Origin of the sequence: Edaphobacter sp., from assembly GCF_028283685.1 — a bacterium.
GTDB lineage: Bacteria > Acidobacteriota > Terriglobia > Terriglobales > Acidobacteriaceae > Edaphobacter.
In genome coordinates this window covers 115,343-230,685 of sequence record NZ_JAPWKF010000005.1, presented here as the reverse complement: position 1 = coordinate 230,685, position 115,343 = coordinate 115,343, and the positions used below count along the sequence as shown (strand labels likewise).

96 protein-coding genes, 1 tRNA gene and 3 pseudogenes (2 of these 100 running past the window's edge) are annotated in these 115,343 nt (G+C 61.2%); 48 read left to right on the top strand and 52 right to left on the bottom strand.

The genetic code is table 11. From position 1 onward, the window contains the following. The 4 genes from PW789_RS08060 to add all read left to right on the top strand — a co-directional run. Nucleotides 1-2,591 carry the 3' portion of an ATP-dependent helicase gene (locus tag PW789_RS08060; RefSeq protein ID WP_299374043.1) on the top strand. 220 nt of this gene lie to the left of the window's left edge, so the window shows 2,591 of its 2,811 coding nt (coding positions 221-2,811); its start codon lies off the left edge, out of view; the stop codon is at nucleotides 2,589-2,591. A gap of 49 nt (nucleotides 2,592-2,640) precedes the next feature. After that, a complete protein-coding gene (locus tag PW789_RS08055; RefSeq protein WP_299374041.1) occupies nucleotides 2,641-2,796 on the top strand; it encodes a hypothetical protein in 156 nt (51 codons plus the stop codon). A gap of 137 nt (nucleotides 2,797-2,933) precedes the next feature. Continuing rightward, on the top strand, nucleotides 2,934-4,517 hold the full coding sequence (locus tag PW789_RS08050; protein ID WP_299374388.1) for an amino acid permease: 1,584 nt from the start codon (nucleotides 2,934-2,936) through the stop codon (nucleotides 4,515-4,517). A 9-nt stretch (nucleotides 4,518-4,526) separates the two neighbouring features. Then, nucleotides 4,527-5,558, top strand: a complete 1,032-nt coding sequence (gene add, locus PW789_RS08045) for an adenosine deaminase (protein WP_299374039.1) — start codon at nucleotides 4,527-4,529, stop codon at nucleotides 5,556-5,558. Nucleotides 5,559-5,648: 90 nt separating this feature from the next. Here add and PW789_RS08040 read toward each other — a convergent pair whose 3' ends face one another. The 3 genes from PW789_RS08040 to PW789_RS08030 all read right to left on the bottom strand — a co-directional run bounded on the left by PW789_RS08040 (nucleotide 5,649) and on the right by PW789_RS08030 (nucleotide 8,213). Further along, complete coding sequence (locus PW789_RS08040) at nucleotides 5,649-6,224, bottom strand: hypothetical protein (protein ID WP_299374037.1); 576 nt, start codon at nucleotides 6,222-6,224, stop codon at nucleotides 5,649-5,651. A 149-nt stretch (nucleotides 6,225-6,373) separates the two neighbouring features. Further along, the gene (locus PW789_RS08035) at nucleotides 6,374-7,255 is read right to left on the bottom strand and encodes a universal stress protein (RefSeq protein WP_299374035.1); all 882 of its coding nucleotides are present in this window, start codon (nucleotides 7,253-7,255) and stop codon (nucleotides 6,374-6,376) included. A gap of 13 nt (nucleotides 7,256-7,268) precedes the next feature. Continuing rightward, nucleotides 7,269-8,213: a bestrophin family protein gene (locus tag PW789_RS08030; RefSeq protein WP_299374033.1), complete on the bottom strand. Its 945-nt coding sequence runs from the start codon at nucleotides 8,211-8,213 to the stop codon at nucleotides 7,269-7,271. Between the two features lie 154 nt (nucleotides 8,214-8,367). Here PW789_RS08030 and PW789_RS08025 point away from each other — a divergent pair, with 154 nt between their 5' ends. Both PW789_RS08025 and PW789_RS08020 read left to right on the top strand, forming a co-directional pair. Then, nucleotides 8,368-9,816 (top strand): ATP-binding protein, encoded by a 1,449-nt coding sequence (locus tag PW789_RS08025; RefSeq protein ID WP_299374031.1) that lies wholly within the window; start codon nucleotides 8,368-8,370, stop codon nucleotides 9,814-9,816. Further along, nucleotides 9,813-10,451: a response regulator transcription factor gene (locus PW789_RS08020; protein WP_299374030.1), complete on the top strand. Its 639-nt coding sequence runs from the start codon at nucleotides 9,813-9,815 to the stop codon at nucleotides 10,449-10,451. Before PW789_RS08025 ends, PW789_RS08020 begins: the two co-directional genes overlap by 4 nt. 158 nt (nucleotides 10,452-10,609) lie before the next feature. Here PW789_RS08020 and PW789_RS08015 read toward each other — a convergent pair whose 3' ends face one another. The 8 genes from PW789_RS08015 to pheT form a co-directional block, all read right to left on the bottom strand. After that, nucleotides 10,610-11,695 (bottom strand): VWA domain-containing protein, encoded by a 1,086-nt coding sequence (locus PW789_RS08015; RefSeq protein ID WP_299374028.1) that lies wholly within the window; start codon nucleotides 11,693-11,695, stop codon nucleotides 10,610-10,612. Between the two features lie 48 nt (nucleotides 11,696-11,743). Further along, nucleotides 11,744-12,853 carry an RluA family pseudouridine synthase gene (locus PW789_RS08010; protein ID WP_299374026.1) on the bottom strand — a complete coding sequence of 370 codons (1,110 nt, stop codon included), beginning with the start codon at nucleotides 12,851-12,853 and terminating at the stop codon, nucleotides 11,744-11,746. After that, entirely contained in the window at nucleotides 12,843-13,589 is a 747-nt protein-coding gene (locus PW789_RS08005; RefSeq protein ID WP_299374024.1) for a prolipoprotein diacylglyceryl transferase, read from the bottom strand. The genes PW789_RS08010 and PW789_RS08005 overlap by 11 nt, the downstream gene beginning before the upstream one ends. 279 nt (nucleotides 13,590-13,868) lie before the next feature. Then, nucleotides 13,869-14,504 (bottom strand): FMN-binding negative transcriptional regulator, encoded by a 636-nt coding sequence (locus PW789_RS08000; protein WP_299374021.1) that lies wholly within the window; start codon nucleotides 14,502-14,504, stop codon nucleotides 13,869-13,871. Nucleotides 14,505-14,560: 56 nt separating this feature from the next. Next, nucleotides 14,561-15,595 (bottom strand): redoxin family protein, encoded by a 1,035-nt coding sequence (locus PW789_RS07995; protein WP_299374018.1) that lies wholly within the window; start codon nucleotides 15,593-15,595, stop codon nucleotides 14,561-14,563. Nucleotides 15,596-15,662: 67 nt separating this feature from the next. Further along, nucleotides 15,663-16,031, bottom strand: coding sequence for a cell division protein ZapA (locus PW789_RS07990; RefSeq protein WP_299374015.1), 369 nt, complete (start codon nucleotides 16,029-16,031; stop codon nucleotides 15,663-15,665). A 24-nt stretch (nucleotides 16,032-16,055) separates the two neighbouring features. Further along, on the bottom strand, nucleotides 16,056-16,313 hold the full coding sequence (locus PW789_RS07985; RefSeq protein ID WP_299374012.1) for a cell division protein ZapB: 258 nt from the start codon (nucleotides 16,311-16,313) through the stop codon (nucleotides 16,056-16,058). 110 nt (nucleotides 16,314-16,423) lie between these two features. Next, nucleotides 16,424-18,544 (bottom strand): phenylalanine--tRNA ligase subunit beta, encoded by a 2,121-nt coding sequence (pheT, locus tag PW789_RS07980; RefSeq protein WP_299374009.1) that lies wholly within the window; start codon nucleotides 18,542-18,544, stop codon nucleotides 16,424-16,426. Nucleotides 18,545-18,676: 132 nt separating this feature from the next. Between pheT and PW789_RS07975 the strand changes: the two genes are divergently transcribed. The 3 genes from PW789_RS07975 (at nucleotide 18,677) to PW789_RS07965 (ending at nucleotide 20,255) form a co-directional block, all read left to right on the top strand. After that, nucleotides 18,677-19,180: a nuclear transport factor 2 family protein gene (locus tag PW789_RS07975; protein ID WP_299374007.1), complete on the top strand. Its 504-nt coding sequence runs from the start codon at nucleotides 18,677-18,679 to the stop codon at nucleotides 19,178-19,180. 92 nt (nucleotides 19,181-19,272) lie between these two features. Further along, nucleotides 19,273-19,620, top strand: a complete 348-nt coding sequence (locus tag PW789_RS07970) for a phage holin family protein (RefSeq protein ID WP_299374005.1) — start codon at nucleotides 19,273-19,275, stop codon at nucleotides 19,618-19,620. 77 nt (nucleotides 19,621-19,697) lie between these two features. Next, complete coding sequence (locus tag PW789_RS07965; RefSeq protein WP_299374003.1) at nucleotides 19,698-20,255, top strand: hypothetical protein; 558 nt, start codon at nucleotides 19,698-19,700, stop codon at nucleotides 20,253-20,255. Nucleotides 20,256-20,312: 57 nt separating this feature from the next. Here PW789_RS07965 and pheS read toward each other — a convergent pair whose 3' ends face one another. After that, a complete protein-coding gene (gene pheS, locus PW789_RS07960) occupies nucleotides 20,313-21,428 on the bottom strand; it encodes a phenylalanine--tRNA ligase subunit alpha (RefSeq protein ID WP_299374001.1) in 1,116 nt (371 codons plus the stop codon). A 149-nt stretch (nucleotides 21,429-21,577) separates the two neighbouring features. On the opposite strand from pheS, the gene PW789_RS07955 reads away from it, so the two are divergent. Then, nucleotides 21,578-22,654 (top strand): Dyp-type peroxidase, encoded by a 1,077-nt coding sequence (locus PW789_RS07955; protein ID WP_299373999.1) that lies wholly within the window; start codon nucleotides 21,578-21,580, stop codon nucleotides 22,652-22,654. Continuing rightward, nucleotides 22,647-23,456, top strand: a complete 810-nt coding sequence (locus tag PW789_RS07950; protein WP_299373997.1) for a family 1 encapsulin nanocompartment shell protein — start codon at nucleotides 22,647-22,649, stop codon at nucleotides 23,454-23,456. The genes PW789_RS07955 and PW789_RS07950 overlap by 8 nt, the downstream gene beginning before the upstream one ends. A 4-nt stretch (nucleotides 23,457-23,460) precedes the next feature. On the opposite strand, the gene PW789_RS07945 is transcribed toward PW789_RS07950, so the two are convergent. Together PW789_RS07945 and PW789_RS07940 are read right to left on the bottom strand one after the other, a co-directional pair. Beyond that, nucleotides 23,461-24,375 (bottom strand): hypothetical protein, encoded by a 915-nt coding sequence (locus tag PW789_RS07945; protein WP_299373994.1) that lies wholly within the window; start codon nucleotides 24,373-24,375, stop codon nucleotides 23,461-23,463. 81 nt (nucleotides 24,376-24,456) lie between these two features. After that, nucleotides 24,457-25,968, bottom strand: a complete 1,512-nt coding sequence (locus PW789_RS07940; RefSeq protein WP_299373991.1) for a UbiA family prenyltransferase — start codon at nucleotides 25,966-25,968, stop codon at nucleotides 24,457-24,459. Nucleotides 25,969-26,186: 218 nt separating this feature from the next. Between PW789_RS07940 and PW789_RS07935 the strand changes: the two genes are divergently transcribed. The 3 genes from PW789_RS07935 to PW789_RS07925 are packed head-to-tail and all read left to right on the top strand — an operon-like array spanning nucleotide 26,187 to nucleotide 34,140. Beyond that, nucleotides 26,187-27,644 carry an efflux RND transporter periplasmic adaptor subunit gene (locus PW789_RS07935; RefSeq protein WP_299373988.1) on the top strand — a complete coding sequence of 486 codons (1,458 nt, stop codon included), beginning with the start codon at nucleotides 26,187-26,189 and terminating at the stop codon, nucleotides 27,642-27,644. Next, on the top strand, nucleotides 27,641-30,820 hold the full coding sequence (locus PW789_RS07930; RefSeq protein WP_299373986.1) for a multidrug efflux RND transporter permease subunit: 3,180 nt from the start codon (nucleotides 27,641-27,643) through the stop codon (nucleotides 30,818-30,820). The genes PW789_RS07935 and PW789_RS07930 overlap by 4 nt, the downstream gene beginning before the upstream one ends. 56 nt (nucleotides 30,821-30,876) lie before the next feature. Continuing rightward, the gene (locus PW789_RS07925) at nucleotides 30,877-34,140 is read left to right on the top strand and encodes an efflux RND transporter permease subunit (protein ID WP_299373983.1); all 3,264 of its coding nucleotides are present in this window, start codon (nucleotides 30,877-30,879) and stop codon (nucleotides 34,138-34,140) included. A gap of 71 nt (nucleotides 34,141-34,211) precedes the next feature. Here the strand turns inward: PW789_RS07925 and glgP (PW789_RS07920) are convergent, their stop codons facing one another. The 5 genes from glgP (PW789_RS07920) to PW789_RS07900 form a co-directional block, all read right to left on the bottom strand. Next, nucleotides 34,212-35,138: an alpha-glucan family phosphorylase gene (gene glgP, locus PW789_RS07920; RefSeq protein WP_299374385.1), complete on the bottom strand. Its 927-nt coding sequence runs from the start codon at nucleotides 35,136-35,138 to the stop codon at nucleotides 34,212-34,214. After that, entirely contained in the window at nucleotides 35,047-35,997 is a 951-nt protein-coding gene (glgP, locus tag PW789_RS07915) for an alpha-glucan family phosphorylase (protein ID WP_299373980.1), read from the bottom strand. Before glgP (PW789_RS07915) ends, glgP (PW789_RS07920) begins: the two co-directional genes overlap by 92 nt. Before the next feature lie 244 nt (nucleotides 35,998-36,241). After that, nucleotides 36,242-36,538 (bottom strand): hypothetical protein, encoded by a 297-nt coding sequence (locus tag PW789_RS07910; protein ID WP_299373977.1) that lies wholly within the window; start codon nucleotides 36,536-36,538, stop codon nucleotides 36,242-36,244. A gap of 32 nt (nucleotides 36,539-36,570) precedes the next feature. Then, entirely contained in the window at nucleotides 36,571-37,464 is an 894-nt protein-coding gene (locus PW789_RS07905; RefSeq protein WP_299373974.1) for an alpha/beta hydrolase, read from the bottom strand. Between the two features lie 139 nt (nucleotides 37,465-37,603). Beyond that, nucleotides 37,604-39,226 (bottom strand): hypothetical protein, encoded by a 1,623-nt coding sequence (locus tag PW789_RS07900; RefSeq protein WP_299373971.1) that lies wholly within the window; start codon nucleotides 39,224-39,226, stop codon nucleotides 37,604-37,606. A 158-nt stretch (nucleotides 39,227-39,384) separates the two neighbouring features. Between PW789_RS07900 and PW789_RS07895 the strand changes: the two genes are divergently transcribed. Together PW789_RS07895 and PW789_RS07890 are read left to right on the top strand one after the other, a co-directional pair. Continuing rightward, nucleotides 39,385-41,487, top strand: coding sequence for a M13 family metallopeptidase (locus PW789_RS07895; protein WP_299373968.1), 2,103 nt, complete (start codon nucleotides 39,385-39,387; stop codon nucleotides 41,485-41,487). A gap of 70 nt (nucleotides 41,488-41,557) precedes the next feature. Next, nucleotides 41,558-42,478, top strand: coding sequence for an EamA family transporter (locus PW789_RS07890; RefSeq protein WP_299373965.1), 921 nt, complete (start codon nucleotides 41,558-41,560; stop codon nucleotides 42,476-42,478). Nucleotides 42,479-42,549: 71 nt separating this feature from the next. Here the strand turns inward: PW789_RS07890 and rpsT are convergent, their stop codons facing one another. Next, complete coding sequence (rpsT, locus tag PW789_RS07885; protein WP_299373963.1) at nucleotides 42,550-42,825, bottom strand: 30S ribosomal protein S20; 276 nt, start codon at nucleotides 42,823-42,825, stop codon at nucleotides 42,550-42,552. Nucleotides 42,826-43,277: 452 nt separating this feature from the next. On the opposite strand from rpsT, the gene PW789_RS07880 reads away from it, so the two are divergent. From PW789_RS07880 to PW789_RS07870, 3 genes are all read left to right on the top strand, one after another. Beyond that, entirely contained in the window at nucleotides 43,278-44,318 is a 1,041-nt protein-coding gene (locus PW789_RS07880) for a PhoH family protein (RefSeq protein WP_299373960.1), read from the top strand. A gap of 288 nt (nucleotides 44,319-44,606) precedes the next feature. Beyond that, the gene (gene ybeY, locus PW789_RS07875) at nucleotides 44,607-45,083 is read left to right on the top strand and encodes an rRNA maturation RNase YbeY (protein ID WP_299373957.1); all 477 of its coding nucleotides are present in this window, start codon (nucleotides 44,607-44,609) and stop codon (nucleotides 45,081-45,083) included. Next, nucleotides 45,080-46,504 (top strand): hemolysin family protein, encoded by a 1,425-nt coding sequence (locus tag PW789_RS07870; RefSeq protein ID WP_299373954.1) that lies wholly within the window; start codon nucleotides 45,080-45,082, stop codon nucleotides 46,502-46,504. Before ybeY ends, PW789_RS07870 begins: the two co-directional genes overlap by 4 nt. Nucleotides 46,505-46,741: 237 nt before the next feature. On the opposite strand, the gene PW789_RS07865 is transcribed toward PW789_RS07870, so the two are convergent. Continuing rightward, a complete protein-coding gene (locus tag PW789_RS07865) occupies nucleotides 46,742-47,806 on the bottom strand; it encodes a rod shape-determining protein (protein ID WP_299373951.1) in 1,065 nt (354 codons plus the stop codon). A 366-nt stretch (nucleotides 47,807-48,172) separates the two neighbouring features. Here PW789_RS07865 and ald point away from each other — a divergent pair, with 366 nt between their 5' ends. Genes ald through PW789_RS07850 form a run of 3 tightly spaced genes read left to right on the top strand, consistent with a single transcriptional unit; the run spans nucleotide 48,173 to nucleotide 53,055 of the window. Then, nucleotides 48,173-49,285 (top strand): alanine dehydrogenase, encoded by a 1,113-nt coding sequence (gene ald, locus PW789_RS07860; RefSeq protein WP_299373948.1) that lies wholly within the window; start codon nucleotides 48,173-48,175, stop codon nucleotides 49,283-49,285. 33 nt (nucleotides 49,286-49,318) lie between these two features. Next, on the top strand, nucleotides 49,319-51,679 hold the full coding sequence (locus tag PW789_RS07855) for an ATP-binding protein (protein WP_299373946.1): 2,361 nt from the start codon (nucleotides 49,319-49,321) through the stop codon (nucleotides 51,677-51,679). Beyond that, nucleotides 51,676-53,055, top strand: coding sequence for a sigma-54 dependent transcriptional regulator (locus tag PW789_RS07850; protein ID WP_299373944.1), 1,380 nt, complete (start codon nucleotides 51,676-51,678; stop codon nucleotides 53,053-53,055). The genes PW789_RS07855 and PW789_RS07850 overlap by 4 nt, the downstream gene beginning before the upstream one ends. A 15-nt stretch (nucleotides 53,056-53,070) precedes the next feature. On the opposite strand, the gene PW789_RS07845 is transcribed toward PW789_RS07850, so the two are convergent. Further along, nucleotides 53,071-53,535, bottom strand: coding sequence for a PA2169 family four-helix-bundle protein (locus PW789_RS07845; protein WP_299373941.1), 465 nt, complete (start codon nucleotides 53,533-53,535; stop codon nucleotides 53,071-53,073). A 393-nt stretch (nucleotides 53,536-53,928) separates the two neighbouring features. On the opposite strand from PW789_RS07845, the gene PW789_RS07840 reads away from it, so the two are divergent. Further along, nucleotides 53,929-56,577, top strand: a complete 2,649-nt coding sequence (locus PW789_RS07840; protein ID WP_299373938.1) for a DNA translocase FtsK — start codon at nucleotides 53,929-53,931, stop codon at nucleotides 56,575-56,577. A gap of 9 nt (nucleotides 56,578-56,586) precedes the next feature. On the opposite strand, the gene PW789_RS07835 is transcribed toward PW789_RS07840, so the two are convergent. Then, on the bottom strand, nucleotides 56,587-57,879 hold the full coding sequence (locus tag PW789_RS07835; RefSeq protein ID WP_299373936.1) for a hypothetical protein: 1,293 nt from the start codon (nucleotides 57,877-57,879) through the stop codon (nucleotides 56,587-56,589). Further along, nucleotides 57,876-59,969 (bottom strand): DUF2339 domain-containing protein, encoded by a 2,094-nt coding sequence (locus PW789_RS07830; protein ID WP_299373935.1) that lies wholly within the window; start codon nucleotides 59,967-59,969, stop codon nucleotides 57,876-57,878. Before PW789_RS07830 ends, PW789_RS07835 begins: the two co-directional genes overlap by 4 nt. Between PW789_RS07830 and PW789_RS07825 the strand changes: the two genes are divergently transcribed. The 3 genes from PW789_RS07825 to PW789_RS07815 all read left to right on the top strand — a co-directional run bounded on the left by PW789_RS07825 (nucleotide 59,958) and on the right by PW789_RS07815 (nucleotide 62,660). Next, the gene (locus tag PW789_RS07825; RefSeq protein ID WP_299373932.1) at nucleotides 59,958-60,812 is read left to right on the top strand and encodes a hybrid sensor histidine kinase/response regulator; all 855 of its coding nucleotides are present in this window, start codon (nucleotides 59,958-59,960) and stop codon (nucleotides 60,810-60,812) included. The genes PW789_RS07830 and PW789_RS07825 overlap by 12 nt on opposite strands. 48 nt (nucleotides 60,813-60,860) lie before the next feature. Next, on the top strand, nucleotides 60,861-61,568 hold the full coding sequence (locus PW789_RS07820) for a response regulator transcription factor (protein WP_299373930.1): 708 nt from the start codon (nucleotides 60,861-60,863) through the stop codon (nucleotides 61,566-61,568). Nucleotides 61,569-61,646: 78 nt separating this feature from the next. Further along, nucleotides 61,647-62,660, top strand: a complete 1,014-nt coding sequence (locus tag PW789_RS07815; protein WP_299373928.1) for a YpdA family putative bacillithiol disulfide reductase — start codon at nucleotides 61,647-61,649, stop codon at nucleotides 62,658-62,660. 2 nt (nucleotides 62,661-62,662) lie between these two features. Here the strand turns inward: PW789_RS07815 and PW789_RS07810 are convergent, their stop codons facing one another. Next, nucleotides 62,663-63,526 (bottom strand): ABC transporter permease, encoded by an 864-nt coding sequence (locus tag PW789_RS07810; protein ID WP_299373925.1) that lies wholly within the window; start codon nucleotides 63,524-63,526, stop codon nucleotides 62,663-62,665. 4 nt (nucleotides 63,527-63,530) lie between these two features. Beyond that, entirely contained in the window at nucleotides 63,531-64,472 is a 942-nt protein-coding gene (locus tag PW789_RS07805; protein ID WP_299373921.1) for an ABC transporter ATP-binding protein, read from the bottom strand. Between the two features lie 163 nt (nucleotides 64,473-64,635). Here PW789_RS07805 and PW789_RS07800 point away from each other — a divergent pair, with 163 nt between their 5' ends. Next, a complete protein-coding gene (locus PW789_RS07800; protein ID WP_299373919.1) occupies nucleotides 64,636-64,893 on the top strand; it encodes a hypothetical protein in 258 nt (85 codons plus the stop codon). A 117-nt stretch (nucleotides 64,894-65,010) separates the two neighbouring features. Here PW789_RS07800 and PW789_RS07795 read toward each other — a convergent pair whose 3' ends face one another. Continuing rightward, complete coding sequence (locus PW789_RS07795; RefSeq protein WP_299373917.1) at nucleotides 65,011-66,621, bottom strand: OmpA family protein; 1,611 nt, start codon at nucleotides 66,619-66,621, stop codon at nucleotides 65,011-65,013. Between the two features lie 194 nt (nucleotides 66,622-66,815). Continuing rightward, the gene (locus tag PW789_RS07790; protein ID WP_299373914.1) at nucleotides 66,816-67,550 is read right to left on the bottom strand and encodes a GvpL/GvpF family gas vesicle protein; all 735 of its coding nucleotides are present in this window, start codon (nucleotides 67,548-67,550) and stop codon (nucleotides 66,816-66,818) included. A gap of 368 nt (nucleotides 67,551-67,918) precedes the next feature. Here PW789_RS07790 and PW789_RS07785 point away from each other — a divergent pair, with 368 nt between their 5' ends. Next, the gene (locus PW789_RS07785) at nucleotides 67,919-69,088 is read left to right on the top strand and encodes a DUF481 domain-containing protein (protein ID WP_299373911.1); all 1,170 of its coding nucleotides are present in this window, start codon (nucleotides 67,919-67,921) and stop codon (nucleotides 69,086-69,088) included. Between the two features lie 79 nt (nucleotides 69,089-69,167). Here the strand turns inward: PW789_RS07785 and PW789_RS07780 are convergent, their stop codons facing one another. After that, nucleotides 69,168-69,794, bottom strand: coding sequence for a c-type cytochrome (locus PW789_RS07780; RefSeq protein ID WP_299373908.1), 627 nt, complete (start codon nucleotides 69,792-69,794; stop codon nucleotides 69,168-69,170). A gap of 189 nt (nucleotides 69,795-69,983) precedes the next feature. On the opposite strand from PW789_RS07780, the gene PW789_RS07775 reads away from it, so the two are divergent. Further along, nucleotides 69,984-70,634 carry an outer membrane beta-barrel protein gene (locus PW789_RS07775; protein WP_299373905.1) on the top strand — a complete coding sequence of 217 codons (651 nt, stop codon included), beginning with the start codon at nucleotides 69,984-69,986 and terminating at the stop codon, nucleotides 70,632-70,634. Between the two features lie 36 nt (nucleotides 70,635-70,670). On the opposite strand, the gene PW789_RS07770 is transcribed toward PW789_RS07775, so the two are convergent. Beyond that, nucleotides 70,671-72,071: an aspartate ammonia-lyase gene (locus tag PW789_RS07770; RefSeq protein WP_299373903.1), complete on the bottom strand. Its 1,401-nt coding sequence runs from the start codon at nucleotides 72,069-72,071 to the stop codon at nucleotides 70,671-70,673. Between the two features lie 125 nt (nucleotides 72,072-72,196). Between PW789_RS07770 and PW789_RS07765 the strand changes: the two genes are divergently transcribed. Then, entirely contained in the window at nucleotides 72,197-73,732 is a 1,536-nt protein-coding gene (locus tag PW789_RS07765; RefSeq protein WP_299373901.1) for a fumarate hydratase, read from the top strand. Nucleotides 73,733-73,741: 9 nt separating this feature from the next. On the opposite strand, the gene pgsA is transcribed toward PW789_RS07765, so the two are convergent. After that, nucleotides 73,742-74,449 (bottom strand): CDP-diacylglycerol--glycerol-3-phosphate 3-phosphatidyltransferase, encoded by a 708-nt coding sequence (gene pgsA / locus PW789_RS07760; RefSeq protein WP_299374382.1) that lies wholly within the window; start codon nucleotides 74,447-74,449, stop codon nucleotides 73,742-73,744. A 298-nt stretch (nucleotides 74,450-74,747) separates the two neighbouring features. Beyond that, nucleotides 74,748-76,017: pseudogene (locus tag PW789_RS07755) on the bottom strand (Glu/Leu/Phe/Val dehydrogenase). A 215-nt stretch (nucleotides 76,018-76,232) separates the two neighbouring features. Between PW789_RS07755 and trpE the strand changes: the two are divergent. Continuing rightward, nucleotides 76,233-77,745 (top strand): annotated as a pseudogene (gene trpE / locus PW789_RS07750) (anthranilate synthase component I). A 112-nt stretch (nucleotides 77,746-77,857) separates the two neighbouring features. On the opposite strand, the gene PW789_RS07745 reads toward trpE, so the two are convergent. Then, the gene (locus PW789_RS07745; RefSeq protein WP_299373898.1) at nucleotides 77,858-78,133 is read right to left on the bottom strand and encodes a hypothetical protein; all 276 of its coding nucleotides are present in this window, start codon (nucleotides 78,131-78,133) and stop codon (nucleotides 77,858-77,860) included. Nucleotides 78,134-78,204: 71 nt separating this feature from the next. Here PW789_RS07745 and PW789_RS07740 point away from each other — a divergent pair, with 71 nt between their 5' ends. From PW789_RS07740 to PW789_RS07715, 6 genes and pseudogenes are all read left to right on the top strand, one after another. Next, a complete protein-coding gene (locus PW789_RS07740) occupies nucleotides 78,205-78,792 on the top strand; it encodes an aminodeoxychorismate/anthranilate synthase component II (protein ID WP_299373895.1) in 588 nt (195 codons plus the stop codon). 73 nt (nucleotides 78,793-78,865) lie between these two features. Further along, a complete protein-coding gene (locus tag PW789_RS07735; protein WP_299373892.1) occupies nucleotides 78,866-79,819 on the top strand; it encodes a nuclease in 954 nt (317 codons plus the stop codon). 125 nt (nucleotides 79,820-79,944) lie between these two features. Then, a complete protein-coding gene (efp, locus tag PW789_RS07730; protein WP_299373889.1) occupies nucleotides 79,945-80,505 on the top strand; it encodes an elongation factor P in 561 nt (186 codons plus the stop codon). A gap of 106 nt (nucleotides 80,506-80,611) precedes the next feature. Further along, nucleotides 80,612-80,893 carry an acylphosphatase gene (locus PW789_RS07725; RefSeq protein ID WP_299373887.1) on the top strand — a complete coding sequence of 94 codons (282 nt, stop codon included), beginning with the start codon at nucleotides 80,612-80,614 and terminating at the stop codon, nucleotides 80,891-80,893. A gap of 7 nt (nucleotides 80,894-80,900) precedes the next feature. Then, nucleotides 80,901-81,446 carry an adenine phosphoribosyltransferase gene (locus PW789_RS07720; protein WP_299373885.1) on the top strand — a complete coding sequence of 182 codons (546 nt, stop codon included), beginning with the start codon at nucleotides 80,901-80,903 and terminating at the stop codon, nucleotides 81,444-81,446. 154 nt (nucleotides 81,447-81,600) lie between these two features. Continuing rightward, a pseudogene (locus tag PW789_RS07715) lies at nucleotides 81,601-82,642 on the top strand (NAD(P)-dependent alcohol dehydrogenase). An 11-nt stretch (nucleotides 82,643-82,653) separates the two neighbouring features. On the opposite strand, the gene PW789_RS07710 reads toward PW789_RS07715, so the two are convergent. The 3 genes from PW789_RS07710 to PW789_RS07700 are packed head-to-tail and all read right to left on the bottom strand — an operon-like array spanning nucleotide 82,654 to nucleotide 84,586. Continuing rightward, on the bottom strand, nucleotides 82,654-82,926 hold the full coding sequence (locus tag PW789_RS07710) for a hypothetical protein (RefSeq protein WP_299373882.1): 273 nt from the start codon (nucleotides 82,924-82,926) through the stop codon (nucleotides 82,654-82,656). A 14-nt stretch (nucleotides 82,927-82,940) separates the two neighbouring features. Then, nucleotides 82,941-84,149: a lactonase family protein gene (locus PW789_RS07705; RefSeq protein WP_299373879.1), complete on the bottom strand. Its 1,209-nt coding sequence runs from the start codon at nucleotides 84,147-84,149 to the stop codon at nucleotides 82,941-82,943. A 5-nt stretch (nucleotides 84,150-84,154) separates the two neighbouring features. Then, the gene (locus PW789_RS07700) at nucleotides 84,155-84,586 is read right to left on the bottom strand and encodes a hypothetical protein (RefSeq protein ID WP_299373877.1); all 432 of its coding nucleotides are present in this window, start codon (nucleotides 84,584-84,586) and stop codon (nucleotides 84,155-84,157) included. A gap of 165 nt (nucleotides 84,587-84,751) precedes the next feature. Here PW789_RS07700 and PW789_RS07695 point away from each other — a divergent pair, with 165 nt between their 5' ends. Next, entirely contained in the window at nucleotides 84,752-84,925 is a 174-nt protein-coding gene (locus tag PW789_RS07695) for a hypothetical protein (RefSeq protein WP_299373875.1), read from the top strand. A 27-nt stretch (nucleotides 84,926-84,952) separates the two neighbouring features. Here the strand turns inward: PW789_RS07695 and PW789_RS07690 are convergent, their stop codons facing one another. From PW789_RS07690 to PW789_RS07675, 4 genes are read right to left on the bottom strand one after another with little or no spacing between them, the layout of a single operon-like run. Continuing rightward, nucleotides 84,953-86,404, bottom strand: a complete 1,452-nt coding sequence (locus PW789_RS07690; RefSeq protein ID WP_299373872.1) for an ATP-binding protein — start codon at nucleotides 86,402-86,404, stop codon at nucleotides 84,953-84,955. A 35-nt stretch (nucleotides 86,405-86,439) separates the two neighbouring features. Further along, nucleotides 86,440-87,792, bottom strand: a complete 1,353-nt coding sequence (gene glmM / locus PW789_RS07685; protein WP_299373869.1) for a phosphoglucosamine mutase — start codon at nucleotides 87,790-87,792, stop codon at nucleotides 86,440-86,442. Further along, a complete protein-coding gene (xseA, locus tag PW789_RS07680) occupies nucleotides 87,789-89,345 on the bottom strand; it encodes an exodeoxyribonuclease VII large subunit (RefSeq protein WP_299373866.1) in 1,557 nt (518 codons plus the stop codon). Before xseA ends, glmM begins: the two co-directional genes overlap by 4 nt. Before the next feature lie 43 nt (nucleotides 89,346-89,388). Then, complete coding sequence (locus tag PW789_RS07675) at nucleotides 89,389-89,613, bottom strand: DUF2905 domain-containing protein (RefSeq protein ID WP_299373863.1); 225 nt, start codon at nucleotides 89,611-89,613, stop codon at nucleotides 89,389-89,391. A gap of 181 nt (nucleotides 89,614-89,794) precedes the next feature. On the opposite strand from PW789_RS07675, the gene PW789_RS07670 reads away from it, so the two are divergent. Then, nucleotides 89,795-90,997 carry a potassium channel family protein gene (locus tag PW789_RS07670; RefSeq protein ID WP_299373861.1) on the top strand — a complete coding sequence of 401 codons (1,203 nt, stop codon included), beginning with the start codon at nucleotides 89,795-89,797 and terminating at the stop codon, nucleotides 90,995-90,997. Nucleotides 90,998-91,127: 130 nt separating this feature from the next. Here the strand turns inward: PW789_RS07670 and PW789_RS07665 are convergent, their stop codons facing one another. Beyond that, nucleotides 91,128-91,871: a tetratricopeptide repeat protein gene (locus PW789_RS07665; protein WP_299373859.1), complete on the bottom strand. Its 744-nt coding sequence runs from the start codon at nucleotides 91,869-91,871 to the stop codon at nucleotides 91,128-91,130. A gap of 234 nt (nucleotides 91,872-92,105) precedes the next feature. Between PW789_RS07665 and PW789_RS07660 the strand changes: the two genes are divergently transcribed. Further along, nucleotides 92,106-93,395 carry a diguanylate cyclase gene (locus PW789_RS07660; protein ID WP_299373857.1) on the top strand — a complete coding sequence of 430 codons (1,290 nt, stop codon included), beginning with the start codon at nucleotides 92,106-92,108 and terminating at the stop codon, nucleotides 93,393-93,395. A 3-nt stretch (nucleotides 93,396-93,398) separates the two neighbouring features. Here the strand turns inward: PW789_RS07660 and polA are convergent, their stop codons facing one another. Next, nucleotides 93,399-96,395 carry a DNA polymerase I gene (polA, locus tag PW789_RS07655; protein ID WP_299373854.1) on the bottom strand — a complete coding sequence of 999 codons (2,997 nt, stop codon included), beginning with the start codon at nucleotides 96,393-96,395 and terminating at the stop codon, nucleotides 93,399-93,401. Between the two features lie 123 nt (nucleotides 96,396-96,518). Between polA and PW789_RS07650 the strand changes: the two genes are divergently transcribed. Next, a complete protein-coding gene (locus PW789_RS07650) occupies nucleotides 96,519-96,989 on the top strand; it encodes a hypothetical protein (RefSeq protein WP_299373851.1) in 471 nt (156 codons plus the stop codon). A gap of 15 nt (nucleotides 96,990-97,004) precedes the next feature. Here the strand turns inward: PW789_RS07650 and queA are convergent, their stop codons facing one another. The 5 genes from queA to PW789_RS07625 form a co-directional block, all read right to left on the bottom strand. Next, a complete protein-coding gene (queA, locus tag PW789_RS07645; protein ID WP_299373848.1) occupies nucleotides 97,005-98,111 on the bottom strand; it encodes a tRNA preQ1(34) S-adenosylmethionine ribosyltransferase-isomerase QueA in 1,107 nt (368 codons plus the stop codon). Between the two features lie 133 nt (nucleotides 98,112-98,244). Continuing rightward, nucleotides 98,245-98,892 (bottom strand): lysophospholipid acyltransferase family protein, encoded by a 648-nt coding sequence (locus PW789_RS07640; protein ID WP_299373845.1) that lies wholly within the window; start codon nucleotides 98,890-98,892, stop codon nucleotides 98,245-98,247. 49 nt (nucleotides 98,893-98,941) lie between these two features. Next, nucleotides 98,942-100,186 (bottom strand): ABC transporter permease, encoded by a 1,245-nt coding sequence (locus PW789_RS07635; RefSeq protein ID WP_299373842.1) that lies wholly within the window; start codon nucleotides 100,184-100,186, stop codon nucleotides 98,942-98,944. Further along, on the bottom strand, nucleotides 100,179-101,087 hold the full coding sequence (locus tag PW789_RS07630; RefSeq protein WP_299373839.1) for an ABC transporter ATP-binding protein: 909 nt from the start codon (nucleotides 101,085-101,087) through the stop codon (nucleotides 100,179-100,181). Before PW789_RS07630 ends, PW789_RS07635 begins: the two co-directional genes overlap by 8 nt. Nucleotides 101,088-101,143: 56 nt before the next feature. Beyond that, nucleotides 101,144-102,364 (bottom strand): MFS transporter, encoded by a 1,221-nt coding sequence (locus PW789_RS07625; protein ID WP_299373836.1) that lies wholly within the window; start codon nucleotides 102,362-102,364, stop codon nucleotides 101,144-101,146. 107 nt (nucleotides 102,365-102,471) lie between these two features. Here PW789_RS07625 and recG point away from each other — a divergent pair, with 107 nt between their 5' ends. Then, nucleotides 102,472-104,853: an ATP-dependent DNA helicase RecG gene (gene recG / locus PW789_RS07620; RefSeq protein ID WP_299373833.1), complete on the top strand. Its 2,382-nt coding sequence runs from the start codon at nucleotides 102,472-102,474 to the stop codon at nucleotides 104,851-104,853. Between the two features lie 14 nt (nucleotides 104,854-104,867). Here the strand turns inward: recG and PW789_RS07615 are convergent, their stop codons facing one another. Then, nucleotides 104,868-105,302 carry a response regulator gene (locus PW789_RS07615; RefSeq protein ID WP_299373830.1) on the bottom strand — a complete coding sequence of 145 codons (435 nt, stop codon included), beginning with the start codon at nucleotides 105,300-105,302 and terminating at the stop codon, nucleotides 104,868-104,870. A 350-nt stretch (nucleotides 105,303-105,652) separates the two neighbouring features. On the opposite strand from PW789_RS07615, the gene PW789_RS07610 reads away from it, so the two are divergent. After that, on the top strand, nucleotides 105,653-105,826 hold the full coding sequence (locus tag PW789_RS07610) for a hypothetical protein (RefSeq protein ID WP_299373827.1): 174 nt from the start codon (nucleotides 105,653-105,655) through the stop codon (nucleotides 105,824-105,826). 102 nt (nucleotides 105,827-105,928) lie between these two features. Here the strand turns inward: PW789_RS07610 and PW789_RS07605 are convergent, their stop codons facing one another. Next, entirely contained in the window at nucleotides 105,929-106,876 is a 948-nt protein-coding gene (locus PW789_RS07605; RefSeq protein WP_299373824.1) for a PhzF family phenazine biosynthesis protein, read from the bottom strand. 282 nt (nucleotides 106,877-107,158) lie between these two features. Between PW789_RS07605 and PW789_RS07600 the strand changes: the two genes are divergently transcribed. Together PW789_RS07600 and PW789_RS07595 are read left to right on the top strand one after the other, a co-directional pair. Beyond that, nucleotides 107,159-107,815 (top strand): peroxiredoxin, encoded by a 657-nt coding sequence (locus PW789_RS07600; RefSeq protein ID WP_299373821.1) that lies wholly within the window; start codon nucleotides 107,159-107,161, stop codon nucleotides 107,813-107,815. A gap of 46 nt (nucleotides 107,816-107,861) precedes the next feature. Then, nucleotides 107,862-107,937, top strand: a tRNA-Cys gene (locus tag PW789_RS07595). Between the two features lie 83 nt (nucleotides 107,938-108,020). Here the strand turns inward: PW789_RS07595 and PW789_RS07590 are convergent. Next, nucleotides 108,021-108,713 carry a sigma-70 family RNA polymerase sigma factor gene (locus PW789_RS07590; protein WP_299373818.1) on the bottom strand — a complete coding sequence of 231 codons (693 nt, stop codon included), beginning with the start codon at nucleotides 108,711-108,713 and terminating at the stop codon, nucleotides 108,021-108,023. A 218-nt stretch (nucleotides 108,714-108,931) separates the two neighbouring features. Here PW789_RS07590 and PW789_RS07585 point away from each other — a divergent pair, with 218 nt between their 5' ends. Together PW789_RS07585 and PW789_RS07580 are read left to right on the top strand one after the other, a co-directional pair. Next, nucleotides 108,932-109,282 carry a PadR family transcriptional regulator gene (locus PW789_RS07585; RefSeq protein WP_299373815.1) on the top strand — a complete coding sequence of 117 codons (351 nt, stop codon included), beginning with the start codon at nucleotides 108,932-108,934 and terminating at the stop codon, nucleotides 109,280-109,282. Further along, on the top strand, nucleotides 109,279-111,954 hold the full coding sequence (locus tag PW789_RS07580) for an ABC transporter permease (RefSeq protein WP_299373812.1): 2,676 nt from the start codon (nucleotides 109,279-109,281) through the stop codon (nucleotides 111,952-111,954). The genes PW789_RS07585 and PW789_RS07580 overlap by 4 nt, the downstream gene beginning before the upstream one ends. Before the next feature lie 10 nt (nucleotides 111,955-111,964). On the opposite strand, the gene PW789_RS07575 is transcribed toward PW789_RS07580, so the two are convergent. Continuing rightward, nucleotides 111,965-112,891 (bottom strand): carbohydrate kinase family protein, encoded by a 927-nt coding sequence (locus tag PW789_RS07575; protein ID WP_299373808.1) that lies wholly within the window; start codon nucleotides 112,889-112,891, stop codon nucleotides 111,965-111,967. Nucleotides 112,892-113,010: 119 nt separating this feature from the next. After that, nucleotides 113,011-114,117, bottom strand: coding sequence for an SIS domain-containing protein (locus PW789_RS07570; RefSeq protein WP_299373806.1), 1,107 nt, complete (start codon nucleotides 114,115-114,117; stop codon nucleotides 113,011-113,013). Between the two features lie 170 nt (nucleotides 114,118-114,287). Here PW789_RS07570 and PW789_RS07565 point away from each other — a divergent pair, with 170 nt between their 5' ends. Further along, nucleotides 114,288-115,343: the 5' portion of a M20/M25/M40 family metallo-hydrolase gene (locus PW789_RS07565; protein WP_299373803.1), read on the top strand. Its footprint extends 240 nt past the window's final position; 1,056 of the gene's 1,296 nt are visible here — the first part of the coding sequence; its start codon is at nucleotides 114,288-114,290; the stop codon falls past the right edge of the window.

The window sequence follows — 115,343 nt, the reverse complement described above, 5'->3', positions numbered from 1 at the left end:
TAGCCAAACCCACGCTCGCTACCTTCCACAGCTTCTGCGTGCGCGTACTGCGCCGCGATATCGAAGCCTTGCGCGTCAACGGCGTCGGCCTCACCAGGACCTTTGCCATCTACGACGAGAACGATCAGCAGGCCGTCGTGAAGTCTGCGCTCAAGCGTCTCGGCATCGACGACAAAAGCCTCAAGCCGCGCGTTGTGCTCGGACGCATCAGCTGGGCGAAGAATCACATGATCGATCCGCAGGAGTACTTCCTCGCCTCCGCGAATCCCATGGAAGAAAAGATCGCGCACATCTTCGAGATCTATCGCAAGGAACTGGCCAAGGCCAACGCGATGGACTTCGACGATCTCCTGCTCGAGACCGTGCGTCTGCTCAAGTCCTCCTCCGAGGTGCGCGAGCGCTACAACCGCAAGTATCGCTACGTGATGATCGACGAGTACCAGGACACCAATCGTCCTCAGTACGAACTGATGAAACTGCTCGCGGGCAAGGACCACAATATCTGCGTCGTCGGCGATGAAGACCAGTCCATCTACAGCTGGCGCGGCGCCGACATCAAGAACATCCTCGACTTCGAGAAAGACTTCCCTGGCGCAAAGACCATCCGCCTCGAACAGAACTACCGCTCCACGCAGATCATCCTCGAAGGCGCCAGCGTCGTCGTCTCGCAGAACACGCAGCGCAAGGGCAAGAATCTCTGGACCTCGCGCGAAGGCGGCTCACTGATCGGCTACTACGAGGCCCCCGACGGCGAGAATGAAGCGCTCTTCGTCGCCGACCGCACCAAGCAGTACCTGCGCGACTGCGCTCAGAACAATAATGAAGCGCGATGCGCCGTGCTCTACCGCACCAACTCGCAGTCGCGCCTCATTGAAGAGGCTCTGCGCCGCTACCAGATCCAGTACCACATGGTCGGAGGCTTCAGCTTCTACGACCGCGCCGAAGTAAAAGATCTGCTCAGCTATATGAAGCTGGTGCAGAATCCGAACGACTCCATCGCACTGCAGCGCGTCATCAACTCCCCCGCGCGCGGCATCGGCAAGACCACCATGGAAACGCTGGAGCGCATGGCCCTCGGCACCGGCATGAGCACATGGGACGCGATGCATCGCGCCATCGTCGAACGCCTGCTGCCGCAGCGCACGCTCAACGCGCTCGAAGGCTTCCGCAAGTTCATCGACGACGCCCGCGCCATGCTCGGCCCCGACTTCGCAGAAAAGCTTGCCGCCGATCTCGAAGGCGAGCCGGCCGCAGGCGACGACGTCTCTTTTGACGATGCGTCCTTCGACGTCTCGGCGTTCGGCGATGCCGCAGAAGAAGAGGCCGCCGCAACAGGAGAAAACGAAGCGGACGAGAGCTTCGACACCAACTTCAACTTCGCCTTCGACTTCGGCCCCAGCGAAGAGATCTCCACCATCGCGCCCGAAAACTCGAAGGACACGGACGAAGCCCACGGCATCGCCGCCGCCAGCTTCAACCCCTTCGCCCCGGTCGTCCTCAAAGAGGATAAGACCGGCCGCGCGAAGAAGGACAGCGACGCCTCCGCCGGAACAGTTCCCGCACGCGAGAGCATCTTCGGCGAGACGCCGCGCGAGAAGGCCGCCTTCCGCAAGCCCGGCGACAAGGCCACCCTGCCCGAGCTCATCAAGTTCCTCAACGAGCGCAGCGGCTACATCCGCGCCCTCGAGGACGAAGGCACACCGGAGGCCTTCTCCCGCATCGAGAACCTGAAGGAACTTGCCAACGCGGCGCACGACGCCGAAGAGCGCGGCGAGACCCTCGACGAGTTTCTCGACCACGCCGCCCTGTCCAGCGACGCCGACCAGTACGAGGCGGACGCCAAGGTCACGCTGATGACCCTGCACGCCGCCAAAGGCCTCGAGTTCCCTCTCGTCTTCCTCACCGGCATGGAAGAGGGCCTCTTTCCCTCAGCACGCACCCTGATGGACCCCAATGGCCTCGAAGAGGAGCGCCGCCTCTGCTACGTCGGCATGACCCGCGCCATGGACACCCTGGTGATGACCCGCGCCCGCTATCGCCGCCGCTACGGCAACGACATGCCGGACTCCAGCGCGGCATCGCGCTTCCTCGAAGAGGTGCCCTCGCGCCTGGTGGAAGACCTCGGCAGCCCCCCGCCCCGGCCCCAGTTCAGCGGCGACTACAGCAACGCCTACGCCACCCCCTACCCCAAGGCCAACCGCCGGGGCGGCGACAGCGAGGCCGGAGAGCGTCATTGGAGCTACGAGGACGAGGACCAGAGCGGAGATCGCCGCCCGGCCGCAGGAAAACCCGGCCAGAACCGCTCCGGCGGCTCCTACAGCGGATCGGGTTCCCTGGATAACATCTCCAGCTTCTTCTCCTCCCGCGGACAGGGGTCACCGGCCAAAACCGGGCGCCCCAGGATGGAAGTGGCTGAGCAGACAGGCAAGACCGGCCTCAGGCAGGGTACCCGCGTCCGGCACCCCAAGTATGGCGAAGGAACTGTCTTTCGTCGCGAAGGCGATGGGGATGACGCCAAGATTACAGTACAATTTCAACAGCATGGCGTGAAGAAGCTGGTGGAGAAGTTTGCCCAGCTGGAACGCCTCTAGGTTAACTAGCGCAACATATTTTTTTAGAGAGTGATTGGCAAGGATTTAAATGGCAAATACCAAGAGCATTACCGATAAGGTTGAACGCAAGAAGGTCAAGCGCACTGCACGTAAGGCAGCCCCGGCAAAGGCGAAGCGCACCACCCCGCGTGGAGAGAACAAGGCTAAGGTCAAGAAGCTGTCGCGCGGTCAGTCCAAGCGCTAGTACACGATGAGGTCTTCCGGGGCCAGGCAGTCCGCTGTCGCCCCGGAAGATAGCTCCTCCCCGAAGAGACATCAAAGCGGCATGGTTTTGATCGGGTGAGTCCGGGACGACTCCCAGATACTTCCCGGACAATTTTGTTGAGGAGCAGGGCGCTGGCAAGGCAAATCTTCCAAACAAAGTCGATCGACAAACTAATCTCAGAGTCCGAGCGTCCTGAAACCGCTCTCAAGAAGACCCTGGGACCGGTGAGCCTTACTGCGCTCGGAATCGGCGCCGTCATTGGCTCCGGCATCTTTACCGTCATCGGGACGGCCATCGGCGGTAACCCCGCGAAAGAAGCCATCCTCGCCGACTCGCCGGTGATCGACATTCTCGTCGGCCTGCTGCATCACACCTCGGGCGCGGTCGCCGGTCGTCCCGGAGCCGGGCCTGCCCTGGCCATCTCACTGGTGCTGGTCGCGATCGTCTGCGCCCTCACCGGCCTCTGCTACGCCGAGCTCGCCAGCATGATCCCCATCGCGGGGTCTGCCTACACCTATACCTACGCCACGCTCGGGGAGCTGATCGCCTGGATCATCGGCTGGGACCTCATCCTCGAGTACGCCTTCAGCAACATGAGCGTCAGCGTCGGCTTCGCCGCCCACGTCGTCGATCTTCTCGACTGGATGGGGCTCGGGCTCTCGCCCAAGTGGCTCTCCCCGGCCTATCTCCCCCTCGGGCTGCAGGACCTACAGGGCCACGACATCTACCAGCCCGGCTGGCATGCGGGATTCAACATCCCCGCCTTCCTCATCGTGCTGCTGCTCACCGTCGTCCTCGTTCGCGGCATCCGCGAGTCCGCCCGCACCAACAACATCATGGTGCTGGTCAAGATCGTCGCCATCCTGATCTTCGTCTTCGCAGGCATCAGCTTTATCCACCCCAGCAACTATGTTCCCTTCTCGCCTAACGGCTGGAGCGGCATCCTTGCGGGCGGCTCCATCATCTTCTTCACCTACATCGGCTTCGACTCCGTCTCCACCGCCAGCGAAGAGTGCCGATCCCCGCAGAAGGACGTGCCGATCGGCATCCTCGCCACGCTGATCGTCTGCTCCATCCTCTACATCGGCGTCGCCGCCGTGCTCACCGGCATGGTGCCGTGGAACTCCGTCGCAGGCGATGCGGCTCCGGTGGTCAACGCTCTCAAGCGCGTCTCCCTGCTACCCGGCGGTCACAGCCTGCACTGGGTACGCCTCGCTGTACTGATCGGCGCCATCATCGGCATGATCTCGTCGATCCTCGTCTTCCAGCTGGGACAGGCCCGCGTCTGGTTCGCCATGTCCCGCGACGGCCTGCTGCCCAAGGCCTTCAGCACCGTCCACCCGAAGTTCCGCACCCCCGCCTTCGCCACATGGGTCGCCGGATTCCTCGTCGCCATCCCCGCCGGCCTGTTCGACGTCGGCACCTTCGCCGAAATGTCCAACATCGGCACCCTCTTCGCCTTCGTTCTCGTCTCCATCGGCGTCTTGGTGCTGCGGTCCAGGCAGCCGGAGCGTCATCGCGGATTCCGCGTTCCCTTCGGCCCGGTCATCCCTGTCCTCAGCGTCATCTTCTGCATCCTGCTGATGGCCGGGCTTCCGGTCAAGACCTGGCTGCGATTCTTCGTCTGGCTCATCGTCGGCCTCGTCGTCTACGTTTTCTATAGCCGCAAGCGGAGTGAGTTTTACTCTCCCGAAGCCTAAGATAGAGAGATGGCAAGGAAGCAGAACGAGATAGACGCTGCGGCGTGGCTGCGCGGACTCCCCAAGGCAGAACTCCATCTTCACCTCGAAGGCACCATCAAGCCCGAGACGCTGGTCGAACTCAGCCAGCGCCACGACAAGGAACCGCTGACGCTCGGCACCGCGCAGGCTCTCTACGAGTACGAGAACTTCCTCGGCTTCCTCCAGTCCTTCAAGGCCGTCACCGAGCGCCTGCGCTGGCCCGAAGACTACGAGCTGATCACCTACAACATGATCCGCGACCTCGCCTCCCAAGGCGTCGTTCACGCCGAGGTCTACATCTCCTTCGGCATCATCTACTACTGGAAGAAGACCGACGTCGAGCCCTATGTCGAGGCCATCGAGCGCGCCCGTATCCGCGGCGAAAAGGACTTCGGCGTCACCCTGCTCTGGATCGTCGATGCCGTGCGCCACTTCGGTGTTGAAGAAGGCGCCAAGGTCTTCCGCAAGGCCGCCGAGATGAAGGCGCTATACCCCAGCTTCGTCGGCATCGGCATCGGCGGCGACGAGGCCCGCGGCCCCGCCAGCCAGTTTCGCGATCTGTATAAAGAGGCACAGCGCGCCGGCCTTCGTCTCACCGCGCATGCCGGCGAATCTGTCGGCCCCGAAAGCATCTGGGCCGCCATCAACATCGGCGCCGAACGCATCGGCCACGCTCTCTCCGCGCAGTCCGACCCTGAGCTACTCGGCGTACTCGCTGAACGACAGATCCCGCTCGAGCTCAACGTCACCAGCAACATCAAGACCGGCTGCTGTACCAGCTTCGATGAACACCCGCTCAAGCACTACTTCGACAGCGGCCTGATGGTGACTCTCAACTCCGACGACCCGCCCATGTTCGGCAGCAACCTGCTCGGCGAATACCTCCTCGCCCACGAGCGTTACGGCTTCACCTTCGATCAGCTGCGCGAACTGGCCGCCAACGCCGTCGAGGCCAGCTTCCTCGACCCCACACGCAAACTGGCGCTGCTGCAGCGCGTAGAACAGTACGTCGAGCCGTAAGTCTCAGACAGCCACAGCCATTGTTTGTCATTCCGTAACGGAGCGGAGAAATCCGCTCCGTTCCCTCACCCAGCAAGACACAACGGCACCCTACCGCCCATCCGGAGCAGGCACCATCACGGCATTCGGATCGACCTTCGGAATCCCGAAGTGTCCGCTCAGGTGCAGCAGGTCCAGCGGCCGCAGAGCGCACGAGATCTGGATCAGGTTCATGTCGCGCGCCCCGCGCGTCAGCACCGTCACATCGTCGATCTCCATGCCGTTGAAGTGCAGCCAAAGGTCGGTGATGGAGTGGTTCGGCTGCGCGCTCATCGCAGGCGTCGTATGCGCGTCGACAAGATGCTTCCATCCCGCCGCGTGATAGGTAGCGATGATGCCATTCATCGCCTCCGGCGTGTAGAACGCCGCATGCGGATAGTGGTACGTGTCCACCGTGATGCTGTGCAGCTGCGCCGTGGCGTTGCCCACCGGCGATCCACTGCCGTCAAGAAAAGCGCTGGCAGAGTCCAGCATCGAGCGGTCGAACGAGAACGACAGATGCGTCGCCGGCTGATCGGCCAGCGTACTCAGCTGTTGAGGAATATTGGCGGGCTGCTCGGCCAGCACGGCCATCGAACCTAATGCGACAAGGGCCAGCACGGCCACGCGGGAGAGAAGACGGTTCATCGAAGTCGGTGCCTCTCCTCTAATAGACCCGCAATCGCAAAAAGAGTTGGCCTGGATGGTTGCTGGCCCCCCATGGTCCAGCTCCCCATCCAGGCCAGAATCAGCCATGCCCCGCTAAACAGCTGATTCTTTGCGCAATCTTCGCGAAGCTAGGCTGCCACCTCTGCAACCTCTTCGCCATGCACCAGCTTCTCGAATCGGCCCGTATACGGCACCGAAACCAGGCTGATTGCACACCTGCCGAAGATCGGGTTGATCGCCGGTCCCATCCAGCCCGACTGCACCGCACCCTGGTGCGAGACCATCAGCAGGTTGGCCCCGCTGCGGCGGATCAGGTTCGGCAGTTCGCGGCTCACCCGGCCCTGCGCCACATGCACCTCCACCCGGCACGAAGGATTCAGCGTGTCTGCAATCTCCTGCAGCCACGCATCTGCCGCCTCCTCGCCCATCGGTCCCGCCGAGGTCAACGGCTTGATCAGCGATCCCTCGTTGATCTCATCCACCACATGCAGCAGGTGCAGCGTGCTGCCCGTCTCCGACGCATAGTGCGCCGCCTGCTGCAGGTGTGACAGACCCTCCTCCGGGTCGCCCAGCCACACGCCAATGTGGCGATGCGCCGCCGTGGTGCTTTCACCAACATTGACCCGGCCCAGCGTCCATATCGGAACGCTGAGCCGCTTGATAAGCCGCGCCCGCATCGAACGGTGCCACGGCCGGGGTAAACCTGTCAGATCGCTTGGCGGCAGCATCAGCAGAATGTTCCTGCGACGCTCGCAGAATGTCGCGATGCCCTCCGTCGGATCGCCGCTGATCAGCACGCGCTCGCAGTGCGGATAGTTGTCAGCTTCGGCGAAGAACGATTGCAGCTGAGCCTCCGCCTCGCGATAGGTCGCTTTAGACGGGTTGTAGACATGCAGCAGTGTCAGTTTCGCTCCCAGCGTGTCTACCCACTGCGCTACCGAGGGGATCACGGCATGGCTCGAGTCCGAAAAGTCAGTAGCAAAAACGATCTCTTTAATCTTGTGCAGCATGATGTTCCTCCTGCTAAAAAACGAAGCCGTCGACCGGCGTGACGTCGAGACGGACGCGTTGGCGCGAAGGCTCGTGCCAGCCGCGCTCCTTGTCGGTCTCCGTCATCTGCTCGCGAAGATTCAGCTCGATCGTCCGCGACAGCGCCGTCATCGGCGTGTCATGAATCGTGTTGTCGAACGGGTTGGAGATCTCGCGGCTCATCAGGTCGGCCGCAATAAACGTAAAGCTGATCAGCGTGCTCGCAATCGGCGTCACCAGCCCAAGATCGTCGACGATGCCCAGCGGCAGCAGCCAGCAGAAGACATCCACCAGGATGCGCGGCAGGTACTCGAACTGTCGCGGCAGCGGCGTGTTTTTGATGCGCTCGCAGGCGCCCTGAATGTTCGACATCTCGGTCAGGTTGTCGTCGATCGCCGTCCAGCGGAAGCTGTCGAGCATGCCCTCGCTGCGCGCCTGGCGCAACAGCTTGCCGGTGCGCAGATTGATCGCCGCAGGAATGTTCTTGTATACCGAAAGTTCATCGGCGATCTCTTCGCCGAGCAGCGTCTTCAGCTCCGGCAGCGAGGCCTGCTTCCGCAGATGGCAACGCAGTGCGTGCGCGAAGGCGATCTGGTGTTTGACCAGCTCATTGCGAAGCGGAGGACGGTCACGCTCTTCCGTCTCATCGTCCAGCATCGTCAGGTACTGGCGCGTCAGGGCGCGGGAGTAGTTGACCAGTTTGCCCCAGAGCTGGCGCGCCTCCCACCAGCGGCCATAGGCCGCATTGGTGCGGAAGGCGAGAAAGATGGTCAAAGCAGAAGCCAGCGGTGCAACAGGAAGACCGTTCAGCGAGATCCACTTGTGATGAAACACGGAGTAGATCACCGCGACGGTGCAATCGAAGATCAGCAATACCAGCAGACGCCGCCAGGCCTGTGGCCATATCCTTTTCAGCGGCAGTTTGTCTCGAACGATCATCAGGCCTGGTTCCTCATACGCCGATTAGAACCCCGGAACCGCCGCCGCGCCGCCTATCTTCCGTAGGGTCTTTCGGACTGAATCGACGATCATCCGCAGCCTATCTTTCGGCCATCCCCGCCGCATCCAACGGGAAGAGAGGTCTAATAGAAACGTGCAGACGTTCTATCGTCGATTTATCCGGATGCGCCTCCCGCGCGCGAGCAGCCGCAGCCAGATTCTTCTGACCGCGGCTGCGATGCTCTGCGTTCTGGTCACGCTGGAATGGTACTTCGACTTCGATTTCTCGCTCGGCATCCTCTACATCTTCCCGGTCATGATCGCCGCCACCATCCTTACGCGTTGGCAGATCGTGTTCGCGGCCATCTTCTGCGCCTACACCCGCGGCCTGTTCACCGCCGACGAGACCCACCTCGAACACGTCCTGCGCTTCTGCATGGCCACCATCGCCTACACCGGCTGCGGCCTGCTGATCTACCAGATCACCGACGCGCGCCGCATCGTGCTCAAGCACTACTCCCGCCTGCGCTACGAGCAGGGCATGCGGCGCCGCGCGCAGGAGCAGCTGCGCCTGCTCGCCGAGCGCAGCCCCGCCGCCATCCTCACCATCGACAGCGAAGGCCTCATCCTCGCCGCCAATCGCGCAGCCGAACACATCTTCCAGTCCGCCGATCCCCTCACCGGCCAGCCCATCGCCCGCTACATGCCCGTCTTCCACGACGCGCTGCAGCTGCCCGCCGGTCTCGGCGACATCAGCACCTCGGCCACAGCCTGGGCCAAGCGCGAAGATGGCACCATGGTGCCCACCAACACCTGGTTTTCCCTCTACGGCGAAGGCCGGGGACGTCGCCTCGCCGCCATCCTCGTCGACACCTCCAACGAGGTGCGCGAGCGCGAGGTCGCACAGTTCGAGCAGATCGCCAGCCACGACCGCATCCTCGCCAGTGCCGTCTCGCACGAGATCCGCAATCTCTGCTCCGCCATCTTCGTCGTCGCCTCCAACATGGGACGCAGCAGCGCCATCAGCTCCGACCCCGACTTCGCCGCGCTCAAAAATCTTGCCGCCGGGCTGCGCGACCTTGCCTCCGTCGATCTCCGTAAACGAACGCGCACCATGCTCGCTCCCGTCTCCCTGCACGAGCTCGCCGAGGAACTGCGCGTCATCGTCGGCCAGGACTGGACCGACCTCGACGGCGAGATGGAATGGAAGGTTCCCGCCGATACGCCTCACGTCCTCGCCAACCGCCAGGGCCTCATGCAGACCATGCTCAACCTCTCGCAGAACTCTCTGCGCGCCGTCGAAGATGTCGGGGTTAGGCGGCTCGCGATCGAGACCCTGCACCACGATCACCAGGTCGAGCTGCGCGTCTGCGACTCTGGCTCCGGCATGAAGACCGACCAGAATCTCTTTCAGCCCTTTCGCAAAGAGGCCGACGGCTCCGGCCTCGGCCTCTACGTCTCCCGCGCCATCATCGAAAGCTTCGGCGGCCAGATGCGCTACGAACCCACCACCGCAGGATGCTGTTTTGTCATTACACTGAGAGCTGCCGGGGACAAGCTCTCCCCCGAAGACGACGGGGAGACCGAACAGACTCACGCATGAGCCACGAGAACTCGATTCGCATCTATCTGCTCGACGATCACTCCCTCTTTCGCGAGGGGCTGCGTCGTCTCCTGATCACCGACGAGCGCTTCAACATCGTCGGCCAGAGCGGCAGCCCAGCCCAGGCGCTGGAGGAGCTCGCAAAGACGCCGACGGACATTCTCGTGCTCGACTATGACCTCGGCAACGAAAACGCCCTCAGCTTTATCGATCGCCTGAAGACGACGGCCTTCGCAGGAAGAATCCTCATCGTCACCGCTGGCCTCCCGGACAAGGACGCTCTCGCGCTCATCCGCGCCGGCATTGCAGGCATCTTCCACAAACAGGACTCGCCGGAAGACCTACAGCGCGCCATCCTCGAGGTCTCTCAGGGCCGCGTCCTCATCGACCAGCAGTATCTCCAGGCCATCGTCGCCGGTGCCGGGCCGCAGGAGTCGATCCGCTTCACCGAGCGCGAACGCAGCACGCTGCGCTACCTGCTCCAGGGGCTCGCCAACAAGGAGATCGCCGCAAACCTGAACATCTCCGAGAGCGCCGTCAAGGCCACCCTGCAGCAGCTCTTCTCCAAGACCGGCGTCCGCACCCGCTCCCAGCTCGTTCTGCTCGCCATCGAAAAATACCGCGACCAGCTGTAAGCCTTTACGAGCCTTCGGCCCCAAAAAGGCATTGTCGTTTCACAAAGGCTTTTCATTCCGTAGCGAAGCGGAGGAATCTGCTTTTCCCATCCCACGCCACAATAAAAACGGGGAGCAGCCAACGCTGCTCCCCGTCCCTCACTTCCTTGAAAACTGCGTTACTGCGCAGGCCGCGGAGCGAAGTACCCCTTACTCGCCCTCACGTGATATCGCTCGTCCAGTGCATGCAGGTAGATCGTGCGGAACGAGCCATCCTGCTTGAAGTCCGCCGGGCGATAGACCAGTGAATACTGGCTGCGCAGCTCCTCCTGAATATGCAGGAAGCCCACCGCAACGTCCTCGATCTTCACCGGGAAGAAGGCCATGCCGCCCGTCGCCTCCGAGATCGTGCGCAGGATGTCGTCGCCCTTGTCTTTGCTGGGGCTCACGTTCGTCGAGATCGTGTACACGATCGTCTCCGCGCGCTGGCACATTTTGATCGCGTCCGACTGCTGGGCACGGCTGTAGTTGTCATCGCCGTCCGAGACCACGATCAGAGCACGGCGCACCGCGCCGTCTTCCTGCAGCGTCAGCATCTGGTCGCGGCAGGTCTTGTATAGCGCATCGTACAGCGCCGTACCGCCGCCGGGACGCAGCTTGCGGATGCCCTGATTCAGCAGATCGATGTTGTTGGTGTAACTCTGCGCCATGTCCGTCTCAATATCGAAGCCCTCGATAAAGGCACGGTCATTGCGGTGCAGAATCTGCAGCAGAAACTCGATGGCCGAGTCCTGCTCGAACTGGAAGCGCTGCCGGATCGAGCTCGACGTATCCAGCATGATGCCCACCCGCAGCGGCAGGTTCGTCTGCTGCGAGAAGCGCAGCACCGCCACCGGAGGACGTCCATCGTCCAGCAGGCCGAAGTTCTGGCGCTGCAGGCCCGTGATGAAGCGGCCCTTCTTATCCGTGACCGTGAAGATCAGGTTGACCTCGTTCACCTGCACCTTGATGGTGGGTGCACTGAGGTCCGGGTTGGCGCCGTTCTCCTGGGTCGGAGCGGGCTGCTGTCCCGCAGCGGGAATCGCCGGGGCAGCAGCCGGCGTCTGTGCCGGGGTGGCCGCAGGAGCCGTCGATGCAGGCGCGGCCTGCTGCGTTTGAGAAGCTGTGGACGTCGTCGGAGAAGCTGCCGCGGCCTGCGCCAGCAAAGGCGCCGTCAAGGCGGCAGTAAGCAGACCTGTGGCCATCGGCCAGAAAAGGCGGTTCATTCGATCTATACCGGTCACTAGGTTCATTCTAATCAAAAAAGATGGCCGCTAATCGGCACGGGTGGTCTCAAGATAACCCACCAGCTCCGGCGGCAGCTCAGATTCCACTGTAAGCTCTTTCCCTGTCTTGGGATGCACAAACGAAAGCCGGGCCGCGTGCAGGAAGTTTCGGTCCAGCGAAAGCCTCAAACCGCCCTGCCCCACCTGGTGTGGCGCGCCATAGAGCGTGTCGCCCACCACCGGATGCCCCATCGCCTGCAGATGAACGCGAATCTGGTGCGTACGGCCTGTCTCGATCTTTACCTCCACCAGCGTGAAGTCGCCATAAGTCTCCGAGTGGATCCGCTCCAGCACCTTCACGTGCGAGACCGCCGCCCGTACCCCTTCGCTGTCCGCCGAGCGCCGCGTCGTCATCCGCATCCGCCGCACCAGATCGCGCCCGATCGGCAGCTTGATCGTGATGTTCTCCTTCGACAGCCGCCCATGCACCAGCGCAAGGTATGTCTTCTCCAGCTCACGCGCGGCGAACATCTCACTCAGTTTGCGATGCGTGCTGTCGTCCTTGGCCACCACGATGATGCCGCTGGTCTGCTTATCCAACCGGTGAACGATCCCCGGTCGCAGGTCGCCGCCCACATTCGACAGCTTGCGGAAGTGATGCAGCAGCGCGTTCACCAGCGTGCCGTGGTTGCGCGCATCGTCCGTCGCGCCAGACCCCGCATGGACCATCATCCCTGCAGGCTTGTCGATCACCGCCAGCTGCTTGTCCTCATACAGAATCGTCAGCGGAATATCCTCGGCGAACGCATTCAGCGGCGGCGGATGCGGCGCGCCGTCGATCTCGATCTGCTCGCCGCCCTCGATCTTCAGCTTCGGCTTCGCGGTCTGACCGTTCACGCGCACCTGGCCGTTCTCGATCAGCAGCTGCACCCGCGAACGCGAGATGTCGGGAATCGTCTGCGCCAGGTACTGATCGAGCCTCAGCCCCTTGGCCTCGACGGCTGCGGTGAAGACATGCAGATGCTCCTCTGCGTCATCTTCCATCTCGAGCACGGGAATCACTGGCGGCGCCTCGGGCTCCGCGTCGCGCTGCGCTCGATACTCCGGCTTCACGGTGTGGCGTCGCTGCCCCTTCGGCAGCATGTTCTTAGACGGCATGCGCCACCTGCTTTCTTGGCTGTTGCCATACGATGCCCGCAATTGCAATCATGCCCAGCGCCACCCATTGAATCGGGTCGAGCAGATTGCCCATCGCCGTGTCGAAGAACGCCGGCTCGCGAACAAACGTCAGCAGAAACTGTGCCAGCCCGCACAACGCAAAGGCCAGCGCGAAGAGATCACCGTTGCGGCGCCGCAACGGCAACAGGCGATATAACACCGCCGTAATCAGAAACGCCGCAATCGCCGCATAGACTCCCACCGGATGCACCCGCACCTTGTCGGCGATCACCGTCGTCGCCCAGGGAAGATTGCTCGGCGTGCCGGGATCGCTGCCCTCAACGTAGTGCCCCAGCGCAAGAAACGCCCACGTCAGCACACCGCACGGAGCCCACGCATCCAGCAGCGGCAGCAGCGGCAGTCCGCGCACCCGCAGGTAGACCAGCAGGGCAACAACCGTCAGCAACAGTCCCAGCGGCGTCAGCGACGGCACCATCAGCAGAAGGATCGGGTACGAGAGAAAGCTTTTCAGGTTCGTCGCCACCAGCAGCGCCCGCGAGATGACAAACGCCGCGATGATCGCAAACAGCCCTGCATCCCACACGCGGTCGGCGTTCAGGCCGACCGCCGCTGCAGTGCGCACACTCAGCGTCAGCGAGGCCATCAGCCCGATCGCTGCCAGCACGCCGAAGGTCGGGATCGTCAAAAATCCGAAGTGAAGAAAGTTGGGATGCACGGAGAGAGATTACAAGAAGACCGACCCACTGGGCCGTGCGCAGATGCGCTGGTGAACCCGTCCTAAGACGGCGGGACCCTGCCGTGGTTCTTTAGGCATTCCGGACTGGCGGACGTTGCACACCGAACCATATATACGAGCCAGGCCCCTGTTCAATGAATGTTGGTTCAACCAGCGTTAATCGCGTACCTGCTTTGCAGGCCGGTCTCTTGAGTTGTGATGCTACCTGCCCCGTCCTGCGATTGCAAGTTGACGGCAGGCTGTAAAATAGACGCTTCGCTACCCGCGTTCTCCCCTCACCAGAGACCGCATCGCAAGACTCATCTCCGAGCCCAGCTCCTCTAATCCCTCCGCCACACGCATGCGCGTCGCCTCATCCTGGTTCTGGCTCACCTTCCACTTGCCTTCCAGCCGATCGATCGTCAGCTCGATCCCTACGATGCCCTTCGCAATCGCGGCCACATAATCCGCAGGCGCATCGGCCACGCTCCAGGGCTTCACGAACGAGGCCTCATGCGTATCGACCAGCGTGTTCAGATGCTCCAGCAGCCACGCCGCGTCCTCGATCACGCGCAGCGTGCCGTAGGCATGCACCACGGCATAGTTCCACGTCGGCACCACCTTGCCGCTGACCTGCTTCTCCGGATACCATCCCGGCGTGATGTAGTGCTCCGGCCCGGAGAAGATCGCCAGCGCCGGCACCGACGCATCGAACTTTTTCCACTGCTGATTCGCTCGCGCCAGATGTCCGCGCAGCACAGCCCTGGTCTCGCTCTCGCGATGCAGCACCACCGGCAGATGCGTCGCAAACAGCCCCGACGCGCCCATCGTCACCAGCGCCGCCAGCGGATGCGACCGCATCAGCCCGTCCAGCACTTCGAGCCGTGTCTCTTCATTGAACTTCGGAATATACATGCCGTCTCCACCGCATCATAAATGGAGAGGGCCGGGGTAATGGAGAGAGCCGGGGGTCAGTTGCCAACGGAAGCCGTCTCAAGCTGGCGGGCAGACTTCGCCTTCGCAATCAGCTTCTTCAGCTTCCCTTCCACATCCGAGCCCTCCCCCAACATCTCCGCCGTCAATACGCCGTCCGAGTCGATGGTGAAGTAGTGCGGAATGGCGTTGATGCCGAATGACGTTGAAAGCGAGTGATCCGCATCGCGATACTGCACCCACGTCATATCGTTCTTCGCAATGAAATCCTTCCACTTCGCCTCATCCGAGTCCCAGCTCACGCTGATTATCACGAATGGCTCATTGGCGAACTCCTTCGCAATCTTCTTGATATGAGGAAGTTCGCGATTGCAGGGACCGCACCACGTCGCCCAGAAATCGATCAGCACCACCTTGCCGCCCATCTCGTCGAGAGAAAACTTGCGGCCATCCAGCGCCGCCACCGTAAACGGAGGCGCCATCTTTGCCAGCGACAGCTCCGGATTCTCAGCAAAGTGCTGCGCTCGCGCATACCCGGGGTCCCTCGGAGAGAGGCAACTGACGCATGCCTTGAACTCGTCCCGAGCCGCGTCCATCTTCTTCAGACGCGCCAGGGTCTTGCCGTCGTAAAAATGCGCCGTCACATTCTTCGGATAATCGGCGATCGCAGCGGCAAAGGCCGCGTGGGCAGCCTCAAGCACCTCAGGCTTATTCTTATCGCCTGCCTGTTGAAATAAAGCGAGACCGCGATCTCCCTCTGCCACAGACTTCGCCCTCGCATCACCCGAAGCCAGAACCAGATCATTGGCGGTCTTCGCGGCATTCTTGTAGTCGCCAAGCTTCATCTGCAGCATGAAGACCTGGTCAAGCGATGCCCCATCCTTTCCCCCCGCAATCTTATTGGCCTTGCGATACGCATCGATCGCAAACAGATACGAGTGCTGTGCCGTCAGCTTCTTTCCTTCGGCAACGGCGGCAACATATGCAGGATCGTTCTTGAACTCCTGCGCAAGGATTGTGAGGGAAGAAAGAGGCAGAAAAGATAAGGCGAAAAAGTACAGAAAACGTCGCATCGTGCTACTCCATTGATGTTCGATACTTCATCATCAATAGACAGCTCTCGAAATTCAACAAAAACCGCTAACCGGCCTTGCGCTCTTCCAGCACCTCGTCCAGAAGTCCGGCCAGCGAACCGGCACGCGAGCGCAGCGTCACCTGTGACAGCGACATGCTGCCCGACAGGCTCTCGTAGCGCGACCGCAGCGTCTCCAGCTCGTCGACGATATTCAACGCCGCCAGCACCGCTACACGCAGCGAATCCACCGTATTGCCATGCGCCGAAACCGTACGCATCTTCGAATCCACCGTCCGCGCCAGCTGTTCGATATAAGCCGGGTCGGTGCCGCGAAGGTGATACACCTGGTCGAAGATCTCGACAGCGATAGACTGCCGCTCCTGCGGAGCCTCAGCCTGCATCTCCGGTGAGCTGGTCTGCGTCGTCTGGTCCATCGAGATCTCCTTTCCCGGCTGTTCTTACAAAAGTTCGTCCATCTGCTCCAGCATCTTCTCCACCCGATGCTTGACCGACTCGCGGTCCTTGCTCAGCGTGTTGACCGCCGCCTGGGCCTCGCTGGCCACCAGCGTCTGGAACTCAAGCTGTTCCTTCAGGTTCGTGATCTCCGCCTCGAGCCTGGCGCGCGTCTCACGCTCCTGCCTCACAATCTCAACTGCGCGATGCACCTTCTGTTCAAGTGCCTGGAACTCGTCAACGCTGACCTGGGCTGTGCTCATCTGTTTTCTACTCCTGCTCACAAGATTCTTCGCCAGTATAGATGCCACAAAGGTGGAATTTCCTCAGGCTGAACCACGCTGGATTCGCGTTTTTTTCACAGGGCAACCGCCTAGGCCCTCTGCGTGCCGCCTAACTCTTTCAGCGCATCGACGATCGAGGTCGTCCATCCGGCGATCTCTTCCTCGCGCAGCGTCCGCTCCGGCGACTGGAAGACCGTCCGCAGCAGCAGCGAATACTGCCCATTCGGAATCGCCTTGCCCTTTGGATCGCGGAATATCTCCACCGGCGCCAGCCGCGTCAGCTCAGGAATCGACAGCGCATGAATCGCCTCCGCAATCGCCTTCCACGCCACGCTGTCCGCGAAGACAAACGAGAAATCGCGCTCCGCCGCCTGGAACCGCGACAGGTCGTGCGCCGTCACCCGCTTCAGCGGCAGCTCATACAGCTTCGCCAGGTCGAGCTGCGCCAGGTACACCGGCTGCCGCAACTTGCGCGATTCGCGCTGTGCCGTGGCCAGTTCCCCGAAGACCGCCAGCGGCTGCCCGTTCAGCAACGCCACCGCGCCCCGTCCCTGCTCCAGCCACGCCGGTCCATTGGCCGTCGTAAACGACAGCCCGGCCTCGCCGCCCTGCAGCGTAAATAAAGATGCCAGTGACTCCACCACGCCCTTCAGCTCGAAGATCGGCGCATCCGCCGCGGCATGCAGCGCCGTCGCCGCCAGCGATCCGCTCGTCAGCCCCAGCGAAAGCTGTGCGCTCTCATGCACCTCGGTGACAAAGTCGCCGTCAACCGCAAGCGTGCCGGTGAAGGACTGTCCCTGCTCAAACAGCCGCACCTCGCGCACATCGCGATTGATATTGTTCGCCAGCATGCCCAGCATCCCGGGAGCCAGCGCCGGACGCAGCAACGACGCCTCCTCCGACAACGGATTCTCCATCGCCACCGTCTGCCGTCCTGCTTCAGCCGCATAGAAGACCGCGGCATCGTCGCTGCTGGCAAACGTGCTCGAGACCGCCTCGCTGTAGCCCAGCTCCAGCAGACGTGTCCGCACCGCATGCTCCGCCGCAGCCGTCGGATACTCCACCACCGGCAGCGGCGTCGGCAGCGTGTTGGCAAAACGGTTGTAGCCGTACACGCGCGCGATCTCTTCAATCAGGTCGATCTCGCGTTCCAGGTCCAGACGCCACGAAGGCAGCATCACCTGGTAGATCTCCAGACCGTGCAGCAGGGGCGCGCAGCCCAGCGAGGTCAGATACTGCAACACCGTCTCGCCTGTAATTCCCTCCGCGTCGATCGTCGTCCCCAGGTGACGCCGCACCTCGGCAACCGCAAGCTCAATCGACGGACGCTTTGCCGTCTTCGCTTCGACCTCAGCGTCGATCACGTCGATCATCTCGCCCTCAGGCTTGCCGCCCGACTCCAGGATCAGCTCCGACACCAGCGCGTTCGCCAGTGGAGCCGCATTGAAGTCGGCGCCGCGCTCAAACCGGTGGCTCGCATCCGTGTGCAGCAGGTGACGCCGCGAGCTGCGCCGCACGCTCGCCTGATCGAACCACGCCGCCTCCACCAGGATGTTCTTCGTCTCCGGCGTAATCATCGAGTCCCAGCCGCCCATCACGCCCGCCAGCGCCAGCGCCTTCTTCTCATCGGCCACCACAAGGTCATCGGCCTCAAGCGTTCGCTCCGTCCCGTCCAGCAGGCGCAGCTTCTCGCCCTTCCGCGCCAGCCGCACCACGATGCCCCCCTCGATCTTGTCCAGATCGAAGGCATGCGTTGGATGCCCCATGCCCAGCAGCGTAAAGTTGGACGCGTCCACGGCATTCGAGATCTGCTTCTGCCCCAGAAGCCCGAAGAACTCCGCCACGCGGCCCGTGCTCGGCCCAATCGTCACTCCTCGCAGCACCTGCGCCGTAAAGCGGCCGCACAGGCCCTTAGCCTCCGGCGCGATGCGCACCGAAAACGGCTCATCGACCAGCGTCCCCACAGGAAGCTGCGGGTGCAGCGGAGCCAGCGGCAGATTGTAGATCGTCGCCGCCTCGCGCGCGATGCCGTAGTGGTTCATCGCATCCACGCGGTTGGTGGTGATGTCCATCTCGAACAGGTGCCCGCTCGCCAGCGGATGCACGCCTTCCACGGCGATGCCGCGCAGGGTCAGGTCATCGGCAAGTTGCCGGTCGGAGACGGTAAGCGTAGGGAGATAGTGGCGCAGCCAGCTGGTAAGAACTCTCATGATCGACGCCTTCCAGTCTAAATGCTGCCGCACACACACCCAACCACGCGGCCCCCCACATTGCCGGCCCGCAAGAACTTTTTTCACCGCCAGAGCGTACTGCCCCAGAAGTTTCTCGAACGGAGTGTCCCCATGAAAGCACGCTATGCCTTGCAGATCGCCATGTTAGCCGCCACCCTGATGACGGCAGGTCCCGCCGCCCACGCCCAGAAGGTCCCACCGCTCGACCAGATCAAGACCCGGCAGGAGCTCGAATCCGCCATCACGGCACTCGACACCGCCGTCTTCGACGCCTACAACACCTGCGACCTCGTAAAGTTCAACTCTCTCTTCACCGACGACGTCGAGTTCTACCACGACCAGGGCGGCGTCACCCTCGGCAACAAGGAGCTCACCGCCAGCGTAAAGAAGAATATCTGCGGCACCACCACCCGCGAGCTCGTCCCCGGCACCCTGAAGATCTACCCCATGAAGGGCTATGGCGCCGTAGAGATCGGCGAGCACCACTTCCTCCATCCCTGGAAGCAGGACCACGGGGTCGTCGGCCGCGGCCGCTTCATCATGCTCTGGCAGTACAAGGACGGCGCCTGGAAGATCACCCGCGTCATCAGCTACGACCACAGCCTCGCACAATAGCCAGCCGCCCCGCCGCTGCTTTGGGATATGCTCAAGGGGCGCGAAAGCCGCGCTGCCCCACACACCACCTGTATCCACGAAAGGAATTGGCTATGCGCTGGTTGTTGCACTGGATCGTCAATGCCGTCGTCCTGCTGGTCGTCTCTCACTTCGTCTCCGGCTTTCAGATCAGCGGCCTGCTCTCGGCCATGTTCGCCGTCGTCATCATCGGCTTCGTCAACGCGACGCTCGGTCTCCTCCTCAAGGTGGCGACCTTCCCGCTCTCCATCCTTACGCTTGGCCTCTTCGTCTTCATCATCGACGCCATCGTGCTCTGGTTTTCGAGCAAGCTCGTCCCCGGCTTCCACGTCAACGGCTTCACGCCCGCGCTGATCGCCGCCTTCGTGCTCGCCCTCATCCAGATGCTCCTCGGCTTCTTCGGCGTCGATAAAGAAGCCTAGCTCCACTCGCTGTCCGGGCCAGGGATCGCGCCCCACTCCGGGGCGCACCCTTATCTCTATTTCCTGTGAGGTGAAGAGTGCCCGAAGCGGAAAAGCCCGTTGCTGAAAAAAAGGAGAGCTTCTGGACGACGCTGCCCGGTATCCTCACCGGCATCGCGGCCCTGACGACCGCCGTTACCGGCCTGTGGGTCGCCACCGGCCCCCACTCCACCATCAAAGATTCCGTTGTCGTATCCACCGCGGCTCCGGCAACCGTAACTACGCCGCAGGCTGGTAGTAGCGCGACCCCAACAGCCTCTGCACCAGCAGCCGCAACTCCGGCAGCGCACACCGGCGTCACCGTCATCTCACGCAAAGGTGTGACGACCCATCTTGCCGCGGCAACCTTTCACCACAACTCCACCGACGACGCCATCCAGCTCAGCAGCGGACAGACCATCGCCTTCGAAAAGATCAAGGCCATCGACTTCCTCTCCGTCGACGACAACGCGCACCTGGTCGCCGTCAGCGTCAGGCTCGGCAGCGGAGCCACCGTCGCAGGTTCGCTGGGGCGCGACTACGCCTTTCAAGGCGAGAGCGACCTCGGCCCCTTCAGCATCTTCGTCAGTGACGCCAGACAGATCGTCTTCCAATAAGCGGTTGTGAAATAAGTCGGGTGCCCCACTCATGGCGCAAAGCGCCATGAATGGGCCTTACGCGAACTGCTCCAGGAAGCGCATGTCGCCCGAGTAGAAATGGCCGATGTCCGAGACGCCATGCAGCATCATCGCAATGCGCTCCACGCCCATGCCGAAGGCAAAGCCCGCGATCTTCGCCGGGTCATACGCATCGTCGTCCGGATTCACCCTGCGCCGCTCCGCCGTCACAGCGGCAAACACCGCCGGGTCCACCATGCCGCAGCCCAGCAGCTCAATCCAGCCCGAGTGCTTGCACTTCCGGCATCCCGAACCGCCGCAGAAGATGCAGCTGATCTGCACATCCGCCGAAGGCTCCGTAAACGGGAAGAAGCTGGGGAAGAACCTCGTCTTCACCGCCGAGCCGAACAGCGACTTCATCGCATGGTCCAGCGTGCCCTTCAGATCGGAAAAGGTAATGTCCGGTCCGACACAGAGACCCTCGATCTGGTGAAAGATCGGCGAGTGCGTCGCATCGGCGGCATCGTTGCGATGCACCTTGCCCGGAATCACGATCCGGATCGGCGGCTCCTGCGCGATCATGGTGCGAATCTGCACCGGCGACGTGTGCGTGCGCATCAGCAGACGGTCGCGTGAGGGACGCACCTGCTGGCCTGCAATCTGCAGCGTGTCCTGCGTGTCGCGCGCCGGATGGTTCGGCGGAAAGTTCAGCGCCTCGAAGTTATAAAAGTCGCTCTCCACCTGCGGTCCCAGGTTGGTCGAAAAGCCCAGCTGGTGGAAGACCCGGACCACCTCGTGCATCGCGGAGATCAGCGGATGCGCGATGCCCGGCTGCCGCACCGTACCCGGCAGCGTAATGTCGATCCCCTGTACCGTGGCCGACGAAGCCGCAGCCGCCGGAGCCTCCAGCGCCTGCTCGATCTGCTGCTTCAGCTGGTTGAAGCGCATGCCCAGCGGCTTGCGCGCCTCCGCGGGCGCCGACTTCAGCCACGCATCGGAGACAAGCTTCAGACGACCCTGCTTGCGGCCAAGCCAGTTGAGCCGGAAGTTCTCCTGCGCCTCGGTTGTCTTCAGCTCCGCCGCCTGCTGCCGGACCTCGTCCGAAAGCGTCGCAAAGGCAGCCTCCAGCGAGGCCTCATCGTAGTTCGAAAGCTGGGGAATCATCTCACTCATGGTCAGCAACAAGAATATATGAGGAGCCCCGCCTCCAGCCTCATCCAGCCCCCCTCACCCACGCAATTCACAGAAACGACACCGCATAGCGAATCCTTCCGTTCATCGCGAGACTCTATACTGATGACGACTCGCTAAAACGGAACGCCATGGCTACCCAAAACGAACTCAACGAAATCGTCCTGTCTCAGGGCGTCGTCGGCCCGCTGACGCGCGCTGCGATCTTCCTCGTCGTCTGCATTCGCCCCGACCGCGAGGCCTACTCCCAGGTGCAGGATTTCTGCGCCGGGCTCTCCGGCCTGGTGCGCGCCGTGGAGTTCCGCGACGTCGAGGCTGGCCTCACCTGCGTCGCCGGATTCGGCTCCGACGCCTGGGACAAGCTCTTCGGCTCCCCCCGCCCGGCAGAGTTGCACCCCTTCCGCGAGCTTCGTTCCGGCACCCGCCACGCCGTCTCCACCCCCGGCGACATCCTCTTCCACATCCGCGCCAAACGTATCGATCTCTGCTTCGAGCTGGCCACGCAGATCATGGAAGCCTTCGGCGATGCCGTCACCGTCGCCGACGAGGTGCAGGGCTTCCGTTATTTCGACGACCGCGACGTTATGGGCTTCGTCGACGGCACCGAGAATCCGCGCGGCGATGCCGCACGCGAGGCAGCCATCGTCGGCTACGAGGACCCCGCCTTCTGCGGTGGCAGCTACGTCATCGTGCAGAAGTACCTGCACGACATGAAGGCCTGGAACGCTCTCTCTACCGAGGCACAGGAGCGCGTCATCGGCCGCCGCAAACTCTCCGATATCGAGCTGAGTGAGACCGAGAAGCCTTCGAACGCACACAGCGCTCTTACCGTCATCGAAGTCGACGGCAAACAGCTGCAGATCCTGCGCGACAATATGCCCTTCGGCCGTCCCGGCCACGGCGAGTTCGGCACCTACTTCATCGGATACTGCCGCACCCCCAGCACCACTGAAAAAATGCTGGAGAACATGTTCCTCGGACAGCCGCCCGGAAACTACGACCGCATCCTCGACTTCAGCACCGCCGTCACCGGCGGCCTGTTCTTCGTGCCCTCGTCCACCTTCCTCGACAACGTCGGCACAGATCCTCTGCCCGTCGCCGTTGCAGCCGAGACAGAAGCACCACCGGCCACCGAGCCGCCCACCACTGCGCCCGCGCAGGACACATCACTGAAGATAGGATCACTAAAAGGAGAGTCGAATGAATAACCTCCACCGCGAGCTTGCGCCGATCTCTGACGCCGCATGGGCAGAGATTGAAGAAGAGACCACACGAACGCTGAAGCGCTACCTCGCCGGACGCCGTGTCGTCGATGTGCCCGCCCCCGCAGGCATCACCCTGCCCGGCGTCGGCACCGGCCACCTGCAATCCATCGCCGCCCCCGACTCCGGCATCCTCGCCCGCCAGCGCGAGGTCAAGCCGCTGGTCGAGCTGCGTGTGCCCTTCGAGCTCTCCCGCGCCGCCATCGACGACGTCGAGCGCGGCTCCGAGGACTCCGACTGGCAGCCCGCCAAGGATGCCGCAAAGAAGCTCGCCTTCGCCGAAGACCGGGCCATCTTCAACGGCTACGCCGACGCCGGAATCCAGGGCGTTCGCGAGGCCACCAGCAACCCCATCGACACCCTTCCCGCCGACGTCCGCGACTACCCCGACGCCATCGCCCACGCGCTAAGCCAGCTTCGACTCGTCGGTGTCAACGGCCCCTACTCCGTCCTGCTCGGCGCCGACGAGTACACCGCGCTCGCCGAAACCCGCGATCACGGCTATCCCGTCCTCGATCACGTCAAGCGCATCGTCAACGGCAACATCGTCTGGGCGCCTGCCATCGAGGGCGCAGTCGTCCTCTCCACCCGCGGCGGCGACTTCGAGCTCAACATCGGCCAGGACGTCTCCATCGGCTATCTCAGCCACACCGACGAGGTCGTAAAACTCTACCTCCAGGAGACCTTCGTCTTCCGCGTCCTCACCAGCGAGGCCTCCGTCGTCCTCTCGCCTTCCAGGAAGGCCTAGTCACTCAACTCCGCTCACCGGCCAGCCGATACGCCCGTCCGAACAGGCCCACCAGCCTGCTCCCGGACGGGTCGGCTGACGGGTCGACGGGAAGGTAGATCGAGGTCCCCTCGCGTCGGCAGAGGACATTGCTCACCACCATCGCCCGCATCAGCCGGATGGCAGACCGCACCTCTCCGCAGTTCACTCCCAGCCAGCCGTGATAGTCGCACCCCGTCGCCGGAAGACCGGTCGCGGCATGAATCTCCTCTGCGACTCTGCCCCGCAGAGCCTCGAAGGCAGCGCCCCGGGTATCGTGCGGAGAAAAGGGCGCCTGAATCAGCGGCGACTCCTCCTCCATGATCTCGAACAGCTCCGCGACTGCCCGATGCTGCTCCGCCGACGTATGCTGCAGCCAGTAGTGTGCCGTCTTCGCAATAGACGTGATGACGTTCTTGATCTCTTTTTCCACGCGATACGCCGGGCCAGCCGGAAGATGGAGCACCATCCCCTGGCAGTGTGCCGAAACGTTCTCCATGTTGATGGCCCGGGCCAGCCAGCCAGCCATCGTGGCACTGGGGCAGTCGACATGGATCCACCCCGAAATCAGCGAGGGTTCGGCTGCCAGTCCTGTCACCATGCCGACCCCGCGGCATAGCTCCTGCACCACCTGCCTGTAGCGCGCCGCATCCGGCCCGATCTCCGCCTTCGTGGCCGGCTCCAGCAGGGTCCCTTTATGCGGAGGCCCTCCCGCCATCGCCAGGTCGCAGAACGATCCCCAGATCTCATCCCAGGCGACGCGTCCGTCGCTTCCATACTTCAGGCCCGCCGATCCCATCGAGACCGGCTGCACGTCTTCGTAGCTCTCCCGGTACTCCTCGGGAAGCAGAACCTTCAGGCGTGCCTCGAACACCTTGTACTCGTCACTGCGCTCGTTCATCAGGCACCTCTGGCTCGGGCGCTCCTGTATGCTCCGGCGGCCCTGTCTATGGTGCCATCCGGAGTTGCGTCAGCGCATCCTCTACAGCGCAGACAGCACAATCGCCGCCACCAGCACGCCCAGCAGCAGGCTGCGCTTGTCCGTGATCGCGTACACCACCGGGTCCTCGTCCAGCTCACCGCGCGAGGCCAGCAGCCACAGCCGGCTGATCCACAGCAGCAGCACCGGCACCAGCAGCCAAAGCCGCCGCGTATGGCTGTACAGCTGCGCCGCATCCAGGTTGGAGATATACAGCGTCAGCACGGCCACCGAGACATATCCCGACGCCGAGCCAAAGCTGCGCAGCTGCTCGATATCGGCGATATGATAGCCGCGGCCCTTCGCCGAGGCGGCACCCCGCTCACGCAGGTTCTCCAGCTCCGCAAAACGCTTCACAAACGCCAGCGAAAGGAAGAAGAAGATGCTGAAGCTGCCCAGCCAGGTCGAAACCTCTGCCCCCGTCGCCGCCGAACCCGCCAGGATGCGGATCGTGTAAAGCCCTGAGAGCACGATCACGTCCACCAGCACAGCGCGCTTCAGCCGCAGCGAGTAAGCCAGCGTCGTAAACGCATAGACCACCAGCCATCCCAGGAACGCATAGGGCGTCGTCAACCCCATAAAGTGGTTTGTCCCCGGCGTCGCCGATCCCAGGCGCAGCTCCACCCACGGTATTGAGATCGCGATGCTGAAAGAGACCAGCAGGAACAGCACAATCACACCCACGCCGTTCAGCGCCGAAAGGTCGCCCGCCGCAAACGGACGGCGGCGCTTCCGCGGATGGATGCGGTCCACCTCGATATCCAGCAGATCATTCACAATATAGGTCGCTGAAGCACACAGGCCGAACGACACAAACGCCAGCAGCGCGGCCACAATTGGCGCCGTCGCCGTCGCATGCGCCAGCAGCAGCGGCAGAAAAATCAGGACATTCTTCGCCCACTGGTGGATGCGGATCGCCTTGAACCACGCCTTCAGCGTGGAACTCTTCTCCGTGAAGACCCGCACCGGGACGATCTTCTCCCGTCGCATCCCCGCCAGCAGGCCCGAGGTCGGGTTGGCCACCATCGGCTCCCGGCAGACCTTCAACAGCGGCACATCCGGCGAGGCATTGCCGATATAGGAGAAATTGTCACCGAATCTGTGACGAAATGCAGCCAGCTTATTATTGCCGGCTAGATTGTTGGTGCCATCCGAGGCGATCACCCCGGCAAACAGTCCCAGATGATCGGCTACACGCTGAGCCAGCGCGCCGTCGGCGGCGGTCGCCAGGTAGATGGTGCGCCCCTTCGCCTTCTCCTGTTCCAGGTATTGCAGCAGCTCGCGGTTATACGGCAGGTGAACGACGTCAAGCGTCACCGATTCGGTGATGTGCTTCTTAAGAGAAGCTTTACCCTGCGTCAGCCATCCCGGAATCTTCATCAGAAGATTGGGGCGCTGGCGCGCCAGAGCCAGGGTCGAATCGACCAAAGTGTCTGACTTGACAAGTGTTCCATCGAGATCGACACAGAGTACGGTCGAACCGGCAGTGTCAGGCCCGGGGCCGGGGATCGCCAAGCAATATTTCCTTCCTGTGTTGGGCTATCTCGCTGCGATGGAAGAGCTGCTAAAAGATTATGGCCTTTGCGTTACGAGTGGCGAAACCTTCCGTCAACTCCCTGCGTCATTATCAGGTATTCTGGGGATTCTTCGGACAATTTAGACCTACCCGGTGCAACTTTACATCGAATTGTCTTTTTTCTGAGATTGGAATTGAACTTACGGTGAGCGCAATCATGTCGTCAGCACCCATTAGCGAACAAGAAACTCGCACGGCTTCCTCTCCCGAGAAGCCTCACGCCTCCGATCCCGGACCGGAGACCCCGTCGGGCTTCGGCTTCCGTAAGTGGCTCGTTCTGCTCATCATCGTCCTGGTAGTCGGTGCTGCGGTCTGGAAGATTCGCAAGAATACCGAGGAGCAGGCCTCGCAGGATAAGAAGATGTCCGCCATGCTCGACCGGCCCTCTCCGGTGCAGACGGTCGACGTCCAGCAGAAGACCATGCCCATCTACCTCACCGAGCTGGGCACCGTGACCGCCTACTACACCGTCACCGTCAAGTCCCGTGTCGATGGACAGCTCCTCCGCGTCACCGTCCGCGAGGGCGAGAAGGTCCGTAAGGGCCAGCTGCTGGCCGAGATCGACCCCGCCCCCTACCAGGCTGCCCTCGCGCAGGCGCAGGGGTCGCTGGCCCGTGACCAGGCGCAGCACGCCAACGACGAGGCACAGTCCAATCGCTACCGCGCGCTGCAGCAGGCCGGTGTCGTCTCGCAGGAGAGCGCACAGGCACAGGTAGCCGCCGCCGGTCAGTCCAGCGGAGCCATTCTGGCTGACCAGGCCGCCATCCAGGCCGCCAAGGTCAATGTGGACTACACCCGCATCACCTCCCCCATCGATGGCATCGTCGGTCTGCGCCAGGTCGATCCCGGCAATATCGTTCACGCAGCCGACACCACCGGCCTCATCGTCGTCACCCAGCTGCAGCCCATCGCCGTCATCTTCACCCTTCCCGAAGATCACCTGCCCGACGTCCTCGACCTGATGCGCAAGGGCAAGAGCCTCACCGTCGAAGCCTATGACCGCTCCGGCTCCACGCATCTGGCCACCGGCAAGGTGCTCACCGTCGACAACCAGATCGATACCACCACCGGAACCGTCAAGGTCAAGGCCGTCTTCGATAACAAGGACGGCGCTCTCTTCCCCAACCAGTTCGTCAACATCCGCCTGGTCCTGGAAGAGCGTCCCAACGCCATCGTCGTTCCCGCCGCTGCCATCCTTACCGGCTCGGCCGGCAACTTTGTCTACGTGGTCAAGCCCGGCGACCCGCCGGCTGATCTGCAGACTGTGCGCCCCGAGGGCCTGAAGAACTCCAGCAAGTCCAAGGAGACCGCCAACGCGCTCGCCGCCGACGCCAGCAAGAACCAGCCCCACTTCTACGTCGAGGCCCGCACCGTCAAGGTCGACCTCACCGAAGGCAACCAGGTCATCCTCAGCAAAGGCCTCGCCGCTGGCGAGACCATCGTCATCGACGGGCAGGAGAAGCTGCGCAACGGCAGCCGCGTCATCCCGCGCAAGGCCACCAATCCCAACGGACCCAAGGCCAGCGTCAATCCGAACCGCGCCAACTCCGGCGTGAACGCAGCCTCGCCCCATGACGCAACCGCCAAGTCACCCAGTGGAGGACAACAGAAATGAGTCCTTCAAGGCCATTTATTCTTCGGCCGGTGGCCACCTCGCTTCTGATGGTGGCCATTTTACTGGCTGGCTGGGTCGCTTACACCCAGCTGCCCGTCTCGGCGCTCCCCCAGGTCGACTACCCCACCATCCAGGTGATGACCTTCTACCCCGGGGCCAGCCCCGAGGTCATGGCCTCGTCCGTCACCGCGCCCCTCGAGCGCCAGTTCGGCCAGATCCCCGGCATGACGCAGATGACCTCCAGCAGCTCCGGCGGCGGCAGCGTCATCACCCTGCAGTTCGATCTCTCCGAGTCCATCGACATCGCCCAGCAGGACGTGCAGGCGGCCATCAACGCCGCCACCAGCTACCTGCCCAAGGACCTGCCTAATCCGCCCGTCTACAGCAAGGTCAACCCGGCCGACGCTCCCATCCTCACCCTCGCCCTCTCCAGCAGCTCGCTGCCCATGTCCAAGGTCGAGGACATCGCCGACACCATCCTCGCGCAGAAGATCTCGCAGCTCTCCGGCGTGGGTCTCGTCTCGATCAACGGCGGCCAGAAACCTGCCGTCCGCATCCAGGCCAACCCCACCGCGCTCGCCAACTATGGCATGAGCCTCGAGGATCTCCGCTCCGCTCTGGCCACCTCCAACGTCGACCAGGCCAAGGGAACACTCAACGGAACCCACCAGTCGTTCACCATCGGTGCCAACGATCAGCTGCTCTCCAGCACGGACTACAACAAGGTCATCGTCGCCTACCGCAACGGCAACGCCGTCCGCCTCTCCGACGTCGCCAACGCCGTCGATAGCGCCGAAAACCTCTACCAGGCCGCCTGGATGGGAACCACCGCCCGCCTCGAGAGCAAGGACGACAAGGGTAACGTCGTCCCAGCCCGCGATCTCCAGCTCAAGCCGGCCGTCATCATCAACATCCAGCGCCAGCCCGGCGCCAACATCATCGGTGTCGTCGACGAGGTGCAGAAGCTGCTTCCGCAGCTGCGCTCCACCCTGCCCGCCACCGTCACCCTTGAGATCCTCACCGACCGCACCAGCACCATCCGCGCCTCGGTCGCAGACGTCCAGTTCGAACTGATGCTCACCATCGCCCTGGTGGTCATGGTCATCTTCCTCTTCCTGCGCTCCGTCGCCGCCACCATCATCCCGTCAATCGCCGTGCCGCTCTCCATCGTCGGCACCTTCGGCGTGATGTACCTGCTCGGTTATTCGCTCAACAACCTCTCCCTGATGGCGCTCACCATCTCGACCGGCTTCGTCGTCGACGACGCCATCGTGATGATCGAAAACATCGACCGCTATCTCGAGATGGGCGACGATCCGCTCACCGCGGCCCTCAAAGGCTCCGAGCAGATCGGCTTCACCATCCTCTCCCTCACCATCTCGCTGATCGCCGTGCTGATCCCTCTGCTCTTCATGGGAGACATCGTCGGCCGCCTCTTCCGCGAGTTCGCCGTCACCCTTTCGGTCACCATCCTCGTCTCAGCCGTCGTCTCTCTGACCCTGACGCCGATGATGTGCGCCAAGCTGCTGCGCCACAAGCCCGAGCACGAGAAGGGCGTCTTCTATCACAAGAGCGAACAGTTCTTCGAGTACGTCATCGCCCAGTACGGCGTCGGCGTCCGCTGGGTGCTGCGCCACCAGACGCTCACGCTGCTGGTCACCCTCGCGACCTTCATCCTGACCATCTACCTCTACATCATCGTCCCCAAGGGCTTCTTCCCCGTACAGGACACCGGCGTCCTGCTCGGCATCACCGAGGCCCCGCAGACCATCAGCTTCCAGGCCATGAGCATGCGGCAGCAGCAGCTGGCCCGCGTCATCCTCGAAGACCCCGACGTTGAAAGCGTCTCCTCGTTCATCGGCATCGACGGCACCAACTCCACGCTCAACAGCGGCCGCATCCAGATCAACCTGCGCGACCGTGAGCAGCGCACGACCTTCGCCACAGAAGTCATCGACCGTCTCAGCAAGAACCTCAAGAAGGTCGAAGGCATTCAGTGTTATCTGCAGCCGCTGCAGGACCTCACCGTCGAAGATCGCGTCAGCCGCACCCAGTACCAGTACACCCTCGAGGATGCCAACGCCGAAGAGCTGGCCACCGCCACCAACCTCATGGTCGAGAAGCTCTCCAAGCTCCCCGAACTGCGTGACGTCGCCAGCGACCAGCAGCTCGACGGTCTCGAAGCCCACCTCGTCATCGACCGCGACACCGCCTCCCGCCTCGGCATCACGCCGCAGAACATCGACGACACCCTCGACGACGCCTTCGCGCAGCGCCAGGTCTCGACCATGTTCACCCAGCTCAACCAGTACCATGTCGTGCTGGAGGTAGCGCCCAAGTTCCAGCTCAACCCCGCCGCACTCAACAACATTTACGTGAAGAGCTCCAACGGCACCCAGGTTCCGCTCTCCACCTTCACCCACGTCGAGCAGCGCCGCGCCACGCTGGCCATCAATCATCAGGGCCAGTTCCCCGCCGTCACCATCTCCTTCAACCTCGCCCCCGGCAAGTCCATCGGCGACGCCGTCGAGGCCGTCAACAAGGCCAAGGAAGAGCTCAACCTGCCCCCCAGCGTGAACGCTGAGTTCCAGGGCACGGCCCGCGCCTTCGTCGCCTCGCTCAGCAACGAGCCCATCCTTATCCTCGCCGCGCTCATCGTCGTCTACATCGTGCTGGGCGTGCTCTACGAGAGCTACATCCACCCCATCACGATTCTCTCGACACTGCCCTCGGCCGGCGTCGGCGCCATCCTCGCGCTCCTGCTCTTCCACGTCAATCTCAGCGTCATCGCGCTGATCGGCATCATCCTGCTGATCGGCATCGTGAAGAAGAACGCCATCATGATGATCGACTTCGCCCTCGAGGCGGAGCGCGAGCACGGCATGGAGCCGGAGGAGGCCATCTACCAGGCCTGCCTGCTGCGCTTCCGACCCATCATGATGACCACCATGGCCGCCCTGCTCGGCGGCGTGCCGCTGGCCATGGGCACCGGCACCGGCAGCGAGCTGCGCCGTCCGCTCGGTATCGCCATCGTCGGCGGTCTCATCGTCTCGCAGATTCTGACCCTGTTCACCACGCCGGTCGTCTATCTCTTCTTCGAGCGTATTGGCCGTAAGTACCTGCACACGAAGGAAGCCGACGCCCAGCTACACGAACACGCAGTGAGTGGTGACTGATGGAACACGGAACCCACAACAAGGATCTAGTCCGGGCACGCGAAGACGCGGAAAAAATGCCGCGCGCCGCGGGCTTCCACTTCTCCGCGCCGTTCATCAAGCGTCCCGTTGCCACCACCCTGCTCTCGATCGCCATCATCCTCGCCGGATGCGTCGCCTATAAGATGCTGCCCGTCGCCAGCCTGCCCCAGATCGAGTTCCCCGTGATCTCCATCGGTGCCGGACAGCCGGGAGCCGATCCGCAGACCGTCGCCTCGGCCATCGTCACCCCGCTCGAACGCCAGTTTGCCCGCATCGCCGGCATCAACGAGATGACCTCGTCCTCCGGCCTCGGCAACGGCTCCATCATCCTGCAGTTCGACCTCTCGCGCGACATCAACGGCGCTGCACGCGATGTGCAGGCCGCCATTAACGCCGCACGCAGCCAGCTTCCGGCCAACCTGCCGCAGAACCCCTCCTTCCGCAAGATCAACCCGGCCGACTCGCCCATCCTGATCCTCGCGCTCACCTCCGACACCCTCTCGGTACCGCAGATCTACGACGCCTGCGACAGTATCCTCGCGCAGAAGATCGCCCAGGTCGAAGGCGTGGGACAGACCTTCTGCGGCGGCAGCGCCAAGCCCGCCGTCCGCATCGAGGCCAACCCCACGCAGTTGGCCAACTACGGTCTCGGCCTCGAGGCACTGCGTGCCGCCATCGGCACCGTCAACGTCAACCAGCCCAAAGGCTACCTGCAGAACGAGACCACGCGCTGGAGCCTCAGCACCACCGATCAGCTCTTCGGCGCCGACGCCTACGGCCCGCTCATCGTCGCCACCGGCCGCGGCCCCGTCAGCTCCGCCGCCGCCAGCAGCAGCCTGCCCACATCCCTGCAGAGCGCCGTCGCCACCACGACCGTCACCAACAACAGCACCACGCTCGCCGCCAACGCCAACACCAGCGTCGTGCGCATCCAGGACGTCGCCAGCGTCGTCGACAGCGTCGAAGACATCCACACCGGCGGCACCTTCAACGGCAAGCCCGCCATCCTGGTCATCGTCTTCAAGACCTCCACGGCCAACGTCATCACCACCGTCGATCACGTTCTCGATCTGCTGCCGACGCTGCAGGCCTCCATTCCGCCTGCGTTGCGCCTCAGTGTCGTGCTCGACCGTACCACCACCATCCGCGCCTCGGTCAGGGACGTTACCGAGACGCTTATCATCTCCATCGTCCTCGTCATCCTCGTCGTCTTCGCCTTCCTGCGCGAGGTCCGCTCCACGCTGATTCCCTCGGTCTCCGTGCCGCTCAGCCTGCTCGGCACCTTCGGCGTGATGTACCTGATGGGCTATACGCTCGACAACCTCTCGCTGATGGCGCTCACCATCTCCACCGGCTTCGTCGTCGATGACGCCATCGTCGTCATCGAAAACATCTCCCGCCACCTCGAGATGGGCAAATCCCCCTACGCGGCAGCGATGGAAGGTTCCCGCGAGATCGGCTTCACCGTCGTCTCCATGAGCGTCTCGCTGATCGCCGTCTTCATCCCCATCCTGCTGATGGGCGGCATCGTCGGACGACTCTTCCGTGAGTTCGCCGTCACCCTCTCCGCCGCCATTCTGGTCTCGCTGGTCGTCTCGCTCACCACCACGCCCATGCTCAGCGCCAAGTTCCTCGAGCCGCACGATAGGCGCAAGCATGGCCTCTTCTACATCTGGGGCGAGAAGGCACTCAACTGGCTCACCGATGAGTACGACCTCGGCCTCCGCTGGGTTCTCAATCATCAGAAGCTCGTGCTCGCCATCACCATCGGCACCGTCATCCTCAACGGGTACCTCTTCGTCCTCGTCCCCAAAGGCTTCTTTCCCCAGCAGGACACCGGCCGCATCAGCGGACAGATCCGTGGCCAGCAGGACGTCTCCTTCGATTCCATGAAGCAGAAGGTCACCGAGATGGCCCGCATCGCCCACGAAGATCCGGGCATTGAGAACGTCATGGCCTTCGTTGGCGGCGGCGGCCCCGGCGGCGGCGGCTCCAACTCCGGCAACATGTTCATCGCGCTCAAGGACGACAAGCTGCGGCAGAAAAACGGCGACACCGCCGAGGTCATCATCAACCGCCTGCGTCCCAAGACCGCCAACATCCCCGGCGTCACCCTCTACCTGCAATCCGCGCAGGAGCTGCGCATCGGCGGACGCGGCAGCGCCACCCAGTACCAGTACTCGCTCACCGCCGACAACCTCGACGACCTCGACGAGTGGTCGCCCAAGCTGATGGCCGCCATGCAGAAGCTGCCCGAGCTCAAGGACGTCGCCACCGACCAGCAGGACCAGGGCCTCGAAGCCCGCCTCGTCATCGACCGCGACACCGCCTCGCGCCTCGGCGTCTCGCCGCTCACCATCGACGCCACCCTCTCCGACGCCTTTGGACAGCAGCAGGTCTCCACCACCTACATGCCGCTCAACCAGTACCACGTCGTCATGGAGGTGGCGCCGCAGTACCAGCGCGACCCCGACTCGCTCAAAAACATCTACGTCAAGAGCACCACCGGCTCCATGATCCCGCTCTCCGCCATCACGCACTACGAGTCCCGCCGCGTGCCGCTGACCGTCAACCACCAGTCGCAGTCCCCCGCCGCGACCCTCAGCTTCAACCTCACCCCCGGCGTCTCACTCAGCCAGGCCACCGTCGCCATCGAGCAGGCACGCGTCAACATCGGCATGCCCTCCTCCATCCACGGCGGCTTCGCCGGCACCGCGCAGGCCTTCAAGGATTCCCTCTCCAGCGAGCCCATGCTCATCCTGCTCGCGCTCATCGCCGTCTACATCGTCCTCGGCATGCTCTATGAGAGCTTCATCCACCCGCTCACCATCCTCTCCACCCTGCCCTCCGCCGGCGTTGGCGCCATCCTCGCCCTTCTGCTCATGAACGTCGAGCTCAGCGTCATCGCCATGATCGGCATCATCCTGCTGATCGGCATCGTGAAGAAGAACGCCATCATGATGATCGACTTCGCCCTGGCCGCCGAACGGCTCGAAGGCAAGACCCCGCAGGAGGCCATCTACCAGGCCTGCCTGATGCGCTTCCGCCCCATCATGATGACCACCATGGCCGCCCTGCTCGGCGGGCTTCCACTTGCCCTCGGTCGCGGCACCGGCAGCGAGCTGCGTCGGCCCCTCGGCATCACCATCGTCGGCGGACTCATCGTCTCGCAGTGCCTCACCCTCTTCACCACCCCGGTCGTCTACCTCTTCTTCGACCGCCTGCGCGCCCGCGCCGCACGCACCGTCACCCGCCGCAAACCGGCTCACGCCGCACCCCACCCGGTCGCTGGCGACTAGCTTCTTCAGCAACCCCCCGACGCAAAGAACCCCGGTCATCGACCGGGGTTCTTCTTTTTCGTTCAGCAGGCTTACTTGCGGACCTTCGCCAGCTCCGCGATATCGCCCATCTGCTGCGAGCCCGTGTTGATCGCCACGCGCGTATGCGTATCGGTGTAGGGGAAGTACGCGTTGCCCAGGTACTGGCTCAGCATGCGATGCGTATTGAAGAACGTTCCGTTGATGCCGATACAGTGCTGCTGCAGCTTCGCCCACGCGTTCGGGTTCGACCACATCGGAGCGATGCTCTTCTCCAGCTTCGTGTACAGGCTTGCTGCCTCGGCGGCTTCGTTCTCGCCGTCCTCGATCGCCCATCCCGTCGTGTTCTCCGCGCAGCCCTCGATCCACCATCCATCGAGAATCGACAGCGACGGCACGCCGTTCAGCGCAGCCTTCATGCCCGAAGTACCCGAAGCCTCGTACGGACGGCGCGGCGTATTCACCCAGACATCGACGCCCTGCGTCAGCAGCGCGCCCAGCTCCCAGTCATAGTTCTCCACGTAGTAGATCTTCAGCGACGCCGAGTTCAGCTTCACAGCCGCCTCGTACACGTCCTTGATCAGCGCCTTGCCCGCGTTGTCCGCCGGATGCGCCTTGCCCGCGTACAGAATCTGCAGGCCGCCGATCTTCTCCGCCAGGCTCACCAGCCGTGCCGGATCGTCCAGCAGCAGGCTCGCACGCTTGTACGTCGCCACGCGGCGGGCAAAGCCCAGCGTCAGCACCGAGGGGTTGAAGTAGTGTCCCGTGCGCCGCGCCAATACAGCAAACAGCTTCTGCTTGTTCTTGATGTGGCAGGCCGCGATGCGCGCCGGATCAATGCCGTACACCGAACGGAAGTAGCGGTTGTCCGTGCGCCAGTCGGGAATCTCATCGTCGAACAGCTCCTGGAAGCCCTCCGACAGCCACGTCGCCGCATGCACGCCGTTCGTGATCGAGTGAACCTTGTACTCGGGGAACATCACCTGCGAGACCTTGCCGTGCTGCATCGCCACGCCGTTCACATAACGCGACATCGCCCAGTGCGAGGTACGTCATGTTCATCAGGCCGTTGTGCATCCCACCCGCGGCTTCCACAGCCGTGCCGCGATCGTGCCCAAGAACCTGGTACATCTGGTCAGAGCCAAACTGGTCATGCCCTGCCGGAACCGGCGTATGCGTCGTGAAGACGCACTGCTTGCGCACCCACGCGCGATCGGCGTCGGTCGCCTCGGTCACCGCGCGTCCTTTAAGCTTCTGCTCCACCAGGCCGATAGTCAGCAGCGCCGCGTGGCCTTCGTTCATGTGGTAAACCTCGGGATCGACGCCCAGGGCCTGCACAATCGCGATGCCGCCGATACCGAGGATCGTCTCCTGGCACAGGCGATAGTAGGTGTCCCCACCATAAAGATGATCGGTCAGCTTGCGGTCCCACGCGTCGTTGCCCTCGACATCGGCGTCCAGCAGGTAGACCGGCACCACGTGCCCGGTCGTACCCACCACATCGAAACGCCACGAGCGGATCTTCAGCTCGCGCCCCTGCATGTTGATCGTCACCGTCGGGCCTGCCGGAAGCGTCGTCTCCGGTGACCACGGAACGTCAGCCTCGGACTGCTGGCCGACGTCCGAGAGAATCTGCCGGAAGTAGCCGCGGCGATGCGCCAGGGAGACCGCCACCATCGGAGCCGACATGTCTGCCGCCGAGCGAAGAGTATCGCCCGCAAGCATGCCAAGGCCACCCGAGTAGGTGGGAACCGAGGGAGCAAGTGCAATCTCCATCGAGAAGTAAACGATGCTGCGGCGGGAAAGATCGAAGGATTCTGGAGCAGTCGAGGAACTCATCGGTGAGCAATTCCTTTGTGAAGCGCAAAAGTGACGTGCGCCGCCTGCCCAAAACGGCGGCATTTGTTGGGCTATTGGCGTGAGTGTACCAAAGCCCCGTTCACCGCCGACAAGAAGAAAGGGGCATCACCGTTGATCCCAAGGGGGATTGACAATGCCTGGCGCCCCTAACCCGTGTCAAATCCGCCCCGCCGGAAAATCTCCCACACATCGGCCCGGTTTTCCTCAGCCCTGTCCCTGACTCCTAGAAGTCGCGGGTGATGAACCCCAGCCGGATCGCGTATCCCACTCCGACCGCCAGCAGAAAACCGACCACCGTCCACGGGGTATCGCATCGTCGCTTGAGGAGCGCCTGCACCGCCACAATCGCCACAAAAAGCCCGGTCGCCAGCAGCAGCCCATCGGCGATAAAGACGCTCGTCACCCCCGCCGCCGTCGTCTTCTGCGCCCAATGGAAATTAAGTGGATGCAGAAAGCTTCCCGCCGCAAAGACAACCAGGAACAGCAGAAACTGACCGATGGTGAGCAATGCCTTCTTCATGCGTCCTCGTCTCCCGGCAATACAAAACGGCTCTACTTACCCGGCAACATATCAATCGTGTGCAGCCACGTCTCCACCAGAGCCGGCCAGTGCGTCACCGGCAGCGGTCCCGGACGCAGGCCATATCCATGCCCCGCCTCGTTGAAGACATGCAGCTCAAACGGCACCTTCAACGTCTTCAGCGCCTCAGCGTAAACCAGCACATTCTCTACATGGACAGGGTCGTCCGCCGTCTGCGCCAGGAACGTCGGCGGAGCCGTCGCCACCGGGTCGATCCCCTTGGCCAGCTGCGTCAGCCCCGGCCCCTCGGTCAGGTACGCCGGATAGATCGCCACAATAAAGTCCGGCCTCGCGCTGATCGCCGACTCCGTCGCGGGCTCGTTCGCCCGCTTGAAGTCCGGATGATTGCCCAGCACGACCACAAGATGCCCGCCCGCCGAGAACCCCAGCACCCCCACACGATGCGGGTCCAGCTTCCACTCTTCCGCGTGCGACCGCGTGATCCGCATCGCCTGCTGTGCATCCTCAAGATCCTGCGTGTCCTCGGGATACTTCTTCTCGATCGGCACGCGATACTTCACCAGCGCGCAGTTGATGCCAGCCTCGTTCAGCCACGTGCAGACCTCCGTGCCCTCCAGGTCATACGCCAGAATCTTGTAGCCGCCGCCCGGAAAGACCACCACCGTCACGCCCGTATTCTTCTCCGCAGGCGCCGGATAAAACGCCAGTGTTGGCTTGCCGACGTTGGTCATGTGAGAGAGCGCCTTGCCCTGCACCAGGCGGTCTGTCGGCTTGGTGATGTCCGTCTCGGCCGCGCCTTGATATGGCTCGGGATTGCCGTCAGGCCATAGCGGCAGCGTCACCTTCTGCGCAGAGACACATGGGCCTGTAAGCAGAGCAAGCAAAAGAAGTAATGGAGTTCGCACGCCAACATACTACACGCCAGCAGTTTGCCGAAGAGCTCCCCGCACAGTGTCAGAAGGCTGCGGCACGATCCTTCTTCTCGACGAAGTTGGCCCTCGGAGTCACCGGGCGCGGCCCATCCTATCGGCTGGCCATCTGTATTTACTCTGGACGATCGCCCCTCGGCTGCTCTCCCGGCTCGTTGTAGAGCGTCGGAGGCTTGCGCCGAGGCTGCTCATCTCCCACCGTATTCCCTTCGTCCCCCGCAGGTGCGCTCTGGAGCGGCGGTGTACTATCCGCCGCCGGGGCAGGAACAGCGGCTGCCGATGGTCCCGGCGGCACTGCTGGAGCAGCACTCGGCGGAGCTGCCTGCGACGGTGCCGCTGCAGGCGCCGCATTCTCCGGGCTCGACGAAGACAGCGCCGCCGACAGCGGCCGCCGTGCTCCTCCCGTCAGCCGAGGCGCCGAGGTCTCCGCCTGCTGCACCGCCTCGCGATCCTTGCCCGTCAACCCCGGCAGCGGATAGACCTCAATCGCATCGCCGCGCATCACGGCCAGGCTCATGCCATCGGGCGAGAGCGCGAAGTTCTGCCCCGCGCGAGCGACCGGCGTCGCATTGATATGCAGCAGCTGCGCTCCGGTATTGGTCTGGTAGACGATAATGTTCTGCCCGGCGATCATCTCGGGCGAAAGAGAGTCGTCACTGGTCAGGTTGCTGTGCGTAATCATGCGGCTGAAGGCAAAGCGGCCCGCGGCCGGAGCATACGAAAATGTCGGTGCAAGGTAGCTCTCCGTCATATTCTGCTCCCACATCTCCTCGCCGCGCATGTTGAAGCCGCCGATCACCTGCGGGGTGCGGCTCGTGTGGCAGCCGAATGCGATAAACTCGCCGCGGCTCACAAGAATGGGCGAGGGCTTGCACGTCGAATCGAACGGCGACAGCTCCAGCCTCTTGCCGTCATAGGTGTTGAAGTCGAAGGCCCAGCGCTGCTGCCCCTGGTCCACCATGGCGAGGAAGCCAGCCGAGTTGGCGGGAATCCGTCCCGGCGTCCGCGAGCGCGCCGCCTCGCCCGGCGTCAGGTCCACCGCATCGGCATCGCCATAGATGACCGAGAAGAAGTTGATCTGCACCGGCATCTCGGCCCGCTCTTTCGACTCGTCCGTCTGCTGCGACGAAGAGGCGCCGGTCGCCTCCTCCAGCCCTCTGGGCTTCTCCGCCTCCAGCGTCTCCACAATCATCAGGTCGGCATCGGGAGAAACCAGCAGCCCGGCGATGCGGCGTTTGGTCTCGATCAGCGGTCTCTGCTTGAAGGCGTTGCCGCTGGCCAGGTTGATCATCGGCGACAGCGTCCAGAGTTCGTTCCGGTTACGCAGCAGGAAGCGTCCGTGACCGAGCCGCCAGAGATACTGGCCGCGGTCGTGAAACCGCCACGAGGCGCGGGCGACCGGCTTGCCGTCCGGCAGCTGCAGGACAACGGCATCCACCTCGCGGTCCTGGTCGGAGGGCGGGCAATCCGGCAGCCGTTTCAGCAGGCGTTTGACGTTATAGGTCAGCAGCAGGTGCTGGTCGTCGATAAAGTCGACCGTCATCATCGACCCGCCGGCCAGCAGGAACTGCGATTGCGACGCCTCGAAGCCCGTCGGCTCCAGCGGAATGCGCAATACCGCGCGGCTATCTTTGGCCGCTGCCTCGCCAGTCACAAATTGAAGGCAAATCGCCAGCATGGCGAGTCCTGCCAGCTTGCGCTGGCGTATTAGACCGTGGATGATGCTTGGAACCGGCATGATCAGAGGCGCGTATCCCATCCGAGCGCTAAAGACTAATGTTTCACAGACGCTTCCCCCCGCCAATGGGAAGCACTTCTGCCGGCGTTTCCGGGATGGAACAATAGAAGACACAGCACTGTTTTGAGAGTCGCAAAAGGATAAAAACGAGGAACTGCATGACTATGAATCGAATGATGGATGGCCTGAAACGCAATCTGGGAGGCGTCTTCGGCCTGGGGGCCGTCGCCGTTCTCGCCGCCGGGGTCTGCCTGGCCCAGGGAACCGCAAACAGCAGCGAAAAACCGAACGAGGTCTATAAACCCATTCCCGGCTTTGACATGTCGTCCATCGACGCCTCCGTCAATCCCTGCAACGACTTCTACAAGTTTGCCTGCGGCAAGTTCGCCGCCAACCATCCCATCCCCAGCGATCAGCCGGGCGTCGATCAGTTCTACGCCCTCTATAACGTCAACACGCAGTCCCTGAACGGCATCCTCACCCAGGCCGCCGCCGGCGGTGCAGGACGCACCCCCAACGAACAGAAGATTGGCGACTACTACAAGAGCTGCATGGACACCAGCGCCATCGAGGCCAACGGTCTTCAGCCGCTCCAACCCTGGATGGACAAGATCAACGCCGTCCACTCCGTGCGCGACCTGCCTGAGCTGATCGGCGAGTTGCAGCGCATCGGCGTCGATGTCTTCTTCGGCTACGGCGAACAGCAGGACTTCAAGGACGCCAGCAAGCAGATCGCCTTCGTCGACCAGGCCGGACTCGGCCTGCCCGAGCGCGACTACTATCTGCGCACCGGCGCCAAGGATGAGACCATCCGCAAACAGTATGTCGAGCACGTCGCAAAGATGCTGACGCTGGCCGGTACTCCCGCCGCCGAGGCAACGAAGCAGGCAGAGGACATCATGGCCTTTGAGACCGTCCTGGCCAAGGCCTCCATGTCTGTCACCGACCGCCGCGATCCCGAAAAGACCTACCACCCGCAGACCATCGCCACCTTCCACGAGACCATTTCGCCCCCCGCCTTCAACCAGTTCCGCAAGGGCATCCAGTCACCCGAGATCTCCGAGGTGAACAACTCCAACCCCGAGTTCCTGACGGCGATGATGAAGGCAATGCGCGGCACCGACATCGCCACCCTGAAGGCCTACATGCGCTATCACCTGCTGACCACATCGGCCAGCCGCCTGCCCAGGAAGTTCGATGATGAGAACTTCGACTTCTACGGCCGCAAGCTGACCGGCCAGCCCGAGCAGAGCGCACGCTGGAAGCGCTGCTCCAACGCCGTCAACGGCTCGCTGGGCGAGGCGCTCGGCGAGGTCTACGTCTCGAAGTACTTCGCCGGAGACAGCAAAGCCAAGATGCTCGAGATGGTCCACGACATCGAGCTCGCGATGAGCAACGACATCGACCACCTCGACTGGATGTCCGACACCACCCGGGTTCGCGCCAAGGAGAAGCTGCACGGCATCGCCAACAAGATCGGCTACCCCGACAAGTGGCGCGACTATACGAAGCTCGAGGTCAAGGCCGACGATGCCCTCGGCAACCGCTTCCGCGCCACGGCCTTTGAAAACGATCGCGTGCTGAACAAGATCGGCAAGCCCGTCGACCACAACGAGTGGGGCATGACGCCGCCCACCGTCAACGCCTACTACGACCCCAGCATGAACGACATCAACTTCCCCGCCGGCATCCTTCAACCTGCCTTCTACGACCAGAAGCAGGATGACGCCGTGAACTACGGCCACATCGGCGCCGTCATCGGCCACGAGCTGACCCACGGCTTCGACGACGAGGGCCGCAAGTTCGACGCCAAGGGCAACCTTAGCGACTGGTGGACGCCCGAGGACGCGAAGAAGTTCGAGACGCGGACCGACTGCCTCGTAAACGAATACGGTAACTTCGTCGCCGTCGATGATGTGAAGGTGAACGGCAAGCTGACGCTCGGCGAGAACACCGCCGACAACGGCGGCCTCGTCCTCGCTTACATGGCCTACCTCGAGCGCGCGAAGCAGAACAGCGTCGACCTCAACGCGAAGGTAAACGGCTACACCGCGCCACAGCGCTTCTACATCGCCTATGCGCAGAACTGGTGCGAAAACTCGCGGCCCGACGCCATCCGCCAGCAGGTGCTCACCGATCCGCACTCGCCCGATCACTTCCGGGCGAACGGCGCCATCGTCAATCAACCGGGCTTCGCCAATGCCTTCAGCTGCAAGCAGGACACGCCGATGGTTCCCGCCAACAGCTGCCGCGTCTGGTAGCTGACAGCAGATGACAGGATGGGGCGCAGCCTTCGTGCTGCGCCCCTTTCCTTTGTGCGAGAGTGAAGACATGCCATCCTTGCAACCGAAGCGTCGAGCTGTCGGCTTTCTCGCCTGTGCCAGCGCCAGCGCCCTGTGGGGTTGCGGCTTCTTCTTCGGCAAGATCGCCCTGGCCGAGATGAACTTCGCGCACATGGTGCTCTACCGCTTCCTGTTCGCCATGCTTCCGCTGCTGCCGCTGCTGGTGACCCACCGCCCCGGCCTCAAAGCACGCGAGTGGCGCACCCTCGCCATCGCATCCTTTCTGGGCATCCCGGTGCAGTTTTTGCTGCAGTTCTACGGCCTGTCGCTCACGACCGTCTCGCATGCCGCGCTGATGGTCGGCACCATGCCGGTCATCCTGGCGGTCGGAGCCACCATCTTTGCCCATGAGCGCCTCGACCTCACCGGCTGGATCGCCCTTGCAGGTTCCACCACGGGAGCCGCACTGATCGCGCTCGGCCATCACGCCACCGGCGCGGGCAATCCCTCGCTCACGGGCGACCTTCTGGTCGTGCTCTCGCTGGCGATCGCCCTCTTCTGGATTCTTCTCAACAAGCGCCTGATGGACACCCACTCCCCCATCGTCGTCACCGCCTACGGTCTTCTGCTGGGCACGCTGATGCTGATGTTCTGGGTACCGATGCGGTATGGCCTGCCGCCCATCGCACATGTCTCGCTGAAGGCATGGCTCGCGCTCGCAGCCAGCGGCGTTCTCTGCACCGCCACCACAACGCTGCTGTGGAACTGGGGCATGACGCAGGTTCCCGCCTCACAGGCTGGCGTTCTGCTGAACATGGAGCCGCTGATCGGGAGCCTGCTCGGGGTCTTCGCCCTGGGCGAGCATCTTGGCCCCACCGCCTGGACCGGCGGCTGCCTCATCCTGTTCGCCGCGATCACCCTGACCACGCACTCCAGGGCGCACGTACCGGAGCATCAGCCGGCAGGATAGCCAACAGAAGATGAGGCACGACCACGGATGTGATCGTGCCTCGATTGAAACCTGACTCGAAAGGCTTTGGCTTAGGCAGCCTTGGTGACGACCGCTTTGACGCGGGCGTTCAGACGGCTCTTGTAGCGGCTCGCCGTGTTCTTGTGCAGCACGCCCTTCTGGACGCTCTTGTCGAGAACCGAAACGGTTGCGCTGTAAACGGTCTTCAGCTCATTGCTGTCTCCCTTGGCGATTGCCTCGCGCAGGGTGCGCAGGGTGCCACGGAGCTTGCTCTTGTTCGCGCGGTTGACCGCAGTCTTCTTCTCGGTCTGACGTGCGCGCTTCAGGGACGAAACATGATTTGCCATGTCTAAAATCTCTCTCTTAACCCGGTTGTTGTCGGGGAATTTTCGGATGCAGCTCCAGGCTGGCCGAATTCACAGCCTGAACCATCCTCTGCAATCTCTAAGTCTACGGAAAACCCGGTCTAAGGTCAACGAATTCCAGCGAAACCATTCAGGAATCCCACCGTTCCGGGCTCCTCTTTGGCCCCATTCCACCGGTTACCCCTTTGGATTCACAGGCTGTGACAAATGCCTCTTGACCTCGCACCGCCACCGGGTCTAGTCTGTGCCCATCTTCGGCAAACATTGGCAACTCTCGCCATCCCGGTCGGAATCCCACCAAAAACCCAAGTCGTCCCTGCGCCATGCGTCTTCCCTTTCGAGGGTTGTCACATGACCGCAACCTCGCACAAGTACGGTGTGTCCAATACAACGGAAGCTAACCCTGCTTCGCCTGACGGAGGTCAGCCTAACTCTTGATCAAACAATCCATCGAAATCACCCCAGGCATCGAAACCCTTTACGGAACCCACGACGAAAACCTGCGCCTGCTCGAAGACGGGCTGCACGTCACCATCGACCTTCGCTCCGACGCCATCCATGTCACCGGTACACCGGATGAAGTCGCGCGGGTCGAACGTGTCTTCGCGGACTTCGAGTCGCTGCGCAAAGGCGGCGTCAACCTGCACAACGGTGAACTCAACGGAATGCTCAAACTGCTCGTCACCGACCCCTCGGTGACGCTCAAATCGCTGGTCGACTCCGGCAAGCAGCGCTCGGCCGGAACCAAGCGCATGGTCAATCCACGCTCCCCCAACCAGCGTAAGTACGTCGAGGCCATCGAGCAGAGCGATATGACCTTCGGCCTCGGACCTGCCGGTACCGGCAAGACCTACCTCGCCGTCGCCATGGCCGTCTCCGCCCTGCTGGCCAAAAAAGTCAGCCGCATCATCCTGGTCCGCCCCGCGGTCGAGGCCGGCGAAAAACTCGGCTTCCTCCCCGGCTCCCTCCAGGAGAAGGTCGATCCCTACCTGCGGCCGCTCTACGACGCGCTCTACGATCTCGTCGACCCCATCAAGATCGACAAGATGCTGGAGACCAATGTCATTGAGATTGCGCCGCTCGCCTTCATGCGCGGCCGCACCCTCAACGACGCCTTCATCATCATGGACGAGGCGCAGAACACCACCACCGAGCAGATGAAGATGTTCGTCACCCGCCTCGGCAACAACTCCAGGGCCGTCATCACCGGCGACCTCACGCAGACCGATCTTCCCAACCCGAAGAAATCCGGCCTGCTCGAGGCGCTGCATGTGCTCGATGGCGTCGAGGGCATCCGCTTCTGCCACTTCGAAGACGTCGACGTCGTGCGGCACCACCTGGTCCAGCGCATCGTCCGCGCCTACGACAGCTACGGCCGCGCCCAGCAGGAGCTGCCGCTCTCCATGGGAGATAACGTCATGCCCGATGGCACGATGAATGGCAGCAAGTCCAAGCCCGTAGCCAAGCCGCAGTAACAGCAGCAACCATGTCTGAACTAACGATGTCTGAACTTAAGAGCGGATGCTGCCCCGATACCTTGGGGCAGCATCTCTCTTTCAGCAGAATCCTTCACGGTGCTGGGATTCGCAGCAGGATTCTGTGCCCTCATTGGACCGTTCCAGGACGAAGAGGACTGTTCCAGGACAAAGAAAATGGCTTGGTGTGATCGGACTTGTTCTGTTTCCCCTATCGGTCATCGTGACCGCATGAAATCCGCCTTTTGACGACTTGCGAAAAACCAACAAGCTACAATCAATCTGACGATGATCACCATCGACCCTTCCAGTACTGTGCAGGCTGAGACGCCTGCGAAATCAACGCTGACGCGCTTCCTCAATCGCGCGCGCGAGGCTGTGGGCATCGCCGGCGAGGTCGATGTGCTCCTCACCGGCGACGCCGGGATCAAGACCCTCAATCGCCAGTTCCGCAAGAAGAACAAAGCCACCGACGTCCTCAGCTTCCCCACGCCCGAAGAGATCTTCCAGCTGCACGCCGGCGATCTCGCCATCTCGCTCGACACCGCGGCGAAACAGGCCGCCAGCTTCGGGCACTCCCTCGGCGATGAGATTCGCGTGCTGATGCTCCACGGTCTGCTGCATCTCGCCGGCATGGACCACGAGGTCGACAACGGCGAGATGGCCGCCCGCGAGGCCGAGCTGCGCACCAGCCTCAAGCTGCCCTCCACACTGATCGAGCGCGTCCAGACGCCGCAGAAGCGAGCGCCGCGGAGGAGGGCATGAACATCGCCTACAACATCACGCTGACCGTGCTTCTGGTCGTGCTGGCCCTGACCTCCTACATCGATCGCATCTACTCGGAGATGGGCAAGTTTCTCGCCCGCGAGTACCAGGACAACATCGACTCCTGGGAACAGAGCATCGAGCCAAAGCTGCGCCTGGGCCGCGAATCCATCGCCCTGTCGGCCTCGGTGCTGCGGCAGCTCACGCTCGCCGCCATGTCGCTGCTGTGGGGTTTGAACCTCTACACCCGCGACAACGCACTGCTGGAGTCGCCCACGCCGGGAGCCATCGCACGAGCCGCCGCAGAGCTGATCCTGCTCATCCTCATCTTCGACCGGCTGATCCCGCAGATCCTCTTCGCCCGCACCCGTGGCCTGTGGATGAGGAAGATCGTCTACCTCATGCAGGTGATCTTCTACATCATCCTGCCCGTCACCATCGTGCTGCAGCTGCTGCTCTCCATCGCGGCCCTGGCCGAGCCCGAGGACACAGCTGAAGAAGAGCACTCCTCCGAGGCGATGGACGCCCTGCTCGAGGCAGGCGAGGAAGAGGGCATCCTGGAGGAGTCCGACCGCGAACTGGTGCGCTCCGTCGTCGAGTTCGGCGATATGGTCGTCCGCGAGGTGATGACACCCCGCCCCGAGGTCTTCGCCGTCCCCGGAACCCTCACCCTGCGAGAGTTCACCACAGCCATCAACGAGCATGCCTTCTCCCGCGTCCCCGTCTACTCCGGCTCCATCGACCATGTCACCGGCATCGCCTTCGCGCACGACCTGCTGAAGATCCTCGACATCGAGGCCGGCACGCGCACTGTCGCGCAGATTCAGCGGCCCGCCGCCTTCGTTCCCGAGACCAAGAAGGTCTCCGAGCTGCTCCGCGAGATGCAGCGCGAGAAGCAGCACATGCGCGTCGTCATCGACGAGTACGGCGGCGTCGCCGGGCTGGTCACCATCGAAGACCTCCTCGAGGCCATCGTCGGCGACATCGCCGACGAACACGACGAGTCCGAGCCCGACGAAGAGCCGGTGCATCAGGCTGACGGTTCCTTCGCCCTGCCCGGCAACTTCGAACTCTCCCGCCTGCGCGAGCTCTTCGCCGAACATCTGGCCGCGCCGAACACCCGCCCCGCCGAAGACAGCGAGACCGAATCCAGCGAAGCCGAATCCTCCGAGGAACTCGACCACGAGGCCAGCATCCAGCGTCTGGCCGAAGACCACGAGTCCACCACGGTCGGCGGCCTGGTCTCCGAGATCGCAGGCCGCATCCCCTCGCCCGGCGAGGTCATCGAAGAGGATGGCCTCAGCTTTGAGATCCTGGCCTCCACCAGCCGACGCGTCGATCGGGTAAGGGTCAGCCTCCTGCCCCACAACTCAACCGCCATCAAGGAAGCTGTCAAGCCCGAAGACACGGCAAAACACTGAAAACATTACAGATGGACTCTGCCTGTCAATTTCCTGCGATCGCTACAATGGAATCAGGGCCGGAAAAAGGAAGAAATCAGACTCAAAACAAAAGGGATGCCGGAGTTATCCAGGCATCCCTTTTGTTTTCAAGATTTTACCTCTAAGCCACGTTGAATCAAGATTTTACAAAAACATGATCCAGCAAGACCTTCAAAATCAATAATTTACCTACCAACCATGGGGGGGGTAGGGGTCTTAGTCAATCGAGATCTTGCGCAGCAGCTTGAAGTCCGACAGCATCTTGCCCGTGCCAAGAACCACCGAAGCCAGTGGATCGTCAGCGATCGAAACCGGCAGCCCCGTCTCCTCACGAATGCGCTTGTCGAGGTTCTTGATCAAAGCGCCGCCGCCCGTCAGGACGATGCCGCGGTCCGAGATATCAGCCGAAAGCTCCGGAGGCGTCCGCTCCAAAGCCACGCGAATCGCGTTGATGATCGTTGAGATGCACTCCGAAAGCGCCTCCCGGATCTCTGAATCGTCGATGGTGATCGTCTTCGGCACGCCTTCGATCAGGTTACGGCCCTTGACCTCCATCGAGAGCGGCTTGTCCAGCGGGTACGCTGACCCGAGCTGCATCTTGATCTGCTCGCCCGTGCGCTCACCGATCAGCAGGTTGTACTTGCGCTTCAGGTAGGTGATCACGGCCTCGTCCATCTGGTTTCCGGCCATGCGCACCGAGCGCGAATACACGATGCCCGCCAGCGAGATCACCGCAATGTCCGTCGTTCCGCCGCCGATGTCGACGACCATGTTGCCGCCCGCCTCGGTGATCGGCAGGCCGGCGCCGATCGCGGCCACCATCGCCTGCTCCACCAGGTGAACCTCCGACGCCTTGGCCCGGTAGGCCGAGTCCATGACGGCGCGCTTTTCTACCTGCGTGATCTCCGACGGCACGCCGATCACGATGCGCGGATGCACCATCATCTTGCGGTTATGCGCCTTCTGGATGAAGTAGTTAAGCATCTTCTCCGTATGGCGGAAGTCAGCGATGACGCCGTCCTTCATCGGCTTGATAGCGACGATGTTGCCGGGGGTGCGGCCCAGCATCTCCTTGGCCTCTTTACCGACGGCTTCGACCTCGTTCGTTACCTTGTTGACCGCAATAATGGAGGGCTCGTTAACAATGATTCCTTTGCCGAGGGCATAGACCAGCGTATTCGCGGTCCCGAGGTCGATGGCAAGATCGCTCGAAAACAAGCTGAAGAGAGACCGCATGTTATGGATGCGGGAGTAACGGGTCTGAAAGGCGTTCGAGGACATTCTGCGGGTCGATTCCTGATGGGTGAAGTCTATTTCCATTGTAAAGCCACTAAACGAGTGTTTCCGGGAGGGAAGGGGACGGTTAATCTATGGGACACCGGCCCGCGGCGCAGAGGCCGAAACCGGTTCTTCCGACACCGATTCGTTGTGAGGCCTCGAACGATGATTAGCACGAATCCTACAAGAGTCCAACCCCAACCGGAGTTTTCCGCACAAAAGTATCTTGCCGGTCAGTAGCAAAATGGGAATTTCTATGAAGTGGCAAGCCAGGGCGGTAGATCTGTACGGTCAGCGGGCCATGAGGAAGAACTCACCGAATGACTGATAGCTGAACTGGATACAATCAATCGTGGAGTGAACTTAGCGATGATTATTGGCGTTCCGAAGGAAGTGAAAGACCACGAGAGCAGGGTGGGCGTTACACCCGCAGGCGTAAAGGCGCTCGTGGAGGCAGGTCATAAGGTTCTTGTTGAGCAGAAGGCCGGAGCACTCTCCGCCATGCCGGATGAAGAGTACCAGGATGCCGGCGCCGAGATCGTCGGTTCGGCCTATGACGTCTGGCGACTCGCCGATATGGTCGTCAAGGTGAAGGAGCCGGTCGAGAGCGAGTATCGCAATTTCCGCGAGGGGCTCGTTCTGTTCACCTACCTGCACCTCGCTCCCATTGAGGGTCTGACGAATGCGTTGCTGGAGAAGAAGGTCACCGGCATCGCCTATGAGACTGTGCGCGACCGCACCGGAGCGCTTCCGCTGCTGACGCCGATGAGCGAGGTGGCAGGACGCCTCAGTGTGCAGGTAGGCGCCGAGTATCTGACCAAGGAGCATGGCGGACGCGGACTGCTGCTGGGCGGCGTTCCGGGAGTTCCCCCGGCCAACGTCTGCATCATCGGCGGAGGCATCGTCGGCACCAACGCAGCCAAGATTGCCCTCGGCATGGGAGCCAAGGTCACCATGGTTGACCTGAACCTGAACCGCCTGCGCGAGCTGGACGACATCTTCAATGGCAGGGTCTTCACCATGGCCTCGAACAGCTACAACATCGAGCGCGCGGTCAGCGAGGCCGACCTGCTGATCGGCGGCGTACTGATCCCCGGAGCCGCGGCGCCGAAGATCGTGACGAAGCAGATGGTCTCGAAGATGAAGAAGGGTGCCGTGGTCGTGGACGTCGCTATCGATCAGGGCGGCTGCATCGAAACAGCCCATCCGACGACGCACAGCGATCCCTCGTACGAGGTGAATGGCGTGGTGCATTATTGCGTTACAAATATGCCCGCTGCCGTTCCCAACACCTCCACGCTTGCGCTGACCAATGCCACCTTCCCCTATGTTGCGAAGCTGGCGAAGCTCGGTGCGAAGAAGGCGATCCAGGAGGACAAGGGCATTGCAGAAGGCGTCAATACCTTCGACGGCGTGCTGACCTACGAGGCCGTCGCTGCAGCTCAGAAGCGGGAGTGGAAGCCGATCACCGAGCTGGTTTAGTCGGCGCACGGCTTGAACGACAGGAGGGCGTCGATGCCAACGACGGCGAACCGGCGAAAGATCCTGACCATCGTGCTCGGCGTCTGCCTGCTGCTGCTGCTGACGGCGCTGATTGCGTTGAACGCGTTCAACCGCGAGGTCAGCTTCCTCAATCCAGAGACGACGGAGCAGACCTTCGTCTTTACCGGCCTGTCCGCGGTGGCGTTTCTGCTGTTCGTCTCGGTGCTGGTGCTGCTGGTCCGCAATGTTTTGAAGCTCTATGCAGACCAGCGCAGCCGTGTTCTGGGTTCACGGCTGCGGACCCGCATGCTGACGGGTGCGGTGCTGGTCTCGATGGTGCCGATCGCCTTCATGTTCTTCTTCAGCTATGGGCTGATGAATCGCGCCGTCGATCGCTGGTTCTCGCAGCCAGTGACGGAGATGCGCGACGACAGCGATCAGATCGCCCAGGAGCTCTCACGCTATACGGCCGCCAACGCGCGCGCCGAGGCAATGTCCATCGCTGCCACTCTGCCTGAGCCTGAACCGGATGACACGGCGCCCCCGAGCAGCACGATCAAGCCAGACATCGAGGCCATCGGGCACGTGCTGCATCAGCACGAGATCACCCTGCAGAACGGCTTCGCCATCGTCTATCAAAACCGGCGGATCGTCAGCGAGTTCCAGATGCCCAAGCAGACCGGCGCGCCGGCAGAGGTCCGCTCCTGGCTCTCCGCCGGCGAGGGCGGCCCTCAGCCGGCCGCAACCGACGATGCCATGCTGACAGCCGCGCAGCGCACCGACGAGCCCGTGCTCTCGCTGGACAAGAACGATTACGCACTGGGCGCCGCCACGACCAAGCATGGACTGACCGTGGTCGTCGCCCTGCCGATGCCCTACGGCATGGCCGCGACGATGCGTGACCTGGGACTACGCGCAGAGAACTACTGGACGCTCTTCCGTGAGCGCCGGCAGATCCGCAATTTGTACATGATGCTGTTGTTGATGATGACCGGCCTCGCGACGTTCGCCGCGACCTGGCTGGCCCTGCACATGTCCAAACAGATCACCAGGCCGATGGAATCATTGGCCGAGGCTATGGAGGCGGTCGCAGCGGGAGATTATGCGCGACGCGTACAGGAGGGCTCGACCGAGGAGATGGGCGACCTGGTGCGCAGCTTCAATCGCATGGCTGCGGATCTGGAGGGCAGTCGCCATGCTGTGGAGGAATCGACGATCCAGCTGAGCGCGGCGAATGCGACCCTGGAGGCCCGACGCGGCGAGCTCGAGACGATGCTCGAGACCATTCCGAACGGCGTTGCCACGCTCGATCCCAAACGCAGAATCATCCTTGCCAACCGCGCCTTGAGCGAGATGATGGACCCCGGCGGACAGAGCCCCTTCCTGGGCCGCACCATCGAGGAGGTCTTCCCTGTCGAGGTGCTGGAGGTGCTCGACCGGCTGATCAAACGCAGCCATCGGATGGGTTCGGCAGCGGGCGAGGTCGAACTCTCCTCGTCCAGCAACCGTTTCCAGGAGACCCTGAACCTGCTGGTTACCGTTGCCCTGCTGGAGACCCTTTCCGGCAACGATCGCTCGAAGCGGGAGCATCATGGGTATGTCATCGTGCTGGAAAATGCCACCGAATTGCTGCGTGCGCAGAAACAGTCCGCGTGGAAAGAGGTCGCGCGACGCGTGGCACACGAGATCAAGAATCCGCTGACGCCAATCAGCCTCAGCGCTGAACAGATCCGCCGCCACATTGACCGGCTCGGTGCCGCTCTGGAGGCGCACGCGATTGAATCACCGTCACCCGGCGTCATCCGCCGCTCCAGTGAAGTCATCTCCAGTTCGGTGGAGAGCATGCGTTCTCTGGTCGACCAGTTCTCCGCGCTGGCCGAGTTTCCTACGGCGCAGCCACGACCTGCCGATTTGAACACCATCGTGGAGAACTCGCTCGCTCTCTTTGCTGGCAGGATGCAGTCCATCAAGCTGGTGCGGCGCATGGAGAACAACCTGCCTCTCATCATGGCCGATCCCGAGGCGCTGAAGCGCGCGCTGAGCAATTTGATCGACAATGCGGCTGAGGCCATGCAGTCCAGCCTGCTGCGCGAGTTGAGGATCACAACCTGCCTGCTTGAGAATGGCATGGTGGAGTTGACGATCGCCGACACCGGATCAGGACTTACCGACGAGATGCGCGAACGCCTGTTCCTTCCCTATTTCTCGACGAAGCAGCGCGGCACCGGCCTCGGGCTGGCAATCGCCGGCAAGATTATCCAGGAACACCAGGGCACGATCCGCGCCGAGAAGAATACGCCCGCCGGAGCGAAGTTCATTATTGAGCTGCGCACCGCTGTTGAAGCAGAACCGGAACAAACCACCGATATCAGCACGGGGAGAATGACGGCGTGAACCACGTTCTGGTCGTTGACGATGAGGCCGAGATTCGCGAGACGCTGGAGAGCATTCTGCGCGATGAGGGCTACCAGGTTACAACCAGCGCGACGGCGACCGAAGCGCTGGAGCTGATTCATGACGTCAACTACGACGTCGTGCTGCTCGACATCTGGCTGCCCGATCGCGACGGCCTGGAGACGCTTGGAGAGATCCGGCGTATCGAGCAGCATAACGCGCCGGAGGTCGTCATCATCAGCGGCCACGGCACAATTGAGTCTGCAGTGCGCGCTACAAAGCTGGGTGCCTACGACTTTCTTGAAAAGCCGCTCTCACTTGAGCGCACACTGATCGTTATCAAGAATGCGATGCAGGCTCGGCAGATGCGTGAGGACAACGCGGAGTTCGTTCGCCAGCTGGCCGCACGCAACAATGTCACCGGCCAGAGCGTCGCGATGAAGGCGCTGCGGCAACAGATTGGCCTGATGGCGCCGACCAACGGGCGCGTGCTGATCTTTGGCGAGAGTGGTACCGGCAAGGAGCTGATCGGTCGCGCCATGCATGCCGCCTCGCTGCGCAAGGAGCGTCCCTTCGTCGAGCTGAACTGTGCGGCCATCCCTGAGGACTATATCGAGAGCGAACTCTTCGGCTACCGGCACGGGGCCGTGCCCGGCGGACCGCCGGAGAAGCGCGGCACCTTCGAACGCGCCGACGGCGGCACGCTCTTTCTGGATGAGGTCGGCGACATGAGCCTTAAGACGCAGGCCAAGGTGCTGCGCACGCTCGATGAGCAGCGATTTCTGCCAGTGGGCGCGACGCATCCCGTGCACGTCGATGTGCGCGTGATTGCGGCCACCAACAAGGACCTTGAAGAGGAGATCGTCCGCGGTAATTTTCGCGAGGACCTCTTCTATCGCCTGAACGTTATTCCGTTTTTCGTTCCGCCGCTGCGCGACCGGAAGGAAGATATTCCTCTGCTGGTGAAGGAGTTTCTCGAGGAATTTGGGCAGCAGTATGGCCGCCCGCATGTAGAGATCAGCACCGACGCACTCACGACGCTGCGCCAGTATCACTGGCCGGGCAATGTACGTGAACTGCGCAACCTGGTCGAGCGAGTGCTGATCCTGAATCCGAAGGTGCAGCGCATCGAGAAGAAGCATCTGCCCATGCTGGTTTATCGCGGGCCAAAGCTTACGGAGTCAGGCAGAATCAGCACGCGCGGTGAGGAGTTTTCGAGCTTAGTCGAAGCACGGGAAGCCTACGAGCGTGACTTCATCCTCAAGAAGCTGGATGAGTTTCACGGAAACGTCAGCCGCGCCGCGGAGGGTCTTGGCCTCGAACGCAGCCACCTCTATCGCAAGATGAAGGCACTGGGCGTCAGTATCAAAGAGTAGTTCAGCAGGAGATTGTCAGCCTGCGGCCAGTGCATTGCGATGGTCGCGGATATAGTCGTGCGACTCAAGGACGTGCTCCATCTGCCCGGCCAGGGTCTGGCGAACGGGAAGGGGCAGGTCCTGATCGAGCGCATCCCGGTAAGCGTCCGAGGCTTCGACCTCGCCTTGCTGCGCCGTTTCGAGCAGAGCGTGATCGCCTGCACCGAAGCGAGCTTTCAGGTCACCCCATGCGCGGTGGAGAGCGCCTAAAGCAGTGCCGCTCTCGTGAAGATCATGCACGCCATTCTGATGCAGCACCTCTTCCAGCACGCCCCGAAAACCTGCGCGTGTCAGCGACTCGGTAAGAAAAAACTGTTTCAGGGACGAATCGGTCAGATGATCGCCAATCTCGGCAAATCCCTTCTGGCTGTCGAGGAGAACGCTGATCAGAGAGTTCAGTACGCGTGTCATCTCATTCCGCTTGGCGTGGTCTGTCGGCATCGGTACCTCACCTCTCTAACATCTGATGAGCTAAATAATGAGCTAAATAAAACTGGACCGGATGAGGCAGGGTCCGCCGGCTGTCAGCGATTCACCTTCGCCGGCGGCAAGCAGGAGAAATCGCGAAAATCCCGCTCCCCTGCCAACCGGATACTAAGGGCCGCCGGCTATGCCCAGCCGACGGGATGTCTGCATACGTAGATGCCCGTTCCGGCCACGGGTTTGTATTCGGGTACCTGCAGCGGAGATTTTCGATTTTGCTTCGCATTCGGCCCGGCGCGGTGGCTGATAATCGGAGATGCTCTGGTGGTTTCCAGCCTTGGTGGCGATCGCACGGCCAGCCGGCACAAAGGTCTAGCCGCCCGTGCGTGAGAGAGGCTGCGCGAACCCCCGATGAAGACTCTTAGACTCGTCTCGACCCCTACCCGCAACCGCCGCCTGAACGAGATCATTGGGCTTACGGTCCTGGTAGCAGCTTGCCTGCTGACGCTGGCGCTGGTCAGCTACACGCCGACCGATCGCTCATTCAACACTGTCGGCGGTTACGTCGCAGGGCGTCCCGCACACAACTGGACCGGAATCGCGGGCGCCTATCTCTCGGACGCAATGCTGCAGGCCATTGGTGTGGCCGCATTCTTTCTTCCGCTGGTTATCGGGCGCCTTGGGATCTGCTGGATGATGTCGCGTCCCGCCGGCTCACCGGTCGCCAAGTTTGTCGGCCTGATGATGTGGGTCGTCTTCGGCCCTGCCGCGATTGCGCTGCTGCCGGGCCACATGCGCTGGCGCGGCGCGCTGCCCATCGAAGGCACCAGCGGCCGCCTGCTGGCCGACATGCTGGTGTCGTTTCTCAATCTTCCTGGCGCCTCCATTGTGCTGGCCCTGATGGTGGCACTCTCGCTTTATCTTGCGACCACATTCACCTTCAATACTGCTCGCGAGTGGGCGACGATGCGCTTCGGTTTCGCGCAGTCCATGTGGGAGCGCTGGTCAACCTGGCGCGAAGGTCGCCGGGGACGCGATATCGAAGAGCCTGAGTACGGCAGCAAACGCGAGCGCGCCGAGCTGCGTGCGCAGCGCGAACATGAGCTGGCCGAGCGCAAGGCTCGTGAGATAGAAGCCAAGCTGAGCCAGCAGAACACGACGCTGCTGGGCAGCCTCTTCGGTTGGTGGAGTCGCCGCAAGAAGAAGACTATCGAGACACCTGCCGAGGAACTCGAACCTGCAGCCTTTGAGTCGACCATGTGGCAGGCCATGCCACGCACCATGGTCGATGCTCCGCCGGTGACCTCACTGGGTACAGCCACCGCAGCCGCCGCCCCCTATGCTGATGCGCTGGCCCGCGCTGCCGCTCCCGTGCGCGCCATCGACGATGCCAGCAACTTCGACGTGAATGAGCAACCTGTAGCGCCCGCCATGACTGCGCGCGAGATGGCTCCGCCACCGGTGAAGAAGCCGATCTCCATGCCCATCGCGCCGGTTCCTGCTCCAGTGCAAGAGGCGACGGCAGAAGACGGCATCTCCTTCGGCAAGCGTGCCGACGCCGATATCAAGGCTGTGGCCATCACGCCGAAGAGCGTGCGTGGCTACAAGCTGCCTCCTTCGTCTCTTCTCTATCGCAGCGAGGAGCATGCGACCGTTCGTGAAGATGCGTTGCGCGAAGAGGCTCGCATCCTCGTAGAGAAGTGCGCCGAGTTCGACGTCGACGGCCAGGTGACGCACATCAATCCAGGCCCCGTCGTCACCACCTTCGAATTCAAGCCGGATGCCGGCGTGAAGTATGCGCGCGTCACCGGTCTTGCCGACGACCTCTGCCTTGCGATGGCCGCCGAAAGCATCCTGATCGAGCGTATGGCAGGCAAGTCGACCGTCGGCATCCAGGTGCCGAACGCCGAACGCGAGACGATCTGGCTGCGCGATGTGGTCGAGTGCGAGAGCTTCGCGCAATCAAAGTCGCGGCTTGCGATCGCGCTGGGCAAAGACATCAACGGACGCATCGTGACCGGCGATCTCGCGGGAATGCCCCATGTGCTGATCGCGGGCTCAACAGGTTCGGGCAAATCGGTCGCGATCAACGCCATGATCATGAGCGTGCTCTTCAAGTCGACGCCGGAACAGGTGCGCATGATCCTGGTCGATCCGAAGCGCGTGGAACTCGGCATGTACGAGGGCATTCCCCACCTGTTCACGCCTATCATCACGGAAGCCAAGCTCGCGGCGAACGCCCTGCGCAATGCGGTGAGGGAGATGGAACGGCGCCTGAAGCTGCTGGCCGCCAATCACGTTCGTAACATCGACCAGTTCAACAAGCTCTTCGACAACGGCAGCGGGCATCTCTTCGAGGATGTCAACCAGGAGCCGCTGCCCTACATCATGATCATCATCGACGAGCTGGCTGACCTGATGATGCTCGACCGCGCCAACGTCGAAGAGGCGATTACACGTCTCGCTCAGATGGCTCGCGCCGTGGGCATTCATCTTGTGCTGGCAACGCAGCGTCCTTCGGTCGACGTGATCACCGGTCTGATCAAGGCCAACGTACCGACGCGTATGAGCTTCCGCCTCGCAACCAAGGTCGACTCCCGCACGATCATCGATTCAAATGGAGCCGAGAGCCTGCTGGGACGCGGCGACATGCTCTACCTGCCGCCTGGAACCAGCCGAGTGCAGCGTGTTCATGCACCATTTGTGACGGAGAAAGAGATCTCCGCCGTCACCGATTTCTGGAAGGCGCAGGGCGAGGCCGAGTATGTCCAGGGCTTCCTTGAAGGCCCGAAGGATGAGCAGGGCCGCGAGATCGACGGCAACAACGATGGCGAGGACAATGACCCGATGTACGACGATGCGGTCCGCCTCGTCTTCGAGTTCGGCAAGGCATCGACCTCGCTGCTGCAGCGCCGCCTGCGCATCGGCTATGGCCGGGCAGCTCACCTGATCGACATGATGTACAACGATGGCCTGGTCGGTCCTGCCGACGGATCGAAGCCGCGTGAGCTGTTGAAGCCGGCCAGCTGGCTGAACGAGGTCGACACCGCAGCTCGCTGAGCCTAGGGCCTAGCGCGGCACATGCCGCGAAGAGCGAAGGGCGATCAGCGCGAGCAGGCAGACGACGGCGAGAAAGACGATCCACACCAGTTCGGGGTGGCGCTCGGTTGCGGCACGCGTGTCGGGGCGCGGCGTGTAGGCAGGATTCTTCTGCTCCGGCCCAACACGCGCGATCAACATTCTGGACATGGGAGAGAACGTCCGCGCGAAGTCATATTGCGGCGCCTGCAGCGCGGAGTCGCCGTAGAACAGCGTCAGCGGTGCATCGGACGCAGCCTGAAAACACAGGCGGCGCTCGCGCATCTCCAGGCGAACAGCCTGCACTGGCAATGGGCTGTCGTCGCCGTTCTTGATCGTCACTTCGACCTCAGCGTCGGTCTGCAGGTTCGAACCCAGCGTGGCAGGGATACTAAGCCGCTGCTGACGGATCTGTCGGCCGGCCTGCGTCATCTCGACGTGGAAGATATTACCGTCGATGAATTCGCCGGTGTTAACCTGTGTGCCCACGGGATGATCCGTGATGGTGACGTCGCGGCTGAAGTTGCCGTGGAAATCAGACTCGAGCACAAAGCTGACCCGTTCGACGGGAACGCGCTCGGGCAGACGAAGGTGGATTACCGTCTTTCGATCGCCCTGAACGATGTTGCTGGACTGTACGGCCAGGGAGTAGATCGACTGCGCCTCGCGGCTGGGAGGAACGCGGGCACCGAGCACCATCTGCGGCAGAAAGCGGGTATCCGGAGCACCCGGAGCAGCTACCGTGTTCAGTTCCACATGCAGATAGGGAAAGCTCGACTCTTCGAGCGCGAGGGTTGTACTGCGCGAGAGATGCTGCGAGCTGAGATCGAAGAGCGTAAAGTCGCCGAGACGCGTACCCTCTTTCCCCCCGGGAGATTCGACTCCGGTAACGGTGGCCGTTGCGATGAAATCGCGCCCGGCCAGGTCAAGCATGACGCTGGTATAAGGCCGTGACGGCATGGCGAGATCGAAGACGATTCTTCCGTCTCTCATCCCCAGGTTGAGCACACCCGCGGGATCGGTATCGGGCTGCTCCGGTTCGCTGAGAGTGATGGCATAAGGCAGATCACGCGCTTTGGCGGTGCGTGGATAGAGCCGCAGATCTTTGAGCGATACTCCAGCGTGGGCAAAAACTCCCGCGTCGATCACGGCGCAGTTGGGACCGGCAGCCACGGGAACGACCGATCTCTGGTAGCCAAAGAATTGCAATGGAGGCTGTGCGGTCTGCGCAAGGCCTGTGCCCATCGGCCCTGCAAGAAGCCCCAGGAGCAGGAGGTATCTCATTGCTCTGCACCTTGCTTCGCATCGCTCCCCGTGGGCGATTGCGGATTACGCAGGGCCAGCCAGTCTTTCTGGTAAGCGAAGCTGATCGCCATCAGCAGTGCGCCAAGCCCAAGCAGGCTGGCAAAACGATATCCCTGGCTGAGGCTCCGCATGTCATAGAGGAATGTCTTCGCGATGGAGAAGACAAGCAGCCCAAGCGCCTGCCAGCGGATGAAGGAGGAACGCTTCCAGAACCCAATCGTCAGCAGCGCTGCTCCATACAGCATAAGAAACGCGGAGACGGCGAGCCCACGCTGCAACTCGACATCGGAGCCTGCAGTAGCAACAGGCCAGAGGGAACGGATCTCGCGCACTCCGGTCAGCAGCGCCATCAGGTTGATGGTAACGACCGCTGCTGCCGTGAGCTGAGCCCACAACAGGGTCGACTCATCGCGCAGCGCCATGCGGATAGAGAAGGCGATGACGCCACCCAGGATTGCAAGGCCGAAGAGAGCCATGCCGAAGTCCGCGCTCGCAAAGGCCGGATGTTGAACGCTCGATGCCGTGATCTCGCGCAGAACGAGCAGGACGGCGACGGCGCAGATAGCAACCGTGGCGGCGAAGGCGAACCGAGAATACTCCTGCCAGAGAGAACTAACCTTTGCTCGTGCCCGCAGGCAGATCCACGCAGCGCCAGCGAAGGCGCCAACGGCGATCAGGGCCGTCGCGAAGTGGTGGTTGAAGAGCTGGGACGATATCCCCTGGCCAAACCAGAACGTCGAGGCCAGCAATGCACCGAGTCCGAGTACCAGCGATGCCGCGGAGAGCCAGCGCAGAACACTCGAAGCGTTGCTGTGCTCCATGGAGGGACCGCTGCACGCGACGCGCGAGGAGACCCAGATCAGGGCGACGCCTTCTATCAGCCAGGCTACGGTGACCCAGTGGCCGCTGGCCTTCAAAGGAATTGCGATGGTCAAAAAGACGACCGCAAGGGAGAGGTGCATCGCCGCAGGTACGGCCCCCTGGGGCAGTCGTGTAATCAGCAGGTACGCCGCGGAGATCGCCAGCATCAGCCAGGGAAGGAACCAGTGCCGCTCGGAGTCCTGCATGACGGAGTAGAGAGCCAGTGAAACAAACGCTGCATTGCCGAGAGGCAGCAGCACCTCGCGCGTCGTATGTCCCAGCCTGCGCAGACGCGAGGTCGTTGCCTCGATTGCAATAACAGTTGCGTTCCCAAGAGAGACACATACGAAGACGGCGAAGAACAGTCCCACAAAGATGGTGGTTACCGCGAAGGCAGGCTCGGCGTAGAACTTTGCGTACCAGCCGACAAAGTAGAGCACCGTCGCCGGAAACGCAGCCAGGAGCAGCCGTGCCCAGGGCTTCAGGCGAACCAGCAATGCTGTAGCTATGTCGATGGCCAGCAAATAGGTGAAGAGGAAGATCTCGTGATCTCCGCCAGTCGACAGGAGAAGCGGTGTCGCCAGGCCACCGGCGATTGCGTAGGCTGCCAATAGCTCTGCATCCTGCACCCACGCCATGTAGGCGTTCCATGCGGTGACAAGGATCATGCCCACCAGGACAGCCGAGGCAGGAAGCAAATGATAGAGCTGGAAGGCCGCCCACAGGGAGAGATAGAGGACACCGGTTCCCACGGCTTTCAACGAGTAGGAGAAGACGGCGAATCCCTTCCGCCGGAACCGTTCCGACCACAAGACAACGCCAGCACCGGCAATGAGGCCAATCAGGATGCGGCCGACCGGGCCGATCCACTGGTTGTCGATCGCCAGCTTCAAGCCGAAGGTCGCAGCGCAGAGGAGCGCAACGATGCCGATACGGTTGAAGATCTGTGCGCCGAGACGATTTTCCAGCGATCGTTGCGGGGCCTCGACTGCGGCCATGGATCGCAGTGCAGATGAAGGTGTCGGTGCGGGCGTCGCGGGTGGCACGAGGGCTTGTGGCGAAGGTGCAGGAGGGGGTGGAGGAGCTGCCTGAACAGTTGCCCCGGAAGGAGTACGCATGGCCGCCAGTTCGCGCTCCAGGTCGTCGACACGCGCAGTCAGCTGACGCAGTTCTGCAAGCACCCTGTCTTCGTCAGAATGACTCTGCAACTCGCGGGAGATCTCCTCCGGGTCCATGGAGTCTACTGTACTGCGTGCGCCTTATCCTTGCAGCGGCTTCCACGCAGCCCCGCTCTGTTAGTCTTTGCGCACATGGTGCCGTTAGCAATCCTCGTGGTGGATGATGATGACATGAGCCGGGAGCTGTTCCGCCTGTTGCTGGGACGCGAGGGCTACCATGCAATGACAGCAACATCGGGCGACGATGCGCTGCGGATCGTCGGAGAGGGCTTTGTTCCGGATGTGGTGCTGGCCGACCTGCAGATGCCGGGCCTTCCCAGCTGCGAGCTCGCACAACGGCTGCGAACAGGGGCGTCCCCATCGAGCGTCTTGCTGGCCATGAGCGGGAGCGAACCTCTGCCTGGCGCGACGGACGGCTTCGATCATTTTCTCCTGAAGCCGTTCACCATGGATGCGCTCTCCGATGCGATCAACAGATGCTCCGCGGTGAGCAGCGTGATTGACTCGGCGCATGAAGCACCGCCCTCGGCACTTAACGAAGCGATCTACAGCCGACTGCAGGCAGCGATGAATGGGGAGAAGCTGTCGCAGCTGTATACGATCTGCCTTGACGACGTTCTGCGACGCGTCGCCGTGATGAACGCTGCCGCAAACGATGCAGACGATGCAGCCTACCGCCGGGAGGCTCATGCCATCAAAGGAGGATGTGGCATGGTTGGAGCCACGCAACTGCAAACTATTGCATCTACAGAGGAAAACAGAGGGATTCCTGCTAATCATGTAGCTTCGTTAGACGAAATCATACGAGCGGCCGAGGTGCTGAAGGGTATGCTGGTCGCACGTCAGATCATTAAAACGAACAGTATTCGTTGAAGCAGCCGAGCTGGCTGTTGGTCAGAAACAAACCATGGGAGCAGAGTCATGAACGACACCGTGAAGGCCTCGAACAACACCCCAACGCCCGGCAATGCCATACGGGTCGTCGTCGCGGACGATCATCCTGTCGTGCGCTTCGGCGTGAAGAACATGCTCGAAAGCGAGCCGGGATTTCAGGTTGTGGGAGAGGCTGAAGACGGTGATGTCGCCATCACGGAGACCCTCGAAAAGGAACCGGATGTTCTTCTGCTCGATGTGATGATGCCGAGGCTGCCTGGACTGGAGGCTCTACGTGCCATCCTGGAGAAGTCTTCGCGCGTAAAGGTCATCCTTCTGACGAGCACGATCACCACGCAGCAGATCATCGAGGCGCTGCAGATCGGAGCACGCGGCATCGTCCTCAAGGATGCGGCAGCCGCCGATCTCTCGAAGTCGATGCGCGCGGTTCTCTCCGGCGATTACTGGATCGGCGGAGAGCGTGTTGTGAACCTGGTCTCGGCACTCAACGATTTGATGCAACAGGCAGCCGCAGCACCGGAAAAGAAGACCTACGGCCTGACGCCTCGCGAACTTGAGGTGGTCACCTGCATCGTCGAGGGATGCAGCAACAAGGACGTCGCGAAGCAGTTTGCGATCAGCGAGGAGACGGTGAAGCGTCATCTCTCGAACATCTTCGATAAGACTGGTGTATCGACCCGGCTGGAGCTTGCGCTCTTTGCCATCGCTCACAAGCTGGTCACGCTGGAAAACTAGCTCGTCTTTCGCACACAATCGTCAAGGTCCGGCAGGCTTTCACCTCGCCGGACCTTGCCAGTTAAGTAAGATAAAAAGATGAGCGAACGTGAGGCGATTGCAGATCTTCTGGTAATTGGTGCGGGACCGACAGGCATGGCCTGTGCCATCGAAGCGCAGCGTGCGGGCTTCAAGGCAGTGCTGATCGATAAGGGCTGCCTGTGCAATTCGCTCTTTCACTATCCCTCGAACATGACGTTCTTCACGACTCCGGAGCTGCTGGAGATCGGTGATCTCCCCTTCTCCAGCCCGAACCAGAAACCTACCCGAAACGAGGCGCTGGAGTACTACCGCAAGGTGGCCGAGCACTATTCACTCGACGTGCGTCAGTACGAGACGGTCGATCGCGTGACGGGCAGCGATGGCGACTTCACTGTGTGCACGGTGGACCGGTTTCAGCGATCGCTGACCCATCGCGCACGCAAGCTGGTAATCGCAACCGGATACTATGATCTCCCGAATTACCTGCGGATTCCCGGCGAGGACCTGAACAAGGTCTTCCACTACTACCACGATCCGCATCCTTACTATGACCTGGAAGTGCTGGTGATCGGCGGCAAGAACTCGGCGGCGATCGCGGCGCTCGACCTGTGGCGCCACGGCGCGAAGGTCACGCTGGTACATCGCGGCCCCGAGATGCACCGCCACGTGAAGTACTGGATCCTGCCTGACTTCAACAATCGCGTGAAGAATGGTGAGATCACCGCCTATTTCAACAGCAATGTCTTGTCGATTGCCGAGGACACCGTCAGTGTGGCCACGCCTGACGGCGAGGTTACCTTCGCGAATCAATTCGTCTTTGCGCTGACGGGTTACCGGCCCGACTTCGAGTTTCTCGAAGCGCTGGGCGTCAAATTGGATGATGCGAACGATCGCTGCCCGGCATGCGATCCAACGACGCTTGAGAGCAACGTCCCGGGCGTGTACCTCGCAGGTGTTGTGGTTGCCGGGGAGCGCACCAACGAGATCTTCATCGAGAACGGGCGCTTCCATGGGAAGCAGATCGCGGAAGACCTGCAGACAAAGCTTGCGCAGACACCCGTCAGCTCGTAGGGTTAGCCGATCACGCGGCGCAGGAAACCGCGAACACCGAGCCAGGTCAGCAGCATCAGGAAGAAGACCAGCATGCCCAGGATGAGTGCAGGATGCATGTGCGGCAACGCGGGCGTCAGCGCCGAGCGCAGCCCCTCGCTCATGTAGACGATCGGGTTCACCAGCACGCCCATCTGCAGCCACTTGATGCGATCGAGCGCGGCCCACGGATAGTAGACGCAGCCGAGGAAGGTGATCGGCATGACCACGACACCGAAGATGAGGCCAATCTGCTGCGGCTTAACACTGGTGCCGATGGTCAGTCCCAGCGCGCCCGAGGTCAGGCTGGCAAGGATCAAGACGAGGATGAGATAGGGCCAGTTGGAGACATGCGCGACGACAGGCGTGGTGGGGATGTAGTACGCCAACGGAAAGACCACGGCTGCCGCGATGATGCTCTGCATCGCGGAGAAGCACATCTTCTCGAGCGCGATCGCTGCGACCGGAAGAGGGCACATCACGCGATCGTCGATCTCACGGGTGACACCGAACTCCTGCGCCAGCGGCAACGCGACGGCGGCGATTCCGCTGAACATGATGGCCACGGCCATCAAGCCAGGCAGCAGCACCGTGCTGAAGTTTCCACCAGCCATGGCAGCCGTGGGATTCATCGAGGCGCCACCGCTCATGTGCGGCATGATGAAGGTGAACACGAAGAGGAAGAGCAGAGGGTTCATGCAGACGCGGATGACGAAGGGAAACAGCTCGCGACGCAGAACATGCAGATCGCGCAGAAAGAGCCCGGCGAAGGCGCGCAGGTATTGCGTGGTCGTGGAACCGCCGGTCGAGGCCGGCGCTTCGGCGTGAATCTGAGCCAGTTCTGCCATAGGTTTACTCCCGCAGCTCGCGACCGGTGAGACGAATGAAGACCGTCTCCAGACTGGTCTCCGTGATAGTCAGATCGCGCAGACCATAAGGATTCGCCAGGCTGACAACCTCCGACAGCAGGCCTTCGGCGCCTTCCGCGAAGATACGCAGGCCCGAGGCTGTCGTCTCGACGCTTGCGATACCCGGCCTGCGTTCGAGTTCACTCATCAGTTGCGGCATGCCCTGCTGCGTACGCAGATCAAGCTCATAGACACGCTGCGCGCCGACCGAGCCCTTGAGAGCCGAAGGCGTATCTTCTACAAGAATCTTGCCGTGATCGATGATGGCGACGCGCTCGCATAGCTCGTCGGCCTCTTCCATGTAGTGCGTGGTCAGGACGACGGTGATGCCCTCCTGACGCAGGTTGCGGACAGCCTCCCACATGGCGATGCGGCTCTGCGGATCGAGACCGGCGCTGGGCTCATCGAGAAAGAGCACGCTGGGACGATGCGCGATGGCACGCGCAATCTGCACACGCTGTGCGAGGCCACCGGAGAGCTGAGAAGGATAGGCCTCTCCACGCTCTGAGAGATGGAACTGCTCCAGCAGCTTCACGGTGCGCTCGCGGGCGTCGACACGCGAAAAGCCAAAATAGAGACAGTGGAAGAAGATGTTCTCGTAGACCGTGCAGGCGCGATCGAGCGTGTTGTACTGCGGCACGACGCCGATACGCTTGCGCGCAAGTGCAGGCGTCTTCACGACGTCGATGCCCGCGATGCGGACAACTCCTGCGGTAGGCAAGACACGCGTGGTGCAGATGCTGATGGTGGTAGTCTTCCCTGCTCCGTTGGGACCGAGAAGGCCGTACAGCTCGCCGGGACGGACGTTGAGGTCGATACCATCGACGGCCACGACGCGCTGCTTGCCGTCGTAAACCTTCCTCAATCCTTCAATTTCAACGATCATTCCCATGCTCCCCAGCCGCCATCTCAGGTTACATGAAGGGCGAACGACGGCCTCTAAAACCGGGGCTGCACATGAATGTAGATTCGCAGCCGGCACCCATGTGCAGAGAGGATCATCTTCCGGGTTTGTCCTTTTGTAACAACGACAAGCGTAGAATGGGCCTATGTCTCGAGGATGGGAGAGTAAATCCGTGGAAGAGCAGCAGGCACAGGCCGCAGTCCCGCAGCAAGAAGCCCCGAAGTCCGAAGAGAATCAGATCGAGTCGGCCGAGCGCAAGCGTATGCTCCAGTCGCTGGAGCTACAGCGCGAACGCATCCTTTCGGAACGGACCTCGAGCCCTCATCGCCGCTCGGCCCTGTCCAATGCGCTGGCCGATATCGAAGAGAAGCTTGCGGAGCTGGGCTGGACCATTCACATGTAGCCTGAAGTTGTCTCCGGCTGAGACAGCTATCGACTGCATCTCTGTTGTTGATTCCATGCACAAAAACGCCGGGCTCCCATCGGTGAGCCCGGCGCCGCTTGGCTACTGCCGCAGCCTTTACTCCTGCGGTGGATTCGAGGTGCCCGACGCAGGCGGTGGAGCCTGTGCCGGCGAAGAATCCGCATCCGGTCCCTTCTGCTGCGATACGCCGATCGCATCGCCCGAGACAACCAGCTGCACGCGCCGGTTCAGCTGCCGTCCCTTCGCCGTATTGTTATCGGCGACTGGCTTGGCCATGCCGTATCCGGTCGCAACGATATTGTCAGCGTTGACCCCCTGGGTGACCAGGAAGTCGCGGACTGCACCGGCCCGGTTCTCCGACAGCTTCTGATTGAACTGCGGACTGCCGGTGCTGTCGGTGTAGCCCTCCACCTGAAGCTTCAGCCCAGGATAGGCCTGCAGAATGCCTGCAACCTTGGCCAGGCTGATCTGCGTGTTGGACTTCAGAGTGTACTTGCCGGTGTCGAAGAGCACGTCCGACATGTTGACGATCAGGCCGCGCGCGGTTTCACTGGTAGCGAGCACACTGTTCAGCTGAGAGAGCAGACGTTCCCGCGCCTCCTTGGCGCTATCGGCCTGCTTGTTTGCCTGCGCTGCCTGAGCCGCTGCCTGAGCGGCTTCCGCCTGAGCCTTCGCACGTGCCGCATCCGCCTCAGCCTGAGCCGCCTTGGCGCGCTCAGCATCAAGAGCCGACTGCTGCGCCTGCTGCTCAGCCTTCTGCTGGGCGAGTTCCGCGTTGCGCTGACGCTCAGCGGCCTGCTTCCGCAGCGTCACAAGACGGGCATCTTCGGCGCGTTGCACTGCCTGGCGAGCGTATGTAATGCCCATCTTCTGGTCCGGTTTTTTGCCGCTCAGAATGTCGGTCGCGTTCTTCAGATCGAGCAGGCCCTCGTTGTAGATATCGCCTGCGTACTTGTCCGCTCCGGCCTGCTGCGCGATGCGCAGCGCATTGTTGGCCTCGTACAGTTCAAGCGGCATCTTCTCGTCACGCGTGATGGGGTCCAGCACGCTCTTTGAGCCAGCAGTCTCCGCATAAGTTCCGCGAGGAAGAAGCATGTAGTGAGCGTTCACTTTTTCGAGCACGCCGGTGGTTTTGTCCTGGATGATCTGATTTTCGAGGACAACGAGGTCGCTTGGCTGCGTGACCGAGAAGTACGGCTCGGCTGTAACCACAAGGCCAAAGGACTGCAGCGCTGTCGTAACCGTGATGTTGTTCTTGCCCTTGCCGCCCGACGGGAGGATCTCACCAAGGTTGTTGGGACGGCCATCAGGCGTAATCGCCCAGAGCACATAGGTCAGATACTCTTTGCCAAAGCCATTCGCAGGCGTAAGCCCCTCGAACTGTGCGTTGATCGTGATGCCGCCACGCTCGCTGGTAACCTTGGCCTCACCCTTGGCCATGGGAAGCAGGGGCGTTCCCTTGAAGGCGATCTTCGTCGATCCGCTGCGGTGGAGATAGTTGACGGCATCTAGGTTACGCTGCACCACCTTGACCCGGTAGAGATAGACACCCTCTGATTCCTTGGTGATCTTGTTGTCATCCGGCGGGGCCTGCTGCGCCATGGGGTTCTGCTCCTGTGCATGAACCGATGGAGCGAAGATGGAGCCTGTGAGCGCTCCAGCAAGGGCCAGGGCAGTGAAAAACTTGGGTCGTGCAGACGTCAACATTCGAACTCTCCTTGTCGCACACGGCCTACCCGAGACAGCCTCAGGCAACACCGTGCATGAACCACTATCAAAAGTGGATGCGCGCGGAATGGGAAAAGGTAGTCTGCGACGTGTAACAGCGTGGGATTGTATGTGACAGAAAACGGGCCACCTTCAGGAAAAGGTGGCCCGTAAAAAGACTACTTCTCAGCGTTTTAAGCCTGAGTATGGTGTGGATTGGACCGGTGAACGAAGTGATATGGCGGCCAGGGTCCGGAGAGCTGCATCTTGCACTCCTTCATCTGCTGGATCGCCGAGCTGTACTTGTTCTGATAGCGCTCGATGGTCTTGTTATCGATGAGATGAGCGATATCGAGAAGCATCTTGCCGGACTCCATGCGCTTGCATGTAATTTCCTCGGCCAGAGGAAGGAACATACGGTGCATCTGCACCGATAGCGCACGGGCCTTGGACTGGCGCTCGCGCTGGCGGCTGGCACTCTCCCGGAGGCTGGTCAGATACTCCTGCCCAACCGTCATGTTGCGAAGCGTATTGCCCGGGCACGTGTCGTCGACGAGAACCTTGAGGTGCATCTCGGCCTTACCGCGCAGACGCTCGACGTTGGCCAGGAAGTGACGCTGGTTGGAACGGACGGAGCGGCGCAGAGCGTCGTCGTCCTGGAAGGTGGTTCCAAAGCGGAAAGGTAGTACCGTGGAGTGTTTGAAGCAGTCCGCGATCACTCGAGCGTGATCTTTTTGTGACTGCTGATCCAGTTTTGCACTGTCTTCTGGATTGTGTTCGGTAACGATGACTGCGAGATCACTGGCGGGAAAAAGGAACGTTTGATTTCCGAAAAGTCCGGTCACTCCGTTCAGAGGCATCGGCCGGCGGTGACGGCAGAGTTCCGGAAAAGCCTGTCTTTCTGCTACGCAATAGGCATACCAAGCCATTGTTTTTACCTTTCTTACACACTGAGGGGCTAAGTTCTGCCCCGTCAGGCAGATAGTTGTAACTCATATTGATACAAAGGGTCTGCAACGATGTATCTGCGACGTGATTGCGTTCTGGCGCGTGCGCGATAAGCGAACTGTACCGAAAGCCGAAACGGATAGTAAGCCTGCGAAAACACAATTGGCAATACCTTTCGAAATAAAAATGCACCACGGCCAAGGCAGTGCCTCTTAAGCTCCTTCGCGGTGAATGTTTTACAAATGAAAGTGCCCTCCTGAATACATTTCGTAAACAACCGTTTGCGCGGTTCTACCTTCTAACCCTTTCAACGGCCATCCCCGACATTTTGAACAAGAGGCATCACCAGATGAAGAGAGACAAGAACACCATATTTTTGCGAGGTAGCGTCGCGATAGCCATCGGCCTGCTGACGGGAGCGATCTCCCCTGCCATGGCTCAGACGAAACCAGCCGCTCCAACCCCCGATGTGGTCGTTCTAACCAATGGCGATCAGCTGACCGGCACGCTGGAACGCAGCGTAGGAGACAGCATTACCTTCAAAAGCGATGCTGTGGGTGAAGTCACCATTCCGATGAGCAAGGTCAAGGAGCTGCGCTCCTCCAGCAACTTTGTCGTCCTGAAGAAGGACGAGAAGGTTACCAAGCAGCCGAAGACTCCCGGCGGGATCGAGATCGAAAACAATGCGGTCAAGGAGGCCGGGAGCACCGGGGAGACGATTCCCTCTGCCAAGATCGGCTACGTCGTCGATGGCGCGACCTACAACAAGGAGTTGAACGGACACCCTGGCCCCTTCAGTGGATGGGATGGCTCCATCAACGGCGGCGCGACCGTGCTGCAGTCTACCTCCTATGGCCAGACCTTCACGCTGGGAGTGTCTCTGATTCGCGCAATCCCCTCGGTGGCGTATCTGCCGCTGCGTACGCGGACCACCTTCAATGTGCTGGAGACATACGGCAAATTGACCCAGCCAACGATTCCGCAGACTAATCCGCCGACGCCTGCTGCGGTGGCAAAGACCAGCATCTTCCACACCGATTTCGAGCACGACAAGTACCTGACCTCGCGGTTTTATGTTCTTGGCGGTCTGTCGTACGACCACAACTACTCGCAGGGCATGAACTGGCAGCAGATCTACGGTGGTGGCGCCGGTTATACGATCCTGTTGGATAACGTCCAGCAGCTCGACGCCAAGGCCGACCTGCACTACGAAAAGCAGTCCTACATCCAGACCGTCGTTACAACGCCGAACAACAATCTGATTGGCTCAACCTTCGCCGAGAACTATCGGCGCACACTGCCTGGAAAGATCCAGCTGACCCAGAGCGGCACCTACATCCAGTCGTGGAACAACACCGATGCCTGGTCGGCGATCGGCGCCCTCGGGCTGGCGCTGCCGGTCTATCACCGGTTCGCGCTGAGCGTGAATCTTCTCGACAACTACTTGAATAATCCCGCCACCGGCTTCAACAAGAACTCCCTGCAATTTGTAACGGGCGTAACCTACACCCTTCACTAAAGCACCGTAAACAGTCGCAAGAGAAAGCGGGTTCGAGATTGCCTCTCGAACCCGCTTTCTTTGTGCTCACGACAGGAGCTTATTTTTTCCCGTCGAGGATATGCGTGACCGGATCGGGCAGGTCCTTGTCGGCGTTCGTCAGCAATAGTGTCACCTGCCAGATCTGTGCATCGGAGAGCTTTCCGGCAAAGGCCGGCATACCGCTGCCGTGGACGCCATGCGCAATGCGTTCGTAGACATCACCGGGAGCCATCCCTCCAATCTGGCTTCCCTGCTTCCAGAGCTGCCGAGGCGGAGGCATCACCCCCTTGGCGGCGGCCTCATGGATAGGGGTTCCGTGGCAGCTGGCGCAGTGAGCGCGGTAGACGTGAGCGCCGCCTTCAAAGACATCCTCGCTCGTGCCGAAGGGAGGCGTCGGCCGGGCGTGCTCATGCTGCTGAGCCGCTGCTGCAGGAGCAACAGGCTGATTGGGAGCGACCGGCGGTCTTGCGTGTGCGGGAGAGCCCTTTCCCATGGAGGGATCCCCGGAGTTGCCGCCGTCTCCGGACAGGCTTCCGGGCAGAGAAGGAAGCTCCTGGCGGAGCTTCGCGGGCGAACCACCGTAGTGCATCCAGGCGTACCCGACTCCGGCGACGGTGACCGCCCCGAGAAGGAATCCTGTGAAGACACTGCCCGTGCCGCCGCCCTTGCTGCTCTTTCTCGCCATGAATCTCTACTCCTTGAGCGCGATTCGCCCCGAAACGCACTCAGAGGACCGCCGTGGATGTTCTAATAAGAGGTGGCTGCGGATTTTCCGGCCGCCAGCCCAAGTTCCACCATAGCAAGAGCCCAGCATGTGCAGGAGTAATCGTTGATGTTCGGTTTCAGGTTTAGTGTGCGGTCTGCAGCAACCCTTTTGATCGCAGTATTTGTCTTGAGCGCCGTGACCTCGCTTGAGGCCCAGTCCACCTCACCCCGCCGACGCCGTGAGACCAACGCCAATCGCCGGGCGCGCATCGAGCGCACCATCCAGGACACCTACTCACATAAGTGGGAGGTTGCTGGCGGCGGCGGTTATCTCCGGTTCCGCTCCGGTGAGAATCTGCAGAAGAACAACGAGGTCACGTTCTTCCTCTCCAGCACCTACTTCCTGAACCCGAAGTTCGGCATCCTTGGACAGGTGAGCGGAGCGTATGGTCATGGGAAGGTCGGCAATACGATCTACAACATCCAGAACCCCCAGATCTCGCAGTATTACTTCAACGTCGGTCCGGCGTATCGCTTCTACAAGAAGGAGAAGTATGCGGCGACGGTCTTCGGCACGGTCGGCGCCGGTATCGGCAAGTTCGACTCAGGTTCGAAGGGCATTCCGGCGGCAAACCTGGGCCTGTGGGATTCGCAGACGCGCACGGTCTTCTCGGCTGGCGTCAATCTGGACTACAACATGTATCCGAACCTCGCGCTCCGCGTGACCCCGACCTACCTCGGTTCGACGTGGGGCAGCACGATCCAGAACAACGTGGGCGTGAATATGGGCGTGGTCTATCGCTTCGGCCGTATCAAGTAAGACCAGTCTTCAAAAACATCGCGACCGAGCCGTTCGTCAGGAGATCCTGGCATGCGGCTCGGTCATATTCTTTGGGTCGAGAATTTCTGCGATCTGCTCCTCGCTGAGGAGTTTTTTCTCACGGGCGAGCTCGACGATGGATCGGCCAGAGGCGACCGATTCTTTCACCAGCTCCGCCGCCTTGCGATAGCCAATATATGGATTGAGCGCCGTCGCCAGGGCGATGGTGCTGGCGGCATAAAAGCTGGTGCGATCCCGGTTGGCGGTGATTCCGCGAATGCAGTGGCGATCGAGCTGGCGCAGGGTGCTGGTGAGGATCGTGATGGATTCGAGCGTGTTGTGGGCCATCGCCGGCATCATGACGTTCAGTTCCAGCTGGCCAGCCTGTACGGCCATCGCGGTTGCAGTATCGTTACCGACAACCTGGAAGGCGACCATCGCCATCAGTTCGGGCAGCACGGGGTTGACCTTGCCGGGCATAATGCTGGAGCCGGGCTGCAGGCTGGGTAGATGAATCTCATTGAAGCCGGTGTTGGGGCCGGAGGACAGAAGCCGTAGATCATTGGAGATGCGAATCATCTCGAGCGCGAGCCCGCGCAGGGCTCCGGAGACATCGGCCATCGGAGAGCAGGACTGCATGGCGTAACGAAGGTCGTAGGAGGGGTGCAGTTCGAGCTTTGCGAGCCTGGCGAGCTTCGCCACGGCCTTCGCACGGTACTCGGGATGGGTGTTGAGGCCGGTGCCGACGGCCGAACCTCCGAGGCCAAGCGAGTGCAGAGTGACCGCATTGCGCCGGATACTCGCAGAGGCCTCTTTGACGGCGACAGCGTAGGCGGCAAACTCCTGGCCAAGGGTTACAGGCACCGCATCCTGCATGTGGGTCCGGCCCGCCTTAAGGATGTCTTTGAACTCGTCTGCCTTGGCAGAAAAGCTCGACGCCAGAGAGTCAAGGATGGGGTACAGATCTTCGAGCGCAAGCAGGGCCGAGAGACGCATGGCCGTGGGGAAGACGTCATTAGTCGACTGGCCGTAGTTGACGTGGTCGTTGGGATGGAGCTTCTTGTAGCTGCCTAGCGGCTCGCCGAGGATCTGTCCGGCGCGGTTGGCGATCACCTCGTTGGTGTTCATGTGCAGGCTGACGCCAGCTCCGGCCTGGAAGACGTCAACGACGAAGTGTTCGTGGTATTTCCCGTCGAGGATCTCCTGCGCCGCCTGTGCGATGGCGCTTCCCTGCTCCGGGGTGATCAGGCCAAGCTCCTGGTTGGCCTCCGCCGCCGCGAGTTTTATCATTGCGAGGGCGCGGATGAGGAAGGGGCTGGCCTTCATACCGCTGATGGGAAAGTTATCGACGGCACGAGCCGTCTGGGCGCCGTAGAGGGCGTCTGCGGGAACTTCGACTGCTCCAAGAGAATCTGTTTCGCTACGCATCTTCGACATGCTCTTCAAGCCTCTGAAACGTTAGATGATGCGGAAGGCACCACGATTGGCTGCTTTCGATAACCGCGCAAACACGGCGATGTACGGCGACAATCGTCATTAGCAGCCCCTAAAATGATGGTGCCATGGCCACCATCAAGCAAGCCGATTTCATCCAGTCTGTCGCGGATGCGCTGCAATACATCAGCTATTACCACCCCGAGGACTTCATCACGAACCTGACGCGGGCCTACGAGCTGGAGCAATCTGCTGCCGCCAAGGACGCGATGGCACAGATCCTGATCAACTCGCGTATGTGCGCCGAAGGTCACCGCCCCGTCTGCCAGGACACCGGCATCGTGACGGCGTTTGTGAAGATCGGCATGGAGGCGCAGTGGGAAAACGATGGCAAGCCTCTGAAGACCGTGCAGCAGATGGTGGACGAGGGCACGCGCCAAGCTTACATGCTGCCCGACAACAAGCTGCGGGCCAGCATTCTGGCCGATCCGGCGTTTTCGCGTAAGAACACGGGCGACAACACCCCAGCCGTGGTCTCGGTGGAGATGGTGCCGGGTGGCGCTGTCGACGTCACTGTCGCGGCCAAGGGCGGCGGCTCGGAGGCGAAGTCGAAGTTTGCCATGCTGAATCCGTCGGACTCGATCGTGGAGTGGGTGCTAAAGACCGTACCAACGATGGGCGCGGGCTGGTGCCCTCCGGGCATGCTGGGGATCGGTATCGGCGGCACAGCCGAGAAAGCGATGCTGATGGCGAAAGAGTCCTTGATGGACCCGATCGACATGCAGGAGCTGATCGCACGCGGACCGCAGAACAAGATCGAAGAGCTTCGCATCGAGCTGTATAACAAGATCAACCAGCTGGGCATTGGAGCGCAGGGGCTGGGCGGTCTGACGACCGTGCTCGACATCAAGATTCAGGATTACCCAACACATGCGGCAAACCTGCCGATTGCGATGATTCCGAACTGCGCGGCGACACGGCATGTGCACTTCCACCTCGATGGATCCGGCCCGGTGGCCCTGGAGCCGCCTTCGCTCGAGATCTGGCCAGAGCTGACCTACGACACATCGAGTGCGAGGCGGGTTGATCTCGACACGGTCACTCGCGAAGAGGTTAAGACGTGGAAGCCTGGCGAGGTTCTGCTGCTGAACGGCAAGCTGCTGACGGGGCGCGATGCGGCACACAAGCGCATGACCGACATGCTGAACCGTGGCGAGAAGCTTCCCGTGGATTTCACCAATCGATTTATCTACTATGTGGGGCCTGTAGACGCCGTGCGGGAAGAGGCCGTTGGGCCTGCAGGGCCGACGACAGCGACCCGCATGGACAAGTTCACGCGTCAGATGCTGGAGCAGACCGGCCTGCTGGGCATGGTGGGCAAGGCCGAGCGGGGACAGGTGGCAATCGATGCCATCGAGGAGTTCGGCGCAGTGTATCTGATGGCGGTCGGTGGAGCAGCGTATCTCGTCTCGAAGGCGATCCGCAGCTCCAAGCTGCTGGGCTTCGGCGATCTGGGTATGGAGGCGATCTATGAGTTTGTGGTCGTCGATATGCCGGTGACGGTGGCCGTGGATTCTAAGGGCGTGAGCGTACACCAGACTGGCCCGGCGGAGTGGAAGGCACGAATTGCAGGCGCGCTGGGCGGGATACCGATCCTGCAGTAAGCCTGTCGCTTACGAGATGCGAGAAGGATGCTCCGACGAGGGCTGCGAAGGCTTGGCCTTCCGGCTGAGGACGAAGCTGCGGCGCTTGCGCTTGGTCTCGCTTGCACGGTCGATCTTCTTCCAGAAACCGACGAAGTAGTCGATCGCCGAGATGATGGAGACAATGGTCATCCAATAGATCGCCGTCAGCGCGATGAAACGAACGCCGATGACGAAGCCGCCGTGGAAGCTCGGGAACCAGATCCAGTAGTCCCAGCGATGCGCGAGAATGGCTGCGACGACGGAGACGATCTGGATGACGGTCTTCAGCTTGCCGATCTCTGAGGCCTCAATGGTGAAGCCCTCCGTGGCAGCGATGGAACGCAGGCCAGAGACCAGAAACTCGCGGCCGATGACGAGCACGGCGATCCACGGCGGCACGATGCGCGGATTGTAGGCCACGAGCACGATATATGCCGCTGAAACCATGAGCTTATCGGCCAGCGGATCAAGCAGCATGCCCATCGTGGTGATCTGGCCGCGCTTACGAGCGAGATAGCCGTCGACGCCGTCGGTGATGGCGGCAAGAATAAAGATGAGCGATGCGATGATCTCCTGCTCACCGCCACGCAGCCCTACCTGCCCGTGCCCCTGAAGGGGGAAGGCGGAGGAGAGTATCCAGAGCAACAGCGGAATCGCTGCGATCCGGCTCAGCGTGATGGAGTTAGGCAGGTTCATCGGCGCGGAAACCATCGCTCCGTCGCACAGGAGCGGACACTGTCATTCTGCCACAGCGGGAGCTTGAACGTTTGAATTGCGGTGGCCAAGACCCTCATCGATGAGACGCAAGAGGCAGAAGACAGAAAGGGCTTTACAGAAATCAGGGTTGCTTCTTCGCTGCCGCCTTCTCGGCGTCGACTATCGCCCCGCGGAACTTGTCGACGACCGGCACGGAGTGGAAGCGCAGGCAAGATAAACGGCTCGCGAGGGGTAACGGCTTCATTCCCTCGCGAGCCGTCGTGGAACCAGTGACCGTTCAGGCGTACATGCCGCGCTGGCGCGTAGTGTATGCCACGCGGTCGATCGCCAGCATGTATGCGGCGATGCGATTGTTGACGTTGTGGTTCTGGGAGTAAGTGACGACGTCGCGAAAGCTCTCGGACATGATGTGGTCGAGGCGCTGGTTAACCTCCGTCTCTGTCCAGAAGTAGCCCATGCGGTCCTGCACCCATTCAAAGTAGCTGGTGGTGACACCGCCGGCGTTGGCGAGAATGTCGGGGATAATGATGGTCTTCTTGTCGGCGAGGATCTCGTCGGCGACCGGGGTAGTGGGACCGTTGGCGCCCTCGCAGAGAATCTTTGCCCGGATGCGGTCGGCGTTTTTGCTGGTGATGACGTTTTCGGTCGCGGCTGGGATGAGGATCTCGCAATCGTAGGTGAGCAGCTCGTCTTTGTCGGCTGCCTCGGCCTCGGCGAAGCCATTTGATGGTGCCGGCTTTTTTGCGGTGCTCGATGAGGGCGGGAATGTCGATGCCCCTGGGGTTGTAGAGGCCGCCATCGTACTCAGCGATACCGATGATGGTGTAGCCCTTTTCGGCCAGGATACGCGCGGCGTTGGAGCCGACATTGCCGAAGCCCTGCACGATGACGCGGCAGCCTTCGATGGACATGCCGAGGTGCTTGAGGGCCTCGTCGCAGACGACAGAGATGCCGCGGCCGGTGGCGGCGGTGCGTCCGCGGGAGCCACCCAGGTTGACCGGCTTTCCGGTGACGACGGCGTTGACGGTCTGGCGCGTGTGCATGGAGTAGGTGTCCATGATCCAGGCCATGGTCTGCTCGTTGGTGCCCATGTCGGGTGCAGGGACATCTTTTTCCGGGCCGATGAACTCGATGAGCTCGGCGGTGTAGCGGCGGGTGACGCGCTCAAGCTCCCCCTGGGACATGGACCTGGGGTCGCAGATGACTCCCCCCTTGGCTCCGCCGAAGGGGATGTTGACGACGGCGCACTTCCAGGTCATCCAGGAGGCGAGGGCGCGGACCTCATCGAGGGAGACGTCGGGGGAGTAGCGGATGCCACCCTTGGCTGGGCCACGGGCGACGGAGTGCTGCACGCGATAGCCGGTGAAGACCTCGATGGAGCCGTCATCCATCCCGACCGGGATATGCACGATGATCTCGCGGGAGGGCTGGCTGAGGATCTTCCACAGACCTTTATCGAGGTTGAGTTTCTGGGCAGCGAAGTCGAATCGAGCGGCCTGGGCCTGCCAGGGGTTTGTCTCCTGCTCGAGGGTTAGAGTTGGGGTCATTGATTCCTCTTACGGTATCGCTGGGATTTCCAGCGGTTCTCCGGCCACGATTGCAACGAAGCCTGGCCAGACCGGTCTGTGGCCAAAACCTCACGGAGTATAGGACGTTCGAAACTGCCGAAGCAAACAGGAAAAAGCGGCACAGCGAACACTTTTGCTACTCGGGGTGAACAGGTTCCAGAGGCAGAGATACCACGGGTATGATGAAGGAAGCCATGCCTTCGACTCCGAATTCCCTGCCTCAAGAGCGCGATTTTCTGAAGCTTTCCCGCACGCATACCCTGGTTCCGGTCTACCGGACGGTGGCGGCCGACCTGGAGACGCCGGTCTCGGCGTTTCTACGGATCGCGGCGGAAGAGCCGGAGGCGTTCCTGCTGGAGTCGGTCGAAGGCGGCGAGCATGTCGGGCGCTATACCTTCATCGGCATCGAGCCGTACAAGAAGATGGTCTCGCGCGGCGACCAGATCACGGTTCGCGAAGGGCGCAAGACGGCTGCGTTTACCGGCGACATCTTCAGCGAGTTGAAGAAAGCTCTGAGCGGACATAAGCCTGCCAAACTGTCGGGGCTGCCTCCGTTTACTGCCGGCGCCGTGGGCTTCTTCTCGTATGACGTGGTGCGGCAGATCGAGAAGCTGCCTGAGACGACGAAGGACGAGCTGGGCGTGCCGGATGCGTGCCTGATGTTCTTCGACCAGGTGCTGGCCTTCGATCATGTGAAGAAAGAGATCCACTTGATCGTAACCACCGACCTGTCCCGCGAAAAGCGCGAGGGAGCCTATGCGCGCGCGGTGAAGCGGCTGAATCGCCTGGAGAAGCGCCTTGCAGCTCCTCTGCCCACGATCAGGAAGCACAAGCCTCTGGGCAAACTGAAGCTCGAATACAGAACGCCAAAGGCAAAGTTCCTGCGTTCGGTGGAGAAGGCAAAGGAGTACATCGCTGCCGGTGACGTCTTTCAGTGCGTCCTCTCGCAACGCTTCGATTGCGTGCCGGGTGTGGATGCCTTCGAGATCTATCGCGCACTGCGCATCGTGAACCCTTCGCCGTACATGTACTTCCTGCGGTTTGGTCTGGATGAGCCAAAGGGCGCGAAGAAGCCTGCGGCGCATCACATCGTTGGGTCCTCGCCGGAGCTTCTGGTGCGCGTGCATGGCCGTGAGGTGGAGTACCGGCCGATCGACCGGGACTCGTCCCCGCGCAGCGGACGAAGTCGAGGATCGCCGCGTGGAGGCGGAGCTTCGCGCCGATGAGAAGGAACGCGCGGAGCACATCATGCTGGTCGACCTGGGACGCAATGATGTGGGCCGCGTCAGTGAGTTCGGCAGCGTGAAGGTGAAGGATCTGATGTTCGTCGAACGCTACAGCCATGTGATGCATCTGGTGAGCGCGCTCGAGGGCCGGCTCAAGGACGGTTTGGCTCCCATCGATGCGTTCCGGGCGTGTTTCCCTGCCGGAACGCTCAGTGGCGCTCCAAAGGTTCGCGCGATGGAGATTATCGAGGAGATGGAACCGTCGCGGCGCGGTGTCTATGGCGGCAGCGTGCTCTACGCAGATTTCAGCGGCAATCTCGACTCGTGCATCGCAATTCGCACGCTCTACATGAACGGGCCTCAGGGACACATCCAGTCCGGCGGCGGCGTGGTCGCTGACTCGGTTCCGATCAAGGAGTACGAGGAGTCGGTTAACAAGGCCAAGGCAGTTGTAAGAGCGATCGAACGCGCGCGGGGCTAGTTGCCGTCGCTCCCACAGTGGCCGGGAGACGCCCCTGCACGGGTATAACCTCTCGCTCTTTATGCGTGGATCAAATCGCAGGACATCGCAAACGATTCCTAAGCGGGCTTTTCTAAGCCAGCTTCTTTGAGCCGCCTTCTACCGTCTTCGCATCCGCATCCTGCCTGCTGGAGTGCAGCACCCACAGGACGCCACCGATGACCTGTGCGGCGGAGATGGCGCGGGTGAGGTTGGGACGGTCTTCGAGCGATTGCATGAGGTTCTTCCACGGCTCCGGGCCGTAGTGCCAGGCCTTGGCGTCGCGGCTGGGGTGGATGATGCCCATGATGCCGTCGCCGATCAGGGCCATGGCGGTAAAGTGCTTCCAGCGGCTGAGATCCAGTTGCATGTCCTACTCTCCAGATACATAAGACGCCCGCAGGCGAAGTTCGTTGCCCACAGCGTAGAATCGTACCAGCCATGGTCTTCGTTCTGGACAACTACGACTCGTTTACCTACAACCTGGTGCAGTATATGGGCGAGCTGGGCGCCGAGATGGTCGTGAAGCGCAACGACGAGCTAACGCCCGAAGAGGTGGAGGCGCTGAATCCGGACCGGATTCTGATCTCGCCGGGACCATGCACGCCGCAGGATGCGGGCATCAGCATGGATTTGATCAAGCATTTCGCCAGAAGCGAGAAGCGAGTGCCGATTCTGGGCGTCTGCCTGGGGCATCAGGCAATCGGCGCAGCCTTTGGCGGCGATGTGATTCGCGCTCCGAAGCTGATGCATGGCAAGACGAGTGAAGTGGACCACGACGGCCGGACGATCTTTGCCGGTATTCCGCTGCGGATGACCTGCACCCGCTATCACTCGCTGATTGTGAGCCCAAAAGGACTTCCACCCGAGCTTGAGGTTTCGGCGCGCACAACGGACCCGGTGACGGGCGAAGAGACGATCATGGGCCTGCGGCATCGCGAGCTGCCCATTGAAGGCGTGCAGTTTCACCCCGAGAGTGTGTTGACCTCGCACGGCAAAGAGATCATTGCAAACTTCCTGAAGATGTAGGTGGGACTTGGCTGGCATGCGTCGAACGCTGATGACGGTAAGTGCTCTTTGCGTGTGCTCGAGCTGGCCTGCAATGGCGCAGCAGACGATCGGCACGGTGGGAATCAGCGACGCGACAGTCTCCGGTGCGCTTGAAGTCACCAACGGACGCGCGGTTCTGCGTGGAGCCTCCACGGTAACGGCAAAGGACCGGACGGCTGAGATCACGCTGAATCGCGGAGGCTCGATACGCGTATGCGCCACCAGCGGACTGCATGTCACCGCGGGAAAGGCAACGACAGAGACTCCCCTGCTGCTGGCGCTTGACCGTGGCGCCGTCGAGGTTACCACTCGAGCTACGGAGAATGATGTTCTGATGACTCCGGATCTGCGCTTCACGCTGAAGTCGGCCGGTGTGCTCGACCTGCGGGTTCGTGTGGCGCGCAACGGAGATACCTGCGTGGAGAACCGTGGCGCAGCGGCACCGGTTATGACTGTGGCCGATCAATTTGGCGAGGCCAGCTACGAGGTCCATGCCGGGCAGCATCTGCTGTTTGAGCACGGCAGCCTGAAAGAGGTCGTCGACCACGAGAGCGAGCCGTGCGGATGCCCGGCTGAGCCTGTGGTATCCGTCGCCGAAGCGGGCGTAACCGGCGCAAACGCGGCGCACCCCGGGAGTGAGATCGCGACGAAGACGGTCGTGGAGCAGCATCCCTTCCCTGCTGCGGTCAGCGCCGGGTTATCACCGGCGAGTTCCTTGCCACCGACGCCGCCCGGCCAGGTGCATGCCCAGGTCTCAACCACGATGAGCTACGACACTGCCGCCAATGGCAAGGCGACAGGAAGCGACGGAGCTCCGCCTACCGCGCCGGTCTTCGGCAACGCAGGACAGCCGTCTTCGAGCAGCGCGGCACAGCCTGCTGGTGCAGCACCGGATAGCACAACGGGCGTGCGTGCGGAGGCTCCTCCACCCCCGCCAGCCCCGTCGGCTGGCAATATTTTTCACTCCATCGGACATTTCTTCAAACGGCTTTTCGGCGGCGGCTGACGCGGTCGGAACGGGGCTGCTGCGGTACAATAAAGGCAGTTCGGATGCTGGGCTGCCATGCTGGCGCGCCGCCGGACAAACTCTCAAAACTTAAGCTGACATTCAGCAGAGATCAGGGGTTTTTTATGTCGATTCCCGCAACGCAGATGCGCCCGGGCATGATTATCAAGTTTAAGGACGATCTTCACCTGGTGTTTTCGGTGGAGCATCGGACGCCGGGCAATCTTCGCGCCTTTATCCAGGCAAAACTGCGCAATATTCGTACGGGTGCGATGTTTGTGGAGCGTTTCCGCTCGCCGGACCCGATCGATCGCGTAGTGGTCGACGAGGTGAAGATGGAGTTCCTGTATAACGACGGGGACGACTACTACTTCATGGACATGGAGACGTTTGAGCAGACCCACCTGAAGCGCGAGACTCTGGGCGATGCCGTAGACTTCCTGATGCCGAATCTGACGATTGGAGTCAGCTTCCATGACGGCAAGGCCGTCGGTATCGAACTGCCGACCGTCGTGGAGATGACGGTCGTGGAGACGGAGCCTGGCATCAAGTCGGCGACGGCCTCTTCGGTGACCAAGCCTGCGAAGCTCGAGACGGGTCTCGTGGTGCAGGTTCCCCCCTTCATCAACGAGGGCGAGAAGATCCGCGTGGATACGGCTGAAGGCGCCTATATGAGCCGCGCGTAAGCAACGATGGATTCAGGGGAGAGGCAGGGCTGTTGGCTCTGCCTCTTTTCTATGCGCAGTCACCGCCTTGCATGGTGTAGACGGCTCTGCGAAACTGAAGCCTCATATGGTTCGTTACTATCTTGTTAAAGGCCGTGTGCAGGGTGTCGGTTTTCGCTGGTTTGTGCACCGCGAGGCGGCGGACCTGGGATTGCGCGGCTGGGTCCGTAATACAGAGACGGGCCATGTGGAGATTGTGGCCTCGGGCAGCGAAAAGCAGCTGACAGAGTTGAAGATGGCCGTAAAGAAGGGCTCTCGCGGAAGCCGCGTGGATGCCGTTGTGGAAGAAGAACTGGACGAGAGCGAAGACGCGAAGCTCGGACCGTTTGAGATTGAAGGAGCCTGGTAAGAAGACGATGTCGAATGCAAACCAAGTGAACTGTGAACCGTTGAAGTCGTTGATCCGAACCGTGCCGGACTTTCCGAAGCCGGGGATTCTTTTCTACGACATTACGACGCTGCTGAAGGACAAGGCAGGTTTTGCGCAGCTGATCGATGCCTTCGCTGCCTACTACATCGGCAAGGAGATCGACCTGGTGCTGGGTATCGAGGCCCGAGGCTTTATCTTCGGCCCTGCCTTGGCTTATCGCCTGAATGCAGGCTTTGTCCCGGTCCGCAAGCCGAAGAAGCTTCCTGCGGCAACGGCCAAGGTGAGCTACGACCTGGAGTACGGTACGGACTCGCTCGAGATTCACCTGGATGCGATCAAGCCAGGTCAGCGCGTCGTGATCGTTGACGACCTGCTGGCGACCGGCGGAACGATGCAGGCGACGGTGCAGCTGGTACGCCAGATGGGCGGCGAGATTGCAGGCATCGGCTTTGCGATTGAACTGGACTTCCTCAAGGGCCGCCAGAAGTTTCCCGAATACGATGTGCTGAGCCTGCTGCACTACGACGAATAGCAGATGCGCCAGAATTTTTACCGACGAGGGTGATTGTTCACCCTCGTTTTTATTGATGGCGTGATTCGTATATGAATTGACGTGTTCGGCATGTATCGATAGAACCGGCCCCGCATCCAAACAATATCCACGTAAGAGGAATGGAGACACTTCGATGATTGCTACTAAAGGTTATGCCGCGCAGTCGGCCACGACGCCAATCGCGCCCTTCAACTACGAGCACCGCGAACCGGGTGAGAACGACGTTCTTGATCGACATCCAGTTTTGTGGCATTTGTCACTCGGACATTCACCAGGCGCGCAATGAATGGGGCAATGCGCTTTACCCGATGGTGCCTGGACACGAGATCGTTGGCACGATCGCCAAGGTCGGCTCGAAGGTGACCAAGTTCAAGGTCGGCGACATTGCCGCGATCGGCTGCATGGTGGACTCCTGCCGCGAGTGCAACTCGTGCAAGGACGGTGAAGAGCAGTACTGCGAGCGCGGTGAGACGGTCTTTACCTACAACTCCAAGGACAAGCAGGGCAACCTGACATGGGGCGGCTACGGCAACCACGTTGTGGCGGACGAGGCGTTTGTTCTGTCAGTCCCGAAGAACCTCGACCCCGCGGCGTCCGCTCCCCTTCTGTGCGCGGGCATCACCACCTATTCGCCGCTGAAGCACTGGAACGTTGGACCTGGCAAGAAGGTGGGCATCGTCGGTCTGGGTGGACTCGGCCACATGGGCCTGAAGTTCTCGCACGCCTTCGGAGCGCACACGGTACTGTTCACCACCTCGGCATCGAAGATCGACGACGCGAAGAAGCTGGGCGCTGATGAAGTGATCCTGACGAAGGAGGAGGGCTGGGCAGCCAAGCATGCAGGCAGCTTCGACTTCATCCTCGACTGCGTTTCTGCGGATCATGACCTGAACACGTATCTCTCGCTGCTGAAGCGGGACGGCACGTTGTGCCTGGTGGGTGTGCCGGAGAAGCCTGCCGCAATTGCCGCCTTCTCGGTGCTGGGTCGGAAGCACCTCTCTGGTTCGATGATCGGCGGCATCAAGGAGACGCAGGAGATGCTGGACTTCTGCGGCCAGCACAACATCGTCTCCGACATCGAGATGACCACCTACGACAAGGTCAACGAGGCCTGGGAACGGGTGATCAAGAGCGACGTGAAGTATCGCTTCGTGCTGGACACGAAGTCGCTGTAAGCTTCGCAAGATTACAGGCTGCGATCGGGCTCGGAGATGCGTAACTGCTCTCCGGGCCCGATGTAGTTTTTGCGGCGAAACCAGTCGGTCATGCTCACGGTGAGGCGATCGAGTGGCACGCGATAACCAGCCTCAAGGATTCCATCGGCGGCTGGCAGCGTGTCGTCAAAGATGGCATCGTTGGTGAAGTTGCGCATACTGAAGCTGTCGATCCAGTGAATGGGACAGCGATGCGCGTTGCCGTCGGCATCGATACGCTCAACGAGAAGCTTCCTCGCAAACATTCGTTGTGCCGCCTTTACGCGAAGAGGGTGTACATGGGGGAGTCGATGGTAACCGTCTGCACTGGACCGGTCAGCTTGCCCGAGCCCTGGTTGCGGTGGAAGATCGTGATCGAAGCCGAGTCCTGATTGCCGCAGAGGATCCACTGGAAGGTGGGATCGAAGGTGAAGTGGCGTGGTGTCTTGCCGCCGCAGGCAATGCGCTGCAACTCCTTGAGCGATCCGTCGTCGTTAAAGGCAAAGACGACAAGGGTATCTTCGCCGCGGTTGGAGGCATAAAGGAAGTTGCCGTCGGGGGAGATCATCACCTCGGACGCCGTATTCTTCTCTGCCGGGAAGCCCTTCGCGATGGTGCTGATGGTCGTGCTGGCGTTGACGAGAAGCCCCTTGGCCGGCGCGCTGGAGGTGGCATGCGTCGTGGACCAGAGGAAGTGGTCGAGGGTGGAGTCGATCTCGTTGATGCAGTAGATCCAGCGGCCATTGGGATGGAATGCGATGTGGCGCGGGCCGGAACCGGGGCGAACGCTGTTCAGCAGCGGGCTCGACGGTGTGAGCTTCGCCGTCGCGGGATCGATGCTGTAGACCGTAAGCGCGTCATTACCGAGATCATTGACGATGAGAAAGCGGTCGTCGGGCGAGATGAAGACAGAGTGGGGGTGCGGCTGCTCCTGCCGTGCTTTGACAGGCCCCTGCTGTCCGAAGCGTGGCTCACGGTAGTTGAGGATCTCTACCGGTTCGGAGAGCGTGCCGTCGGACTGGATAAGGTACGAGGCGATGGACGCTCCCCAGTAATCAGCGATGAAGGCAGCTTTGCCAGTGGAGTCGACCGAGATGTAGCACGGGCCGGCTCCGCCGGAGGAGACCTTGGATTTCTGAGTCAGCGCACCGGACTTTATGTCGAGATCGAAGGTCGTAACGCTTGCGGCGGGCTCTTTGACTGCGTTAACCGCGTAGAGAGAGTGATGGCCGTCACGGGGAGGCGTCAGCGCAAGGAAGGAAGGGCGCTGCGTCTCAGCAGCTAAAGTCGGATCGCCAAGCCTTCCAGTTGCAGGATCGAAGATCGCCGAGTAAATGCCTTTGGATATTCCCTTGACCGTGTCGCAGCCGATGAAGGCTCGAACCGGCAAAGGCGGCGCGGGACGCTTCTTATGGAAAGGCGAAGAAAATCCCTGTGCCGACGCCGCGTATGCAGGAAGCAGGATGAGGAAGCGGCGGCGGGTAAACATAGCGGCTAGGCCGGCTCCCCGGGCAGGTGGATGCCCATTTCGTCCTCAGCGCGAACATCTTCGTTGATGACAGGGAGGCTGGGCAGCTTGGTGGTATTTCCGACCTCGCGAACGATGGCATCCGCGTGAGCGAGTACCTCATCGACGGTCATGGTGTACATCTCGCGGCCATTGTCGTAGCCGGACTCGACGGCCTGCTTGAGATAGCGGCCAGCGATCTGGGCGGCGAGATAGTCGGTGATGACCTTGCCGGTACGATGCTTCTGCTCGACCCACGCGAGATTTGGCAAGGCGATCCATACGGGACGGCCATTGACAGCAAAGCGGATATCGGTCGCATCGGCATGGCGGGTCGCAATGGCTACGATGGTACCCTTCCAGGCGCAGTGCAACTGTTCGCCTGTCCAGCGGTCGGTCACTTTGAAATCTTCATACATAGGTGTATCCAGATTATTTCACGGCTCAAGCAGGTGCAAACTCTCCCGGGGATGCCGCATCCGGTGAATTCAAAAAATAAGACACCGAAAAGGGCTGTTCGGTTCGACCGAATGTGCTGGCGGTGGACACATTTTCGCGCTTTTGGGGGCGCCAGACTTTGGATATTGGGACAGATTCCGCAGGTCTTAGCCAAACTGGGCAACGGCCTCGGCCTGTATATCTCGCAGGAGATCGTTGAGCGCCATGACGGCACGATCTTCGGGGAGAGGGTTCGGGGAAGGAAGATCGTGCGGGTCAAGCTTTCCGCGCAGGTGCCGACGAATAGTTTTATCGGCTGAAGCACGGTGTACGCCCAGAATGATGGGCTACGACGATGCGAGCGCTTCTGAAGCTGGGGCGATAGGAAATTCGAGGCGGAAACGCGTGCGAACTCCGGCGCCCAGTTCACCGCTCTCCACGGTGATGGAGCCGCCGTTCTTTTCCACCAGCTCGCGCGTCACCCACAGCCCAATTCCCGTGCCGACGTCAGACTTGGTGGTAAAGAAGGCATCAAAGACGCGCGCCTGGTCGACGTTGGCGATGCCGGTACCGGAGTCTTCAATCAACAGAATCGCGCGATCGTCTCGCGACAGCGTGTGCAGGCGGATCAGCGGTTGTTGACTGCTGAGCGCATCGATGGCGTTGGCGACAAGATTGATCGCGATCTGGCGCAGCTCATGCGGCGGCATCTCCACCATCAACCCGGGTGTATAAAAGCGTTCGATGATGACGTGAAGCATATCGCAGCGGCGCTGATAGAGGCTGAGCACAGCATCCAGCACATCGGAGACGTTGATGGGTGCACGGATGCTTGCCGAGCGAGCGAAGGTCAGCGTGAGGCGCGTGATGTTGGCCAGTCGCGCGATCTCCTCCTCCGCCAGTGTGACGTAGGAACGTGTGTCCGGGTTGAGGTTGTCATCTGTGCCGATGAGATAGAGCAGGTTGGTCACTGACTCGAGGGGGTTATTCACTTCGTGGGCGACGGTCGAGGCGAGACGTCCCATGGCCGCGAGCTTCTCCGAACGCACGAGGGCAGCTTCGACGATCTTTCGGCGCGTGATGTCAAGGGCGGCACCTCGCCAATAGGATGAGTCTCCGGTAAGCCGCGTGCCACGAGACTCGATCCAGCGGACCTCCCCATCCGGCCAGAGAACGCGATACTCGACAAAGAGCTGTTCGCTGGTACGCACGGAGGTTGTAACGGCCTCACGAAGGCAATCACGATCCTCCGGATGGATGAACTCCATGGGGAACGCCTGGTTATCGAGGTCGGCGAAGGGGCGGCCAAAGATCCGTGTTGAACCGAGGTCCCAGAACATCTGCATGGTGCTGGTATCCAGCAGCCAGGTCGCGAGGTCGCTGGATTGCTGCGCCTGCAAAAGAGCGTCGGTGCGCTCCTGAAGCGACTCCAGGGTGGAACGAAGTTTATTCTCCGCAGACCGCTGCTTCCAGCTGATAAAGGTGACGAAGAAGGTTGCCGCAATCAGCACCGCAGACCGCTCGATCTGCCCAACGCTGAAGCCACGGATCGGATGAGGAGGACTGATGTGAAAGTTGAAGAAGAGCAGCGACACCACGATGGAGACGATGGCGGGTCCGGGTCCAGCCAGCGCTCCGATGCCAGCGATTACGCTGAAGCTCAGGGCGAAGGGAATGGTACTGAGAGCATGCGTATGCGTCGTGAGCAGGCTTGCGGCAATCGGCAGTAGAACAGCACAGATATAGAAAGCTATCTGCTTTGCCAGATAGAGGCCGGATGTAGACGAATGACGAGGCAACAGTTTCCTTCTCCTGCACCGGAAGCAGCGGAAGCCTAAATGCCGAGTTCGGCACGGATGGCATCTGCAATTGTGTCCGCATGGTGACGCATCAGCGATTCTGACTCAGCTTCAATCATGACGCGCGCCAGAGCCTCTGTACCGGAGTACCGGATGACAACACGGCCGGAATCCGCCAGCTCCTTTTCCGCGGCTGCAATCGCTGCAGCAATCGGCTCGATGGCTTCCAGCGGCTTCTTTTCACGAACCTTGACGTTGACGATCACCTGGGGAAAGACCTTGAGGTCGCTGATGAGTTCTGACAGCGACCTTCCGCTGCGGTGAACGATATCGAGCAGAAGAAGTGCGGTCAGCAGCCCATCTCCCGTAGTGGAACGTCCCGCAAAGATGATGTGGCCGGACTGTTCGCCGCCGAGAGCGGCGTGAGTGGCGAGCATCTGCTCGAGAACATACTTATCGCCGACGTTGGCGCGAAGCATGCGGATACCGGAGCGCTTGAGTGCGGCCTCCAGGCCCATGTTGGACATGGTTGTAGCAACGATGGTGTCGTTGACCAGCAGGCCACGGGCCTGAAGATCGCGCGCAGCCAGCAGAAGGACAGCATCTCCATTGACGACACGACCTTGCTCGTCTGCGAAGAGAGCACGATCGGCATCGCCGTCGAAGGTGATACCCAACTGGGCGTGATGCTGCGTGACTGCCGCAGCCACGACCTCAGGATGCAGCGCACCACAGCCTTCATTAATGTTCCGTCCATCCGGCGAGGCATGCGTGATGACAACATCGTGTCCGCGGAGCTGAGAAAAAAGCTCGGGCGCAACGGCGGAGGCCGCGCCGTTGGCACAGTCGACGACGATGCGCCGGTTATCCAGCGAGAGATCGGGCACAGCCGCGAGCAGGAAGCGGATGTAGTCGGCACGGTCGGCATCGTCTACTGACGGCACATCGATTGCAGTTGTGGAGGCAGCCTTTGCTGCATCCAGATGGCGGAAGATCTCATCTTCGATGGCAAGCTCGGTGGAGTCAGGCAGCTTGTAGCCGTCATGCCCGAAGACCTTGATGCCGTTGTCCTGCCAGGGATTGTGTGAGGCGGAGATGACGATACCCGCAGAGAATCCGTGCGTATGCGTGAGATGCGCGATGGCCGGGGTTGTGATGATGCCAGCGTTCTCGACCGTAGCCCCTCCGGCGGTAAGCCCTGCGGTAAGCATTGCAGCAATCGCAGGTCCCGATTCGCGAGTATCCATGCCGAGGATGACGCTGGGCGAAGGCGATACGGCCGCGAGCGAATGGGCCAACGCCAGTCCTATGGCGTGGACCGTGGGAGGATCGAGCGGATATTGACCAGCGACGGAACGGATGCCGTCTGTACCGAAGAGCTTCTTCATGCGTTGTGTTTCTCCGATGCGTTATTCGATGCGTCTGATGATGGTTCTATGGCCGTGACTTCAGCGGCAATCTCGCCGGAGGCGAGGCGTGCGCGAATCGTCTGACCAGGCGTGGCCTGATTGGAGGCACGGAGGAGCGTTCCATCCGCGTTGTAGATGAGCGCGTAGCCGCGAGCGAGGACGCTGAGCGGAGAGAGCGCCTGTAGGCGTGCGGTTGCCTCATGAAGGCGGGTCCTCTGCTGCGCTGTCAGGGCAGACGCGGCCCGGTCGAGCCGCAGGGTCAACCGCTCCAACTGGCGATGCGTCGCTGCAAGACGCAGGGAGACATCCTGACGGCGCAGGCGTTCGGTAAGAGAACGGAGACGCTCCGTCTGCTGTCGCTGGCGGCGATGAACGGCGCGGTCGAGCCGCAGGGCCAGCTCGTCAATGCGCTGCGAACGGCGGTCGATGGAGGCCGAGACACGAGCGAGCACAGCAGGCGCCGACAGACGGGTATAACGCTGCCGCGACTCAAGCAGATGCAGACGAATTGCACGACGCGCCCGGAGATCGAGCATGGTGACGCGCTCTTCGACACGATGCTGCGCTGCCGTAATCATCTCTGCGGCGGCAGACGGTGTCGGCGCACGCAGGTCGGAGACGAAGTCGGCGATGGTGAAATCGGTCTCATGCCCGATCGCAGAGACGACGGGGAGCTGTGAGGCTGCGATAGTACGCGCCAGAGCCTCGTCGTTGAAGCAGGCAAGATCTTCCAGCGACCCTCCGCCACGAGCGATCAGGATGAGATCTGCGTATTGGGGATTCGCATTGAACCATCGAATCGCGCGCGCCACCGAAGAAGAGCTGGAGGCACCCTGCATGACGGCAGGGTGGACGAGCAGGTTCAGCGCCGCATGACGGCGGCGAACGACGGTGACGATATCGCGAATGACAGCCCCGGTAGGCGAGGTCACAACGCCGACACAGCGCGGATAGGCGGGAAGGGAGCGCTTGCGCGAGGCGTCAAAGAGCCCCTCAGCGGCCAGGCGCGCCTTGAGTTGCTCGAAGGCGAGCTGGATGGACCCCGCTCCCCTCGGCTCCATCGTCTCGGCGATGAGCTGGAGCTGGCCGCGGGATTCGTAGACGGAGACGCGGCCGCGTACCAGGACAGCGAGTCCATCCGCCGGGCGAAAGCGCAGAAGCTGGGCCTGGCGGCGAAACAGGACGACAGGGAGCTGCGCAGATTCGTCCTTGAGCGTGAGATAGATATGGCCTGATGGCGCGGGGCGGCAATTGGAGATCTCTCCCTCAACCCAGATATCGGCATAGGACGACTCCACCTGCTGACGGATGCGGCCGACGACAGCGGCGACGGTGAGAATACGGCGTTCCGGCTCGGCGGGAGGAGTTGCGGGAACCACAGCAGGGGGAGCGGGAGTGGGTTCGGAGGAGGCAAACAGAAGACTGCCCTGCTCAGACGTGGCTGAGGGGGAAGCTCCCTTTACGGCGCGCATCCTGCTGCGTCCGGCCCGCAGGCTGGCGAGCGTGGGCGGATTCTGCTCGGTCGCGGACACTGCGAGGTTGAGTCTAGCAGGCTAAGGGTAGCGGAGGACAGGTCTAGTGGCGGAAGTGGTTGATGATCCACAGGATAAGGCTCAGCACCAGACTGACGATCATTGAGCTCATCAGCGGAAGGGAGACGCTCCAGTTGCTGCCCTTCCAGGTGAGATCGCCGGGGAGACGTCCAAGTGGAAGATGGAGGCGGCCCAGCAACAGCAGGACGGCTCCCGCAGCTACGAGCAGCAGACCAAAGGCGACGAGAATGCGGCCAAGATCGGACATAAACGCGCTGGCGCAAGAATACGATAGCTTGAGATGTCATATCCCAGTCCGGGGACGATAACGCTCTCGGACAAAAGAGAAACGCAGCCGCGCTGTAAGCATCTATGTAGAACCGCGGAATTTGTCCGCAACTCGACAGAAAGCCTGGGGACAGATGGAAACGCAAGAAGTGGCATTGCGCATGGCGGCATTGATCGCTGGAGTCCTTTGCTGTCTCGCGGTCTTTGTAGACGCGTTTCAGACGATCATTCTGCCGCGGCGGGCGACGGGGCGCTTTCGGCTCACACGGTTTTTCTTCATCCTGACCTGGACACCATGGACGGCCATCGGCGGCCGGATGAAGAATGCAAAGGCCAGGGAGCAGTTCTACAGCTTCTATGGCCCCTTGTCTCTGATCCTGCTGCTCTTGCTTTGGGGACTGCTGCTGATCTTCAGCTTCGCAACGTTTTATTTCGCGCTCGGCACGCCGTTCATAGACCCGCTGGGGTTGCACGTCCTTCATGGAGTGTCCCGTTTCCGCACGGATCTTTATGTCAGTGGAACCACGCTCTTCACGCTGGGGCTGGGCGACGTGGTGCCGCACAGCATCGTCGCCCGGGCGCTGATCATCCTCGAGTCCGGTGTTGGGCTGGGCTTTGTGGCGCTGGTGATTGGCTATCTGCCGGTGCTCTACCAGGCATTTTCACGTCGCGAGGTGAGCATTGCCCTGCTGGATGCTCGGGCCGGCTCGCCTCCGACTGCGGCGGAACTGCTTCGCCGTCATGGGTTTGAGGGCGGTGAAGAGGCGCTGATCGAGCTGTTGATGGAGTGGGAGCGCTGGTCGGCTGAGATCCTGGAGTCGCATATCTCCTATCCGATTTTGTGCTTCTACCGGTCGCAGCACGACAACCAGAGCTGGCTTTCGGCGTTGGTGGCGATGCTGGATACCTGTGCGCTGCTGATCTCGGTACTCGAAGGGCCGGCATCGCGGCAGGCGCAGCTCACCTTCGTCATGGCGCGTCATGCGCTGATCGACCTCGGCAATGTCTTCCATGTGAAGGAGCAACGAGCCTGGAGCATTCAGCAGGAGCAGGAGCGCATGCCGGCGGCAGACTTCGACAGCCTCTGCGACGTACTGACGGAGATGGGCCTGCGACTCTGCGGCGATCGCGCCTCAGCCGAGAGGCTGGAGACGGTGCGGGCGTTGTACGAACCTCACGCAGGCGCCCTGTCGCATTATCTACGGATGCCCCTGCCGCCCTGGGTGACGGAGAAACGCGATAAGGACCAGTGGAAGCTATTGAACAAGCTGCGAACCGAGGCCGAGGCCACTCGCGGACAGGATGCGACCCAGTACCGCCGCCGTGTCGCTTCTGCATTGCTGCATGACGAGCATGGCCATTGAGTGGACGGTAAAGCCCAGGCGTATCGAAATCGGATCTGCCGTAAAGATCAGATCTTCCCTAAAAGCAAACCACCCGCAATCGACGATCGCGGGTGGTTTGCTTTTAGCGTTCAGATGTTGAGGAAAGACGTTACTGCGCCATCGCTCCAGCGCCTGCACCAGCGGGTGCGGGGTTCAGCTTCTGCGCGGCAATCATGCCGGCAGGGCCGCTGGCATCCTTGTCCTTGAGGGTGGCGTAGACCTTCTTGGCCAGTTCAGGCTTGTTCTCCGCCTCATAAAGATCGGCGAGTTGAAGCTGAGCCGTTCCGGCAGGAACCGAGGTCGAAGGATGAGCAGTGAGGTCGTTATAGACCTCGATGGCCTGAGCATCGCGGCCGGTCTGGCGATAGAGCTGTGCGAGGCCGAGCTTGGCAAGCGAGGCGACATCGCCGTTCCAACCAGAGGCAACGTCCTTCAGCGTGCTTTCGGCAGAGCTGTTCTGACCAGATTCCATATAGGTCAGGCCGGCAAAGTACTTCGAGAGCTTGCCGGAAGGGGTCAGACCGTACTGATCGGCTACCTGGAGAAACTGCTGATTGGCCGCCTTGGCGCGCTCAGCAGCAGAGGCAAAGGTCTTCACTCCGGGAGGGACCTGCTGGCCGGGAGCCGCCAGGGGGGTCTGGTAGGTCTGCATGGCATTGCCAAAGGCGATGGATGACTGCTCGCTGCGATGGTTATAGAGCACTGCAGCGATGGCGATCGCAAAGAGCAGAAGAACCGCAACCGTACCCCAGAGGGCAATGGCGCGGCGGTTCTGGGTGGCCCAATCGAGGCCATGCTGAGTGCTGTCAACGAACTGGTCGTGCTTGAGTGCTTGGCGGGTTTGCTGATCCACGGATTTGACTCTTCCTATCAGATGGCTCGTGCGAGATTGCCCCGTTACATGCACGGGCTGCACAGAATTTTAAGTTTATCAGCCCGGAAGAAATTCCCCTAGGAGGGTCAGGCAGACCGGGGATCACCTGTCGGTAAGCATTTCTTAGGTTACTATTTATATTCCTTCAAAAAGCGCAAAAAAGTGCAGAATAGAGGGAAGCGTTTTCGTCTTGCCGTGACTACGGCCGGAAAGGTGAGCCGGGCCCCCGAACGTCCTTCGTCTCCCATGCTGCAGAATAAGCAAGTCTTACTCGACCTCATCAACAGGCAGATCAGGAAGCTGTCTGGCCTTCGTTTTTGGTGGCCGACGTTTCCTGAGCAGCTGGAGGAACGATTTGAGCGAGACACAGAGGAACGCCGCTGCCGGCGCCTCTGGCTGGAGGGCCTGATTGCCATCGCCCTCTTCGATCTCTTCCTCATTGGCGACCACCTCAATTCATCCCCGCGGGAGTTTTGGCGTGCCTTTGTGGTTCGCGCCCTGATCGTCACCCCCGTCTGCCTGATTGTGAATGCCAGCATGCTTCGCAAACCGGGCCGTGTGGTGCGCGAATCCAGCATTGTGCTGGGAGCGACGATTGCAGGGCTGACACACCTTTACCTGGAGAGCAATCGCAGCATCGCGGCTTCGGCCTATGCCCATCTGGCGGTCATGGCAGTGATCCTGTTTACCAATATCGTCATGAGGCTGCAGTTTCCTTATGCAATTGCAGCCTCCATGATCATGTTGATGGGAGAGAGCGTCTTTCTGCATTACGACCACATGCTCTCGCACGACGAGAAACTTGTGGCCATGATGATGATCGCCGCGGTCAGCCTGATTACGCTGGTGGCAAACTACAGCGCCATTCGCGAAGAGAGACTGAACTATCTGCTAAGCATCCGCGACGAGATGCTGGTAAAGGATCTGAACCGCCTGAATGCGCAGCTGGTGCGACATTCTGAGAGCGATGCGCTGACCGGACTAGCGAACCGCCGCTCTTTCGATACACAGTTCGCGCACCTGTGGAAACGAGCCATCGTCGCCAGCAACGCTCTCTCCGTGATCGTGGTGGATGTCGACAACTTCAAGAAGCTGAATGACAACTACGGTCACCTTTACGGCGACGAGGTGCTGCGCCGCATCGGTTCCCTGCTGCAGCAGGCGTTGCGTGCCAAGGACGACTTCGCTGCCCGTTATGGCGGCGAGGAGTTCATCATCCTGCTGCCCTCGACACCCCTGTCCGCTGCGGCACAGGTTGCAGAACGGCTGTGCAAGATGGTCGAGCTTGCCGGATTCCCTCCACTCGATCCGGCACAGACACCCTACAACTCGAACACGACGGCAACAGTCAGCTGCGGCGTCGCAACGGCATATCCGACGCTGCGCGAGGTGCCGGAGCAGCTGCTGGAGGCCGCCGACAAGGCGATGTACCAGGCCAAGGCCGACGGCCGGAATCGGGTCTCGTGCGCTCCCGCGCTGGCCGGCGTCAGCCTCTCCGCATAGCTCCTACTTGATATCGCGCCAGTTCTGACCGAGGCCAATCTCCGCCACGATCGGCACGGAGAACTCCTGCACATGCTCCATCTCGTGTTTTACGAGAGCCTGTACTTCATCCGCCTCTTCGGGAACGACGTCAAAGAGAAGTTCGTCGTGGACCTGAAGGGTCATCCTTGAACGAAGCTTGCGCCGTGCAAGCTCCGCATCGATCTTCAGCATGGCAAGTTTGATGAGGTCAGCCGCCGTTCCCTGTAGCGGCGTATTCACCGCAGTCCGCTCCGCGAAGCCACGCATATTGGGGTTGCGCGACTGGATATCGGGGATGGGGCGCACACGGCCGAAGAAGGTCCTGACCGACTGTGCCCGCTTGACCTCGGCCAGCGTGCTTTCAATGAAGCGCTGGACGCCGGCGTAGCGCTCGAAGTAGCGCTCGATGTACTCGCGCGCAACCTTCTGCTCGATCCCCAGCTGTGCAGCAAGGCCAAAGGGCGAGATGCCATAGACGATCCCGAAGTTGACGGCCTTGGCACGACTGCGGGTCTCCTTATCCATCGTGACAGGGTCGACCTCGAAGACCTCGCTTGCCGTAAGTGTATGAATGTCTTTGTTCGTACGATAGGCGTCGAGCAGCAGCGGGTCCTGCGAGAAGTGAGCCATCAGGCGCAGTTCGATCTGCGAGTAGTCGGCCGACATGAGGAGGTTCCCGTTGGCGGCGATGAAGGCGCCACGGATCTCGCGACCGACCGCTGTGCGGATGGGAATGTTCTGCAGATTGGGATTGGTGGAAGAGAGGCGCCCCGTCGCGGTACCCACCTGATTGAAGGTGGTGTGGATGCGGCCTTCGGCATCTGCGAGCACAGGCAAAGCATCGAGGTAAGTCCCCTTAAGCTTCTGCAACTGACGGTGTTCGATGACGAGCGCGGCGATCGGGTGGCTCTCTGCCAGTTCATCGAGAACGTCCTGCGCCGTGGAGACAACCTTACCCTTGCCATACTTCATCGGCTTGGGAAGCAGCATCTTGTTGAAGAGCACATCGCCAAGCTGCTTGGGCGAGTTGATGTTGAAGCGATGACCGGAGTCTGAATAGATCTTCTCCGCGAGGTTGTCGATCTCGACGGCGAGGCGCGAAGACATCTCGCGGAGAAACTCGGGGTCGATGCGGACGCCGGTCTGCTCCATCCGTAAAAGCACGGACACAAGAGGAAGATCGATCGTGTTGTAGACGTTGCGGAGCGGAGAATCAGGCGAAACTCTTTCCTGCTCCGTGCCCGCTGGCGTCTGCTTTTTGTCCGCAAAGAGCATCTCCGGCGTAACGGCTCCTCCAAGCGAAGGGTCGTCCGCGGGGACCTCATGCTGAGCGGGCACATAGTCAGCGACCTGCGTGCCCAGCGTGCCGGAGAGACGATACACAGCAGCTGCGGCCTCGGCGAGACGGCTGGGGTCATTGGGATTGCCCTTCGTCGGCTGATGCACAAGCGTGCGGCTGGTGCTGCGTGCGGCGATGTCGACCAGCGTATGCGAGCCATGCGTCGGGTTGATGAGATAGCTGAGGAGCATGACATCGTTGCGGACACCGTTGAGCACAACACGATGCGGCTCAAGCGCACGCAACACAGCCTTGAGATCGTGAACGTCCTTGGGGAGCGCGGCGTCAGACAGAGCCTCTTTGAGGCCCGGCTCATCGAGCGAGACTTCGACGGCGAAGTGCTCGTTCCCCGCAAGGCCGATACGGCACGCGGGATCTTCTACAGGTTGTGCTGCCGTGGAGGAAGCCGGCGCTTCCTCCGCCATCGCGCCGAAGAGTGACATATTCTCTGCCGGCGGAGGCTCTGCTTCGCCATCTGCCGATTCTGCAGCTATCTCCTCCGCAATCGCCTGGGCGTCTTCTGAGATGGCGATGGCGAGTCCGTTTGGTTCACCCGTCGCCGGATTGATGGCGCGAGCCTCTTCAAGCAGATGCTTGATCTGCACCGCGGTTGGCTTGAGCTCGTAGGTGATGACCGTAGTATCTTCAGCTGGCGCGAGTTCCTTGAGCAGTGTCGTAAACTCCAGCTCGGAGAAGAGATCGCGGCATGCAGCAAGATCGGGCGCCTGGGTGCGCATCTCGTCGAGGGAGTACTCGATGGGCACCTCCGTGTGAATGGTGACCAGCTCCTTCGAAAGAAGAATGTTCTCACGATTGTTGGCCAGAGACTCACGATACGTCTTGCGCTTGATGGCTTCAGGAGTGGCCGTAGCCGCGTCGATGGCAGCCTCGACCGTACCGAACTGCTGGATCAGCTCGACCGATCCCTTGTCGCCGATGCCGGGAGCACCGGGGATGTTATCGATCGAATCGCCGCGCAGCGCCATGACATCGATAACGCGTTCGGGAGGAACACCAAGAGCGGCTTCGACACCAGCGGGATCGAGGATCAGGTTGTCCTTTGTCGGATTGAGGATGGAGACATCTTTCGCGACGAGCTGCATCATGTCCTTGTCGGAGGAGACGACGTAGACGTGGTGGCCAAGTGCGGCGAGCTTGTGCGAGAGCGTCCCGATGACGTCATCCGCCTCGAAGCCTTCGTAGTAGAGGATGGGGATGCGGAAGGCTTCGAGTGCGCGACGGATATACGGCTGCTGCTGGATGAGGTCAGGCGGCGTCTCTGTACGATTGGCCTTGTAACCGCCGTACTCGATGACCTCGAACTGCTGCGTCTTGATGTTGAATTTCTTGACGTCCTTCATCTGTGCTGCCATCTCGTTGCGAAGCAGCGGGGCGCCGACGTCATAGATAGCTGCGAGGTACTCGGGCTGAAAGTCTTTGCGCAGCTTGTTAATCATGTTCACAAAGACATAAGTCGCCGCGGTGGGGACGCCGGTGCGTGTGGACATGGGGCGAGAACGCTGCATAGCGTGATAGGCGCGGAAGATAAACGCCATGGAGTCGAGCAGGTAGATAGGCGGTTTCTTCGCATCATGTGCAGCGGAGTTCGTCTCTTCGGTCTTGGTGGGCGTCTTTGCCATAGCCTTTTGATGGTAGCGCGTTGCGAGGCGTGGAAGACGGAACGCTGTCGGGCCGCGCCCATCTGCTGACATATTTCATACAGGTTGTATGGAATGACCTGGCGGCCTATCCTTCATACATCCATGAAAAAACTGACTGTCTTCGCGATGTACTCCGCCCTGACCCTTGGATCGTTTTATGCACAGGCACAGACTGCTGATGCGGGATGCACCATCGACCGGGGACAGGCAACCTGCAACTGGACAGCCTTTCGGAAGGCGCTGGACGCCGCGCGTACCGTAAAACCGGAGTATCGCGACCGCGATAAATCAACCGGCATGCAGTTGAAAGAGCTGGCTCAGAAGCTGGGTAAGAGCATCGCAAACGAGGGTGCGACGCCTGACCTGACCATGACGGTCATTCCTGCTGCCGCATCCGGTGTCGACATCGGTCCTGCGGACCAGGAGATCCTGGAGCTGCACATCTATGCCGGAGACAGCAGCCAGCAGAAGCTGATCTGGGTTGAGACCTATATCGGCCAGAAGGACAGGCCGTGGCCAGCGAATGTTCACTCCACCATCGCGCAGTTTCAGCAGAGGCTCTCCAAGAAATAGAGCCGCGGAAGCGCCTTAGAGAATCAGCATGCAGTCGCCGTAGGAGAAGAAGCGATAGCGTTCTCGGACGGCATGGTTGTATGCGGACAGGACCGCCTCTCTTCCGGCAAAGGCGCTGACCAGCATCAGCAGGGTTGACTGTGGCAGATGGAAGTTGGTCAGCAGGCCGCTGACGACACGGAAGCGATAACCCGGCCGGATGAAGATGCTGGTTTCGCCGGAGTGCGGATGAAGCCGGACTCCGGCATGAGGCTCGAAGGCATCGGCCGTGGCGACGTGAGCGCAGTGTTCAAGCGTGCGCGTGGTCGTCGTTCCTGCTGCGATGATGCGCCGCTTTTCGCGCAGCGCGGCATTGATGGCGTCGGCTGTGGCAGCCGGCAGCGTGTAGTGCTCCGCATGCAGGCGAATGTCTTCAACATTGTCAGCCCGGACTGGCTGGAACGTTCCTAAGCCGACATGCAAGGTGACGGTCTCGATCTGAACACCGCGCTGGCGAAGCTGATCGAGCACCTCGGGAGTGAAGTGGAGGCCTGCAGTCGGGGCCGCGGCTGAACCGGGCTCTTGTGAGAAGACTGTCTGATAGCGATCGCGATCGCTCGCCGTGTCGTCGCGATGGATGTATGGCGGCAGCGGCATGTGGCCGATCCGCTCGAGGATGGAATGAAAGTCCTCGGTGGGCTTGAAACGAAGCGTACGCTCACCGTATTCGGCGGCGGCAATAACATCAGCCTCGAGCAGCGGCACAGAGGTGTCGGTTGCGGCAAAGAACAGCCGCTCGCCGGGCTGTACCTTCTTTCCTGGGCGAACCAGAGCTGTCCACTCGTCGGCGCTGAGCTGCTGTGTGAGTAAGACCTCAATGCGGCCCGTCGGGTCAGGCGAGCTGGCCTGTGTCGCCGCGCCACGCCCGCGGGTCGCGTACAGGCGCGCCGGAATGACGCGGCTGTCGTTGAGGATAAGCAGATCGCCGGGATGCAGCAGCTCAGGAAGCTGGCGGAAGAAGTTGTCGCGATACTCCCCGCTTGCCCGGTCCAGCACGAGCATGCGGCTGGAGCCTCGGACGGGGGGCGGAGACTGCGCAATGAGCTCTTCAGGAAGATCGAAATGGAAGTCGGCAACGCGCACGGCTCTTCTATTTTAGATAGGGTCGGCCCAACAGGCTGTGGATGAATCATTCCGGACGAGGCAAAGAGCGTCTTCGCTTCACTTTCGACGATATTACGCAGAATGACGAGTCAGAATTATTTGCTGCGCGACACTATTTACCGTGCGGCGACGATTCGGCCGATTTTGTAGCCCGGTCGAGGGCATCCTGAACCGCTTTCTGATCGGCGACAACGGGGACGGTCCAACTGACAGTGACCTTCGAGAAAGGCTTGGGAATCATGAAGCGATCCCAGGAGCGGAGCACCCAGAAGCTGCTGGGATGCAGGTAGACAGCTCCAACCGGGGCGCCAACCAGGCCAGCCAGCTGTGCAACCCCGGGCTTGGCCTTCTGCGCAGGGCCTCGCGGGCCGTCGGCGGTAATGGCGATGTAGTTTTTTTCGAGATAAGCCCGGTGGAGATTGCGCATCCCGACGGCCCCATCGCGTGAGCTGGAACCACGGACGGCGACGAAACCAAGGCGCTCGACCGTGCGCGCGATTAGCTCGCCGTCGAAGCTGCGGCTGATGAGGATATGAAGATTGCCCTGGCGGAAGCGCCACGCGCAGGCAAGCAGGCAGCGATGCCAAATGGCGTAGATCAGCGGCGGAGGTGTGTGGTACTGCGGCACCATGCCGGGCTCGCAGATATCTTCAAAACGCAGTGTGACCCCGAGCAGGCAGATGACCATGTACGCCAGCGGAGGGACGATGGCGAGGATGAGACGCTGCTTGAAGGTGTATTGGACTTCGGGTTCGGCCACATTGATGAGTTTACTGCGGGTGCGCTTCCATGATCTGAGGAATAGCAGTCTAGCTGTACTTCAGCCAGCGAAGAATCTCCGGCAGATTGGGGCGCTTGCCATACATCAGGATGCCGACACGATAGATCCGCGCCGTAAACCACATCACCACCCAAATGGTGGCGACCATCAGAACAATAGAGAGGGCGATGTCGTACCACGCCACATTCGAGATAGAGATGCGCAGGTACATCAGCAGCGGCGTGCAGGTCGGGATCAGCGACATGACGCGCGAAAACGTCGAGCTTGGGTTAGAGATAACCGGACCAAGAACAAACATGCAGATCGCCAGGGGCATGGCGATGACCAGGTTGAATTGCTGCAGCTCCTGCTCAGAGTTAACCATGGCGCCGATGGCGGCGGCGATGCCCGAATAGAGCAGGAAGCCGAGGATGAAGTAGCCGATGAAGGCGATGATCTGCGGCGCCGAGAAGTGGATGTGCATGGACCCCGCACCCATCGCGGAGACGATCGATTGCGATGAGAGCAGGATCGCAGCCGTAACCCAGATTCCGATCTGCGTAAGGCCTACAGCGCCGACGCCGAAGAGCTTGCCCATCATCATCTCCTGGGGGCGCACTGTGGCAAGCATCACCTCAAAGACTCGGGAGGTCTTCTCTTCGATGATCGACCGGGCAACATTCATGCCGTGCAGCATGACTGCCATATACATGAGGAAGAAGAGGACGTAAGCACCGAAGAAGGCGGTCATCGTGTCGGACTTCGAGACCTCGCCGTTCTTGATCGTGTCGGTCTCCAGCTCAATCGGCTCCATCATGCTTTTGATGTCGCCGACTGCAAGACCACGATGCTTCAGGCCCTGCCGCATGACGACCTGCCGCATGGCATTGTCGATGGTCGTGGTGGTCGAGATGTCCGCATTGCTGGTCGAGGTGTATGTCGCCTTTAGGACTCCATTCACGGCATCGACCCAGAGGAAGCCATCGATCTGCTTGTCGGCGGTCTGGTCGACAACGGTCTGACGCGTATCCTTCGCCGGCGGCGAGATCACGTCGACCTTCATGGCAGATTCCTTGCCATGTTCCAGCTCCGCCTGCAGATCGAGAGCAAAGTCGGTATCGGACGCCACGACGGCAATGTGCGATGCGGGCTTGCTGGTCTTGGACTTGAGGACCGAGAAGAGGATCCCGCCGCCCATCAGCGCGGGAATCAATAACGTAGTGATGACAAAAGCCTTGGTGCGGACGCGTTCCAGATACTCGCGCCTGGCGATGAGAAAGGTGCTGTTAGGCATCGACGCGGCCTCCTCGACTGACTTCCTCGATAAAGATCTCTTCGAGGGTCGGCTCCATAACCTCGAAACGGGTGACGATTGCCCCGCCTATGGCCTGGGCAATGATCTGTTGCGCTGCGGACTCGTCACGCAGCTTGATCTCTGCGGAGTTGTTGTAGCGCTTGTACTCCTCGATTCCCGGATTCTTCAGGAAGGCATCGTCCCCGTCGAAGGTGATCAGCATGCGATTACGTGGATAGCGTGACTTGACCTCGCGCATGGTGCCCGAGAGAACCTGCTTCCCGCGCGAGATGAGGCAGATGGAATCGCACATCTTCTCCACCTGATCCATGCGGTGCGTGGAGAAGAGAATGGCGCGTCCTTCCTTACGCAGATCGATCAGCGTATCGATCAGCAGCGTGGCGTTGACTGGGTCGAGGCCGCTGAAGGGCTCGTCCATAATGATGAGCTCAGGCTCGTGGAGCAATGCGGCGATGAACTGAATCTTCTGCTGCATGCCTTTGGAGAGCTCTTCGACCTTCTTGGGAATGGCTTCGGTGATCTGCATGCGCTCGCACCAGGCATGGGAGCGCATGGTGGCAGTGGCAATGTCGAGTCCGTGAAGCTGGCCCATAAAGATGAGCTGGTCGATCACCTTCATCTTCTTGTAGAGCCCGCGCTCTTCGGGCAGGTAGCCGACACGGGCGAGGTCTTTGCGTTCGAACGGCTTGCCGAAGAGCTCGACCCTGCCGGAGTCAGGTACCGTGATACCGATCATCATGCGGATGGAAGAGGTCTTGCCGGAGCCGTTGGGGCCAAGGAGGCCGAACATGGTGCCGGGTTCGATCAGCAAACTCAGGTCTTCGACGGCGATCTTGGTGTCGTAGGCTTTGCGGACATGCTCGAGTTGAACGATAGCCATGGAATCTCGCGAGAGGGATCAGTCAACGGCCAGTCTATCAGGGCGTCTTTCCGGCATTAGATCGTGGAGATCTTTTCGGCGATGCGCTCGTCGCGGTGCCTCCGGTCGAGCCGGATGGCCGTGTAGCAGAGTGCCAGCACAAGCGCAGCAATGACCGCGCTGGCAATTGGAAGCTGGCGATACCCAAAGCCCGCCGTCAGCAGCATCCCGCCCACTGTGGCTCCGATAGCGTTGCCGAAGTTGAAGGCTCCCTGGTTGAGCGTCGAGGCCAGGTTGGGCGCCTCCGCAGCCTTGTCGACGATGCGGGACTGCAGCGGTGAGCCGGCGGCGAAGTGGATGGCTCCCCATACCAGGATCATCCCGATGGCAGGGACGACGTAGGGCTCCGCAAAATAAAGGCCGATAAGCGACCCGATCAGTGCGATGAAGGCGACAACAAGGAATGAGGCTGGCTGGCGGTCGCTGAGAGCGCCTCCCGCAAGATTTCCGATGGTAATGCCCAACCCGAAGAAGAGCAGGGTCAGCGTAACGGCATGGGGGGAGGCGTGGGCCACCGAGAGCAGCGTCGGAGCGATATAGGTAAAGACGCAGAAGAGAGACGACGATGCCAGTGTGCTGATCGCCAGGACAAGAAGCACCTGCGGATTGCGCAGGACACGGAACTCGTGGAGCAGGCTGCCGGAAGCGGGCGGCTGAGTGGGCAGGAAGAAGAAGATGGCCGCGGCCGCGATGAATCCGATGGGAACGATCGACCAGAACGGAGCGCGCCATCCGAAGACCTGCCCCAGCGCCGTCCCCGCAGGCACGCCGAGCACGTTGGCGAGCGTAAGCCCCGAGAACATCAGGGCGATTGCCTGGGCGCGTTGGTTCCGGGGAACGATGTTGCTGGCGACGACGCTTCCGATGCCGAAGAAGGCGCCGTGGCACAGAGCCGTGAGCACGCGGGCGGCAAAGAGCAGGTTATAGGTCGGCGCTATCGCACAGCATAGATTGCCAAGGATAAAGATGCCCATCAACAGCAGCATGGTGAACTTGCGCTCCAGCCGGGCAGTGGCAATGGCCACCAGCGGCGAACCGAAGGTCACGCTGAGCGCGTATCCGGTGACGAGCGCACCGGCTTTGGGGATGCTGACATGGAAGTCGTGCGAGAGATTGGGCAGCAGGCCCATGATGATGTATTCCGAGGTTCCGATGCCAAAGGCTGCAACGGCCAGGGCGACCAGCGGCTTGCTGGTTAACAGGTCACGTGTGCTGCCGCCCTCGGAATTTAGCCTCAACGACTCCATTGCCTTATTGCACCATAACTGCTGTCAAGATTCATCGAGATAAGGGGTGCGGAAGCCGCAGTGATAACAATGCTCGCCTTCTTGGTAGCATCGGGTCTGTGCTGGAACTCTCGACCCCCATTAAATACGTCAAGCGTGTCGGCGAACGTGTAGCCGAGGCGCTGGCGAAGCGCGGCGTCGAGACCGTTGAAGACCTGCTGTATCACCTGCCTTTTCGCTATGAAGACCGGCTGAATCCGGCAGCCATCCGCGATCTGAAGGCAGGTGCGATGGCCTCCATCGTGGGTGAAGTTCGAGGATCTGCGCTGCTGCGTACCCGGTCGATGCCGATCTTCGAGATGACCGTCGGCCAGGGGTTGGACACGGTCAAGTGCATGTGGTTCCACGGTACCTACCTGAAGGACAAGTTTCAGGCCGGGCAGATGGTGGCGCTATACGGCAAGCTGGAGCCGTCGCGATCGACCGTCGGCAAGTTCAAGATGATCCAGCCGCAATTTGAGATTCTGCCCGCCGCCGACTCACCCGAGGCCGAGCTGGCTTCCCTCGAGGTCGGTCGAATCGTGCCGGTCTACGAATTTCTGGGAGGCACGACGGCCTGGGGAGCGAAGCTGACCTCGCGCTGGCTGCGGCGCGTCGTGTGGGGTCTGCTGGAAGAACTGGTGGCAGCGGCTAAGGAAGCTGCCTCCTCGGCATCTTCTATAGAAGTCATAAAAGATATGGCGATTCCGGAGACGCTGCCCGCAGCGATGCTCACCCGCCTGCATCTGCCTTCGCGGCTGAAGGCGCTCAAGGCCGTCCATTTTCCCGAGGTCGGCACGCCGATGACGGAGTTGATGTCGGCGGCTACCCCTGCGCACAGGCGACTGATCTTCGAAGAGCTGTTTTACCTGGAGCTGGGACTCGAACTGAAGCGGCGCCGTCTCCGCGAGCGCGAGGGCACAGCATTTGTCACCGATGAGCGCGTGCGGCGCGCGTTGAAGCAGATTCTTCCCTTCCATCCGACATCGGCACAGAAGCGCTCTCTGGGGGAGATTGCCGCCGACATGCGCCGCATGCAACCGATGCGACGACTACTGCAGGGCGATGTGGGATCTGGCAAGACGATCGTCGCTATGCAGGCCGCACTGGTGGCGATCGAGAACGGATACCAGGTCGCCATGATGGCGCCGACGGAGATCCTTGCAACGCAGCATTATCTTTCAGCGCGGAGATTGCTGGACGGAGCCATCTCGCCACGTACAGGAAAACCGTATCGCGTGACGCTGCTGACAGGATCACTGGACAATGCGGCGAAGCGCGAGGCGCGAGGAAGGATCTTCCGCGGCGAGACGCAGCTGGCGATCGGCACCCATGCGCTCATCGAGGACAAAGTGGACTTCGAAAACCTTGGTCTCGTTATCGTCGACGAGCAGCATCGCTTTGGCGTACAGCAGCGCTTCCGCCTGATGAAGAAGCCTGGGCCGGATGGCCGCATGGCAGAGCCCGATGTGCTGGTCATGACGGCGACGCCAATTCCACGCACGCTGGCGCTGACGCTCTATGGAGACCTCGAGACGAGCGTGATCGACGAACTGCCGCCGGGGCGAACACCGATCGTGACGCGGCGCACCTCGGAGGAGCGTGCCGCCGACGTCTGGGAGTTTGTCCGCAAGCAGGTCAAGGCAGGACGTCAGGCCTACATCGTCTATCCCGTGATAGAAGGCGCAAAGGACGATCAACCTGAGCTGGACTTTGCGCAGGATGATGCGGCGCAGGAAGACTCCACCAAGAAGAGTGCAGCGACGCTTGCGGCACGATCGAGCAACAAAGAAGCTGCGAAGACAAAGAAGAAGCAGCCGGCGAAGACTGAGAAGCTCTTCCCCAAGCAGCCATTACGCGCGGCAAGCGATATGTACGAGGAGCTGCGTGCTGGCGCGCTGAACGGTCTGCGTCTGGGCCTGCTGCACGGCAAGCTCGCCGCCGATGAGAAAGAGATTGTTATGCGACGCTTTCAACGCGGCGAGATCGACGTCCTGATTGCGACGACCGTCATCGAAGTTGGCGTCGATGTTCCGAACGCCTCGGTGATGGTGATTGAACACGCCGAGCGCTTTGGCCTGGCGCAGATGCATCAGTTGCGCGGCCGCGTAGGACGAGGTGCAGCGAAGAGCTACTGCATCCTGATGACCGGCAAGCGCGTGAGCGAGCAGGCCGAGGCGCGGCTGGATGCGATGGTGGCCACGCAGAACGGATTCGAACTTGCCGAGCTCGACCTTCAGCAACGCGGCCCCGGCGAGTTCTTTGGTACCCGCCAGGCCGGCATGCCTGAGTTTCGCGTGGCGAATCTGCTTCGTGACCGGGCCTTGCTGGAGCTGGCAAAGTTGGAAGCATCGCGCTTTGCCGAGCGATCAGACAGCAGCATCAGCCGTGAAGAGCGTGAGGCTGTCTGGGCACGGCTGAAGCAGCAGTGGCAGCGCCGCTACGGCCTCGTCGAGGCATAGGCGCTGCAATTCGCCTACGAGGCGATGGCCTGCAGCAGGAGCGAGGGCTGTGAAGAGACCGAGGCCTTGCGCGGGCCACGCTTGCGGGCAACGAGGACGCGGATACGCTCGATCATCTCGGCAGGCGAGCAGGCTCCCTTGGGAAGAAACGCATCGGCAGCGCAGGCGCGATCGAACGAGGTGACGGTACCGGATACGATCATCGCAGGCAGCGCCGGCTGAAGGTGCTTGGCGCGACGCACAAGCTCGTTGCCATCCATCTGCGGCATGATCAGGTCGCTAAGCAGAAGATCGAGCGAGCCGGGCGCGGACTGCTCGATCACTTCGAGGGCATGGGCCGGGGAGAGAGAAGGAATCACGCGATAGCCACGGGTCTCAAGCAGGAAGGTGCGAACGGAGAGGACCTGTTCGTTATCGTCTACGCAGAGGATCGTCTTCTTTGGCCGCAAAGGTATCTCACTTCTGCCGGTGGTCGCCGGCTGGTAACAGGTCGGGACCGGCTGGTTTGCCGGTCATTGACCAGATTTAAGGCACACCCCCGCGAGTTCTGCTGAAGCCCTGTCGCTTCAACGCAGAACGGCCACGCTGGTCCCCGGAGCAGAAGCAGAGACAAAAGCTCTGCGTCTGCTCCGAAGGAACAGTGCCGCCGTCCGGCGATGCCGGACGACGGGGGTGAGAGATACCGAAGCCATCGCAGGTTGCCACGCGAGTTCCCGGTAAACGCAAAGGATCGGTCTGCCGAAGATGCAGCGAGCATGAACGCGCGTAGGCGTCAGAGGCTTGCCGCGGAAAGGCAACGATGATGCGTTTCGAGGAGTCGCGACTGCAAAGCAGTCAAGGCATCTCTCAACTCAGATTGTTAGTAATACAGGCGAAAGAACTCATCACCGATGCACCGCACATTCGCGCGGCAACATCGTTAACGCTTGCCAAGATTATGAAGAGCGGGGATGCTTTGCAACCGGCGAAGTAAGGGCGAAAAGTGGAAGGTTTACACCTTGCTCATCCACCGGTGTCGCTGAGAGGTGCGAATTCATTGACGATTTACAAATCTACTCTGTTGAAATCGCGTGCATCACGGCAGGAAAAGGCGTCCCATTGCAACAGGAATGGTGCGACCGCCGACATATACTTCGGAAACTTTTTCGCCGTCCCATCGCGCCGAGACGTGCAAACGGCTCGGCCGTAGCATCTCGACTCCCTGTTCAATGACCGTCTGCCGCTCACTTTCAACAGCACCATGACGCACCATCCAGGCAATGGCCGGCCCTGCGGCTGATCCTGTCGCGGGATCTTCCGTGCCATAAAACATCATGCGCGCGTGCCAGTCGGCCCCAGAGGCCTCAGAAGCATGCGTCACGAAGTAAAAGAAACGGGCCTCGTGCCTTTCGAGGTACTCGCTGACCTGCGCAGTCTGCGGAACGGAGAGACGCGATGCGACTTCCATCGATTTCAATGGAACGATGCAGAAAGGATTGCCTGTGGAGACGGTCTGCACGGGAAGATCCTGATCGAGATCACCAACACTCAAACCAAGCACGCTGGCGAGTTCCGCGTGACTCTGGGTTGCGCCAAAGACAGGATCGTTCTGGCGCATGCTGCCGAAGATACCCTGCTCCCCTGAACGCGATGGCGTAAAGCGAACCGGGATTGGCCCAACGTTGAGCTCGAGAACGATCTCCTCAGCGGCCTGCAGCCAGGGATGGTTCCAGTAGAGCCAGCTCGCGGTTCCGAGCGTAGGATGGCCCGCGAAAGGAAGCTCTTCCCTCTTTGTAAAGATGCGGACACGGACGCCGCGCTCATGCTCGACGAGTGGATCGCGCGGCAGGATGAAGGTCGTCTCCGAAAGATTTATCTCGCGTGCGATGGCCTGCATCTCCTCGTCCGCGAGGCCGCGGGCATCGGCGAAGACAGCCAGCTGGTTGCCTTCCAGCGGGCGCTCCGCGAAGACATCGACATGCGCGTAATCGTAGGCGGCGTGCGCCGTAAGGGGAGGTCCAAGCCGGGACGGCAAAGTTGACATCTTCAACTCCAGCGACTTATGGTTTTGGTAGACCGCAATCGGGCCAACCTGCTTGATGCTAGCGCCTAGCTGGCAGCGGTTTCAAAGATTGGAAGCGATAACGATGACGTTCAACACCTTTTCGATGTGCTGCTGTCGCATAATGCCGGCGTGGGTGTGTGTATGAGCGAGTCGAGGTAAACCGCTTCGAGGAGTAAAGACCCACCCAAGCCAAAGTGGCCGGTGGGTTTTTCTTTGGGTTTTATATGCTGTGAAAGACTTGATTCTCTGAAAGGCAAATAAATGTCACTTCGTATCAATGACGTAGCTCCTGACTTCACCGCAGAGACGACACACGGAACAATCAACTTCCACGAGTGGATCGGCGACAGCTGGGCTGTCCTCTTCTCGCACCCGAAAGATTTCACACCGGTCTGCACCACGGAGCTGGGCGCAGTCGGTTCGCTCGAAGATCAGTTTGCAGCACGCGGCGCCAAGGTCATCGGCCTCAGCGTCGACCCCGTGGAGAACCACGGCAAGTGGGCCAAGGACATCGAAGAGGTCACCGGCTCTCCCGTGAACTTCCCCGTCATCGGCGACACCGACCTGACGGTCGCCAAGCTGTATGACATGCTGCCCGGCGATGCCGGCGACAGCTGCGAGGGCCGTACGCCCGCCGATAACGCCACCGTTCGCATGGTCTTCGTCGTCGGTCCGGACAAGCGCATCAAGCTGACGCTCGCCTATCCGATGACCACCGGCCGCAACTTCGATGAGATCATCCGCGTGCTCGATTCGATGCAGCTGACGGCGAAGCACAAGGTAGCAACCCCGGCCAACTGGAAGCCCGGCGAGGATGTGATCATTACCGGTGCCGTGTCCAACGAGGAAGCCGATAAGATCTTCCCCGGCTACAAGACGGTGAAGCCATACCTTCGCACAACGACTCAGCCGAAGTAAGATAGATAGAACATGTCCCTGTCTCCCCTGGAGCAGGGACCATCAAGCACCGATGGCGAAGTGGTTAACGCGCTGGTCTGCAAAACCAGTACTCATGGGTTCAAATCCCATTCGGTGCTCCACAATATTCGCAAAAACCGCCCGGGCAAAGGGCGGTTTTTCATGTGGCCTACACATCTCCTGCATGTTGCACGGCAGCCAGTCATCACTGGAACGATCGCGGATCAGCAGACTGCGGCATTCGGGCCAGCCGCTCTGTATCCTGCCAGCTCGTCCATTGCATCGAGCGGCGATCCAGGATGCCCATACGATGGGTGAGCGTCTGACGTGCGCGCAGCAGCCGTGACTTGATCGCCGCCTCCGACAGGCCACGCTTCTGCGCAATCTCCCGGATGGAAAGATCGGCCGACAGACGGTCCAGCGTGATCTCGCGCAGGTTCGGCGAGATCTCCTGCAGCAGTATCCGCATGCGGTACAGCCTCTCGTTCTCCATACACAGGTCATCGGGAGCAGGCGAGCGGGAGAGAAGCAACTGCGATGGAATCACTCCCTGCTCCGTCATCTCCTCCAGCGAGTAACTTTGCCGGATGCGCCGCTTGCGCAGATGCATCAACGCCGTGTTGATCACGATTCGGGTCAGCCAGGTGGAAAAGGCTGCCTCTTCGCGGAAACTTTGGATCTTCTGATAGGCCGCAAAGAAGGACTCCTGGACGATATCCTCGGCCTCGCTGCTGTCCTTCACAATACGAACGGCGGTCTTGTAGACGCGATGCTGATAGCGCCGCACCAGCTCCGCAAACGCATCCGCGTCTTGATTGCGCGCAGCGGCAACGACCTCCTTTACGCTAGCCTCACTGATCTGCCTGCGACTCTCAGCCCCACTGTCAGGATTCCGCACGCTGTTCTCCTCTGTCGATAAAGATGAACGGTAGTTTCTAGGATCTTCCGCTGTAGCCTTCCCGCAAACACTCCTCCGTACTGCTTTCCTACCGCTCTTTTGGGGGATATCCGTCAGATACAGACGACTTTCAGAACAAAATTCACGGGACCGGTGAACTTTTTCTCTCCTGTGGCGTATCCACAGGTATAAATGTGGGGACGCCACAGGAGAGACGATTGGGAGACAACAAGCTCGACCTTTTGCAGGGAACACTGGATCTTATGGTCCTTCAGACACTTGCCGCGATGGGCGAGATGCACGGCTACGGCATCGCTCGACGCATCGAGCAGGTCAGCGGGAACGAGGTGCTCCTGAACCAGGGGACGATCTACGCGGCGCTTGTGCGACTGCAGCAGCGCAGTTGGATCTCAGCCGCCTGGGGAGCGTCGGAGAACAACCGCCGGGCAAAGTTCTACACCATCACCAGGCGTGGACAAAAACAGCTGGAGCAGGACACCGCCTACTGGACACGGCTCTCCGGCGTCATGAGCCGCGTGCTGGCGATGGGCGAGAAGGAGTCATCATGATGCGCTCAGAACCGAAGGTGCCGTGGAGCGACCGCCTGCAGCATACCCTGGCGCGGCTTCGCTCGCTGTTTCATCGCGAAACGCTCGATGCGGAGCTGAACGCGGAGCTGGAGTCGCACATTGAGATGGCGATCGAAGAGAAGCAGAGACAGGGATTCAACCCGGAAGAGGCTCGGAGGCAGACTATGATTCAACTCGGCGGTGTGGAACAGACCCGGCAGAAGCAACGCGAGGCACGCGGCCTCCCCTGGCTTGAGATTCTCATCAGCGATCTGCGATACACGATGCGGACGCTTCGACGCGATCGTAGTTTCGCTGTCGTCGCCGTGCTCATCCTCGCACTCGGCATTGGAGCCAATATTGCTGTCTTCAGCGTTGTGAACACGCTGATGTTGCGGCCGCTGCCGCTGTACGATCCCGGCCGCCTGGTGTGGATTGCCCCGCCCGATGCCAATGGACTTTCATCCATGACCTACTCTGCCGATGCCTATGACGATCTGCGGCTGATGAACACCTCTTACACCGACGTGACCGCTTACTATGCCTTTTCCGCGCCGGACAATCTAAGGCTTTCAGGACATGGGGAACCCTCTCCGCTGACAGGGATCGGCGTCACCAGCAACTTCTTTCACGTACTCGGCGTGGACCCCATACTGGGCCGCAGCTTTACGGAGAGCGAGGCAGTCAAGGGAGCACCGAATGTCATCCTGCTGACCTACCCCTACTGGAAACGGCAATTCGGCGGCGATCGATCGATCGTCGGCAAGGCCATCACTCTGGATGGCAAACCAACCACCGTAGTGGGGGTTCTTCCGGAGAGTTTTGACTTCGGCTCCATCTTTTCACCGGGGGCAAAGGTCGACGCGTTTGCGCCCACAATTCTGGATGATATCCGCACGCAGGGAAACACACTTGCCATGATCGGGCGCATGAAGCCAGGAGTAACCGTCGCGCAGACCCAGGCCGAGGCAAAGACATTGTTTCGGAGGTTCTACTGGAGCAAGCGTGATCCCCTGTCCCAGGGAGGGTACAGCGCCCATCCGACGCTGCTTAAGGATTACGTGAGCGGCAAGCTGCGGCGATCGCTGATTGTGCTCTGGTGTGCCGTCGGACTGATCCTGGTCATCGTGTGCGTCAATCTCTCAAACCTTCTGCTGGCCCGCTCTGCCGCCCGCAGCAAGGAGTTTGCGTTGCGCAGTGCTCTGGGAGCAGGACGTAGCCGCCTCATACGTCAACTGCTGACCGAAAGCCTCGTGCTCTCCTGTGCGGGAGCGGCAGGAGGACTATTGCTCGCCTACCTGATCACTTTTTATCTCTCCCACCAGAGCTCGATCGCGCTGCCTCTGCTGAACAGCATACGCATCGACGCTGCCGCTCTAGGCTGGACGCTCGCCATCACCATCGGCTCCACGCTGCTCTTCGGGCTGCTGCCCGGATGGAAGACCGCCACCGGCAATCTGCAGGAGGCATTGAAAGATACAGGCCAGGGGATGAGCGATGGGCGCAAGCACGAGGGCCTTCGTTCCGCGCTCGTCATCTCTGAGGTTGCGCTGGCCTGCGTCCTGCTGATCGGGGCGGGCCTGCTGCTGCGAAGCTTCCTGCATGTCATCGACATCGATCTCGGCTATCAGCCCTCCACGGCGGCAGCCATCAAGCTCGACTACGACGACCAGATGAATATTGCAAAGCAGACCGAGTTCTTTCGCGAGACAGTACGCCGCGCACAAGCCATTCCCGGCGTTGAAGCAGCCGGCCTGAGCGATAACCTCCCGCTGGAAAGAAATCGTGGATGGGGCGGCCCGGCAGTCAAAGGAAAGACCTACCGTCCGGGAGAGATTCAGGACGCCTTCGTATACGTCGTCTCGCCAGGCTATCTGCCGGCGATGGGCATGCGGTTGCGCGGACGGGACTTTGGCTGGCAGGACGACGATAAAGGTGACAGCACCATCATCCTGAACGAGACCGCCGCGCACGCGCTGTGGCCCAACGAAGATGCCGTCGGCAAGATGGCCGTGCTCGGAAAGACAGATGTTCGCGTTATCGGAGTAATCCAGGATGTTCACGAGACGAATGTCGAAGGTAAGCCAAGCTGGCAGATGTATCTGCCAGTCATGCGAAGCGAATGGGGCGCTTCTGGAGCGACGCTCGTCGTGCGCACCAAGCTTCCTCCAGCCCAACTCGCGTCCAGCGTGATGCATACTCTGCGGGAGATGAATCCGAAGCAGTCCGCGGTCGAGTTTCGGCCACTGCAGCGCACCGTCGATCACGCCGTCTCGCCGCGCCGCTTCTTCATGCTGCTGGTCTCCATCTTTGCCGGGCTGGGACTTATTCTCGCTTCGCTCGGCATCTATGGCGTGATCTCGTACTCCGTCACGAGACGGACGCAGGAGATCGGCATCCGTATGGCGCTGGGCGCAACCCCGGAGAGAGTGCAGCGCGCCATCCTCTCCCAGACGCTGCGTATGGCGCTGATGGGTATTGCGGTGGGACTGGTCGCATCGTTTGCCGTCGCCGGACTGATCGCATCGCTCCTCTTCGGAACGAAGCCAACAGATCCCGGAACGTTTGCGGCGATGGCGACGATCCTGATACTGGTCGCCGGGTTCGCCGGATATCTGCCAGCGCGCAGAGCCTCACGGATCAACCCGATGGTGGCTCTTCGTAACGAGTAGGAGACATCCGCTAAGAATGTAGCGGCAGCGGGTGGCGCTCAAAGAAGCTGTTCCTGAGCGCCACATCGCGAAATGCCTCTGTTCCGCCGGAGCGAAGCGTCGAAAACGCGCCCGTGATATTGCCGGCACGAGCTGCAAGCGCTGCCGGAGCGCCAAGCAGCCATGCATGCAGGAAACCGGCGTTGAAGCTATCTCCAGCCCCAACCGTATCGACGGGTTCAACCGTGAGCGGATCGACATGCTGCGTCTTGCCTGCGTGTCGCACCAGGGCACCGCGCGAGCCGCACTTCACCGCCACAGTGGGAACGATGGCGCCAAGACGCTCAATCGCCTCCTCCACGCTGCTGGTGCGGGTCATACGGCAGGCTTCGGATTCATTGGGCAGCAGCACATCGACCCACGGAAGAACGCCGTCGAGCAGGTTCTCCCAGCGGTCGTCAGGATCGTCGTTGGTGTCGAGCGAGATCGTAAGACCAGCTTCCCTCAGACGGCGGAAGAGTGGACCGACGTCCGGAAGAAGTCCTGTCTGAAGGTAGGGCGAAGAGAGATGAAAGTGCTGTGCCTGAGCAAGGTGCTCCAGGTCGAGATCGCCGATTCCCATCTCCGCCATCGTTCCGGGATAGGTAAACATATGCCGCCCATCGCTGTGCGGCAACACGATCGTGACACCGGTAGCGGTGTCATTGGTGGCATGGGTCACGCGAGAGAGATCGACCTCAGCCTGCGAGAGCCGCTCTAGCGCAATCCGTCCCAGGTCATCGCCTCCAACGCGGGTCGTAAACGTCACCGACGTTCCCAGCGTAGCGAGGTTATGCGCAAGGATCGCCGAGGAGCTGCCTAGCGTCACCTCAAACCGCGAGGCAAGCAGCTCGCGCTCCATCGGCATCTCCGACGGAAGACCATAAAGGATGAGATCCAAGTTGATCTCGCCGGCCATTGCAATCTGGAAGCGGTGTTTCAGAGCAGAACTCTCCTCAAGTGGAATAACGAACGACCGGACGTGTCGCCAAAAAGAAATAAAACGAAAGACACTCTCATCTTAATTCAGGATGATGCTCAGCCAGCGGTGGAGATCCCATGCAGACGGAACTTCTGCACCACGCGGCTGATAACACCGGTGGCAGACGGAGCATCGGGCTTGAGCCCCTCGTGCATACAGCGATAAAAGGCCAACACCTGGCCGATCAGCACATGCAGGAGGGAACAGCCATCATCACCAGCAGCCACGAAACCATTGTCTTCGAAAGCGAGGTCCCCGTCATTCAGCAGATCCTGCGGAATGTTGGCACCGACCAGGATCTTTCGCAAGCCAAGCTTCTTGGCGTTCAGCTCTGAGATGAGATCGATCTCGTAGGCGCGACGCACCGGCTCGGACGACAGGAAGCACACCACCAGGGTGTTGGGGTCGATGGCGCTCATGGGCCCATGGCGCAGTCCAAGATAGGTCTCGCTGGTGGTCATCACGCGGCCGGCAGTCATCTCCGTCATCTTCAACGCGGATTCGCGGGCGGCTCCAAAGGCCGAGGCGTCCGCGAGATAGAAGGCGCGATGGAAGGGCAGCCGAGCGATCTTCGGCAGCCGCTGGAAGGCATCGTCCAGGAGCCTCTCTGCCGTCTGGCTAAGCTGCTCTGCAAATGAAATAAACTCTGACGGATTGGCGCTCCAGCCAAGTGACATCGCAGTGAGCACCATGTTGGTAAAGCTACTCGTCATGACGAGGCTGCGGTCGTTGGTACGATCGTCGAGGACCACGGCGTGGACGTTCGCATCCATCTTCGCCTTCGCAGCAAGCTGGCCGTTTGCGTTGCAGGTGATGACCAACTGGCGCACCGCGGTATCGGCCTCCGATACCTTGAGCAACGCCGCCACGCTCTCCGGGCTATCCCCCGAACGAGCAAAAGAGATCATCAGAGCAGGCCGCTCAGGCGCCAGCAGATCGATACCGTCGGTCAGAATAGTACCGGATCCAGTGACCTGCACCGTGATTGCAAGACGGCGCTGCAACATGGGCCGGCTACAATCACCGGCATACTCCGAGCTTCCCGACCCCGTCAGAATGACCGCCGCAACGCCATCCGTAAAATGCTTAAGGTCGACCAACAAGGCTGAGGCTTGTTTCGCCGTAATCAGCCAGGTGGCAGGCTGCTGCAGAATCTCTCGCAACGTAGCAACATGACCGTGCTCGTCAGAGAGAGTCTGGAGTCGCAGTATTTCAGTCTGTAGGTCAGCAGATTCAGTTTTTAGTTCTAAATTGTCCATAAAGTTAGCAAACGAAATAATTATATAATAAAAGATAACAATTATTCATCCTGCTTGATAGGTAAAAAACTGGAATGCGACAAATATCCGCCGATGCAGAAGCTGCAGCCGTTCGTGCGCTAAAAGATCTCAAGCCAGAACTCACCGAGCTCCTGAAGGACCTGATACGCGTGAACACCGTCTCAATTCCTCCCGATGGCAACGAGACCCCGGGTCAGCTCGTCTTCCAGAAATTCTTCCGTCAACATGGCCTCCGTTCGGAACTCTACGATACAGAGTTTGTCGCAAAGTCGAAAAACCCTTGGAGCAGAAGACAGCGTAACTATAAGGGCAGAAAGAATCTCGTGGTGCGCGTCGCAGGTTCAGGCGGAGGCCACAGCCTTTTGCTAAGCGGCCACATGGATACCGTCCCCACCGATCTGGCAGGCTGGAAGCATTCCCCCTGGGAGCCTTCTCTCAGCCGCGGGCGCATGTCGGGGTTGGGAACCTTCGATATGAAGGGCGGCATGGTGGCGCAGGTGGCCGTACTGGTAGCCCTGAAGCGGGCGGGGATTCGGCTGAAGGGCGATCTTCTCTTTGAGTCCGTGGTGGACGAGGAGTGGGGCGGCGGCAACGGCACCCTGGCAGGCCGGATGCGAGGCGACAATGCGGATGCCTGCGTCATCGCCGAAGGAACGCAGATGGAGATCTATCGCGCCACGCGAGGCAGCTTCGTCGTTGACCTGCTGGTCCAGGCAGGATCGGAGAAGGATTACTTCTCGTCGGGCGAGGTCGTAAGTCCCGCGATCCCGCTGGGACGGTTACTGGGATGGGTCGACAGCTGGGTGCAGCGGCGGAAGACCGTCAAAGCTCGTGGAGCCTACAAGGACTTCGCCGATGCTGCTCCGGTGCAGGTGCTGGCCGTCGAAGCCAACCGCATGGAGAACCTGCTCCCCCTGAGCGTCCCGCTACGCGCCGGTATCCGCGTTTACTTTCAAACACTCCCACACGAAGACGTCGACGCCCTGATTAGCCAGATTGAGGCATCTCTGCGCCGGTTCGAAAGACAGGACTCGTTCTTCCGCAAGTATCCGGTGAAGTGGTCGCCGCTGTTGGAATCGCCTCTCCTCGGCCACGAGCTTTCGGCGTCA

Excerpts from the sequence above, each read along its gene's own strand:
- PW789_RS07805 (WP_299373921.1), bottom strand. The coding sequence starts at position 64,472 with ATGATCGTTGAAATTGAAGGATTGAGGAAGGTTTACGACGGCAAGCAG.
- PW789_RS07800 (WP_299373919.1), top strand. The coding sequence starts at position 64,636 with ATGTCTCGAGGATGGGAGAGTAAATCCGTGGAAGAGCAGCAGGCACAG.
- PW789_RS08020 (WP_299374030.1), top strand. The coding sequence starts at position 9,813 with ATGAGCCACGAGAACTCGATTCGCATCTATCTGCTCGACGATCACTCC.
- PW789_RS08030 (WP_299374033.1), bottom strand. The coding sequence starts at position 8,213 with ATGATCGTTCGAGACAAACTGCCGCTGAAAAGGATATGGCCACAGGCC.
- PW789_RS07910 (WP_299373977.1), bottom strand. The coding sequence starts at position 36,538 with ATGAAGAAGGCATTGCTCACCATCGGTCAGTTTCTGCTGTTCCTGGTT.
- PW789_RS07815 (WP_299373928.1), top strand. The coding sequence starts at position 61,647 with ATGAGCGAACGTGAGGCGATTGCAGATCTTCTGGTAATTGGTGCGGGA.
- PW789_RS07725 (WP_299373887.1), top strand. The coding sequence starts at position 80,612 with ATGGTTCGTTACTATCTTGTTAAAGGCCGTGTGCAGGGTGTCGGTTTT.
- PW789_RS07740 (WP_299373895.1), top strand. The coding sequence starts at position 78,205 with ATGGTCTTCGTTCTGGACAACTACGACTCGTTTACCTACAACCTGGTG.
- PW789_RS07710 (WP_299373882.1), bottom strand. The coding sequence starts at position 82,926 with ATGTTTGCGAGGAAGCTTCTCGTTGAGCGTATCGATGCCGACGGCAAC.
- add (WP_299374039.1), top strand. The coding sequence starts at position 4,527 with ATGGCAAGGAAGCAGAACGAGATAGACGCTGCGGCGTGGCTGCGCGGA.
- PW789_RS07935 (WP_299373988.1), top strand. The coding sequence starts at position 26,187 with ATGTCGTCAGCACCCATTAGCGAACAAGAAACTCGCACGGCTTCCTCT.
- PW789_RS07705 (WP_299373879.1), bottom strand. The coding sequence starts at position 84,149 with ATGTTTACCCGCCGCCGCTTCCTCATCCTGCTTCCTGCATACGCGGCG.
- glmM (WP_299373869.1), bottom strand. The coding sequence starts at position 87,792 with ATGAAGAAGCTCTTCGGTACAGACGGCATCCGTTCCGTCGCTGGTCAA.
- PW789_RS08055 (WP_299374041.1), top strand. The coding sequence starts at position 2,641 with ATGGCAAATACCAAGAGCATTACCGATAAGGTTGAACGCAAGAAGGTC.
- PW789_RS07845 (WP_299373941.1), bottom strand. The coding sequence starts at position 53,535 with ATGCCGACAGACCACGCCAAGCGGAATGAGATGACACGCGTACTGAAC.
- PW789_RS07820 (WP_299373930.1), top strand. The coding sequence starts at position 60,861 with ATGAACGACACCGTGAAGGCCTCGAACAACACCCCAACGCCCGGCAAT.
- PW789_RS07865 (WP_299373951.1), bottom strand. The coding sequence starts at position 47,806 with ATGTCCTCGAACGCCTTTCAGACCCGTTACTCCCGCATCCATAACATG.
- PW789_RS07950 (WP_299373997.1), top strand. The coding sequence starts at position 22,647 with ATGAATAACCTCCACCGCGAGCTTGCGCCGATCTCTGACGCCGCATGG.
- pheS (WP_299374001.1), bottom strand. The coding sequence starts at position 21,428 with ATGAGTGAGATGATTCCCCAGCTTTCGAACTACGATGAGGCCTCGCTG.
- PW789_RS07735 (WP_299373892.1), top strand. The coding sequence starts at position 78,866 with ATGGCGCAGCAGACGATCGGCACGGTGGGAATCAGCGACGCGACAGTC.
- PW789_RS07895 (WP_299373968.1), top strand. The coding sequence starts at position 39,385 with ATGACTATGAATCGAATGATGGATGGCCTGAAACGCAATCTGGGAGGC.
- PW789_RS07990 (WP_299374015.1), bottom strand. The coding sequence starts at position 16,031 with ATGGACCAGACGACGCAGACCAGCTCACCGGAGATGCAGGCTGAGGCT.
- PW789_RS07810 (WP_299373925.1), bottom strand. The coding sequence starts at position 63,526 with ATGGCAGAACTGGCTCAGATTCACGCCGAAGCGCCGGCCTCGACCGGC.
- PW789_RS07945 (WP_299373994.1), bottom strand. The coding sequence starts at position 24,375 with ATGAACGAGCGCAGTGACGAGTACAAGGTGTTCGAGGCACGCCTGAAG.
- PW789_RS07605 (WP_299373824.1), bottom strand. The coding sequence starts at position 106,876 with ATGTCAACTTTGCCGTCCCGGCTTGGACCTCCCCTTACGGCGCACGCC.
- PW789_RS08040 (WP_299374037.1), bottom strand. The coding sequence starts at position 6,224 with ATGAACCGTCTTCTCTCCCGCGTGGCCGTGCTGGCCCTTGTCGCATTA.
- PW789_RS07825 (WP_299373932.1), top strand. The coding sequence starts at position 59,958 with ATGACTCTGCAACTCGCGGGAGATCTCCTCCGGGTCCATGGAGTCTAC.
- PW789_RS07930 (WP_299373986.1), top strand. The coding sequence starts at position 27,641 with ATGAGTCCTTCAAGGCCATTTATTCTTCGGCCGGTGGCCACCTCGCTT.
- PW789_RS07995 (WP_299374018.1), bottom strand. The coding sequence starts at position 15,595 with ATGCGACGTTTTCTGTACTTTTTCGCCTTATCTTTTCTGCCTCTTTCT.
- PW789_RS07970 (WP_299374005.1), top strand. The coding sequence starts at position 19,273 with ATGCGCTGGTTGTTGCACTGGATCGTCAATGCCGTCGTCCTGCTGGTC.
- PW789_RS07745 (WP_299373898.1), bottom strand. The coding sequence starts at position 78,133 with ATGCAACTGGATCTCAGCCGCTGGAAGCACTTTACCGCCATGGCCCTG.
- PW789_RS07835 (WP_299373936.1), bottom strand. The coding sequence starts at position 57,879 with ATGAGATACCTCCTGCTCCTGGGGCTTCTTGCAGGGCCGATGGGCACA.
- ybeY (WP_299373957.1), top strand. The coding sequence starts at position 44,607 with ATGATCACCATCGACCCTTCCAGTACTGTGCAGGCTGAGACGCCTGCG.
- PW789_RS07610 (WP_299373827.1), top strand. The coding sequence starts at position 105,653 with ATGATGCGTTTCGAGGAGTCGCGACTGCAAAGCAGTCAAGGCATCTCT.
- PW789_RS07985 (WP_299374012.1), bottom strand. The coding sequence starts at position 16,313 with ATGAGCACAGCCCAGGTCAGCGTTGACGAGTTCCAGGCACTTGAACAG.
- PW789_RS07785 (WP_299373911.1), top strand. The coding sequence starts at position 67,919 with ATGAAGAGAGACAAGAACACCATATTTTTGCGAGGTAGCGTCGCGATA.
- PW789_RS07765 (WP_299373901.1), top strand. The coding sequence starts at position 72,197 with ATGGCCACCATCAAGCAAGCCGATTTCATCCAGTCTGTCGCGGATGCG.
- PW789_RS08015 (WP_299374028.1), bottom strand. The coding sequence starts at position 11,695 with ATGAACCGCCTTTTCTGGCCGATGGCCACAGGTCTGCTTACTGCCGCC.
- PW789_RS07580 (WP_299373812.1), top strand. The coding sequence starts at position 109,279 with ATGATGCGCTCAGAACCGAAGGTGCCGTGGAGCGACCGCCTGCAGCAT.
- PW789_RS07600 (WP_299373821.1), top strand. The coding sequence starts at position 107,159 with ATGTCACTTCGTATCAATGACGTAGCTCCTGACTTCACCGCAGAGACG.
- PW789_RS07795 (WP_299373917.1), bottom strand. The coding sequence starts at position 66,621 with ATGTTGACGTCTGCACGACCCAAGTTTTTCACTGCCCTGGCCCTTGCT.
- PW789_RS07890 (WP_299373965.1), top strand. The coding sequence starts at position 41,558 with ATGCCATCCTTGCAACCGAAGCGTCGAGCTGTCGGCTTTCTCGCCTGT.
- polA (WP_299373854.1), bottom strand. The coding sequence starts at position 96,395 with ATGGCAAAGACGCCCACCAAGACCGAAGAGACGAACTCCGCTGCACAT.
- PW789_RS07720 (WP_299373885.1), top strand. The coding sequence starts at position 80,901 with ATGTCGAATGCAAACCAAGTGAACTGTGAACCGTTGAAGTCGTTGATC.
- pgsA (WP_299374382.1), bottom strand. The coding sequence starts at position 74,449 with ATGAACCTGCCTAACTCCATCACGCTGAGCCGGATCGCAGCGATTCCG.
- pheT (WP_299374009.1), bottom strand. The coding sequence starts at position 18,544 with ATGAGAGTTCTTACCAGCTGGCTGCGCCACTATCTCCCTACGCTTACC.
- PW789_RS07975 (WP_299374007.1), top strand. The coding sequence starts at position 18,677 with ATGAAAGCACGCTATGCCTTGCAGATCGCCATGTTAGCCGCCACCCTG.
- PW789_RS07650 (WP_299373851.1), top strand. The coding sequence starts at position 96,519 with ATGAAAAAACTGACTGTCTTCGCGATGTACTCCGCCCTGACCCTTGGA.
- PW789_RS07635 (WP_299373842.1), bottom strand. The coding sequence starts at position 100,186 with ATGCCTAACAGCACCTTTCTCATCGCCAGGCGCGAGTATCTGGAACGC.
- PW789_RS07675 (WP_299373863.1), bottom strand. The coding sequence starts at position 89,613 with ATGTCCGATCTTGGCCGCATTCTCGTCGCCTTTGGTCTGCTGCTCGTA.
- rpsT (WP_299373963.1), bottom strand. The coding sequence starts at position 42,825 with ATGGCAAATCATGTTTCGTCCCTGAAGCGCGCACGTCAGACCGAGAAG.
- PW789_RS07870 (WP_299373954.1), top strand. The coding sequence starts at position 45,080 with ATGAACATCGCCTACAACATCACGCTGACCGTGCTTCTGGTCGTGCTG.
- PW789_RS07955 (WP_299373999.1), top strand. The coding sequence starts at position 21,578 with ATGGCTACCCAAAACGAACTCAACGAAATCGTCCTGTCTCAGGGCGTC.
- glgP (WP_299373980.1), bottom strand. The coding sequence starts at position 35,997 with ATGAGTTCCTCGACTGCTCCAGAATCCTTCGATCTTTCCCGCCGCAGC.
- PW789_RS07780 (WP_299373908.1), bottom strand. The coding sequence starts at position 69,794 with ATGGCGAGAAAGAGCAGCAAGGGCGGCGGCACGGGCAGTGTCTTCACA.
- glgP (WP_299374385.1), bottom strand. The coding sequence starts at position 35,138 with ATGTTCCCCGAGTACAAGGTTCACTCGATCACGAACGGCGTGCATGCG.
- PW789_RS07575 (WP_299373808.1), bottom strand. The coding sequence starts at position 112,891 with ATGGCCGGCGAGATCAACTTGGATCTCATCCTTTATGGTCTTCCGTCG.
- PW789_RS07855 (WP_299373946.1), top strand. The coding sequence starts at position 49,319 with ATGCCAACGACGGCGAACCGGCGAAAGATCCTGACCATCGTGCTCGGC.
- PW789_RS07770 (WP_299373903.1), bottom strand. The coding sequence starts at position 72,071 with ATGTCGAAGATGCGTAGCGAAACAGATTCTCTTGGAGCAGTCGAAGTT.
- efp (WP_299373889.1), top strand. The coding sequence starts at position 79,945 with ATGTCGATTCCCGCAACGCAGATGCGCCCGGGCATGATTATCAAGTTT.
- PW789_RS08035 (WP_299374035.1), bottom strand. The coding sequence starts at position 7,255 with ATGCTGCACAAGATTAAAGAGATCGTTTTTGCTACTGACTTTTCGGAC.
- ald (WP_299373948.1), top strand. The coding sequence starts at position 48,173 with ATGATTATTGGCGTTCCGAAGGAAGTGAAAGACCACGAGAGCAGGGTG.
- PW789_RS07700 (WP_299373877.1), bottom strand. The coding sequence starts at position 84,586 with ATGTATGAAGATTTCAAAGTGACCGACCGCTGGACAGGCGAACAGTTG.
- PW789_RS07840 (WP_299373938.1), top strand. The coding sequence starts at position 53,929 with ATGAAGACTCTTAGACTCGTCTCGACCCCTACCCGCAACCGCCGCCTG.
- PW789_RS07670 (WP_299373861.1), top strand. The coding sequence starts at position 89,795 with ATGGCGGCATTGATCGCTGGAGTCCTTTGCTGTCTCGCGGTCTTTGTA.
- PW789_RS07630 (WP_299373839.1), bottom strand. The coding sequence starts at position 101,087 with ATGGCTATCGTTCAACTCGAGCATGTCCGCAAAGCCTACGACACCAAG.
- PW789_RS08000 (WP_299374021.1), bottom strand. The coding sequence starts at position 14,504 with ATGTATATTCCGAAGTTCAATGAAGAGACACGGCTCGAAGTGCTGGAC.
- PW789_RS07925 (WP_299373983.1), top strand. The coding sequence starts at position 30,877 with ATGCCGCGCGCCGCGGGCTTCCACTTCTCCGCGCCGTTCATCAAGCGT.
- PW789_RS08010 (WP_299374026.1), bottom strand. The coding sequence starts at position 12,853 with ATGCCGTCTAAGAACATGCTGCCGAAGGGGCAGCGACGCCACACCGTG.
- PW789_RS07790 (WP_299373914.1), bottom strand. The coding sequence starts at position 67,550 with ATGGCTTGGTATGCCTATTGCGTAGCAGAAAGACAGGCTTTTCCGGAA.
- PW789_RS07900 (WP_299373971.1), bottom strand. The coding sequence starts at position 39,226 with ATGCCGGTTCCAAGCATCATCCACGGTCTAATACGCCAGCGCAAGCTG.